We start from the raw sequence: 115,343 nt of genomic DNA, 5'->3' as shown, positions 1-115,343 counted from the left end.
GGATACGTCCGTGATACCCGGAATATGACGCAGCTTCTTGGCCAAATGCGTTGCAAAGGCAAAGTTGTTCTGCAGATCACGGCCCGAAATCTGAACGTCAATCGGCGCTGGCAGGCCGAAATTCAGGATCTTGGCGGTCATGTCGCCCGGCTGGAACGTGAAGATTGTTCCAGGAAACGCATCTGTCAGACCCTTACGGACTTTCTGACGGTATTCCGGGATAGGGCTCTCATCATTCTTGAGCTGGATCGTGATGTCGCAATCCTGCGCACCCGTTGTCGGTGACGGCACCATGGCCTGGTTCAGCTGACTGAACGGCAAGCCACAGTTATTCACGACATTCTCGACCTGACCCGGCAGGATCTCCCGAAGGCGCTTTTCTGCGAGGCCAGCGATTTTGCCTGTCTCTTCAATACGCGTGCCAACCGGTGCGCGCATATGCATCTGAAGCGTACCGGATTTGATTTCCGGGAAGAAATCCTGCCCGACGAACAACAGCAGAGCCATGGACGCCACAGCCGCCAGAAGGAACATGGCAACAAATCGGCCACGAATAGCAATCAGGCCCGACAGGATGCCTTTGTAATGCTCGCGGAAGCTCGTAAACCGGGCTTCAAAGCCTCTCTGGAACCTGCCGAAAATGCCTGGCTTACGATGATGCCACTCCGGATCGCGGTGCATCTTCACCTGTGCCGGAAGCAGCCAGTTCGCCATTGTCGGGACGAGTGTTCGTGAGAGAATGAAGGACGCAATCATCGCGAAGATGATGGCCTCGGCCATCGGCATAAAGAGCCAGCCAGAAACGCCCGTCAGCTCGAAAAGCGGCAGCCAGACGATACAGATACAGGTTGTCGACACGAATGTCGGAATGACGATCTGATTGGCTGCATCAATAATGGCGTCTTCAAGCTCTTTCCCCATCTCAAGATGGGCATCGATATTCTCAATCATGACGGTCGCGTCATCGACAAGAATACCGACAGCCAGAGCCAGACCACCCAGTGTCATGACGTTAATCGACTGCCCCGCAATACTGAGGCCGATCAATGAACAGAGCATGGCCAGCGGAATGGACGTCGCAACGATGACGGTAGAGCGCCAAGAACCGAGGAAGAGCAGAACTGTCAGACTGGTCAGGATCGCAGCGGTGATCATCTCACGCACCACGTCAAAAACCGACTCTTTCACGAAGCCTGACGCGTCCGTCAGTACGTTCAGAGTGGTGCCCGCGGGCAACGTAGCCTTGATCTGAGGCAAAAGCGCCTTCACGCCCGCGACGACAGACAGGGTCGAGGCGTCACCACTTTTCAGGATGACGATCAGAACGGCCTGCTGTCCCTTCACCAGAACAGCGTTGATCTGGGGAGGGCCCCCTCGATGCACCCACGCGACATCTCGCAGGTAGATAACGGAGTTCCCCACCTGCTTGATGGGCATTTTGTTGAAGACCGAGAGATCAAGCGGGGTCGAGTTGGTCTTCACCATCCAGTCAATGGACCCGACCTTCTGATCACCAGCCGGCAGAACAATGTTCTGGCGGTTCAGCGCATTCGCAACGTCTTCGGGTGAAAGACGGTGAGCCTGAAGTTTGATCGGGTCGATATCGACCATGATGTCCGGCGCAAGACCACCGTATGGATTCGGAATGGCCGCCCCCGCGACCGGCACAAGCGCCGGGCGAATCAGGTTAGACGCCATGTTGTAGATTTCCGACCCGGACATGGTCGAATTATTGACCTGCAACGTCAGAACCGGGACGGAAGACGCATCCAGCGCAATGATCAGCGGCGGCGTCGCCCCGGTCGGCATCTGCTTGATGACCGTCTGGGAAACAGACGTAATCTGCGTTTGCGCAACCGCAGTATTCGTTCCTGGCTGGAAGAAGACCTTGACGATGCCACGGCCATAGTAAGACGAACTCTCAATATGCTCGATATTACTGACAGTCGCTGTTAGCGATCTTTCGTAATAATAAACAATACGACCCGACATATCGTCTGGCATGAGCCCAGTATAGGACCAGACAATCGCAACAATAGGGATCTTGATTGAAGGAAAAACGTCCGTCGGCGTCGAAACAATCGCCCTGACCCCAAAAATAAGGATCATGATCGAAAGAACAACGAACGTATAAGGCCGTTTGAGGGCCGTTACGACGATGGCATTCATGCGTCTGCGATGCTCCCGTTCCTGGATGATCGGAGCTGCGCGATTACGTCAGTCTTTTTCAGTCTCAACGGGCGTCCCCTTTAAATTGAGACAAGTCATACCGGACACAGGAAGTGCGACAAGCAAAATTGAATTTAAGAAAGACCGGATTCAGGCATGAAACAGAAATGTCATGTAATACTGGCACTACGATCGGAGCCACTGCGCCCTGAAAAATGAATCGTAAATACTGATCCTGCCAGTTCCTGATTGGGCCGGAACGCACTGATTTTCAGCGTTGCCCCATGCAAATGCAGAATTGCAGATACAAGACTCAAACCAAGACCACTTCCCGGAATGTGACGACTTTTGTCTGAACGGTAGAATCGCCCCAGTACGGCGCCCCGCTCTTCCTCCGCAATCCCGATGCCCGTGTCATGAACCTGAAGCCAGGCGCAGCCCTGCTCGTCCTGCCCGACCATCAACCCAACATCCCCGCCTGGAGGCGTGAACTTGATGGCGTTGTCCACGAGATTTGCCAGAACCTCGTTCAGGAGATCCATATCTCCATAGAGGGGGATCGCGCGATCGGCGCCTTCCACACTCAGAGCCAACCCACCAGCCTCGGCAATCGGCTCATAGAGATCTGCGATACCCGCAACCAGCTCCGACAGATCCATCGTCGTGAAACCAGCCTGCCGACGTCCGTTCTCAATTTCACCGATACGTAGCAGCGCCGTAATCACCGAAAAGCACTGATCCAGATCCTGCGTGGCCCGCAGAATAATGGACTTGAGGTGAACAGGATCATCTGACGAGGAGAGCGCTCGTTCCAACCGCGCCCGCACACGTGCCAGCGGGGTCCTAAGATCGTGCGCAATATCGTTGCCAACATCGCGAATTTCATCAAGCAGATGTTCAAGCCGATCCAGCATCCGGTTCACGGCGCCTGCAAGACGCTCGATATCATCCCATTCGCGCCCGGCGGGCAAACGCTCATGCAGATCGCCCGCCATGATCCGTTCAATGGCCTGCCGCATCTCCTTCACCCGTGCCAAAGCCCGATGGCTGAGAAACAATCCCGCCAGCAGCGCAAACAGCACCATCGGCACCAGTGAGATCAGCGCAGCCCGCTTGATGATGTACCGAAGCTCATCCGCCATATGCATGGAGCGGGCAAGAACCAGAATCCGATCGCCTGCTCCGCCACCCGGCCCCGGAACTTCTATCGCCAGATATCGCATCTCATAAGGCGTGTCCCCCGGCGGCGCGACTTTGAGCCGACGCGTCCGGTTGGAGACCTCCAGCCCTTCAGGCCAACGCCGAATGTCACCAACAATACGGTTGTGATTTAGATCGAACAGGCCAGCGCCATTCAAAATGACGCGCAGGTCCGTCTTGCTTCGTTCCCGGACGACGTCTTCCAGACGCTCAGGTGTCTCCTGAACGAGAAGTGCTGCCTCACGTCGGAGCAGATCGCTGGAACGAGCACTTTCGTAACCGTTCATCTGGGCATAGACGAGCAGGAACTGCATCGTGATGCCGCCGATCATCGCCACCACGAACGCCAGTGTCAGCCGGAACGTGGCCGTCCGGAAAATGTCAGTCCGATACACGCAGACTGAACCCCGCGCCCCGGATGCTATGGATCAGCGGCGTTTCGCCCTGAAGATCGATCTTCCTGCGCAACTTGCCGATATGCACATCCACCAGATTGGTCTGTGGCACAAAGCGGTAGTTCCAAACGTCCTCAAGCAGCATCGTTCGGGTCAGAACGGTGCCCGGGCGGCGCATCATGTATTCCAGAAGACGGAACTCACGCGGCAGAAGCTCAACGTCCCGGCCACTGCGAGACACCTTGCGTTCAATCAGGTCCATTTCAAGCGGGCCAACCCGCAGAACCGTTACACGGCTATCCGTGGGACGCCGCAGCAAGGCCTCCAACCGGGCCGCAAGCTCTTCCATGGCGAACGGCTTTGTAAGGTAGTCGTCACCGCCCGCCTTCAAGCCATTCACACGGTCATCAACTGCGGACAATGCGGAAAGAACCAGAACTGGAAGCGTGATTTTCTGGCGACGCAGGGCCTCGATAACACTCAGGCCGTCCATCTCAGGCAACATACGATCAACGACCATCAGGTCGTATTGACCGGACTGCGCAGCTTCGAGGCCCAGAATGCCGTTATCGACCCACGTCACATCATAACCGCGCGTCTTAAGCTCCTCGGAGACTTCCGACGCAATACTTTCATCATCCTCAATCAGCAGGAGACGAATGACAGGCTCAATCGGGCGGGAGACCGCCTCGTGCTCAGGTACGGGCATCATGCTCATAACTGTCACATGCGGGAATATATCCTGTCATCCAATTAAAATCAGTCTTAAGCTTCCAGACTATCAATCTCGTCCTGCTCCTCATCCGTTTTATCAATACCATCCAGCGATCTCAGGCGACGCCCAAGAACACGGGTTCGGCGGCGCGCCTCTTCGATCGTGTTTCCCATCGTACCGGCATTACGCTGCAATCGTTCAAGAACCTGATCCATCCGAAGCATTTCCTGCCGTGTCGCGCCCAGCAGGCTTGCAATGGTTTCTGTCCGCTCTTCCAGCGCAAGCGTCACATAACCGAGATGAACCGTACGCAGCATGGCAGGTAGCAATGACGGTCCCATGACAATCACCCGATACAACCGCCCAATTTCATCAATAACGCCGGGCATCCGGGCAATTTCGGTATAAAGACCGTCCGTCGGCAGATACAGGACGGCGAATTCAACCGTGACAGGTGGCCGGATATACTTGGACGCGATCTTGCGCGCCTCGAATTTGATCGCCGTTTCAAGCTCGCGCCTTGCAGCCTTTTCAGCCGATGCATCCGAAAGCTCTGATGCATTCAAAAGGCGCTCGTAAGCCTCCGTAGGAAATTTGCTGTCAATCGCCAGGCGGGGAGCAACATGCCCTTTCACAGGCATTCGAATGGCAAACTCTACCGACTCTCCGCTGTCTCCCAGTCGGAAGTTGGTGTCATAGCTCCCTTCCGGAAGAATATCGTCCAGAATAGCCCGGCACTGCGCCTCGCCCCAGCCGCCGCGCGTCTTGACGTTCGAGAACAGACGCTTGAGGTCTCCGATCTGGGCCGTCACGCTTGTGACCTCACCGAGAGCTTTCTGCATCGCACTGAACTGCTCAACCACGCGCTGAAAGCTGGTTTGCATCTGCTTTTCGACAGCACCGTGCAACTGTTCATTTACGGCCAGACGGATCCGCTCGATCTGCTCGTTCTGACTTTGTGCCATCTCTCGCAACGCATCAGAGAGCAGAACACGCCCTTCAGCCTGATCCTGCCCAACGCGCCGCGCGAGATCACCAAGTTTTTCACTGGTTTCAAGCCGAAGAGCATCCATCCGACCGGACAGGACACGCTCAACCTCGGCCAGATGTGCCCGCTGATAGTCCGCATCCCGCGCACGCTCATCGGCTTCACGGTCCAGAAGGCGGGCGACGTCCCTGCTATTACCACGCAACAACGCCAAGGCAGCCACCACGAGAGCCACTGCTGCAATAATCCATGGAACGAACTGCACCATACCGGAACTCCCATCCTGCATGGCGCGGTTCTAGCCCCTTAGGACCTCATGTCCAATCCTGGCAGCCTCAGGGCTGATGGATGTTGCCGTAGCTTGCAGCGCCCAGTCCCGGACAGGAACAGGAGGTGCCCAAAGGAACCTGAGTTGGCATCTTGCAGGTGTAGATTCCGGCCTTGCAGGTATAGCCATACCCTGCGACCGGCGCTGACGGGTTAACAGGGCCCGGCGCGGCCGTTCCGACGCACGCACCCAATCCTAGGAATGAAAGGCCTGCAACAGCACGCAGGGCTGAACGGCGAATAGAACCAGACATCAACATGACCCTCTCAAAACAATTCATGTGAGCGCAAAACGGATCTTCCGCTCATCAGTTGCGGGCATCCTATGCTGATATGGCAATCCTGTGGCGCCCCAGCCTACACACGGGCAGCAGCAGCCTGCCCTGCAGCAACACCGCTGGACCAGGCCCACTGGAAATTGTGGCCACCGAGCCACCCCGTGACATCCACTGCTTCACCAATCGCATACAGCCCCGGGACGTCCCGCACTTCCATTGTCTGGGACGACAGACCGCTCGTATCGATCCCTCCGCGCATAACTTCGGCCTTTGCGTACCCTTCCGTTCCAGAAGGACGGACCTCCCATCGGGACAGACGTTCTGCGAGCGCTTTGATATTCTTGTCCGGCTGATTGGCCAGCATGACGTCTCCAAGGCCGCCAGCCAGCTCTTTCGCCAGACGCGCGGGGAGCGCTTCAAGCAGGCTGGGAGGAAGCGCGCGCGGACGTGCCTTCTTGATCGCCAGCAAAACCTCCAACGCATTTCGCCCCGGCATCAGGTCAATATGAGCCGTGCCGCCTGCCTCAAGATAAGAGGAAATCTGGAGGATGGCCGGGCCTGACAGCCCACGATGGGTAAAAACCATCCCGTCGGCAAAGCGAGGCCCTTTTTTCCCACAAGTTGTGACGACATCCAGAGACACACCCGCCAGAGAAGGGTCCGCATCATCCAGGACCAACGGCACCAAAGCAGGAGCAGTCGGGACAATTTTCAAACCGAAGGATCGTGCGATCCGCAGGGAAAGGTCCGTAGCGCCCAGTTTGGGAATGGACAGACCGCCGGTCGCCAAAATCACAGAACGGCTTCGAACATCCCCTGCATCCGTGCGAACGACAAAGCCGTCCGCATCGGCCTCGACATCCGTGATCCGGGTCTCCATCCGCGCTTCACAACCAGCATCCTGACATTCAGACACCAGCATATCCACGATCTGACGGGCAGACCCATCGCAGAACAACTGCCCCTTGGCCTTCTCGTGCCAGGCAATCTGATAGCGATCCACCAACTTCACGAAATCACGCGGGGTGTAACGTGCCAGCGCCGAGCGCGCAAAATGTTTGTTCTGGGACAGAAAACAGTTTGGCCCCGTCTCCAGATGCGTAAAGTTACAGCGCCCACCGCCCGAGATCAGGATCTTGCGTCCAGGTTCGGACCCGTGATCCAGAACCAGTACACGCGCACCACCACGTCCCGCTGTTGCAGCAGCCATGAGGCCAGCCGCACCAGCCCCAAGGACCACCACATCAAATGTCACGGACAGCTCCCGCTCAGAAATCCAGATTCGCATAATGACCAGGCGGCGTGATGCCACTCATCCGGTCAGTCAGAAGGCCGCGGAAACACGGACGGGACTTCACCCGAGCATACCAGTCCTTGGCGGCCGGCGCCTTTGCCCAGTTCACATCCCCAATAAAGTCCAGCGCCGAGAGATGCGCAGCAGCAGCGAAGTCAGCCATCGAAATAGATGGCCCCGCAAGCCAGGACCGCGTTTCTGCCAGCCAGCCGATATAGTCCAGATGGAAGCGCATGTTGCCGTAACCGGCCCGCAGGACGTTTCCGTCCGGGTGACCACGGCCATACAACCGCTTGTCAACTTTCTCGCCCAGCAGGTTGCGCGTCACTTCCTGCCCGAAACGGGTCTCAAACCAGTCCATCAATCGACGGACTTCGACACGTTCGGCAAGCGTACGGCCAAGCAGGGGTGTATCCGGATAGGCTTCATCCAGATATTCGCAGATGACGCGGGCGCCGGGTACGGCAAGCCCGTTCTCTTCAACAAGAACCGGAACCTCACCAGCAGGGTTCAGAGCAAGGAATTCCTCGCGCTGTTCCCACACCCGTTCGATCACGAGTTCACAGGGCAGTCTCTTCTCGCCAAGCACAAGCCGGACAAGACGGCATTGCGGGGAGAGTGGAAGGTGATGCAGGATACGCATTCTTCATGTTCTAAGTCAGCCATTACGCGCTCACAAGAGCCTCCGTCATTGCTTCCATACAGGGCCAACGAATTTTCCGATGTCAGACACCGCATCCGCTTCTCACGCCTCCTCCCCGATGCGCATCCGTGCCCGCGGCCGCTCTTTTCTGGCGCTGGTCCTGTCACCGGAGGCTCCCCTGAACCTCTGGCTGGCTGGCCTGGATCAGCAGGTCGTCCGTTCCGGCGGCCTTTTCAGCGGAAAGCCGGTGATTCTCGACCTCGGACTTCTCTCGGAAGAAACACAGGGCCTACCAACCCTCCTGGAAGATATCCGCAGACGTGGCGTGCGGATCATCAGCATTGAAGGGGGTGATCGTTCATGGCCGGCTGTCTCGGGGTGGGACTGGCCTGCCTCCTTCGAAGGCGGCCGCCCTTCCGGCGAAGTGGAGCTTCCCGATCAAGGGGCCGCAGCGGATGCAACAGCCGTCGCGGCGCCCGCAGGCGGGCAAACGCTGATCCTCGATGGTGCCATCCGCTCAGGACAGTGCATCCAGCACATGCAGGGCGACGTGATCATTATCGGCTCCGTTTCATCAGGAGCAGAGATCGTTGCAGCAGGTTCTATCCACGTTTACGGTTCGTTACGTGGTCGCGCGATCGCCGGTGTCGGCGGCAAGTCTGAAGCGCGAATTTTTGCGTCCAGAATGGAGGCTGAACTCCTTGCTCTGGATGGCTTTTACGCCGTTACGGAAGACATTGACGCTGCGATTTTCGGCCAGCCCGCACAGGTCCTTCTGGATGAGGACCGGGTCCGCGTTTTGCCTCTTCCGCGCTGATCCGGAGGCAGGAACTGCAAGAAAGTGACCTCATGCCACGAAACAGCCCTTATTCCCGTGTTGCCGTAAGGCTTTACTATCCCATAGGATAAGGCATCAGGCGCGGGTTCCGCACAACGGGCGGCATTACGTCACAGAAGCAGTTTTTGGAGTATTCATGGCCAAGGTTCTGGTTGTCACCTCAGGCAAGGGTGGCGTCGGCAAGACGACATCGACCGCCGCTCTCGGCGCCGCACTCGCGCAGAGCGGCCAGAACGTCGTTGTGGTGGATTTTGACGTTGGCCTGCGTAACCTTGATCTGGTGATGGGCGCAGAACGTCGCGTTGTGTTTGACCTCATCAACGTGGTGCAGGGCGACGCAAGACTGTCCCAGGCCCTGATCCGCGATAAGCGCTGCGAAACCTTGTCCATTCTTCCGGCCTCCCAGACGCGCGACAAAGACGCGCTGACGTCAGAAGGCGTAGCCCGCGTCATGGAAGAACTTCGCGAGAAGTTTGACTGGGTTATCTGTGACAGCCCGGCCGGCATTGAACGCGGTGCGCAACTCGCCATGTACCATGCTGACGCTGCGGTCATCGTGACGAACCCTGAAGTCAGCTCCGTACGTGACTCAGACCGCATTATCGGCTTGCTGGATAGCAAGACCGAAAAGGCCGAGCGCGGCGAGAAGATTGAAAAGCACCTTCTCATCACGCGCTATGACCCGATCCGCGCTGCCCGCAAGGAAATGCTGAGCGTTGAAGACGTTCTGGAAATCCTGTCCATCCCGCTGGTTGGTATTGTGCCGGAAAGCGATGATGTTCTGAAGGCGTCCAACGTTGGCGCTCCTGTCACCCTGTCCTCTCCGGAAAGCCTCCCGGCACGCGCCTATTTCGAAGCCGCACGTCGTCTGGCTGGTGAGAAGATTGAAGTTTCAATCCCGGTCGAGAAGCGTGGCTTCTTTGACTGGCTCCTTGGCAAGAAGGGTGCGGCATGAGCTTCCTCGCAAACCTCTTCGCAAAACGTCAGCAGACGTCCAGTAGCGCTGTCGCACGGGATCGCCTCCAGATTCTTCTCGCTCACGAACGTGGCGCGGGTGAGGAAGGTGAGTCAGACCTGATCAAGCAGCTTCACAAAGAAATCATGGAAGTCATCGCACGCCACGTCGCCGTCGATCAGGACAAGGTCAAGATCAAGGTCGACCGTGGCAGTGGCTGTTCAATGCTCGAAATTGACGTCGAAGTTCCTCAGGAACTGAACAAAAAACGGGCGTCCTGATTTAAAGCCGGGCCGATCATTTTGGCTCGGCCCTTTTTTCTCCTAGCGGCGTTCAGGCCGCACCAAAAACGGAACATGCGCCATGAGCGGCTTTTTCGGTAACATCGTGAATCAGGCCATGGGCGCCCTTGGCGGCCAACTCGGCGACAAGCTGGGCGGTAGCTTTGGGGATATGCTCAAGGGCGAAGGCCTGAACATGCTCATTGCACAGGCGAAGAGCGCAGGCCTTGATGAAAAGATCCATTCCTGGATTGGCAATGGCGAGAACCTGCCCATCACCACGGATGAACTCCGCAACCTACTGACGAACGAGCAGATTCAGATGATTGTCGCAAAGACAGGTCTTCCGGCAGCAACCATTCTTCCGGCTATTGCACAGCTGCTTCCTGCGGCAGTGGACAAGCACACGACAGAAGACCAGCTGCCTCCGCAGCAGACAGCCTGAAGGCTCCAAGCCCGAAAAAGCCCTCGACCCAGTCCTCTGGTCGAGGGCTTTTTCTATTTTAATCCCCCGGTGTCCCGGCTTTGGATGGTGCCCCCTCGGGTAGGGCATTGTAGGCTTCCGGCTCTTCAATCGGGAACCGGACCAGCAGATAGGGCGGAACGCGCCGGTCTTTGCCTTCATTGAAAGACGCCAGCCGGTTCCACTGACCAAACGTGCAGTAAACATAATTGTCGGATGCAAAAATACCATCCGGCGAGAGCGCGCGCGGGTCCCGCAGCATCATCTTGAAACTGCCATCCGGATCGCGTCGCAAGATACAGTCGTGTTCGTAGTTGGTCGTGTAAAGGCGATCATGCCGGTCGAAATCGAGGCCATCCGCCACCCCTTTCTCACCTTCATCCCTGATCGCTGGCTCAAGCGTTGCGTCATCCGATGAGACATCTGCGAGCAGAGCAACGGGCAAGCTGTAAAGACGGCGACTTGTCAGAGGCGAGAAGTACAGACGCTGCTCGTCCTTTGTGATGGCGATACCATCCACACCTCCCGAAACAAGCTGAGGCTTGCCGGGAATATATCGGCGGGGCTCGCCCTCCACAATTGCCAGAAAGCCCTGTTCCGCCAGAATGGCCTTGCTTTGCGTCAGGACACGACGCGCCTGCCCCGTCGCGACATCCACCACCACAAGTCCCGGCTTCGTCCCGAATGAAGAATCCGTCACGAACACTGTGCCTTGCGCTCCATGAGACAAGGACACACGCAGATCATTCATATGACTGTCCGGCAAAAGCGCCGGCGCTTTCAGGATAAGCCTGTGAACAATCGTGTTGGTCTGCGGATCAATACAAATGATCTTGGCAGCCCCTGGCGCCAGCGGGTGACCGGCTCTTTTGCCATCATCAATCGCCCAGATCCTGCCTTTTGCGTCCAGCGTCATGCCATGAATGGACACAAGGCAATCCGCGGCAGCGCGGCTGCCGGGCATACTTTCCTCGGCCGAAGGATAAGGAACCACCCTTCCCTTCACGAGTTCACCGAGGGTCGCACCCTTATGGTCAACTGCATGACGCGGAAAACCAACGAAAATGCGACCATCTGGCAGAACCACGACACCCGAAGGCCCTGGTCCATCAAACCGGGCCACCACTTCGAATACACCGGACGGGCCTGTTCCCCGGTCTTCGTTTCCATCAGCCCAGGCGGGTTGGGATACAAGAGAGGATGCAGCGAGAGAGGCGGGCGCAACCGATGCTGCACGCAGAAAATGACGACGCTTCACTGTTCAAGCTCCAAGTGGTCAGTCAAAGAGCAACGCCTCAACTGAGGGAATGAAGCAACACCAGGACACAATTTTCGGGAATGTTATCAAACTGCAAGAAATTGCGTTGACCAAAACGATACACGACATCAGATTGTCGAATTATCAATACACTCTCGTGAGATCGTTAAATCGTGGCTGTACGCTTTTCTTCCCGACATCTGGGACTCCTTGGTACCACACTTCTTGGCTCCTCCCTCATGATGCCGGTTGCAGGACTATGCGCAGCCGTCCCGACAGCGGACACCCATCACAAAAAAGCCAAGAGCCAGGCAGTCCGCAATGCCGCTCCCGCACACGCCAAGGACGTCTCTGGCGGCACTGATGCTGTGATCGTCACGGGAACGCGTGAGTTCGGCAAGAAAGCACGGGATTCGATTTCTCCGATCGATGTTGTTTCAAGCCGCCAGATCACGTCAACGGGCCAGCCAACCCTTCGCGATGCCCTCTCCCTCCTGCTGCCGTCGCTGACGGTCCCGACAGCAGGCTTCGACGCTGGCGCCCTCACGGACACCATCGCCCTGCGTGGCCTGAACCCGAACGAAACCCTTGTGCTCGTGGATGGCAAGCGTCGTCATACGACGGCCAATATTTATGCCGATCCGGGGCCGTCTCAGGGCGCAACCCCGGTTGATATCGACATGCTGCCCATGTCCATGATCGATCACATTGAAGTTCTGCGTGACGGCGCATCAGCCCAGTACGGTTCGGACGCGATCGCTGGCGTGGTGAACATCATCACCAAGAAGCAGGACCACGGACTGAGCATGCGCTCCAACACCGGCATCACCAGCGAGGGAGATGGCTTCCAGCAGGGTGTGTATCTGGATGGCGGATTCAATCTGAATAACCGTGGCTATGTGCATATCGGTGGCGATTTTGTGCATCAGGACCACGCGTTCCGGTCCGGTAAAGACAATCGTACCAACCAGTATACCAACCAGGTGCTGAGCCAGCCCGAACAGACACGTGAGAGCGTCGCCATCACTGCAGGTTACGACATCACCGAGACTGTTCAGGCCTATGCCAGTGCAACCTATGCCCATCGGCATGCGGAATCCTACCAGAACTATCGCTTGCCCTCGACCCTGAGCGCCTATCCCGGATACGCCGCAAAATACCCGTATGGCTATTCGCCGATCCTTGGGCTGGAAGAAAACGATTACGAACTGACAGCTGGTTTCAAGGGTATGCTGGCTGGCTGGCACTGGGATCTTTCCACAGTGTATGGCCGTGACTTTGATCGGTTTGATGCGCTCAGCACGATTAACAGCGCCGTTTACAAAGCCGACGGCCGGACACCTACGAACTTTTACAATGCGCAGGGATATAACAACTCCCAGTGGACGAGCAGTTTCGATCTGTCCCGGAAGTTCAACTTCTCTTTCTGGCCTCACAGCATCAACGTCGCCGGTGGCGCAGCGTATCGCTATGAATCCTATTCCATGGGCACCGGCTCCGCAGACAGCATTGCGGGCACAGGCGCTGACGGCATCCCCGGCACGACAACTTACAATGCAGGCAACTGGTCCCGTGATGTCGCGTCTGGATACGTCGATATTTCTACACACTTGATGAAGAACTGGCAGGTCGATCTGGCAGGCCGCGTCGAGCACTATACAGATGTTGGAAACGCCAAAACCGGCAAAGTCTCCACACGCTACGACTTCAGCCCGCGGTTTGCTGTTCGCGGAACATTCAGCAGTGGCTTCCATGCCCCGACACTGGCCCAGCAGCATTACTCCGCGCTTGCCGTCTCCCCAACAGCAGCTCGCGGCCTGATTGCAGCCAACTCCACTGGTGCATTGGCCAACGGCGCTTCACAGATGAAGCCGGAGCAGGCCACTAGCGTCGAAGGCGGCATCATCGTTGAGCCGATCCGTAAGCTTCACGTCACGGTCGACGCCTATCAAATTGATCTGCGTGATCGTATCCAGCCAGGCGGAACGATCTACGGTTCACAGGCGTATAAGGCCCTCTACGCAAACGGTTTCCCACTGCCGTCAGGTTCCGAAAACTGGGGTGCTGGCCAGTTGTCAGCTTACTGGTTCGCGAACGTCGCCACGACCCGCACACAGGGCCTGGACATCAATGCAACTTACCCAAGCGAGTTCGGCCGCTTCGGTCATGTGGACTGGGACGTTGCCATCAACCTGAACCGGACGCGCCTGCGCCATCAGGGTACGACCACCAGCGGTGCAAACCTGCTGACCATCCCTACTCTCGCCTATCTGACGACAGCCTACCCGCGCTCCAAGATCATCTTTGGCGGTCGCTGGCACTCCCCCAACAATACGTGGGCCGTTGCAGTTCACGAAATCCGCTATGGCCAGACGACATCAAACCTGACCTATTACACTGGCCCGAACGCGTTCTCGACAACGAACTATCGTGAGTTCCAGAACGCACCTAAATGGACCACCAATGCGTCTGTAACCTACAACATCAACACGCGCTGGAGTGCGACGATTGGCGGCAACAACATCTTCGCTGCGTACCCCTCCGTCGTGCCAAAGGAAAACCGCTATCTTGGTGCGCCCAAGTATTACATGAGCACCAACCAGCTCGGTATTGCTGGCGGCTATTATTATCTGGATGTGTCTGCGCGCTTCTAAGCCGGAACGCAAAACGGCGGAGCTCAACTCCGCCGTTTTCCATATCTACAATACTAACAACCCATCCACTTGATGCAGACGCTTGAAACTCAGACTTTCCAGATGCCACACAGCGCCGAGATATGACGTCGGCAAAGTGCCAGATCAGGTGCACCACTCTGCTTGCAGGCCAGCTCAAAAGCTTGCGTTTCGCGTGCAGCCCGGCTCAGTGCCGCGACAGACCAACGGTCCAGAGCCTGATTAAACGCAGCAGTCCGTTTAAAGAAGATTGGCGGCTTGAGCGCTTTCATGGCTTCTGCGCGGCCTTGGCCAGCCTTAACTGCAAGTGCCACTTTCTGAAGCCGCGTCAGCACGCTTAATACTGCACGCGCAACCGCTACGGGATTAGCCCCATCGGCCAAAGCGCGCTCCAGAGCCTGATCTGCCTCTGCCCGATGGCCGGACAACGCGGCGAAGACCGCATCTTCCAGAGAACTCCCTCCCGCATCACCCACGCAGTCCTGAACAGCATCAAGATCAAGCCGACCGTTTGGCCCTGCATAGAGAACAAGCTTCTCGATCTCACCGCGAACACCGCTTCGATCTGCCCCCAGCCGTCCCATAAGCCAAGTCAAAGCATCCCGATCAATGGAAACTGCGGCCTGGGACAAAGCATCCGTCACCGTCTGGGATAACGCCCGCCCCTCCTCAGGATAACAGGCAATCGATGCCATTTCTTTGTGCCGCTCGGCGAAAGCACGCAGCGTGGATCGTGACGTAAGACCGGGTGCCTCAATCACAATCAACGTGTCTGTCGAGACTTCCAGAGCACGCGTCAGCATGGGGGTCAGGGCGTCTGTGCTACTGCGAACCCACACAACACGCCGACCACCGATCAACGAAAGGGCAGTCCCCTCTTCCTCAAGACGATCATGCGTCTCGCGATCGAGTTGGGAGACGCGGAATGGATCGTCCAGCGTCTCTGCAACGAGCCGCACGGCCTGAGCCGCTCTTTCCCGTATTAGCCCCGTGTCTTCGCCGTGAAGAAGAATGGCGCGCCATGTTCCGGCATCGGACAGGGCACGGCCAATGTTACGGGCCTCAATTTTCATTAATTGCTTGTGGTGCCTTGAGAGAGACGTCCCGTCGCGGAGGCCGGGAAGCCATCCACGCCAACGCGATCCGTCGCAGACCCGTTATCGGACGGCATTCTGTCCGTGTTGATATACCTCGGCATATCAACAGGTGCCGCATTGGACGGCATGTTATGGGAGCGGAACCAGACGGCGAGCTGCTGTGTGAGACTTTGAGCCAAGGTATCCGCAACACGTCCCTTGGTCGTTTCGTCATTCAGCGTCTGAGCAAAATACTGTTCAAAGCTGCCACTATAACCGTCAAGCGTTGTCGCATCTCCCTGCGTGATTAACTGGGGAGACTGTTCCACCGTAAACAACTGCCAGTGCGCTGAACCAGAAACACGGATACGCCCCGCTGTATTGTCCTGGTGAATATCAATGGCTTCACTGTTGGCACCGGAATTGACCCGCAGCATATAATGCTGAGGATTTTCAGGACCGGCACCTGCAAGATTTTTTTGCAAGGCCAGTCGCAGTTCCTGACCATATCTTCCCGGAATATTCGCGACGTAAACCTGTGCGAGTTCAGCCGAAATATCGGTTTTCGTATCCATCTTGCCGTAGAGAGGGGTGAAACCACACCCTCCCAGCAGAAGGAACGCAGAAAGGGTCAGGGAACTGCGACGTTTCACGATCAGCCTGCTACCACAAAATTGACGATCCGGTTGGGAACGTGGATTTCCTTCACCAGACGTTTGCCCTCAAGGGCCCGGGCAACATTAGGCTCAGCCTTCGCCGCAGCGAGAACGTCATCCTTCGGCGCATCTGGTGGCACCTGGATTGTTCCACGAAGCTTTCCAAGCACCTGCACACCAATCGTGACGCTCTGAACTGCAAGCCACTCATCCTGCGCCTCGGGCCATGCCCGATCCACAACGAGTTCACCACCAGGTTCGAGAACCGCCATCATGTCTTCAGCAAGATGCGGCATCATTGGTGCAGACAGCAGGCACAGCGCGGAGGCAGCCTCCCGTCGTGCAGCAGCGAAACCACCCCCCTCTTTGCCCTGCACCTCTGCCAGAGCGGAGGTCAGCTCATGCAATCGAGCCACTGCGACGTTCGGCGTGAACGCTTCCAAAGCCTCTGTGACGGCTGCAATCGCACGATGCGTAGCACGGCGCAGATCATCTCCAGCCGAGCCATGCGCACTGTCAATCGGATCAGCCGCAGCCACAGCGGAAACCAGACGATGCAGGCGCTGCCCAAACCGGGCCGCAGCAGCTACGCCGGACGCTGTCCACTCCATGTCACGCTCTGGAGGACTGTCAGACAGAACAAACCACCGCGCCGTATCAGCACCAAAACGCTCAATAATCTCTACCGGAGAAACCGTATTGCGCTTGGACTTGGACATTTTTTCAGAGCGTCCGACCTGAATGGGCGTTCCCGTGTCACGTCGGACAACCACATCACCGCGACGCTCGACTTCTTCCGGATAGAGCCAGTTTGCCCCGTCCTTGTAGCTTTCGTGCGTGACCATACCCTGAGTGAAGAGGCCGTCAAACGGCTCATCCAGACCCAAGTGCCCCGTCTCATGCATGGCGCGGGTAAAGAAGCGCGCATAGAGCAGATGGAGGATCGCATGTTCAATGCCGCCAATATACTGATCGACGGGCAGCCAGCCATCAGCCGCAGCCGGTACGGTCGGCGTCGGCGCGTGCGGGCTGGTAAAGCGGGCGAAGTACCAGGAACTGTCCACAAACGTGTCGAACGTGTCTGTTTCACGCGTGGCGGCAGACCCGCAGCTTGGGCAGGAAACGTGCTTCCAGGTCGGATGATGATCCAACGGGTTGCCCGGCCGATCAAATGTCACATCTTCTGGCAGGACGACTGGCAGCTGATCATCCGGAACCGGAACTGCACCACACTTCTCACAGTGAATAATGGGAATCGGGCAGCCCCAGTAGCGCTGACGGGAAATTCCCCAGTCCCGCAGACGCCAGTTTACGACGCCATGCCCAACGCCCATGCCTTCAAGACGCTCGATGACTGTTTTTTTGGCGACTGCAACAGCCAGACCGTCAAGGAATCCCGAATTGTAGAGCGTGGCTTCGCCCGAGACAGCCTTCCGGCCAATGCGGAATGTCTCAGCATCTTCACCATCGGGCAGCAGAACCTGCGGCACGGCGAGATCATACTTGTGAGCAAAATCAAGATCACGCTGGTCGCCACACGGGCACCCAAAGACCGCCCCCGTGCCATAATCCATCAACACGAAATTGGCGATCCAGACAGGCGCCGTCTGATCTGGATTCAAAGGATTGCTGACGCGAAGACCCGTATCGAAGCCACGCTTTTCAGCAGCCTCAATCACCTCTTCGGATGTTCCAAGACGACGGCATTCTTCAATAAATTCAGCCGCAGCAGGATTGGTCCGCGCGACCTTGGCTGCCAGCGGATGATCCGCGGCAATACCAACGAAGCTCAATCCGAACAGCGTATCCGGCCGGGTCGTGAAGACTTCGATACCATCCAGCTCAATGTCGAAGCCCGACGGCGGGCTATGAAGAGCAAAACGGACACGCGCGCCCTCTGAACGCCCAATCCAGCGTTCCTGCATCGTCCGCACGCGTTCCGGCCAGCGATCCAGCTGCCCCAGCGTATCAAGCAGCGGCTGAGCAAATTTGGTGATTTTCAGAAACCACTGAGAAAGAACTTTTTTCTCAATCAGCGCTCCGGACCGCCATCCGCGTCCCTCGACAACCTGCTCATTGGCCAGAACCGTCTCATCGACCGGGTCCCAGTTTACAGACGAATCCCGGCGCTCAACCAGACCACCGGCGAGCATGTCCAGAAACAGTTTCTGCTGCTTGCCATAATATTCCGGAAGACAGGTCGCGATTTCGCGGTCCCAGTCCAAGGAAAAGCCGAGACGTTGCAGCGTGCCGCGCATTGTGGCGATGTTTTCCATCGTCCACTTGCCAGGATGCACATTACGTTCCCGCGCTGCATTCTCAGCGGGCAGTCCAAAAGCATCCCATCCCATGGGATGAAGCACCGAAAACCCTCGTGCGCGCTTATAACGGGCTACGACGTCTCCAAGCGTATAATTCCGCACATGGCCAACATGCAGCTGGCCGGAGGGGTACGGAAACATCTCCAGAACGTAATACTTTGGCCGATCAGCCGGAGGCACATCTGGAACAGCAAATACATTCCGCTGTTTCCACTCTGCCTGCCAGAACGGCTCCCGGGACTGAAAATCGAAAGCCGTATGTGTCGTGTCGCTCATGTCTAACTCAGTTACCCTGTTCGCCGTTTTCTGCACGCAACTGGCGGGCGCGGGTCAGGATACGGGTCGTAATGTCAGACGTGGTCGTGGCTGAAACCGGAGTATCCTGCCATTCGCCGTCCTGAAACACCTGCCGGAATACCGACACGCGAAGCGCGTCAGAACGCATACGGCGGTCAAGCACATACGCAGCAATCTTGAAGCGCTCGCCCTTGCTGGATGGCGGCTGATACCAGTCCGTCAGAATGACACCCCCGACTGCGTCGGCGGAAGCCAGCGGCATAAACGAAAGCGTATCGATCGCGCCACGCCACAGATAGGCATTAACGCCGCCCTTGAGCTGGTCAGCGCCACCTTCTGCCCCACGATCAACGCCGAGCAGATGATTGCGGGGCGCAGTAAGGCTGCTGGGATCGCGAGCGCCGCCACAGGCAGCAACTGTACCGAGGGCAAGAATGCCCACGGCCGTCCGAAGCGCTGAACGGCGGGAAGAGCTGGAAACAATCATCTGCATACGAGACATCATGGTGGTCCTGCGGGCCGGGCCAGGGCCGTCACGGGCATGGAGACAGACTGGCGAAACCTGAATCCGGGCAACATCAATTCCGTGTTCATATCGCGCTCATCCGGTAAGGCCAAGCGCCCTACCTGCACATGAGCGCTTTATAAAAGACCTGTTGAGCTGAAAGCCTGCCGCAGCTCCGCCTTTTTGGACGCACTCAGATACGGAAAACGACTCAAAATCTTCTCAATTGTCAGATCCGGAACCAGACGGTGCAAATGCTGTCGAACCTGCTGGATTTCCTCAGCACTTTCGCCTTCAAGCACCAGAGCTGCCAGATAATAGACCAGCGTGCTCGAGTAGTTGGGGTGCAGCCCAGCCATCAGACGCCCCATTTCAATGACGTCCTGACGTTCTCCACCCAACATCATGACCATCATGAAAAACGGTCTGATCAGTGTTGAAAGTGGAGAATGATACGGATTGTGACGCAGCTTTCCTGCTACCGCGGCCGCCTCAGCCAGGTTTCCATCCAGAACATGCAACAGGACGCGGCATAGCAGCACATCGTGCATGTTATGCATGCTTGAAGCCCCAGCCATAGACTTCTCACACATCCGCATGATGGAACGTGCCAGAGGCACAGATGCCGGATCGTGCATCAGCAGCGTGGACAAAAGAATGGCCATCCCAGGCGCATCCGGCTTGAGATTCACCAACAGGCGCGCAAACTCGATACCACGCGCGAGCAATGCTGTTCCCGCCGCACTCCAGTCATTTTCGTAGCGGATCAGGCAGTAGAGTACCTGCATCACGGCCACGGTACCTTCCCGCGGATCTTCGATCCCCGCAGCGTCAAGAAGCTGACTAATCCTCGGGAACAGGGCATTGTCCCGCTTCAACAGCAACATAAAAACCCTGGTCGCTTTACCCAGAGCAGAGAGTTCACTGTCTGCGCGGTTCGCCGTGCGGCGTGCCTCCGCAAGGAGAAGGCCCCACTGCATTGCCGTTGCAGGCCCCATCAGTCCGTTGCTGACTGACATCGGGTCCAGATCCGGCAGATCGTAGTAAGTGCCCCAGACGATAAATCCACCAGCCCGAACATCCAGAACCTTCAGGATTAGCCGGAAAGCATTATCAGAAGCACCGGCCCGAACCGCGCCAGTCACGACATAATCGGCGCCGAGGCCGCGATAGGATGCAAGAGGGTTCGCCGGGTCTGGAACGAAACCTTCAGGCTTCGCCACAATATCAAAAGTATCGACATGAACGAACAGGAGTTCAAACTGATCGCTCAAGCTGGTCGCGCACTTTAACTCGGCATCTTTCAAACCGTCCGCAGCAAACGGAGACAATACAAGCAGGGAAATCTTTCGGGATTGCCCGGCTGCCATCTGCGAAAGATGAAGCGGCAATGCCAGCATTGGATCTGTACGCTGCGCGCCTATAGGAACAGCAAGAGTATCGTCGTTGCCTGAAAATAGCACAGAAGCGCCATCTAGCTCGGCAATACCTGCAGTCCCAATGCTCGGCTCGAGCCCTGCTGCCTTCAGAACACTGGAAATTAACGCTTGGGTAACAGGGCCTGCCACATGCCCCTCTTCCTGCCCAAAGGCTCGCACGGCCTGCTCCGCCAGGAGAACAGCCCTTGCCTGCTCACCGCGACGCAAAGCACTTTGAATCTTGGCCCGCCATGCGGCCTCATTCAGGGCATCAACCTTGAGAAGACGATCCGTAACGTCATCAACCTGCTCTGGGTCAGTCAACTCGCGCAGACAGCCTTCGTAGAGCCCGAGAAGATGATGTGAGAGCCGTGCACGCTGCTGACTGAGCCACTCGTCCAGTGCAACATCGATTCCGCTAAGCTCCCCAAGCAGCACTTCCTCTGGCGCAGGGATACTGTCGATGGTCCTGACACTGGCCGTGAGGATACGTTCAGCGTCCACAGACGTCAGAGCAGGCTTCAGCATAAGAGAATGCCGCTGCACATCTATGATCTCGACGCCCAAAGGGCTCAGAGCGTCCAAAAGACGGTGAATTTCCTGCCGTAATGAAGCGCGCGCCATATCTTCTGGCCGACGACTCCATAGCAGTTCAGCCAGTCGGGAACGAAGGACGGGCTTTCTGTCAGACAGAGCCAGAATAGCCAGAAGCGCGCGCGTTTTACCCCCAACAGGAAGAACACTCTCCCCCGTCAGGGTGCGCGCTTCCATTTGCCCAATAAGCTTGAGACGGAGAAGTGTAGGGTCTGCTTCGCGGGCCTGGCGCACTGAACTTGAAAGCATCTTAGTCATACCCATCAATACCCGCAGTCAGACCGAAACGCATGAAAAGGACGCAGACTATCTCGATCAGATATTCGATGCGAAACCATGGCTAGCAACCCTCAACCCTAACAGCCCTGAAACAGGCGTTTCAAAACGCTCGCTGTAGGAACAGGCTGTGGCATTACCATCCTCCCTACCCAGGCGCTGATAATGTTCAGCAACCACACCCCATCAGAAGATTTCTTGAAATCTTTATGGAGGGGTCTATTTCGAGGATAGCAATTCTTCACACTCATACATTGAGGCAAAGATATACCACCCAGCTACGTACTACTTTCTCAACCTATCCACAGGATAAGCCAAGACTATGGCACTTCATCAGAGACAGCTTTTGACACAGGCACTTCTGAAAGTTTGATATCAAAAAACTATGTAGACAGGGATGACTGGAACCACAGACAACACGAAAGTGCAAGAATGTTCTTACATTTTCGCCTCCAAATTTAGACATATAAATACGCCAAAAACCCGATAATTGGAAATATGATTTACGTTTTTATGTTAATTTGATAATTAAATTACGGAATGAATAACGTTTCCGCTTCACTGATATCATATTTAGTTTGCAAAATAATAACATTTTTTTTCAATGTTAAGGCTATCCAGAGCGCTGCTTGCAGGTGAAAGCATCTTAGGATAACTAGTTCCTCGTGTGTCCGCGTAGCTCAGCAGGATAGAGCACAGGATTCCTAAGGTCTGAATTGGGCGCCATGACAGGAAACTTCATGGTGGATTCACTCAAATTCGGGGAACGCTCTGGTTCATTTGAACCGTGCCAATCCCGAGCCAAGCTTTCCGCATTGGTTGGAAAGAAGGTGTAGAGACTGTACGGGTGACACCTTGGCCGCTTAGGGGGCTGTGGTGAAGAGACAGTCCAGACCACGAACATGCTCAAGGGCATGGCGGCGAAAGTCGAAGTGGTATGAATCCTGGGGCCGGAGGTTCGAATCCTCTCGCGGACACCACAAAAACAATAACGCGCCATTTTCTGCCTTTTTCTGAGACTGTTTTACAGTTTTTGAGTTTTATTTTACAGCCCTCATCCGTTTCATTGCCTCTCTAGCAAGCTTCTTTTGGTCAACAGCGCGAGCATATTGTTCCACTTCAGACAAAGTTGCGTGCCCTGTTATCGCGGCGATCTAGTGAGGCGTGCACCCAGCTTCTGCAAGTCGGCGGCCAGCTGCTTTTCTTAGGCCATGAGGACTAAGGCACCTGCAGCGTCACGCCACGACTTGAATCGCATGTAAAATCCGTTGGCCGTAAAAGATAACCCGTTACGACGCTGTAAAAAATTTCCCGTTTCCGGTGCCTGCAATAATTCAGTCATAAGGTGAGGGTGAACTGGTATCTTCAGTGATGTTCCCGTTTTCTGCTGGGTCACTTCGATAATATCTCCACGCAGGTGCTTCCGTTCCATTCTCACAACGTCACTGCGACGCTGCCCCGCGTACAGCAGGAGCGCCAAAGCTCGACGCTGTACGGACCCGCTCGGCCAATAATCTTCATACTGCCGGATCTGATCATCTGACCACGTTTCCGCCCCATCGGCTTTTTCCTTGTATCTCTTGAGCGGAGTAGCTGGATTATCTGCGCGCCAGCCGTCATCGACGGCATAATCGAAGAGCATCCGAAACAATTTGATCCGATGATTGGCAGCCGCTGGTCTATCCGCAAACTCAGCTACAAAACGGCGCAGGTGGATTGTCTGGAAATGTTCCACGTAGTCGTCAGCATAGGGCGCTTTCTGCATCGACATCAGCAGACGACGATAGTTCCTCTGCGTGTTCTTTCCTAACGACATGAACCGAGCCGATTTGATCCAAAGATCGATTAGGTAAGCCAGTGTTTTAGGTGCTGGTGGGCGTTCAATCTGGAGGGTTCGAAAAACCCTCTGGTTTTGAGTCTCTCTGTGTGATTCCATCACTCCTGCATTGATTGAGGGAATGGATGATGAAGCAGTCTGGTTTCTTTGATGATGAAGAGCGACTTGCCCGGCTGAGCGGGCTTGGCGATCAGCTCGAAGCGTTTTCCCGGACTGTGGATTTTGAAGCGTTCCGCCCTGATTTGGACAAGACCCTGGCGTATTCCGATGGAAGCAAGGGCGGACGACCGCCATTTGATCCCGTTTTGATGTTCAAGATTCTGGTGATCCAGACATTGAACAATTTGTCTGATGAACGGACGGAATATCTGATCAACGACCGCATCTCCTTTATGCGCTTCCTTGGTTTGGAGCTTTCAGATCAGGTGCCGGATGCCAAAACGGTCTGACTGTTCCGCGAACGTCTGACACAGGCGGGTACGATCGATGGGCTGTTCAACCGCTTTGACGCAATCCTGCGCAACGCCGGGTATTTACCGATGTCAGGCCAGATCCGGGATGCCACACTGGTGGCTGCTCCAAAGCAGCGGAACACCAACGCAGAGAAAAACGATCTTCGGGAAGGACAGATCCCACAGGAGTGGCAGGACAAGCCGTCAAAGCTGTCCCACAAGGACAGGCATGCGCGCTGGACCCTGAAGTTCACGAAAGCGTAGCGACAGGAAGACGGGAGTATGCCCGCAACGGATCTGGCCATCCCGTTTTTTTGGTTACAAGTCGCACATCTCCACCGATCGGAAATTTCGGCTGATCCGTAAATGGAAGACGACAGATGCTGCCGCCAGTGACGGCGCGCGATTGAGAGAGGGCTTGCTTGATAAAAGCAATACATCCTCAACGGTCTGGGCTGACACGGCCTATCGCTCCAAAGCCAATGAAGACTTTATGGAAAAGCAGGGCTTTGTCTCGAGGGTTCACAGAAAAAAGCCGCATCTCAAACCGATGTCCCGGCATATCCAGAGATCCAACGCAGGAAAGTCCGTGATCCGATCTCGTGTTGAGCACGTCTTTGCCGATCAGAAATCGCAGACGGGACTATTCATCCGTACTGTCGGCATCAGCCGAGCCACCATGAGGATCGGGCTGGCCAATATCGTCTACAACATGCGCCGCTTCCTCTTCCTCGAAAGATTGAACGCGAGCGCGTAGTCATTCAGCGGGTAACAGCCCCCAATCTGCTCAAAACGCAGACCGAAAGATTACCCGAAAACCGTCAACCAAATCGCCAAAACCCAGAAATTACGGTCCAAGCTTATCAATCAAGAGTTCTTCGATCCCTCCACCTTCACCGACGCGATGAAGGCTATCGCGGCGATTGCCAGCGGTACTGACACGACCAGCACGGCATTGCCGGCACGGCCTGACCCGGTCGGTCCTGGCCTGATCGCCAGCCCTCATACCTACCCCTGTTCTGACAGCCGCCTCCGGGTGGCTTTTTTTATGGAAAAACCATGCCTGACACACAAACTTCCGCTCCTGCTCTCTTTGCGCCCACAAGTAAGGACGAGATCATTCGGGTTCTGGAAGATCGAGTTCTCAAGCTTGAAACTCTGGTCTCCGCTCTTGGCGACAATCAGTCTGATCTGCGGGCTGAAATGCGCTCTGAAATTGCATCCCTGCGCACTCAGATCAGCGATCTGAAGGAAGATCTGGAAGATGGGATCAAGGCGCTTGGATCCAAGGTGGACCGCGTCATGGAGCCGTTGTCACGGCGCTGATCACCCTAGCGACGTCAATCCTTGGATCCGGGGTGGCTCACCTGGTGGTGTCTATCGGGAAACAAACATTACAAACTCAAATCATTCTGTAATTTAATCTTCAATTCATACAGAGAAATTCTGATAACTCCAAAATCAACTCCTGAAGTATTGCTATTATATCTATCAATATTATATCGACAATTATCTGAATATCCAGGCATAACCATGTCTAATTCGTCTAGGGCAGACTTTATTTCATAAAGACTATTCGGAATTGAATATTCATATCTATCATTTAATTCAGCTATTTTTCTCCAAGCATCTCTTTTTAATATAAATTTTTGTATTTCTATAGATTGTCCGCCTTGGTTTCTTTGTCCATTCGCAACTGAAAATGCCAAAAGCGCTCCAAATCCAGCAAACATTGATGAAGAAAAAGAAATTGAATCAGCAATACTTAACCCAAGAAACACAGCAATCCCCAAGAAAATTTCCAATCATTAAAGATCAAAATCAAGAAATTAGGAAGACGTAAAATCTTACTTTCTGGGAGTACATCAAATGAATGAAACTGCCGTCGTGCTGGCCACGGCGCTTCTAAAGCTGCCCGATTTCGAAGGATTCCGGTCAAAGCCTTATGTCTGCCCTGCCGGCTACTGGACGATCGGCTATGGCAGCCGCTGGCTGAGATCCGGGAAACCCGTCACGGCCAAAACGCCGCCCATGAGTGAAGCAAACGCGGCCAGTCTGCTGCTCCAGTCGGTCATGAATTATGATGCTGCCTTGTCGCGCCTGGTCAAAGTTCCGCTCTCGGATGTCCAGCGGGCGGCACTCCTGTCCTGGCAATACAATGTCGGCACACCGGCCATGGAAAGCTCCACGCTTCTGCGTAAGCTGAATGCCGGGGATTATGCCGGCGCGGCCAATGAACTGCCACGCTGGAACAAGGCGACCGTGAAAGGCCATCTGGTCGAGTTGGCCGGCCTGACCAACCGTCGCGCCTATGAACGGGACGTATTTCTGGGCAAGCGGACAGTCATGGGGGCGAACCATGCAATGGTCTGATCTTTTCGGACTGCTCCCGCCGCAGGTCCTGTTCTGGGGTGGTATGTTTCTTGTTCTGGCCTCGGTGCTGCTGAATGTCTGTGGTTTCCTGCGGTCTCGGATTGCCCCTCCGGCTCCCAGATCTCTTTGGGTCAGGCCGTATCAACTTCTGAGCTTTCTGGCCTTTGAGCAGAAATATGCCGCCGCCATGTATAAGATCGGGCTCACGGCCGTCATGACGACGCGGGCCGAAGCGCCACTTCTGAAAAAGGCCGGCGCAGACAGTGGTGTGCAGATCCTCGACAGCAAGGGAAAGCCTAAAGCACCGACCTGACTGAACCCTTCAGCCGGTCCTGGCTCGATTATCCTCATTCCTCAGATCTCCGAAGGAGGCAGCACCCCAGCTGTCAGACCGTCGGATGCAATGCCGCCCATCGAGGCGGCTTTTTTTATGGAAGAAGCACCAATGGCTTTTGATTCTGTGACGGCCCTTGAAGGTCTTGTGAACCAGTCTCTGGGCAAGGCTGATACACCCTCGGTCCAGCAGGGCATCAGCGTCGGCGGTCTCGTCCTTCAGAGTGTTCTCGCGGCCTCTATGTCGAAGCTGGCTGAGCATGTCGATATCACGGCCTTCGATGCTGCTCTGACTAAAACGCTGGAAGGTGCCACGGAACTGGAGCGTGTCATCGCTGCCGGTCCGGCTGGTCAGTCAGCCAAGGAAGCGCCTGCCCAGTGAATACAGCCAATCTGGCGATTGTCGGTGTCATGCTCCTCGTGGGCATGGCGTCGGCTCTCGAACTCTATCGAGCCGGGGCAAATCGCAGAAAGCCGATACGGCTGACCAGGACGTTAAGGAAGCTCAATCTCAGGTGGCGCAACAGCAGGTCATGGACCAGCGCGGTGCTGATGCTCCGCAGACTGTGGATGAACTGCTGGATGCTCTGGACAAGGGGAAGGCGTGATGCGGACTGTTTTGTTGTGCCTGGCACTGACTGGGTGTGCGCAGCCACGGCTGAAGGTTGTGTGTCCTGCCTTGCACCCCTGGACGGCCGATTTCCAGAAGGGGATGGCGGCCGAGATCCGGGGCACCGGCAGGACTGTCCCAACCTCATCACATCGGCTCTTCAGATGGAAGAATTCCGGAAAAAATGTGCTGAATGACGTACTGAGGTTAGCTAGATTTGTTTTACAACTTCGCCGTAAGTCGTTGATTCTGTGTGCTAGCATTAGTACCATTTTAAAACGCAACTAATTGATTTTACAACAGGAACCTATTCCTCTCACGGACACCATATCTTCACAAAGTAATTGCCTTCTCCTGCGCGCTGCCCCTGACAGGGACATTGTGTGGAATGCCAAGTAGAGAATGCAATAAATAAACAACAAAAGCAGCGGTCAGAAGTACCGCCAATAAGCGTCCAAAAATACGAAATGCCACAATAATTAGAGCGCATAACAGACAAAGAAGAAGAACCGTCTGAAATTGTCCATGTATCCCAATGCTACTCAATACGGCACGCGCAGCAACTTCCACAAAAGCTACGGCCGCGACAATAAAGCCCAGTAGCATCAGGATGAAACTGAGCAAGGTGTCAAAAATGGATTGCATGGTTCGCCCAGACCAAGAATTGAAGCAAAAGCATTCTACAAAGACATCACCCGCTCTTTTTGGTCAATCGCTTCCAGCGGCAGGGATGGACGGATGATAACGATGTCATTACGAAAGAGAATAGCGACACCTGGAACTTCTGCCTTTCTATGAGCATCTCATGACCTCTTCGCCAAACCTGCTGCTCACGATCATCCAGGCTATTTTGCCCATTCTGGTCACACTGGGCTTCGGCTATTTCGCCGCGTACCGTAAAGATTTTGATGCCCAGCAGGCAGGCGTTCTGACGCGACTGGTCATGCTCTATGCCCTTCCGCTCGAACTCTTCGTCTCCATTCTGAGCACGCCCAAAGCTCAGGTGCTGTCTGCTGGTCCGGTAGCGGCGCTCATACTTTTGGCAATGGTGGGCGGATATGCTGCCGTTTTCAGTGTATTCCGTTTTGCACTGAAGCGCCGACTGAGCGAAGCCGCCATCATTGCCATGACAATCACCGGTCCCTCGGTCCCGTTTATTGGTATCCCAGTTTTAGGGCAGATTTTCGGGGCTGCCAGCGGTGTGCCGATTTCAATCGCCGCCCTAGCGATGAACCTGATCCAGTTACCCATTACCCTTATTCTGATGGGGCACGATCACGGAAACCGACAGGCCCACGACACTACGACGGAAAGACGCAACGAACTTCGTGAACTGGTAGGGCATCTTCTTCATTCATGCCGTGAGCCCGTGGTCTGGGTGCCGCTGTTAGCTCTTGTGCTCGTCAGTGCTGGCGCTTTCCTGCCCGTATTCCTGAAGGGGTCCTTTCTTCTGCTCGGCCATACGACGGGAGGAGCAGCTCTGTTCGCATCAGGCGTCGTCCTTTTTACGCGGCAGGTTCGTTTTAGTCCTCTGGTGGGCACGATTGTGGGGATCCGCAACATTGTCATTCCGGGAATAATCTATGCTTTGGCTCGAGCGTGGCACCTTCCCCCGCAGGCCCTTCAGGAAAGTGTGTTGACGATGGCAATCCCAAGTGCCTCCATCAACGTTATTCTGGCAATGCGGTATCACGTTCTGGAACGCGAAATCGCTTCCGTCCTGTTTTTCGGAACACTGACTTCCATTGCAACAATGGCATTTTTCATATGGCTAACCGGCGCTTAAATAGCTTCCTCTTTGTCTGCACTGGCAATATATGCCGCTCTCCACTCGCTGAACTTGCCATGCGTCGAGAGGCTGAAAGGCGAGAACTTGAACTCGATATTGATTCAGCTGCTATTGGACATTGGCACCTCGGGTATCCACCAGATCCGAGAGCCTGCAAGGTAGCAAGCCAACACGGCCTGGACGCTTCAGCACTTAGATCACGCCTCATCTGCGAAGATGATTTTTACCGTTTTGACCACATCATTGCGCTCGATCACTCACATCTGACCCACCTGCAAAATATGCAGCCCTCGGACAGTAGAGCGCGCCTCTCCCTTATGCTCGACCATATTCCTGGCCGAGAGGGTGAAGACGTCGATGATCCTTATTATGGCCCAGAAAGCGGCTTTACGATCACCTGGAACGACGTTGAATACGCCTGCCGTGCCCTTGCGGACAAAGAGCTCGACACTCTTCCCTCCCGTCACTGATCAACAGGAGAACCGACTTGTCTACCAAACCTGACCTGCTCATGATCGACCCTTTCCCAGCCGGGATCGTAGCGCGACTTGAAGAGCATTTTAACCTGCACAAATACCGTGACCTCGATCAGCTCAAGCCAATCGCAGATAAAGTCCGGGGGGTGGCCACTGGCGGCGGTTCAGGAATTCCGCGCCCCCTTATGGACGCGCTTCCTGCGTTAGAAGTCATCGCCGTCAACGGCGTCGGGACAGATCAGATCGACCTTGACGAAGCACGCCGCCGCAAAATTGGTGTTGCGACAACGCTCGGCACCCTTACCGATGATGTTGCAGACATGGCCATTGTCCTGACGCTATCAGTCATGCGTGACACGGTCTTGAATGACCGTCTTGTTCGCTCCGGTGAATGGTCCAGAAATTCGCTGCCGCTGTCCCGCAGCGTGACCGGAAAGCGGATGGGCATCGCAGGTTTTGGTCAGATCGGGCAAGCCATTGCCCATCGTGCAGCAGCATTCGGTATGGAACTGGCCTATTTCAATTCCAAGCCACGTCCTGAAAGCGCCGTACGCTTCGAAAGTGATCTGAAAAAACTGGCTGAATGGAGCGATATTCTCGTTCTGGCAGTCTCGGGAGGTCCTCGCTCAGCCAATATGGTTGATGCGGAAATTCTTGAAGCTCTAGGGGCAGACGGCGTCCTCATCAACATTGCTCGCGGATCGGTTGTCGATGAGGCAGCTTTGCTTTCAGCTTTGCAAGAAAAGCGGATTGCAGGCGCGGGACTGGATGTGTTCCAGAATGAACCAAACATCAATCCCGACTTCTTCAAGCTTGATAATACGGTCCTGCAAGCTCATCAGGCATCGGCAACCGTAGAAACGCGGACCATTATGGGCAACCTGATGGTCGACAATCTCATCGCGCACTTTGACGGTAAGCCGTTACTGACACCCATCCTGTAAAACAGTTACTCCAGAAACTGTTCAGCGATAATACGCTCGGACAGCCCGTGATCTGGATCGAAGAGGACCGTGGCATGCAGCTTGCGGTCCTCTTTGACAATCACCTCAGCCACATCACGAATTTCCTTGAAATCTGCAACTGCCGCCGTGGGTCGCTTGTCTGTGTCCATCAACGTCAGTCTGACCACGGCCGTCGATGGCAGGAGAGCGCCCCGCCAACGCCTGGGACGGAAAGCAGAAATTGGCGTCAACGGTAAGATGTTCGCACTCAGGGGCACGATGGGGCCATGCGCGGAAAGATTGTACGCCGTCGATCCCGCAGGGGTCGCAACAATGACCCCGTCACAAATCAACTCTTCCAGCCTTGTCCGGCCATCAACCTCAATACGAATTCGGGATGTCTGGCGTGTCTGGCGAAAGAGGAACACGTCATTAAATGCCCGCGCTTCAGACACCTCTCCATTGACTGTCCTTGCCGTCATATGCAGCGGATGTAGCAAGGAAGGCTGCGCATTTAACAGGCGTTCCGGTAGATCATCTTCATTGGGCGTGTTCATAAGGAACCCGATGGTTCCGTAATTCATACCGTACACGGCCAACTCAAGCCCAAGAACACGATGAAGCGTTTCGAGCATGAAGCCATCGCCCCCCAGACTGACAGCCACATCAGCGCTTTCGAGCGGAACGTTTCCATAGCGAGCGACCAGAACTGCGAGTGCATCCTGGGCGGCGTCTGTTGACGCCGCTACAAAAGCAATTTTCATACTCGTCAGATCAACTGCCTGTTTGCCTGAATTGGCATACGTTCACGCACCTGGCGCACCTGATCAAAATCGAGATCGGCAGTTCCCCAAGCAGCTTCGCCCCCCAGCTTCAGAACAACCTCGCCCCACGGATTTACAATCATGGAGTGACCATATGTCTGACGCTCGTTGCCAGCGGCATCCGTATGCCAACCGGCTGTCCCACAGGCAATGACCCAAGACTGCGTTTCTATCGCACGTGCCCGGATCAGGATTTCCCAATGAGCCTCCCCTGTCTGCTGTGTAAACGCAGCAGGCAAAATGATCATCGCCACATCTGCGGCTCGCAATGCAAGAAACAGCTCAGCAAAACGCAAATCGTAGCAAATGGCGAGACCCGTCGGGACGCCTGAAATATCTACAACCTCTACGCTGTCGCCTGGCACATAGTTATCACTCTCCCGATAACCATCCCCATTCGGCGTGACCACATCAAAAAGGTGAATTTTCCTGTAGCGTCCGCATTCATTGCCGTGAGGGTCAAAGATCAGCGATGTATTCGCCAACTTGTCTTTCCCCTCACCCGAGACGGTTTCTCCGATCGAGCCACCATGAACCCAAATACCGTGCTCTTTGGCCATTGCGCGCAAAGCCTCATACAGCGGACCACCAGACTCTCCAGGAGCCGGGAGTTGCTCAGCGCTGGCATGCTTGGTCTCAGCCGTCCCGCCCAGGCAACTCCACACCTCTGGCAAAACCACCAAGACAGGATTTTCGGCTTTTACTGCATCCGCCACGAGCTTCTGAGCCTGAGCAATATTTGCATCCCGGTCAGCCGAAGGAGCCATCTGGATCAGTGCAACACGCATGGTCGGTACATTCCCTTTAGCAATGACCAGAGACCATAAGCGATCACAAAGTCCGAGGTAAGCCCGTACACCCTTAGACTCAGATGGCAACTTGCAACACACGAGAGCCATGCACTCTTGGGTTCTTACTGAATGACCCCGACGGTCCGTATCTTTGCGCGAGTAGAAATTTCTGTTTGCGATAGAACCATGGTCGCTGGGCGAATGCGTTCCACAATCATTCGCATCGGACGACGCATCCCCCCGGCGACAAGAATAACCGGGTTTTCACCCTGCCCCAAAGCTACATCCAAAGCCTGCCTCAGCTTGCCTACCAGTTCGTTCAGGCGAGATGGCGGGAGCGCCAACTGGCGATCATCTGCAGGACCAATCATGTTTTCTGACAACACGACTTCCCAATCGGGGCTTAGTGTCAAAACAGGAATATAGCCCTTTGGTCCGGTAACAGCGAAGCTGATCTGACGCGCCAAACGGCTCCGAACATGTGAGGTCAACGCCAGTACAGATTTGAGACCTTGCCCACAGCCTTCCTGAAGCGCCTCTAAAATACCCGACAGATCACGAATTGAAATCTGCTCCGCAAGAAGACTTTGTAGAACTCTCTGAACAACACTCACTGACACTTGAGACGGAATAAGATCGACAATCAGTTTCTGCTGATCTCGTGGCATGTCATCCAGAAGTTTCTGTGTCTCGGAGTAAGACAGGAGATCGGCCATGTTTTCCCGAACCAACTCCGTTAAGTGCGTAATAATGACGCTTGCTGGATCAACGACTGTATATCCCTTGATAATCGCATTCTCTCGTTCACTTTGATCAATCCACAATGCTGGGAGATTAAATGCCGGCTCTCGCGTTTCCTCACCATGCAAGTCTGGCAAACCTCCCTTCGGATTCATCGCCAAAATCCGACTAATCCGTACTTCTCCATGTCCAATTTCGATTTCTTTAATTTTTACAGCATACGCGTCGGAAGAAAGCTGAAGATTGTCCTGAATACGGACGGGAGGCAGAATAAATCCCATTTCTCCAGCAATTGTTCTTCTGAGAACCTTGATTTGTTCAGTTAACCGCGCACCATCACCGCTCGCAATTGAGAGCAAATTAAAGCCCAACTCTAAACGTAGCAAATCAACACGGAGGCTTTCGGTAATGGGGGGCTCACCAGACTGCGTGTTTTCAGGAAGGCTGACAGCATCCTCTTCAGCATTCTGATCCTTAACAGGTGAGCGATGTCGCAACCACGCTCCTCCTCCTGCAAGAGCTGCCAAACCAAGAAAGGGAAGCGTCGGCAACCCAGGCATTAATGACAGGACAGCCGCTGAGCCAGCTGCCAAAGCAAGCGGTTTGGGGTTGCCGCCAAGTTGCCGCACCAAAGCTACGTCCGCCGCACCTTCAGTACCTCCCTTGGTCACCACAATACCCGAGGCCGTAGAGACAAGCAGAGCAGGAATTTGCGAAACCAGGCCATCGCCGATCGTCAAAGTCGTGAAAGCAGATGCGGCATCCGCCACAGTCATCCCATGACGCCCAATGCCAATGGCTAACCCTCCGACGATATTGATTGCCGTAATGATCAAACTCGCGATTGCATCTCCACGGACGAACTTGGCCGCACCATCCATCGCTCCATAGAACCCACTTTCTTCCTGGAGTTCTTTACGGCGCTGCCGTGCAATTTTGTCACTGATGGCGCCAGAAGACAGTTCAGCATCAATCGCCATCTGCTTTCCAGGCATGGCATCCAGCGAAAAGCGTGCTGCCACTTCAGCAATACGCCCTGACCCCTTAGTGATCACCATGAAATTCACAACCAGAAGGATTGCAAACAGGATCGCGCCGATTACGACGTCACCTCCCATCAGAAAACCTCCGAAGGCAGCTACGACATGGCCAGCTGCATACATCCCCTCATAACCGTGACTAAGAATAAGTCTGGTTGTCGCAACCTCCAGCGACAGACGGAGCAATGTTGTGAGGAGCAGCAATGTTGGGAAAGAGGTGAAATCAAGTGGTCGCGTTAAAAACAAAGCGACCATCAGGACAAGTACGGACGCCGTGACTGAGAGGGCCAGCCCGACATCCAGAATGAATGTCGGCAGCGGCAAGACGAGAACTGAGAGCAATCCGGCAACTGCCAGTGCCAATCCAACATCTGTTCCCGGCAGCCAACGCTGCCCTCCTTGCAACCAGGCGGGCAAGGGCATTTTCTGAAAATAACCAGAGAGAGAGGTCTTTTTCACAAAGGAAGAAAGAACCCCTTCTGATGTGTTCATAATAATAGTCTTACCTAATTAAATTTTCGTCTTAGAAAAAAATATATCGGTATAAGTTAAATATTAGGAAATTTTTTCAGTTTTTAACTTTTCCAGATTTGATAATTTCCGTCATGGTTACACCAAGTCTATTCTCATCCACCATCACGACTTCACCACGAGCTATCAGACGATTATTTACGAGAATGTCGATCGAATCACCGACTTTTCGATCAAGCTCCACAACAGCCCCGCGTCCCAATCGTAATAGCTGGCTCACCTGCATATTGGCACGTCCCAGAACGGCACTGACCGTTACAGGAATATCGTAGATCGCTTCGAGATCATGAGCGAAGCGAGGCGGCTCTACAGACTGCGCCGATACTGCTTCGACGTCATCAAGATCGAAATTATTCTGTGTATCAGTCATTTCAATTATTCCGCGCTCACTGCAGGTAAAACTTTATCCAGAGAAAATATTTTCAAAATTTCCTGCACCAAGGTTCCTGCCTCTCGGCAAGCCTTTCCCGTCGCCCAAAAAATTCGAAAATCTCCCGAAGCCAAAGTGTCATCTGCACGACAATCAATCACTTCCACTCCTTCTCGCTCACACAACGTTAATAAATGCTGAATTTCCTGAGATTTAGCTTCTATTCTGATGCGCGCAGCCTCTCTGAGGGTTGGCATGATTTTATCAATCAATACATCCCGTTCTCTGGGACCATAATTTTCCAAAAGGGATGGAAAAATTTTTGCTAGATGAGAAAAAATGGCGATTGAGGAATTTTCAGCTTCTTGCCGTGCACATTGATTCATCTGATCAGAAATTTTTTTTATAATATTTAAAGAATTATTCTCGATACAGTTCTTCCACTCAGATTTTTCTTTTTCATAAAAATTCCTTTCGAGTGCAGACACTCGTTCTTTTTCCTGCCTACAGGCAAAATCTAAATCTTCGGCAGTGTAGAGTTCAGGTGTAGTTATTTCCCCAGCAGACAGATCTGAGACTGGTTCTGGTTCGACTGGAGACAAAACCGGGATGTCAAAATCTTCAGCGTAAAGAACTTTGGACACCTGATCGCGGCGGTCGAAATCAGGAATACTCATACGAGCATCTCATTCGCGGCCTGTTCTTGATCCAGAAGTTCAATTTCCCCACGATCAAGAAGAACTTTGGCAACAAGCAGAATATCACTCTGTGCCGCATCGACGTCCTTAACGCGCACAGGGCCTAATGCTTCAACTTCATCTATAAGAATACGCCCTGCACGCTCAGACATTGCCGCAAGAAATGCACTTCGCAGTTTCTCGCTTGCACCCTTAAGAGCAATCGGCAAGCTTTCGCGTGCAATCTGATTAAGCAACACCATAAGGCCCTCTACAGGAACCTGAGCCAATTCCTCGAAAGTAAACATGAGGCCTTTAATTCGCTCCGCATCATCATGACTGCGCTCATCCAGGGCCGTCATAAAGCGTGCTTCAAGTCTTCGATCAAAATTATTGAAGATATCTGCAAGAACTTCGTGGCTGTCTCTATGCGAACCACGCGGAAGGTTAGAGACAAACTCGGATCTTAATGTCTGCTCCACACTGTGCAAAACACCCTTTTGCACATTTTCCATTTTCAGCATCCGCGTCATAACATCGAGCGAAAATTCTTCAGGCAGCAGAGCGAGAACTTTCGCCGAATGCGCTGCCTTGATCCTGCTAAGAATAACTGCGACCGTTTGCGGATATTCATTTTTTAAATAATTAGCGAGCACTGCCTCTGAGACGTTTCCAAGTTTGTCCCACATAGTTCGCCCGGCAGGACCACGAATTTCTTCCATGATGGCCGCTGCTCGCCCAGCGGGAAGCGTATTTTTGAGCAATCGTTCAGTTGTTTCGATATCGCCAATCAAAACTTCTGAAGACCCGAGGCTCCGGCTGAATTCGTGACAGACGCTTTCGACAGTTTCTGCAGAGACCATTCCAAGCTGAGACATCGCGGCAGAAATTTCTCGAATTTCTTCTTCGTGCATCTGCTCAAAGAGGCGCGCGCAATTATCTTCTCCTAATGCCATCATCAGAATGGCGGACTTTTGCGCACCTGTGACAGATTTTTCCAGTCCAATCATTGTTAGTGCCCCTCCTGTCTCGGCATCAGCCAACTGCGCATCAGTGCAATACTTTCCGCAGGATGCGTTTCCACGAGGTCTACCACCCGCTGAACAGAGGACGCTCGAATACGGCCGGAAACGCCACTCACGGCCACCGTCTCTTCGTCACTCTCTGTTAAAGGTACCGTGGCGTCATATGGAGCAGCCAAAAGAGCTGTCGGGTTTCCCACCTCAGTCGCCAGTGTGCCCCCCAACTCAGGCAGAGGAGCTCCGCCACTTCTTGCATCAGAAAGAAGCTGCCCGGTCGGAAGCCCGCCCCCAGGAGGACGCAACAAGGGGCGCACGACAAAGAAAAGCACCATCAATAGGCACAGAGCAAAAATACCGAAACGCGCAGCTTCCATTTCATTTGAGCGGCTCAAAATTCCCTTCAGAAATGTCTGTTGGGGCGTGGGTATTGCCGCTTCGATATCCGAAAACTGCATAGACATTACGGTAACAACATCGCCACGAGCCTGATCGAACCCAATAGCCGTCTTGGTCAGAGCCGTTAGCCTTTCCAGCTCCTGAGTATTTCGTGGCTGCCAGACATGTTGACCTTTCACGTCCGTCTGCACGGCTCCATCAACCATGACAGCGACACTGATACGAGAAATGCGTGGCTGATCCTGCACCAGGGTTCGAACCTTTTTACCAATCTCGTAATTATCCGTTTGCTCCTGCCTGCTGCTTTGACTTCCGTTCTGCGGCTGACCAGCATTAGCATTCGGCAGATTGTTTCCGACCGTCGTATTTGCTGCTCCTTGTGTGTTTATACTTTTGTCATTTTTGGTTTGCTGAGAACGAAGAACCTGCTGGTCAGGGTCGTAACTTTCCTGAGTTTCCCGCACATGATCATTATTCATCGCCACGGTCGCTTCCACCCGCACACGCCCTATGCCGACAGAAGCTCCCAACATGTCCTCAACTTCACGGGAAATGCGTTGTTCCAACGCCTGCCGTTGCATTTCTGCCGTTTGATTGCCATCGACGCTTCCCGCGCCCTGACGCAGCAGGACATGCCCGCGATTGTCTACGAGTGAGATATTCTGCGCCTCCAAACCCGGTACCGCCGCAGAAACCAGGTTAACGACCGCCGCAATACTTTCCTCATCCAAACGGCGTGCGCCTTCCATCGAAAGAAGCACACTTGCCTGGGCGCCCTGCTCATTCGTAGAGAAAAGCTCTCTGTGCCGCAGAACAAGGTGAACACGAGCATTGCGAACACCGTGGATCAAGCGGATTGATCGCTCCAATTCACCTTCCAGCGCACGCGTCTCGTTGATCGTTTGCTCAAACTGCGTGGCTGTAAAACTGTTTCCCTTATCGAAAATCTCATATCCGACCGAACCGCCGGACGGCAGGCCACTTTTCGCAAGAAGAAGGCGTGCTTTTGCCACTTCGTCATCAGGGACCATGATCGTCGCGCCCTGATCCTGCAGGCGATACGCAATATGGGCCTTAGCAAGCTGATCTACGATTTCACCGGCTTCTCTGGGATCCAGATCTCGATAGAGCAGTCCGGTAGTGGAATTTGCTCCGTGCATGACCAGAACTCCGAGCAGCACAAGCAGCGCCGCCCCCACTCCCCCCAGAGCAGCCAGCCGTGGGAGGCCGAGCTGCTTCAGATTTGCGAGAAGAGCCTTCACTTAATCGCCCACCATACGGTCATCTGCGTACAAGCTTTTTCAGGAGATGCCTCAAGCCCTGCCCACATGCGCGTTCACCCTGTCCTGCTGCAATCACTGACAGACATTGTGGACAGAAAAGGTTAACGGGCGCTTAAAACGATAGAATTTTCCGCCCTGACTGTTCAGGCTCCTGAAAATCCGTCCAGATCACTCAGCGGAACAGTCGCACTTCCCATCTGCACGTTAACGCCGCTCGATGTCCGTGTCAGACCTGTAACGGTACCGGAAACTGTTGTCGGGAAAGATGCCGTTTCTCCACTCGTCCCGGTCCCTTCAACAGCTACGAAATACTGACCATCAGACAGTTGTTGTCCGCTGTTATCATTTCCGTCCCAAGACCAGGAATTTGTCCCCGCAGTAGCCGTCATCGTGTCGGTTTTGACAACCTGACCGCTCGCATCGGTCACGGCAATGGCTACAGGTCCAGCCTGCTCCGCTGTAAATGTCATGCTAGCCTTACCGCTTTGTAAGGGCAGAGAAGCCGTCGTGGCTGTCGTTGTTTTACCGACTAGCGCAATACCAGACGTGATCTGAGTGTCCTGCGTGGCAGAAATCAGGCTGGTAAGATTAGTATTGGTCTCAACCTGTTGCTGCACGCCTGCAAACTGCGCCAACTCACTGGTGAAGCTGTCCGTACTGGTTGGATTACTGGGGTCTTGATGCTGAAGCTGAGTGGTCAGAAGTGTTAAAAACTGATTGAAATTTCCTGCCATGGAAGACAGTGCAGCGCTGCCCACACTACTTGCTGTGGATGTTGATGCACTCGATGTCTGAGTTGACGCACTCGACTTGGCCGCCGAGACAGCCTGGTTCAGAAGCGATGATGACGTGACAGAAGAGACCATTAAAAAACGTCCTTTAAGCGGTCAGATCAACAACACCGCGCAAAAATTTTCGAGGAGACACAGAGGCGTTCTCACTGAGATCTTCAGACGAAGTCTCAGAGGAACCACAAGCCGTGAAGGGCCGTTGCTGACTTTCTTCCCGGCCAGAATTTGTCGGATAGTCTTGCGAGAAAGATCCCAGCAAACCAAAACTGACCTCTGTGGATATCACAGGCTGATCTGCGGAGAGCGACACGAGGTTCTGGTTCAGCGACGACAATAAGCTTTCTTTATTTGTAGAAAGACTACGCAGCGCCTCCGAATTTTCAGCCAGAATATGGATGTGGCGTTCGCCCCCTTTGTCCTCAGCAACGGACATCCGGATCTTGCCGTCATGTTCCAAGAAAATGTCGATCTGGGTATTGAGGCGCTGATCCGTTGCCTGATGCGTAATGACGGAGCCATTCAAGGATGACGGGCCGGCTTCGTCCCACGTGGAACTTGAAACGCTCGTATGTTCGGAACCGGAATTCTGTAATCCCCGGGACGGAAGCTCCAGGCGTGATCCCAAGGCCTCAGCATTCGACGCCTGCAAGACATGAATATTTTCTGCCGACGTGGGAGATGCCACATTCACACTCTCTGTTTCAGAAACTTCCCTCTCTTCCTTGACCTCAAGTGGGTCTATCGTGGATTTCGACGCGCCATCAAAGGAGGCGATACCAAGAGACAAATCAGACATCGAACTCTGGCCGTTGTCGGCTTCTAGATCCGACACGCATTGTGCGAATTGTTCTGCGTGTTGGCCCAGATCAGGTTCTTCTGTCGTCACAGGCTCGTCTATGACGTCGTTTTGCAGCACCGATGAAGACACTTTGGGAGCTTCCATGAAGGATGCATCCGTCGAAACTTTACGAGCGGATAACTCTGATCCGCGTCGAGTAATGTTAACCGGGTTCGGTATTTTCGAAGATTTTTCGGGAAGTGAATTCGAACGGACAGGCTGTGCAGAGACCTTCGTCGCTGCGCTCAAAGGTTTTAAACTTCGAGAGACCTCGCGGTTCTCTGTTGAAACAGGCTGATTCTTGCCGACCTCAGACCCTCTGTTTGTCTGAACGTTCTTTTCACTCTGCACCCGCGGCGTATTTTTACGAGAGAGAGCGGCACAGTCAGAGGACGGAGACTTCTCATGAACGTAGCTTTTCAGAAAATCCTGAAATCGTTCTTTTGAAGCAAGTGGCGTATCAACAGGAAACGTGCCGCCACCAGTCGTCATTCCCGGCTTTGCTGCGGGCAGAATCTGCGACAATGACAAGCCCTCCAGTTCCCGGGGAAACAACCGGTAAGGAGAGTGGCACGGCAGACGTAAATAAAAGGTTTATACGCGGCCCTTTCAAAGAGGCCGCGCACAAAACTCAGTTCTGAATGTGATCGTATCCAGGAGAACCCGGAAATGGCCCTCGCGTAACTGCTGCTGGTGCCGGGCAAACTGGCGGAACGCCATCAAGTGCAAAAGCCTGCACTGTGTGGGTCGATGCTGCCACGAGCCCTCTAACCGCAAGAGGCTGTGCCAGACGCACACCTGCCAGAAGTTCCTCTGGAAGAATGACAGTCGTCCCATCACGCAGCATCACACCTGTCGGCGTAATACGGGAAACAATTCCTTTCGTGACGGGCAGCGGTGACATGTCATACAGACATGGCGCGGCCTCGGCGACCATCGGGGCGGAGAAAGCCAGAAGCAGGCTTGCGAGAGCGAAAGGTTTCAATGCCGGAAATGCCTCATGCCAGTGAAGACCATGGCGATTCCAGCTGCATCGGCAGCGTCGATCACCTCCTGATCGCGAATTGAGCCACCGGGCTGGATCACAGCCACAGCACCAGCAGCAACAACACTCTCAAGACCATCTGCGAACGGGAAGAACGCATCCGATGCGGCCACAGACCCCTTGGTCAACGGGGCAGTCTCACCCGCAACATTTGCAGCGTCTTCGCTCTTGCGAGCAGCAATGCGCGCACTATCAACACGGGACATCTGCCCCGCCCCGATCCCGACAGTCGCATTGTTGCGAACATAAATGACCGCGTTGGATTTCACGTGCTTGGCCACTCGGAACGCGAACAGGAGATCTTTCATCTCCTTTTCCGTGGGCGCGCGTTTGGTGACGACCTTTAGATCGCTCTCAAGGACGCGGCCTGCATCCCGGCTTTGCGCAAGAAAACCACCGGCGACAGAGCGAAAAGCTAGCCCTTCAGCTTCCGGATCAGGCATTCCGCCAGTGAGCAACAGACGCAGGTTCTTCTTGCGAGAAAGAATTTCAATAGCCTGTGCGTCCGCATCCGGGGCAACAATCACTTCCGTGAAAATCGCACTGATACGTTGAGCGGTTTCTGCATCCAGCGTTCTGTTCACAGCTACGATGCCACCAAATGCCGAAACCGGATCACAACGCAGCGCCGCGATCCATGCCTGTTCCAGCGTTTCAGCAGACGCCACACCGCATGGATTAGCGTGTTTGACGATCACAACAGTCGGCGCATCAAATTCAGCAACAGCCTCGAACGCTGCATCTGTGTCATTTAGATTGTTGTAGCTCAGCGCCTTGCCCTGCACCTGACGAGCCGTCGCAATGCCCGCCCGTGTGCTGCCATCACGGTAGAAAGCAGCTTTCTGATGCGGATTTTCACCATACCGCAGAAGCTCGTCGCGTGAGCCACTGAGCGTCAGAACAGGAGGCAACAATTCGCCAGCACGTTCCGCGAACCAACGGGAGATCATACCGTCATAAGACGCCGTATGGGCGTACGCAGCACCGGCATAATCACGACGCTCGCTCAAATACGTTCCACCCGCGTCCAGAGACTGAACGAAATCACCGTATTGCTGAGGAGACGTCAGGATCGTGACATGATCGAAGTTCTTGGCCGCAGCACGGATCATGGCCGGGCCGCCAATATCGATATTCTCGATACAGTCTTCATCGCCCGCGCCGGATGCAACCGTAGCGGCGAAAGGATACAGGTTAACGCAGACCAGATCGATTGGCACGATGCCGTGCTCTTCCATCTGGCTCACATGAGCCGGCAGATCACGACGTGCAAGAATGCCGCCATGAACCTGCGGAACCAGCGTCTTGACACGACCGTCAAGAATTTCGGGGAAGCCCGTATGTTCTGAAACATCTTTGACAGTCAGACCCGCCTCACGCAGCGCCCTTGCCGAGCCCCCCGTCGAAAGCAGTTCTGCACCGTGGGCGGCAAGTGCGCGCCCCAGTTCAATCAGTCCCGTCTTGTCAGAAACGGAGAGAAGGGCGCGACGGACGGGGAGTCGGGTCTCAGTCATGATGGAAATGCAATATCCTTCAAAACATGTCCGTGCAACCGCTGGTGATGCACGACGTAAGGAGCGTGACCACCAAATGGATCACGTCCCGCGAACCCTGCCCACCCTAATAGAAAAAGAGTAGGCAGAAGAAGCATGATCTCGCCCAGACCGCCTGTGCGGACATAGGGCCAGAAAGACAGTCTGGACCGGCTAAGGGGCGCCAGAAGCTGGCAGCCACCGGTTGGCAGGTCAGCCGCAATGTGGGTGGCAACGCCCAGTAGAAGAGCGCCAATCGGGCCTTGCAGCGCACCTTCCCCCATAAAAGCCCCAACCAGAGCGGCGATCAAAAGCAGCACAACACCGGAATGCGTCATCCCACGATGACCAAACGTCCGCGCCAGAAAACGGGACAGAAATTTGACCCGGGCCCCAAGCATGGAGCGCTCCGTATCAATGTCCGGAAGCAGACTACCCAGCAACCCTGTGCAGACCGAAAAAGGCTCGGGTGACAGGACATGCCAGCGTATCGCACACAAAACAGCAAATCCGCCAATCAGGAGATGAGAACGTCCAGTCACGGGTTCTTATGATCCGATTCGGACATTAGCGGAAAGGGCCGTAACCCCTTTTCCTGCAAAGATATTCATAAATTCCATCCCCCATCTTCTTCTGGAGATGTTCTTTATCCGTTCTCAAGCAGAGAAACAGGCCCTCAATAAAAAAAAGTAAGGCGGTCCGGATAACTTCCAGACCGCCTTCCTGTTTTCAATGAAGCGAAAAATTTACAAAGGATCTTAGCTCTGGCGCAAAAGAGCAGCAGCCGTAGCACGCTGCGTCACCGTCTTTGCGTCAAACTCACCTGCCGTGATCCACGATCCGCCAACACAGGATACGGAAGGAAGTGCCAGCCAGTCCGGAGCACTCCCTTCAGTGATGCCGCCCGTCGGGCAGAAGCGGACATTGCCAAATACACTGGCCAAGCTCTTCAGCGCCGGAATGCCACCATTGGTCACAGCCGGGAAGAACTTGAAGCGTGTCAGCCCCAGATCCAGACCGCGCATGATGTCACCAGCATTCGCAACGCCCGGAAGGAAAGGCATGTCATGGTCGCGGGCAGCGTCAGCCAGCGGTGCGGTTAAGCCAGGGCTCACGATAAAGCGGGAGCCAGCCTTCACTGCACGCTCCAGATCCGTCGGGTTCAGTACAGTCCCGGCCCCGACAAACGCGCCCTCAACCTTGGACATTTCCTCGATCACTTCGAGCGCACAAGGCGTCCGCAGCGTCACTTCCAGAGTGGTCAGGCCACCAGCGACCAGCGCTTCAGCCAAGGGACGAGCCTGTGCAACATCATTGACCACCAGCACCGGAATAACCGGGCAGCGGGTCATGACAGCATCAAGTTTGGCAGTATCAGTCATGAAATTTGGTCCTTAGTGAATGGCGTCGCCAACGGCTTCGATTACCTGATCCATTTGGGCCAGCATGGCGGATGCGCCGGTTTCGGCCGGATCATGCACCGAACGCATGAGGGCAAACAACTCACGTCCGGTTCCGAGAGCAGGCGGCGGCGGCGCAACAGGTTCGCGTGCCTCCCATTCTGTCGGATCGACGAGAACCTCAATCTGCCCCGTTACGGCACACACCCGGATCATGTCACCATCCCGAACGCGGGCAATCGGGCCGCCGACCTGAGCTTCCGGGCCGACGTGAATGGCAGCGGGCACCTTACCACTCGCACCTGACATCCGTCCGTCTGTCAGAAGAGCCACTTTGTAGCCCCGATCCTGCAACACGCCGAGCGTTGGCGTCAGCTTGTGCAGTTCCGGCATACCGTTGGCTTCCGGCCCCTGGAACCGCACAACAACAACGACATCCCGCTCAAGCTCACCATTCTGGAACGCGGTGGCGACATCATGCTGGTCATGGAAAACGCGCGCCGGGGCTTCAATGGTCAGAAACTCTTCAGCAATGGCACTGCTTTTATAGATGCCACGACCGACATTGCCCTGCATGAGCTTGATACCACCATCAGCCTTGAACGGCTCTTTGACGTCCCGGAGAATGTCACGGTCCAGCGATGGCTTGGCATGCGTGTAAACGACTTCGTCATCCTGCAGGCTGGCACGGCAGGCATAATCGGCAAATCCGCCGCGCGAGACCGTCATGATGTCCGTGTGCAGAAGGCCGGCACGGGAAAGCTCAGCAATCAGTGTCGGCATACCACCCACATGATTGAAAGCGTTCACGTCCTCAGAGCCACTGGGGTAAACGCGCGTCATCAGCGGAACTGCGGCTGAGAGGCGGCTCAGATCTTCCCAGTCAATAATGATACCAGCAGCTCGTGCAATGGCAGGCAGGTGGATCGTGTGGTTGGTCGAACCGCCGGTTGCCAGCAATCCGACTGCCGCATTCACAATGGCCTTTTCATCAACACACTGCGCCAGTGGGCGGACATCTTCGCCATTCAGGCTGATTTCCGCCAGACGATGGACGCTTGCGCGCGTCATGGCCTGCCGAAGCGGCGTGTTCGGATTGATGAAGGCAGAATCCGGCATCATGAGACCCATGATCTCAACCATCATCTGGTTCGTATTGGCCGTGCCGTAGAAGGTGCATGTGCCAGCGCTATGGTAGGAGGCGTTTTCCGCTTCCATCAGACGGTCCTGCCCGACCTTGCCCTGCACATAGAGCTGGCGGATCCGCTGCTTTTCCTTGTTAGGAAGGCCTGACGGCATAGGGCCGGCCGGGATCAGCATTGTCGGCAGATGCCCGAAGCGCAGCGCGCCCATCAGCAGGCCCGGGACAATCTTGTCACAGATCCCCAGAAGCGCGACACCTTCGAACATGCCGTGGCTCAGGCCCACAGCCGTGGACATGGCAATAACGTCACGGGAGAACAGGGAAAGCTCCATTCCCTCCTGTCCCTGCGTCACGCCATCACACATTGCTGGCGCACCACCGGCGATCTGAGCAGTTGCCCCAACTTCACGGGCGAACAGCTTCATCTGGTCCGGGTAACGTCCATACGGCTGATGCGCCGACAGCATGTCGTTGTAAGTCGTCACAATCCCGAGGTTCGTGCTGGCCGGACGCATAAGCTCCGGCTTGTCAGACGCAGCCGCAGCAATGGCGTGAGCGAGGTTTCCGCAGGCCAGGCGTGGGCGGGAGACGCCTTTGGCCCGGTTTCGCTCCATCAGAGCAAGATAACGGCGACGGGAGACTTTCGAACGCTCGATGATCCGGGCGGTCACGCTCTCGACGACGGAATTCAAAGACATTGGAACACTCGCTGCTCGACTGACACACGCGCTGCCAGACGGAAAAAACGCTCTTTCCGCTGAAAGACACAGCCTCGTGAAGGGGCTACTTTCATACGGAACCGAACCTGGAACAGCAACACCTCACAATGCCTTTCCGAGAAAATTTATTATTTTTATTTCTCAGAATGGCTTTTTATCTTTTCATTTAAACCGTTTTTTTTCGAAAAAATGAAAATAAAGTACAAACTCAGATTTGCCCAGTATTTTCAATATTATGTATTTTCGTATACGCAGATGCGATGATGAGCAAATACTCAAAATGAATTCCTGCCGCAGGAAATCAGAACGAAATTGATCCGGATTAATGATGAAATATAAATCAACTTTCATTTGATAGATTCTGAATTATGTTTTTATGTTTCTCGATATTGATTTTATATTCATTAGGATCTCATCATGCGAATTCTACTTCCCATCCTTGCATCAGCAGCCTTGACACTCTCCGCCATGCCAGCGCATGCCGGATCTCTTCATAAGGACTGGGAATCTTTCAAAGCCCATCGGGCATTTCATCACCTGTCTGCTGACGGGCAACGCGCCGTTACGGACATTCTCAAAGCACGTCAGATCCTGAGTGCCGGTCAGACAGATGCTGCCATTCCGGCTCTCTATGACGCCCAGAAGCGACTGACCGCCGCAACAACAGCCAGTCAGAAGTTCCAGGCCGCAGAAAACGATCTGCACGCAGCTCCACAGCACCCACTTCCCTCAACGCATCATGCGGTCTCCGGCCAGGTTGACTGGCTACCCGTGGGTGGTGAGTTCATTGCCAGCGAGACGCTTGCCCCAGAGCAGAAAGCAGCTGTCGCATCCGCCAATGCTCAGCTGAAGAACGGTGATACGGACTCAGCTGCCCAGACAATGAAAGTCGTGGGCCAGAATGCGGACTTCATTCTCGCCCTAGCCCCGATTGCCCCATTCCAAGGCGCAATCAATCGGGCAACTGTCTTCACGGAAGGTCGCCATCCGCAACAGGCTGTAGAGGCTCTGGATGAGGCTTTGGACTCCATTGTCTTCGTATCCGAAGACTTCGTTACGACATTGGCCCCAGCAAACGCGACCAAGAAGTAAGCTCCCGCGCCCATCTAACGCGCGGAACTAGAAACAAAAAAAGGCGGCCTGCATATTCTGCAGGCCGCCTTTTTTTGAATACGGACACTAAAGACCGAACACTTCAGTTCCAGAGAGAGATTGCCAATGGCAGCAGAATCTCGCTTTCCATCCGCGTCAGAAACGGCGCGACTTTTGGCGGCCAGCTTCCGGTAGCCACAGCAGCGGCCCTCTTTTCCGACCGTGCATTCAGGTCTGCATAAGGCCACAGATGCGCAATGCGCGGCGTGCCCTCAAGAGAGACGAGTGTGCACGTCAGCGGGGAGACCGTTTCTCTCTCCGGCACAGCAGCAAGGAAACGCTCCTCAACGTCAGGCATGCCATCCGCCTTGGCCTCATAGCAGCGCCATTCATAGACACTTCCATAAGAGCCGGGATTGGCGACAGGCGTGATGGCGCGCCAGGATGTCACTTCCACCCGAACCAGGTTCTCATGAGGCAGGCTAGACAAGACGTCTGGACGGCCACTCAAAAGCGCCTCGTAGGTCTGCGCTGTCCTGAGAAGGGTAATGCGGTTCAGGCGACCTATTTCGGTCACCCATGCCCCTACCCCCTCAAGACCTGAGAGAGCAGAGACCACCTGCGGGATATGCCCAGGCTGAACGTCCAGAAAGATGGTCTCTACATAACTCATCACATCATCTCCGCTTCAGGACTTGGTCTGGGCGGCGACAAAGTTTTCCAGCCAGTGAATTGTGTAGTCACCTTTCTGGAAAGTCGGATCCGCCAGAATTTTCCGATGAAGCGGAATGACCGTTTCCACTCCATCCACCACACATTCATCCAGAGCACGCTGCATGCGGGCAATGGCTTCCTGACGCGTCGGCGCATGAACGATGAGCTTGGCAATCATGCTGTCGTAGTAAGGCGGGATGCGATAGCCAGCGTAAATGGCGCTGTCCATTCGCACACCAAGACCGCCAGGGGCATGGAAAACATTGACCGTGCCAGGGCTCGGCGCAAAGGTTTCGGGGTTTTCGGCGTTGATGCGGCACTCGATCGCATGGCCGGACATCTTGATGTCCTTTTGCGTATAACCAAGCTGCTCACCAGCAGCGATCCGGATCTGCTCACGCACCAGATCGACACTGCACACCATTTCCGTCACCGGATGTTCCACCTGAAGGCGGGTATTCATCTCGATGAAGCAGAACTGGCCGTCCTGATACAGGAACTCAAGCGTGCCAGCATTCCGGTAGCCCATGCGTGCCAGAGCCTCGGTCGAGGTCCGACCGATTTCTTCACGTTCGGCATCCGTCAGAGCCGGGGAACCGGCTTCTTCAAGCAGCTTCTGGTGCCGACGCTGGAGGGAGCAGTCACGCTCGCCGAAATGCACTACGTTGCCATGCGCATCGCCAAGGATCTGAAGCTCGATATGACGCGGGCGATCAAGATACTTCTCGAGATAGACCTCGTCGTTGCCGAACGCGGCACGGGCTTCTGCACGAGCTACCGACCAGGCTTCCTCGATATCGTCTGCCGTCTGCGCAACCTTCATGCCGCGACCACCGCCGCCGGCAGCGGCCTTGATCAGGACCGGATAACCGACCTTCTCGGCGACTTCACGGGCGGCCTGAATATCGACCAGCGCCCCATCGGAGCCTGGCACCAGCGGCACGCCAAGCGCGCGCATGGTCGTCTTGGCGGTAATTTTGTCGCCCATCGTGCGGATATGCTCCGCCGTCGGGCCAATGAACGCCAGACCATGCTCTTCAACAGTCTCGGCGAACTCGGCATTTTCTGACAGAAAGCCATAACCCGGATGAATGGCATCCGCGCCCGTAATCATGGCGGCTGACAGAATGGCAGCGACGTTCAGATAAGAATCGCGTGCACTCGGCGGACCGATGCAGACGGCTTCATCAGCAAGACGCACATGCATTGCATCGGCGTCAGCCGTCGAATGCACGGCCACGGTTTTGATGCCCATCTCACGGCAGGCGCGCTGGATACGCAGCGCGATCTCGCCTCGATTGGCAATAAGGACTTTAGAAATCATTACTCGATGATCGCCAGCGCTTCGCCAAATTCAACAGGCTGCCCGGACTCGACAAAGAACTTTGTCAGGGTGCCAGAGCGAGGAGCCTTGATCTGGTTAAAGGTTTTCATGGCTTCGATCAGCATGATCGTCTGACCGGCAGAAACGGTCTGACCTTCCTGAGCGAATGCCGGGGAAGCCGGATCCGGCGCCAGATAGGCGACACCCACCATCGGGCTTGGAACCGCACCAGGATGCTTGGCAGGATCAGCCGGAGGTGCCGCAACAGGAGCAGCGGCTGGTGCTGCGGCGGGAGCAGCAGCAACGGCTGGTGCAGCAGCCTGAACCACGTTGACGTTGCGCGCCACGCGAATGCGGCTATCAGCTTCGGAGATCTCGATTTCGGTCAGGCCGGTCTGCGTCAGAATATCGGCCAATGCCCGAATGGCATCCTTGTCCACGAGCATGCGGCTCATCCTTCGTCTTCGATCATGTCGGTTATTGCCTGAAGCGCATGCGCGTATCCCCTGACGCCGAGGCCGCAGATCACACCGATGGCGGCCTGCGAGACGTAGGTATGATGGCGGAATGGCTCCCGGCGATGAATGTTGGAAATATGAACCTCAACTATCGGCAACTCAACCGCAAGAAGCGCGTCGAGCAGGGCAATCGAGGTATGCCCATAAGCAGCAGGATTGATCACGATTCCATCAGCGCGGCCGCGACACTCCTGCACCCAGGACACAAGTTCTCCCTCACCGTTGGTCTGGCGGAAATCGATCGCGACATCGAGGCGTTCAGCAGCCTGAATACACACCTGCTCGACATCGTCGAGCGTAGCGTGACCGTAGATTCCAGGCTGGCGCAGACCCAGCATATTGAGATTCGGACCGTTCAGAACGGCAATGAGAGGACGTTTCATCTGGCCGCGCGATAGCACTTTCGGAGCCGTCATGAAAGCGTCATCGCCCTAATCCTGCCGTCTTCGCAGGCTTCAAAAGGGGGACAGGCCCATGGTTTTGTGCTAGGAAGCACGGCTCAAGCCCGTTTTCGTCCACTGGAGAAGATACCAGTCTAGTGAAATTTGCCCCGCCTGCCATTCGCTCATCCCGTCGACTGTCTCCCCTGCGCAGCATGACATTTGCACTCGCGCTTGCCGGAATTGCAGGTGGAACGACTGCTCATGCAGCAGACGATTCTTCTGGTGATGCAGCGGGGACGGTCCGGACCAGCTGGGCAGCCTCTGTTCGATCCGCGCTGGCTAACCGGGCCCACAAGGCCGCGTCCTGGACCCAGCATGGCATGGCGAGCTGGTATGGACGTCATTTCCACGGACGCCGCACCAGTAGCGGGACGATCTTCAACACAAATGATCTGACCGCCGCACACCCTTCCCTGCCGATTGGCACAAAACTGCTGGTGACGTCTGAAGATACGGGCCGTTCTGTTGTCGTCACAGTGAACGATCGCGGGCCGTTCAATAGTCGCATCATCGATCTTTCACATGCGGCAGCAGCGAAGATCGGGATGCTGAACAGCGGAACTGCCCACGTCACCATTGCCCGTATGGCTGACAAGCCCGTGTCAGATGCCGCGAGCGAAGTCGCGGAAGCCGAGTCCAAGGATACGAGCGAACAAGCCATCAAGGCTGCGGGCAACCAATCTGACACCACAAAGCAGCCCACCCAACGTTAATAACGACGGGCGGGCTTAGTTACCCCGGTGGTTACCGGGGCGTACTTTCGGCCGTAACGGCTTCAGCAATCAAAGGGTCTGTCTGTGGCAGACCAGCAATCCGGGGCTGCGCACCTTTAATGCGCTCTTCCAGCCCCGCATTCAGCTCTGCTCCGAAGAGCACAACATACGCACTGACAAAGAACCACATCATAATCGCCGCAACTGCGCCCAAGGGCCCATAGGTTGCGCCGTAGCTCGCGAAGTGCGCGACATACCACGAAAATCCGAGCGACATGAGAACCCACAGGACGGTCGCCAGCGCTGATCCGGGGAATATCCACCGCCACTTTGCTGGCTCCCGACTGGGGGCAAAGCGATAAAGCATCGTGACTGCCACGAACACGAACAGCAGCATCAGGATCGGTGCAAGCGTGTGCACGACAAGCGGCGCACCGTAAGACACCAGAAGATCAAACGGCGGCGGCGGCTTTCTGAAGCCCAGATACCGCGGAAGGTAATCAACCAGCGCAGGCGCTGCCACCATCAGTGCCAAGGTCAGCGCAGCACCAACAACAGCCATCAGAGTGGTAGCCAGAGCAGTTGCCTGGAACCTTAGGAAACCGCGCGTTTCGGTGGCATTATATGCCATGTTTAACGCGGACAGGATCGACTTCGTACTGGCTGAAGCGGACCACAACGCGACGGAAACAGAAAAAATCAGCCCTATGGTCAGAGACGTATGCGGCTGGGAAACCAGCTCGTGAATACGATTGCCAATCAGCGAATAAGCTGTTGGGGGCAGCAGATGACGCAGCACTTCAAGCTGCGGCTCAACGGTCTGCAAATCAAACGCCAGACCATAAAGCGAGATCAGGCTCGATATGGCTGGGAAGAGAGAGAGCGTGGCGTAAAACGCGCAGCCCGCAGCAGAAAGGGACGTCTGGGACGATCCTACTTCCGAGAAAACCTGGCGCAGGACGATCTTCCACCCCGCTCTGGGCATACTCAGAGGGGAGTTCGCTCCCGTACCCGGGGCATCAGGACCAAGTTCACGCGCCTTGCGAATATCTTCTTCGCTGGGTTCAGGCGTCAGTTCATGGACACGCTGGATGTCCTGGTGGATTTTTTTCCGGTCAGGCTCCGAAGGTGCGTCTGGCGCTGGACCGGAAGCTGACGCAGAATCGGGAAATAAGCTCACTCAGGGGGTCCTCGGCAGTTCCTGTTATGGGCAACAGGCGAGATTAAGTCGTTCCGTTCTCAGGATCGACAGAACCTAGCATACGCAGAAATCGCCTTCTGCGTTCCGAATTTGCCCCGATTTCAATCCCCTCAATATTTCCAAAACACAAATAATGCAAAATTAGCTCTTGCAACGGCGGGGCTTTGGTTTCATACGCCCCGTCACGCAGCAACGCACGTGCCACTGGCCCTCTCGAGGTTACGCAACGACGTCAAGCGTTCTGGCCTTCCGGGTCCCGCTTCTTTTGGGTCCCCGCTATTCGCTGGTCCGTTCGACCGTTTCGCAACACACTCGCAGGGTGTAACTGTTCCCTGACGAGTCCGGTTCTGGGAAAGAGTGTCATGACTCCCAAAATCAGCCGTTTTCTTGCCGAGCAGCAGCCGGCAACCCCTTGCCTCGTCGTTGATCTCGATGTTGTGGAAAGCAACTATCGTGCCCTTCACGACGCCCTACCAGCTGGCAAGATCTATTACGCCATCAAGGCCAATCCGGCACCGTCCATCCTGAAGCGCCTTGTCGCTCTGGGATCGTCTTTCGATGCAGCATCGCTCGAAGAAATCCGGATGTGCCTGAAGGCTGGCGCCACACCCGATCGCATCTCCTATGGCAATACGCTCAAGAAGGTTGGTGCCATCCGTGAAGCCCGGGACATGGGCATTGATCTCTTTGTGCTCGACAGCATGGAAGAGCTCGAAAAGATTGCAGAAAACGCACCAGGCGCCCGCGTCTTCTGCCGCCTGGCTGTTGAGAACGAAGGCGCTGACTGGCCGCTGTCGCGCAAGTTCGGCACAACAATTGCCCACGCCCGCGATCTGATGATCCGTGCGCGCGATTTGGGCCTGCATCCCTATGGCCTCTCGTTCCATGTCGGAAGCCAGCAGACGGGTATCGCCGCCTACCAGCACGCCATTGCTACGGCCGCACGCCTCTATCATGAGCTGCGGGCCGAAGGCCTTGACCTTCAGATGATCAATCTGGGCGGCGGCTTCCCAACCCATTATCGGGAAGACATTCCGTCTGTGCAGGAATTTGGCGCTGCCATTCAGGCCGCTCTCCGTGAGTACTTTCCTGATGGGCAGCCAGAGGTTCTGCTGGAGCCGGGCCGATATATGGTTGGGCAGGCCGGTGTAGTGTCGAGCGAGGTCATTCTTGTGAGCCGTCGTGGCGGTGCAGAAACAGATCCACGCTGGGTCTATCTGGACATCGGGCGCTTCGGTGGCCTCGCGGAAACGGAAGGTGAAGCCATTCGCTACACATTCCGCACGTCCCGTGATGACACAGACAACTCACGTTCACCCTGCGTCGTGGCAGGACCAAGCTGCGATGGTGTCGATATTCTCTATGAGAAGAACCGCATCCCGCTGCCGAACAGCCTGAAGTCTGGAGATCGTATCGAAATCCTGGCGACTGGCGCTTATGTTTCGACCTACTGCTCCGTCGGGTTCAATGGTTTTCCACCCCTGACCGAGCACTATATCTAAGACGCTTTTGATTGGGGGTGGCACAGGCCATCCCCGAAAAAAGCCTTGTCTGCTTCCTCCGGCCTTGTGTCCTAATGTGTCACCCCCATCTCCAAGGGGGTAGCAAAAGGACAGCACCATGAAACTCAGCGCACGTAATCAGCTCAAAGGTCAGATTACACAGATCGTAAAAGGCGCAACGACGTCTCACATCACGATCGACGTCAACGGCACGATTATTACAAGTGCCATCACCAATGAAGCTGTTGAGGAACTGTCACTGACAGTGGGCAAGGAAGCCTATGCCGTTATCAAGGCTTCCAGCGTCATGGTTGGCGTGGACTGAGCCCACACACCCACCTGGTCCAGACTTCACTCATGATTGCAGGGCAGTCTGGTGAGGTCTGACCGCTTTTAAATCCAAGCCCAGAAGGCTGTGGTGTTTCGTCTCTTGCAGAATTCAGCGGAATTCAGTGCAGAGTGCGTCCCGCCCAGGCCTGGGGGATATCGCGTGGCCAAAGCACCCGCATTTCAGCCGGATGAATCTTTTTCCATCGCGCCAGAGACGACAAAGCTCCGGCCCCTGCCGTCTTGCGCTCATGCCGTGGAAGCCAGTGACCAATCCCAGCCATACAGTCTGAAATCAGAGCGAGAGCCGTGACAATGTAACCCTGCATCAGTCGCTCGGGGAAAAGGTCGGCAAGAAGGTGAAAGACTTCCTTCTGGCCATCATTCTGCACTGTCTGGATCCCCTGGAGAAAGCGCTCCTCCATGGCAGTCAGCCCCTGAGAGCCCGGCGGATTGATATCCAGCACAGGCTGCCCGGCTTCTCTCAGATGCTGGGCTGCATCCTCGAACGCTCGCTCCGCGGCATCAAGAACAGGACGGAAAGATGCCGGAAACATGCCATCCGTCGTGCGGGTTTCATGGCAGTACGGCAGGCGGTATCGGCTGACCAGACACCGGATACTCCAGAGTGCCAGTCTTTCGCAGCAGCACAGGTCAGACAGGAAAAGCGGTGTCCGTGTCATGATCAATCTCCGAATCAGCAGAACCAGAGACACTCTAATTGAGAATGATTTGCAATATCAAACTAAAAATGCGTGACCGCACGTTTGTGGCACGAAAAAAATACTCACTGCCCTCTCCTGGAAAGAGGACAGCAACACTCTGATTTTCAAAAAGAAAGAGAATGCCCGGTAAGAGTCAGACGTACTCGCCGGGCAATAGATCAGTGCTTGTGACCGCAAGACCCATGATCGTGGTGGTGATGATGGTCGTGCCCGTGATCGTCATCGCTTATCCGGGGAGCGACCTGACAGTGATGGCAGGCCACCCATTCGGCGTCACCATCCAGATAATGCTCTTTCTTCCAGACGGGCACCCGGTGCTTGATCTCGTCGATGATATAACGACAGGCTCGGAATGCAGCATCGCGATGAGGCGCGGACACGCCGATCCAGACGGCAACATCCCCAACCCGTAGTGTTCCCGTCCGGTGCATGGCCACAGCATGGCTGATTTCAAATCTAGCCAATGCTTCTTCAATAATCCGCGCACCCTCTTTTTCAGCGAGAGCAGCGTAGGATTCATATTCCAGACCATCCACTGGACGGCCCTCGTTGCTATTGCGAACCCAGCCTTCAAAAGTGCAGAAGCCACCAGCTTCAGCCAGATGTAAGCCCTCTCGCAGCATGTTCAGATCGACTGGCGCATCAGCCATCAGAAAATGGGTCATCCGCCGGTCACCGGCGGAATGAACACAACGTGGTCCCCGCTCTTCAGAGGCTGCGTCCAAGGTGCGAAATCTCCATTCAAAGCAACCCGCAGGCGATCAGCCTCGAACGGAAAGCCATATTTCTCTTTCAGCTGCTCATAAAGCGGACCGACCGTTCCGAAATACGTTTCCACAGTTTCCATTTTCTGCCCTGCGAGTTCACGCATCTGAGCAAAATATTCCACATCGAGGCGGATCATCTGTCCTCCCAATCGCCGTGAAACGCTTGCACGTTCTTCCGGAGTATTGATGTTATCCAGAGCACCGACTGTCCGTGGGGAAAGCAGTAACGTCTGGCTATTGATAAGAAGCTTACGAGGACACTTCCGCCCTCCTTCGACCTGAAGCGCCAGAGTGTCCAGCGCTCTCGGCTCCCAGATCGCACAGAGCGGTTCTGGCAGTCCGTCATGTTCGCTGCGATAAGCCACCGCCACATGCTGATCATCACGGGCAGTAATCAGAGTTTCAAGCGTAACCTGATCCAGAAGTGGCAGATCGCACGCCAGAACCAGCCAGGCAGCCTCCGGGAATGCCTGATGTGCAGACAGAAGGCCAGCGGCTGGACCGTCTACCGCGACAGTGTCAACAATCTGAGGAAACCGTGCCCGTAGCGGGTCCTCTTTCTGTGCCGAACGCACAGAGACAAAACAGCGTTCTACAAGCGGAGAAAGCGTTTCATACGCCACCTGTAACTGGGGTGCTCCATGATAGGACAGCTCAGCTTTGTCCTGCCCCATCCGCGCACTGACGCCACCCGCCAGAACCAGACCGTAAAGGGGCCTCATGCTTCAATCCGCAGGAAGTCACGCTTTCCACCGGCCTTACCCATAAGCTTCACTTCGCGAATGACCATGTCATGAGACAGGGCCTTACACATGTCATAGATCGTCAGAGCAGCGACTGAGGCACCCGTCAGGGCTTCCATTTCCACGCCTGTCTTGCCCTGGCAGGACACGCGGCAGTCAATGACGGCTTCATCGCCTTCCATGGTGATTTCCACACGACATCCGTTCAGGGATAGAGGATGACACAGCGGGATCAGCTGGGACGTCGCTTTCACACCCATGACGCCCGCAATCTGCGCGACAGTCAGAACCGCACCCTTCTTGGTCATGAACCCGGCATCACTCAGCGTCTGCGCAATGTCCCGGGGAAAGAGAACACGGGCCTGAGCATGAGCCGTACGGTCTGTCACGGTCTTGCCGCTGACATCCACCATGCGCGGATCTTCACCACGTTCATCAACATGCGTGAGCGTTTTCATCCGTCCTGATCTCCCGATCTAACCACCGATATAATTCATTTCTATCCGACGTTTCGTCGAAGATGCCTCACCGGCGGTTCGTTCTTCACTGTACCTGTCGGTACGCATCCGCCACACCGAAGCCAGACGCTCGCGTAAAGCCTCGTCATCTGCCCCGCTGCGAAGAAGTGACCGCAGGTCTGTCCCTTCCGAAGCAAAAAGGCACGTATAAATCTGTCCTTCCGACGACAGTCGCGCCCGTGAACAATCTCCACAAAACGGCGCTGTCACGGAAGAAATGAACCCAATCTCACCCGCACCATCCTGATACCGATATCGACGCGCAACCTCACCCTGATACTGCGCGCCCAGTGGCTCAAGCGGCCAGTGGGCGTTCAACCGCTCGACCAGTTCACGGGATGGAACAACTTCACCCAGTTCCCAGTGGTTCCGCGTGCCAACGTCCATGTATTCAATAAAACGGACGATAACACCCGTATGACGGAAGCGGGCAGCCAAAGCTTCGACCCCGTCATCATTAACCCCGCGCTGCACAACGGTGTTCAGCTTGACCCCACCGGGAAACGCCAATGCCTGCGCGTGCTCGATAGCCTCCAGAACCGGTTCGAGTTGCGCCCGCCCCCCACTCATTCGTGCAAAAATAGCGGGATCGAGACTGTCCAAACTTACCGTAATGCGCCCTAGACCAGCATCCTTCAAAGACTGCGCATGTCGGCCTAGCAGAACACCATTGGTCGTCAGTGCCACATCTTCGACACCTGGAATTGCGACCAGCCTGCGCACCAAAGAGACGAGATCAGGCCTTAGAAGAGGTTCACCCCCTGTGAGACGCAATTTGGTGACGCCCAGCGATACCGCCGCCCCTGCGACCCGGACAATTTCGTCAAAGCTCAGACGTTCCTTGGGCTCCAGAAAGCGAAAATGTTCATGATACGTCGCTTCCGGCATGCAGTAAGGGCATCGGAAGTTGCACCGGTCCATCACCGAAATCCGCAAATCATGCAGCGGGCGATTGAAGCGGTCCCGTACAGGATCGGGAGACGTGCTACCAACCATGAAACACAGCATGGGACCCGGCAGAGGCAGCGACATCGCCAGGCGCCAACTCCACGAACCCATCGGTTGCCGCAAGAAAGCTGAAATCGCCAGATGTGGGCATCGGATAAGGGGTTGCCCATGCCTGCCCCGAGGCATCGTGCAGGACACGAACGGGCAGATAGCGGGTCAATGTCGAGACGCGTGCAGCATCAGCATCGAGCTTAACGGAGTAGGTTTCTGGCCGACTGACGCCCTGCCCTGCCAGAAGCATGGGAATAACGTAACGCGTGGCACAACAGGTGGCCGACACGGGATTTCCCGGCAGACCAAAAACGCGCTGCCCTTCAGGACCAACCCCAAACCAGAGCGGCTTGCCGGGACGTTGCGCAACCTTATGAAAAACCCGCTCCACACCAAGTTTCGTCAGCGCCTTGGGGACGTGATCAAACTGCCCCATTGAAACGCCGCCGCTCAGGATCAGCACCTCATGCCGGGCGAGCTGCTTTTCCAGTGCCAGCATGGTCTCGGCGAGATCATCGGGGACCACCGAACGTTCAAGGCGGGTAAAGCCTCTCGAAGCCAAAGCTCCCGTCAGGGCGTATTCATTTGAACGCCTGATTTCCCAGCTCTGAACAGCCGTCACGACATCGACCAGTTCATCACCCGTGGCCACAATGCCGATTGAAGGCACTTTGGAGACTTCAACGGTGGGATATCCATTACCAGCCAGCACCGCCAATGCAGGCCCATTCAGACGCAGACCGGGATTCAGGAGTTCATGCCCCGCCTCGCAGTCTGATCCTTTCAGATGAACAAACTGGCCTTTCTGGGGCTCATATCCGGCTTCAAAATGCACATGCTTGCCATCACGGATCAGTCGCTCAACGGGAACAACGGTGTCAGCCCCTTCCGGCAAAACAGCTCCCGTCATGACATCAAGGCAGGTCGCTCCATCTGGCAAAGGACGCGCGGGTATCCCTGCGCGCTGGACACCATGGCAGCCCAGAACTGCGCCTGCGCCATAACGGTAAGCCACGCCATCCATCATGACCCGGTCATAAGGAGGCTGATCACGTTCGGCATGGACACTCTGTTGCAGGATGCGGCCAGAAGCCTCTGCCAATGGAACATGTTCAGTTCCAAAATGACCTGCATATCCGAGAACAAGGTCCACGGCCTGCGCGACGCTCAGGAGTTCAACCAATTTCCGCTCCACTGATGATCCGTGTCCGGAGTTCATCTTTGCCGATATAGACCTGATGCCACCCCGATCAACTCCCCGGCATGACAGGCTATGTCACAAACGCATTTGGGATTAGTCTCATGCCCCCATAAAGGAAAGGATATTTCATGATTGGGCCGGACGGGCTTGTTCCTCTTCCCCAGTGGCCAGACTATGGCCTGACAGACGATCTCCTCCCGTATCTGGAGATCTGGCTGGCACAGGGGAAAGAGGTAGCCCTTGCTACGCTGGTGTCAATCACCGGATCGTCTCCTCGCCCCCTTGGCAGTGAAATGGCTATTTCCAGTGCGGGAGACGTACAGGGCTATGTGTCTGGTGGATGCGTGGAAGCAGCAGTCGCAGCAGAAGCCCTGCAATGCCTGAAAGACCGCCAGCCCAGATCTCTGGATTATGGCGCAGGCAGCCCGGTTCTGGATATTCAATTAACCTGTGGTGGCAGGATCGGCATTTTCGTTCGGCCCGTCGCGAACCTTGCCGCTTATGTTGCCGCGCTCCGTCAGGCAAGAGAAGCCCGTCAGGCCATCATCGTCCAAACTGATCTCGCAACCGGCGAGATGCATGTTTCGCCGTCAGTTGTGCAAACGCCGGGTAATCTGTTTGTAAGACGACATACGCCACCGATTCGACTGATTGTCGCGGGAGGAGATCCGGTGACACTGGCTCTTCTGAAGCTGGCCCCCCAGTTCGGGGTTGAACCTTTTTTGCTGCGTCCACTGGGTCCTGCGCTTCCGCCGGAAGGATTAGCGCCGGAGTGCTACGATCGTCGCTATCTGGACGAGGCTCTGCATGATTTGCGCCTGGACGCCTGGAGCGCAGTTTACGCTCTGACCCACGATGCTCACACTGATCTGGCCATTGCCTCGAAGGCCCTGAAATCCGACGCCTTCTGCGTTGGGATTCTGGGCAGCCGACGCAAAATCTCCAATCGGCTTGCTGCATTACACGCAGCCGGCATCACTGAAGAAGATCTGGAGAAACTGCACCTGCCCGCAGGGATGGACATCAACGCACGTAATCCGATGCAGATTGCTCTGTCGATTTTATCCCAGATCACAGCGAACCGCCCAGCATAATGCCCCATGACGCAGTTCTTCTTGCCGCAGGCGGCAGCACGAGACTGAAGCGCCCCAAGCAGTTGCTCACCCGTCAGGGCACACCGCTTGTCCGGTACGTTGCAGAACTTCTCCTGAGCACATCTCCGGACCGATTGGTCATCATCACCGGAGGCTCCGACGAAGCCGTCGCCTTAGCCCTTCAAGGGCTCCCTGTGGACATATGCTACAACCCGCTTTGGAACACCGGCCTGGCAAGTTCCATTCAATGCGCAGCACGCACTTTGAGTGGAAGGGACAGGTCAATTCTCATCGCGGGAACAGATCAGCCGAGGCTATCTCTGCTACACCTGCTCCGGCTGCGAGACACCCTCCCTGCCAATGCGAATGTCGTTACACAGTACAAAAAAGGCGCGATGGGGATTCCGGTTCGCGTCTCTGCCGCCACATTAGCCAAGGCCCCCGAAGTCAGTGGGGACAAAGGATTTCGGGATCTGTGGGCAGACCTGCCACCAAAAAAAATCGAGGCCCCCGAATTGCTCGAAGACCTCGATACTCCTGATCAAATGGCCGAAGCCGTCAAGGCAGGGTGGATTGATCCGCCTGCCTGACGTCTCAGATCAGCTTCGTGCGTATACATCTTCAATACGAACGATATCATCTTCCCCGAGATAAGGACCGGACTGAACTTCAATCAGGGTCAAGGGGATCTTGCCCGGATTTTCCAGACGGTGAACACAGCCCAACGGCAGATAGATGCTTTCGTTTTCACGAACCATCACCAGGTCTTCGTCACGTGTCACCATGGCGGTTCCACCAACAACGACCCAGTGCTCCGCACGATGGAAATGCTTCTGCAAGGAGAGCTTCGCTCCTGGCTCCACTACGATACGCTTGACCTGGAAACGATCGGCCTGGATGAGGCTTTCGTAGAAGCCCCACGGACGATAGCACCGGTTGTGCGCGACAGCTTCCTTGCGGCCTGCCTGCGCCAGCCGGTTTACCATGTGCTTCACATCCTGAGCACGATCACGATGCGAGACCATTACCGCATCCGGTGTCACCACCACGATCAGATCATCCACACCAGCAACTGTGGCGATGATACCGTCTGAACGGACGTAACAGTTGCGCGCATCATCAAGGAAAACATCGCCGAAGGTCGCATTTCCCTCTGCATCCTTGGGCGTCAGATCCCACAGAGCATCCCAGCTGCCAATGTCTGACCACCCAAAATTACCCGGCACAACGGCTGCAAGCTTAGTGCGCTCGGCAATAGCGTAATCAACGGAAATATCTGGTGCAGCGGAGAAGCTTTCTTCTTCCAGCCGCTCAAAATCCATATCAGTATGGCGATTGCGCACCGACTGCCCAACGGTTTCGTAAATCCGGGGTTCGAACTGTTCCGTCTCCTTCAGGAATACGCCAGCCTTGGCAAAGAACATTCCCGAATTCCAAAGACACTTCTCGGACTGGAAAAGTTCTTCGGCTTTGGCAGCCTGCGGCTTTTCAATGAAACGGGAGACTTCATAGACGCCCTGTACACCGGCCAGTTCAGCACCGGCTTCGATGTATCCATAACCCGTTTCCGGTCGCGTCGGCTTCATTCCAAACGTAACGATCCGGCCAGCCTCTGCAGCCTTCAGAGCATCTTTCAGGGAGTGCTGAAGAGCAGTCTCATCGGTAATGGCTGCATCGGCTGCCATAATCCAGAGGATGGCGTCCGGGTCTTGCTCTGCGACCATGAAGGCCGCAGCAGCAATGGCAGGAGCGGAGTTTCGGCCAACAGGCTCAAGAACGATTTTGGCCTTGTGAATCCCTGCGTCACGCAGTTGCTCAGCAACGATGAAACGATGCTCTGAATTGCAGATGACAACCGGATCGGCAAAGCCCGCTGCTCGCCCTCGAAGAGCAGTTTCCTGAATGAGCGTCTTATCACTCAGAAGAGGCCAGAACTGCTTTGGATAGCTTTTGCGTGAAACCGGCCACAGGCGGCTTCCGGACCCACCAGAGAGGATGACTGGGACGACGTTCTGAACCATGGAGCAGATATTCTTCCACCAGTTAATAAAGTAGCCACGCACGTCCGCAGCCATAGTTGCGAACGATTTTACAGGGGCTAACGAGCATTGCCAATCGCGTCACGCATAAAGAACCTTAGAGACGCCCAAAAGTACATACGGACACATCGCGACAAAAATGAGATGCGCAGGTCAAAAACTGAGACAATTGCAGATACTCACAAGACTACCGCAAAAACGAAACCGCATCTTATTCTGATGATCACTAATCTTTTATAAGAGAAACATACGTTTCTGCAGAAACGTCTCGCTACTCAACGCTTCTGAATGTCTCAGAAAATACTCAGCCAGCCCATCATAAAGGCACTTCCCGTAGAAAGCCTGCCACCCGTCACTCAAGTAACTTCGGCAGGGGGACGAGAAGACGTATGATGTTTTTGCCAGTGCCCTTCGAGAGCCAGCCGTTCGTAATGAAGCTTCTGGCGCACCCAGTGCAGCATGCCGGAAAGTGTTACGATAACGATGCCCACGAACGTCCAGTTATCCAACGGCTGATGAAAAAGCAGGTAACTGAATGCGACTGCCCAGAGCATCTGGCTATATTGTGGCAGTGCAACCCGGTTAGCTGGCGCCAGAGCCGTTGCCATCATCATGAAGAGCTGACCAAGAGCGGCTAGAAAACCGTATCCGAACAGAAGCGCCCAGTTTCCAGCACCATGTGGCCACGTGGCGTGTGCCAGCATCAAAAGACCATCACCGATCAAGGGGCCAAACAGGCTTGAGCCGAACAAGGAAAGACGAGCGCTCTGATTGCCTGCCAGTCGGTAAGCAATCACACTGGCAGCATTCGCCATGGCTGCAATCACCGCACAGAAGTGCCCCAGATGAAACGCCCGCACACCCGGTCGTAGAACGATCAGGACCCCGAGAAATCCCACACCGACTGAAAGCCAGGTCCACCCGGAGACCTTTTCTTTCAGAATTCCGACAGAAATCAGGGTCACGAAAAATGGCATCAGAAACATGAGTGACAATGCTTCCGGCATCGGCAGCAGCATAAAAGCCATGACACTGGAAGCCGTGGACACAAATGTTGCAAACGCACGCAACAGCCACATGGACGGGCGATCCGTCGCAAAAATATCGGAATAGGATTCCTGTGGCTTTCGGATGAACGGCAGGATCAGAAAACCGAAAATACCGCCCGAAAAAGCAACTTCAAACGGATCCAGCTGCCCAGCAAGGCCTTTGGAACAGGCATCGCTAATGGAAAAAAGGGCAAAAGCCGCGAAAGACAACATCATGCCTGATGAGAGGAACTTCAGATTCACCCGATGAGTCTCCACGCATTCCGGACCGTCATAATGGCCCGGAGACTATGGAGACCTCATCTGCCGCGCAGTCAATGTGACAAAACATTAAAACTAAACTGTATGATCCTGATGAGCGGGCGGCCCTGCCAAAAGATTCTGGAGCCCTATCTCCAACGGCATCGAGTTCACGCCCAGGCGATCCCTCATCGGAGCAATATCGAAGTTCTTATCTTCCAAAAGGCGCCGGATTTCTTCCGGCGCAATTGTGGGCAGCTTCGGAACGTGCCGCATGATGTGAGCAGCAGCGATCAGAAACCACGCAGGAAGCGAGATAATCGGCCGACCACCGAGCCCTGAAAAGTAGAGAATCATCCGAACAAACGTTCGGTAGGGAACAGCATTGGGGCCAGCGATGATAAAAACCTCTGGCCCGCTGACTTTCCCACCCAGAATAAGATCAATGGCCGCAACAACGCAGCGCGTGACGTCCTGCTGATGAATGGGCTGAACCAGCGAGCGGCCGCCACCAGGTAGCGGAACAATCGGCAGACGCTCCAGAAGCCTCGCAAGCCGCTGCACATTATCCTCTCCCTGAGCACCATAAATCATCGTCGGGTGCAGAAGAATGGAAGGGCGGCCATCTGCCTTGAGGGCAGCTTCGCCTGCCAACACCCCACGACCATGATCATCCAGCCAACGCGTAAACTTGCGAGTGCTGCCAAGAGCAACAACAGGCGCACGGGTTGCAAGCAGAATGGCTGGAAGATGACGGGCATGAGCTGTATTCACGACAACGTCCGCATGCTCCAACGCAATTGGAAGAGCAACCGGATCTGTCAGATCGGCCTGCCTTACGGCTGTGCACATCTCTGCAAGATCAGGAGCCAGTTTTCCTCGGCTCCGCACAACCGCGATGACACTTTGCCCTTGAGCAATCAGCTGACGACAGAGCGCCGAGCCTGAACGACCACTGGCGCCAATAACGCAGATCGTAGACGTGCTGACGCTTTGGCTCACTGGACGGTCACCTTGAGATTATCCGGCGACATCAACGTCATGGCTGCCGTAGGCGACGACGCTATTGCTGCTAATGCTGTGAGCGTCAAAGGCGGCTTTGGTGTCAGAGTAATCGATAACGTGCGGTCATTGGGGTTCGCGAAGTAATCGGGCAGAGCCGCCAGAGCCGGATATGGCGACAGCCCCATTTCCATTCCCTGCGCAAGAACCGTTCTCGCCTGGTCCTGAGCGGCACCGTCCAAAGGGCGCCCTGCATTCAGGGACGGAAGAGACTGCACCAGACGATCACCATGCAACGTGAGAGTCACCTGCGCCAGCTGAATGGCATCATACGGATTTTTGGCTGTTCCAACCTTGAGCTGCTGATCCGAAGGACCGAGCAAATTCATGCCGAAATGAGCTTCGGTGAAGTTTGGAATGTTCAAGACACCCTGCACATGCAGTTCGCCCGTCTGCGCAATCCGCTCTTGCGTATATTTCAAGGTTGAAGAATGCCCATCAATATGGACCGGCACCTTGCCGCTTGAAGAGTGTGTGTGAAAACCCTCTCCTTCGAAAACCGTCGTGTCTTTGCCGCTTTTACGCGTTCCGGTACCAATCAGCGTATCCATGCTGAACGTTCTGTCTGCCGAAATGATCTGCGTGCCGCTCAGCTTCATGCTTTCAAGAGGTGGCAGAGCATAGGCAGCGGCTTCGTTCCCGGCCTGCTCGTAGGCAATCCGGGTGGCAAGTTCAGGCTGACGAATCTGGAAGTTTTTCAAAGACATCTGCACTGACATGGCGCGAGGCGTTCCGTCAGGCTGCAGCGTCGTACGGGACGCAATGGCAAGGCCGTTCTGGATCGCGATCGTTGTCGTGCGTCCCGGGCCGTAGCCGTCAATCTGGACCGAATCTGACGTCAGACTGTTGAAATGCATGCTGTTCGGCTGAAGAACCTGCGAAAGATTCTGCACCGACAGATGATCTATATATCCACGCTCCAGATTCAGATGCCCCAGATCGAGCGACTCCAAACCGCTTTTCCCTGCAGGAGGCGGGGGCGTCACCAGATGGCTCAGGGTGACGGAATGAGCTCGGATGACCGCAGTAGGCGTCTGGAGAGACGGATCCGCCATATCCATATGGGACAGCGTCAGGCCACCATCAGGTGTCGGGATTGGATGACCCAGACGTAAAGTATGTGCCCGGAACGTCATGTTACCGTTCTGAAGAATGACATCCGTCAGCAACGCTCCACGGGCGAGGATGGCCGGGCGCGCGGCGGAATAGCTCAGGGTTGCTCCCACAGGAAGGGAGGCACGGAACCGGGAAATCCCCCGATCAAGCGCAACAGAGGCTGCGTGATGGATACCAATCGCGCTCATTCCAGCGATGACTGCGAGCAGGCTCGTTGTGAGCCAAGGGCGTTTCACGTTGTTTTTCCTGTTTTTCATCGACACTGGGGACAGGAAGATGCGGTCCCTGAATTGAAGGCAGGATACCATTCCGGGCGCTTGGGGCAAATCAGACGCTAAAAAATTACGGTATTATAATACCTCATAGCTCAAAACGGCTGGAAACCGGCCCGAATCAGCCATCATGATTCCAAAAGATGACTTGACGAGAGGCCGCGAGCCCGCAATAAGGCCGCACCTGATCCGCTTTCCAGGCAGCAGCATTCTCATCAGAGGATGTTTCTGTTTATGAGAGCGCCATCCACGGCGCGGCCCTGTCGCGCCCCAAGCTGGAATGTCACTAATGAAGACCACACGTTCGCTGAAGCCGGCGGAGGTGACGAAGAACTGGGTGCTGATCGACGCCGAAGGGCTCGTTCTCGGCCGTCTCGCCACCATCATCGCTACTCGTCTCCGCGGCAAGCACAAGCCGCAGTTCACCCCGCACGTCGACTGCGGTGACAACATTGTTGTCATCAACGCAGAAAAGATCGCTCTGACGGGTAACAAGTTCGGCCAGAAGCTCTTCCATTACCACACGGGTCATCCGGGTGGCATCAAGGAGCGCACCATCACGCAGCGTCTCACGGGCAAGAACCCGGGTCACGTTGTCGAGAAGGCTGTTGAGCGTATGATCACGCGCGGTCCGCTGCAGCGTGCTCAGATGAAGCACCTTTATGTTTACGCTGGTTCCGAGCACCCGCATGACGGCCAGAAGCCTGTCAAGCTGGACGTGGCTGCCCTGAACCGCAAGAACACAATCTCACACGAGTCGTAAGGCCTGACCATGTCCGAGACCCAAGAGCGCACCGGCACGCTGCAGGACCTTGCGAGCGTTGCTCCTGCAGTAGCCACCAACGCCGCCCCGGTTCACGAAGTAAAGCGTGACGCCCAGGGCCGTTCCTATGCTACAGGCCGTCGTAAGGACGCCGTAGCCCGTGTGTGGATCAAGCCTGGCAAGGGTGACATCATCGTCAATGGCCGTCCGGTCACGACGTATTTTGCCCGTCCGGTTCTGCGCATGCTTCTGACGCAGCCGTTCCTGATCGCTGACCGCTACAACCAGTTCGACGTGTATTGCACAGTCGCTGGTGGTGGTCTGTCCGGCCAGGCTGGTGCAGTTCGTCACGGTATTTCCCGTGCACTGACGCACTACGAGCCAAGCCTGCGTGGCATTCTGAAGGCTGCTGGCTTCCTGACGCGTGACAGCCGTATTGTCGAGCGTAAGAAGTACGGCCGTGCGAAGGCACGTCGTTCCTTCCAGTTCTCGAAGCGCTGATCCGTCAGCTTTTCGAAGCTTTGGAGAAACCCCGGTCACTCTGTGGCCGGGGTTTTTTCATGCCTGACGCGCAAACTTTAATTTCCATCAGAAAGTGAATTTGGAAATAATATTTCCCTATCGCCTCTCCCCAACTCCTGTGGCAGAGTGCCCCGCACGTTTATCAGAGTAGCTTGCGGAAGTTCTTTTCATGACGACCTTCACTATTGAAAAAACCGAAACCCCGATGGACCCGGCTCATCGCGCGCAGCTTCTTGTCAGCCCGGCTTTCGGTCGTGTTTTCACTGATCATATGGCGACCATCCGCTATACGAGCGAAAAAGGCTGGCACGACGCAAAAATTACAGCGCGCCGCCCCCTGAGCATCGATCCGGCGTCCACAGTCCTGCACTACGGACAGGAAATTTTCGAGGGCATGAAAGCCTACCGGGAAGCCGATGGTCATATCGCGACGTTCCGTCCGCAAGCCAACGCAGCCCGTTTCGCAGCCTCAGCCCGCCGAATGGGCATGGCTGAACTGCCCGAAGACCTCTTCATTCAAGCCGTGGATGAACTTGTCCGCATTGACCAGGACTGGGTTCCGGCTGGGGAAGGACAAAGCCTCTATCTTCGCCCCTTCATGATCTCCAATGAGGTGTTCCTCGGCGTAAAGCCTGCAAGCGAATACCTGTTCATTGTCATCGCCTGCCCGGTAGGCGCCTATTTCAGTGCAGGCTGCGTCTCTGTCTGGGTTTCCGAGTTTTACACCCGAGCAGCGATTGGTGGCACGGGCGAAGCGAAATGCGGCGGCAATTATGCCGGCAGCCTTGTCGCTCAGGCCGAAGCCAAGGAGAAAGGCTGTGATCAGGTTCTGTTCCTCGATGCCCGTGAACGCCGCTATGTTGAAGAAATGGGCGGCATGAACGTGATGTTCGTACGCAACGACGGCAAGATCGTCACACCTCCCCTCGGAGGCACCATTCTACGCGGCATCACCCGTGACAGCTTAATCAGACTGGCTGCCGACAACGGCATCGAAGTCATTGAAGAACCCGTTGAGATCGACGAGATCTTCACGGGAGCCGCATCCGGGAAATACACCGAAGCCTTCGCCTGTGGCACGGCTGCCGTGCTTTCACCCGTTGGCAAGCTGGTTCGTCCTTCCGGAGAAGCCGTATTTGGCGACGGCGAGACGCCGGGTCCGGTGGCAACCAAACTGAAGAAAATTTTGACCGATCTTCAGGGTGGCCGCACCAATGACGCCCATGGCTGGGTGCATCGCATCGTCTGACGACAAAAAAACTCCTGTCAGTTCAATACTGACAGGAGTTTTTACAGCTTTGATAACCACAGATCAGGCTTTCAGCTTCTGATCGGCACCGCATGCGGATTGCGCAGTCACACATCCGAAAGAACGCACGCAAACCCGTAATGGGCTTTAGTCAGGCAATATTTTTTAAGAGAGATTGCTGGGGCGAATGACGGGGATCGAACCCGCGACAACCGGTACCACAAACCGGCGCTCTACCGACTGAGCTACATCCGCCACACAGCGATGCGTTCTTTAGAGAAAGGTTCAGCTGGCGTCTAGCCCTTTCTCAAAGTTTTCTTCAATTTTCTGCTTAGATAACAGGGACACCACCAGTTACAGCGATATTGGCACCCGAAACGTAACTTGCCTCATCACTGGCCAGAAAGACATAGGCCCCGGCGAGTTCCGCAGGTTGCCCCGGTCTTTTCATCGGACCATCTGCTCCAAAGTTGCGAACGTGCTCTCCACCCATGGTTGCGGGAATTAGCGGCGTCCAGATTGGTCCGGGAGCAACCGTATTTGAACGTATTCCCTGTTCCGCCAGCAACTCTGCCAGACCACCACTGAAGTTCAATATGGCGCTTTTGGTTGCCGAATAGGCCAGCAGCTTTGGCTTTGGCCGATCCGCATTGACGGAGACGGTGTGAATCAGGGAGCCGCCTTCAGGCATATGAGGAACAACCAGCCGCGATAGACGGAACACCGCGCCTGAATTCGTATCAAACGTCAGATCCCATTCGTCTTCGCTGACATCTTCCAGAGATTCACGTTCGATCTGAAAGGCAGCATTATTGACGAGCACATCCACCTTGCCGAACTCGGCCACCGTCTTGTCGACGATTTCCTTGCAGACGAAGCGCTCTTTAATGTCTCCCGGCAAGAGCAGCGCTTTTCTGCCAGCCTTCTCGACCCACGCAGCAGTCTCGCGTGCGTCGTCCATTTCTTCGGGCAGGAACGACAACGCCACGTCTGCGCCTTCCCGCGCAAAGGCAATCGCGACAGCACGGCCGATCCCGGAATCCCCTCCGGTGATGATTGCCGTTTTCCCCCTCAGGCGCCCATTCCCCACATAGGTCTGCTCACCATGATCAGGCTTGGGTGTCATTTCCGATGTCTGGCCAGGAATATGCTTCTGCAATGGCGTGTCAAACGGGGGCTTCGGATATCGGCTCATGTCGAACTCCTTAAGTTGTCGCCATGCCAACGCCGTTAATGCAGTGAATGTTCAATCATCTTTCGACGTGAACATCTTCAATCCCGCTCCAAGGCACGTTACACTGGCCGCATCATTGCCGCGCCGGGCCCGAATACGTCGCACCCTGTAGCTCTTCACTCTCAAGGATTGTCATGACACCCGCTCTCTACCGCCGCCAGTGGGGACAAAACCCGCTGCGTGAGGTTCTGGCTGGCATGGTCGGCACGTTTGCCCTCATTCCCGAAGTCATTGCCTTCTCTTACATCGCAGGTGTTTCACCTGCGGTCTCGCTGTTCGCGTCTTTTGTCATTTCGGTCTCAATCGCAATTTTTGGTGGCCGACCCGGAATGATCTCAGGAGCTGCAGGATCTGTTGCTCTTGTTGCGGCGCCACTCGTACATGCCCACGGCGTGCAGGCCATGCTGCTCGCAACCCTGATCGCAGGTGCTCTACAGATCGTCTTCGGCCTTCTGCGCCTTCAGGCCGTTATGCGGTTTGTTTCTGCGGAAGTTCGCACAGGCTTCGTCAATGCGCTGGCCATCATGATCTTTTCCGCACAGGTGCCACAGTTGCTGGGCGTTGGCTGGGAAACTTACGCCCTGATCGCTCTGGGTCTCGTCATCATCTACCTGCTTCCCAAGATTTCTGACGCAATCCCATCCCCATTGATCTGCATTGTCCTGCTGACGGCCATCACAATGGTCCATCCAATGCCTGTTCACACGGTGTCAGATCTGGGGGAACTCCCAACAGGTCTCCCTCACCTCACTATTCCCCACATCAACCTGGATTGGGCGACCCTGTCAGCTATTATTCCCTATGCCGTCGCCATGGCTGCCGTGGGTTTGCTGGAATCCATGATGACAGCATCAGTCGTCGATGACCTGACGGACACGCACGGCAATCAACGTATGGAGTGCACAGGCCTTGGCATCTCCAACATCCTCGTTGGAGCATTCGGCGGCATTGCCGGGTGTGGCATGATCGGCCAGACGGTCGGCAATCTGCGATACGGCGGCCGCGGACGTCTCTCCACCTTCACGGCAGGCGCTTTTCTGCTCGCCCTGATGGTCCTTCTTCATCGCTGGGTGGGACAGGTTCCGATGGCCGCCTTGGTCGCCATCATGATCATGGTTTCGATCAGCACATTTTCCTGGGGCAGCCTGCGAGACGTCACACGTCAGCCCAAGCTTTCAAGCCTGACAATGCTTGTGACCGTTATTGTGGTCGTGCTGACGCATGATCTGGCTGCCGGTGTTCTGGCCGGGGTGCTGCTGTCAGGTGTGTTTTTTGCCTGGCGCGCTGCCAGCCTCCTGACCGTAACCAGCCACCGCGAGGGATCAACAGAGACCTACACCATTTCCGGACAGGTCTTTTTTGCATCCGCAGACGGCCTTTCGGCTGAAATTGACTATCTGACGACCGCTGACCTCGTCGTACTCGATTTAACGCATGCAAGGTTCTGGGATGTCACGTCCGTGCAGGCACTGGAAAAGGTTCTGGACAAGCTTCGAAGTCATGGACGTACAGTTGAAGTCACAGGCCTGAAGCATGAGCAGCATGGCATAATTGCATCCCAGTCAGACAATACGCTTCTGGCGATGTGAGACGCCTCTAAGGAAATATCGCGTCCGGGCAGGAAGCAGGATACAAAGGCCTCCTCATGATCGTGAGAAGGAAAGCTGCCCGGATGCGCAGATTTATTATTGCCAGCCTCATATGCTCCATCGTGGCATCTGGGGTTTCAGCTTCCGCGCAGCCCGCGCCTCAGAACAGCGACGCTGCGGCCCAGATCCCTGCCGCGGCACAAGCTCTGATCAATCGCTACAAGATGCACCCAGTGCCTGTAGAAGGCGGCTGGTTTTCCCAGCTTCAGCGCACCACAGAAACTATTGCTGGCTCGGCTTTGCCTGCCCGTTATGATGGCGTCACGCACCCTTTGTCCACGGCAATCCTCTTTGTAGAAACACGGCGTGACTTCTCCGCACTTCATAGCCTGAAGACAGCCGAGATCTGGCATTTCTATGCTGGAGACCCCGTTCATCTTTTACTGCTTCACCCTAATGGACAGGGCGAGAGCATTACGCTGGATAAAGATCATCCCGCGTATGTCGTGCCGGAAGGTGTTTGGCAGGGTTCAGCCCCTGCTGGGCCATCAGGCTGGTCATATGTCGGCACGACCATGGCGCCAGGCTTTATTCCAGAAGATTTTCAGTTAGGTGAACGCAACGCCCTTAGCGAGCGTTACCCTGCCTTCCGCAAGCAGATCTCTGCCCTCACCCGTGTGAAAGACAAGGTCCAATGAAGATCAGCCTTGGTATTCTGTCGCTTCTGTTTGCACCTGACTTGGCTGCCGCACAGGTTGTTCACCCCGACCATGTTCCAGCCATTTATCCCGCACCGGGAAGCACGCTACAGGAATTCATCGGTATCGGCGCTGCACTTCCCTCCCATCATCAGAGCATCGCACTCTTCACCCTGACTGCCGGAACGGCCTACCCTGAGAGCTACAATCGACACTCGGAAGAAATCTTCCTGATTCATGAGGGAGAGGGCACGGTCTGGCTCGGAGATCAGGCTAATCCCGTCAAAGCCGGGGACGTCATTCGCATCAGTCCACACCTGAAGCATAAAATCGCGGCTACCCCCCACTCATCTCTGAGTTTTTACGCGATTTCGGCTCCGCCTTTCTCCGCAGACGACTACGTTCAGACGCCTCCTCGCTAGCGGATTTCATTTCAGGAGCGATTTCCTTCAGGAAATTTAATATCTCTGAAATTTTATCAATATTAAAAGAATTACATCACCCTTCTTGTGAAGCAGAAGACACAGTCTGCTTTCACTCTGCGGTTCTGTTTTCCATACAATCTTTAATGTTGCGGTAATCGAGTCTTCATACTCCGGTTTGATGAAAACTGTATTAAGGCCCTATGCAGCTGCCAGCCTCTTCGTCCGATGCACAGCCTTTACCGCGCAAGCATACCCGCGATCATCGTGTCGATGCACTGCGAGGCGCAGCTCTGCTGATGATGCTGGCTGACCATGTGCCTGATAATCTCATCAACAGAATTACCATTCGCAATTTCGGCTTTGCCGACGCAGCTGAAATCTTCGTTATGCTGGCAGGATATGCGTCCTATCTGGCATATGGTCGGTTGATCGACCGCGACGGCTGGACCAGCGGTATCCGCCGCATCCTGTCACGCTGCGCCAAGCTGTATATTTATCAGACAGCCATGACACTGGTGTTCGTCTGGACCGTCCGGCACTGGCGCCATTACGAGCCCGTACCTGAATATATTCTTGAGCCTCAGCTGGCCCACGGATACGGCTGGCTATGGCGCATCCTGACATTCGATGCGCTCCCGAGCTACCTGAACATCCTGCCGCTTTATATCGTTCTTCTGGCTCTTTTCCCGCTGATCTACGCTGCCCTCAAGAAAAGCGTCTGGCTGCTGCTTGGCGTCAGTGCGGCCATCTGGGCGATTGCCAATATCGATCCGCGCATCACGGTTCCAAACTGGCTGGACCCGAATGGCTGGTACATGAATCCGTTCGGTTGGCAGTTTCTATATATTCTGGGTGTGCTCGGTGCCGTTTGGGCATCAAAGCATAATGGCGACCTGCCAGCCCGAACATGGGCCAAGGTGCTGTGTGGAAGCTACCTGATTGGTGCCTTTATCCTCTGCTTTCCGTATGAATACTGGCACCTGAGCGGGCTGCGCCTGTTTCCGGCCCCACCCAACAATGGGAAATCGACCCTCGCCGTCTGGCGATTGTTCGACATCATGTCGATCTTTTATCTCGTGCAGTCTTCAAAGGTTCTACGTCGTTTTTCAGCAGATCGTCTGGGTCAGATCTTGGCCTTGCTTGGCCGAAATTCACTGGAAGTGTTCTCGTTCGGCACAGTGCTGGATTTGCTGGGACGCCTGATCCTCGGTAGTTTTGGAACAGGCTTGGGCCTTCAAATCATTATTAATGTCCTGGGGCTTATTCTGACCTTCGCGCTGGCAATCCCGCTGGACCGCTCCCGCCAGAGGGCGAAAGCGGCCCGTGCACGCATGGCCCCTCAGGCCGTAGCAGCACGTCCGGGATAGCTGATTTCAAAGCGCTCACAGTCCATGGGGAAGAGACGGACCTGCACATCCATCCCGCCCTCATGATCAAACCGCTCGACCACTTCGCCATGCTGGTAAAGCCAGGCCAGTGCTGCACCGTCCTGCAGGGACAGACTGACTTTCACATCCTGCATGGACTGCGTCAGGTACTGGTCCAGTGTCTCGAACAGATCCGGGATGCCATCGCCTGTGATGGCCGAAATCACCACAGCGTTGTCACGCTTCGGCACGGCTTCGACACCACCGATCAGGTCTGCTTTGTTCAGAACCTCGATGGTTCGTTCCGGCCATTGGGCATCCAGCATGCCGTCCCGCACCATGCCGTCCAGAACATTCAGCACGTCAGCACGCTGAGCGGCACTATCCGGATGAGCCACATCACGAACATGCAAAATGACATCTGCCTGCGAGACTTCTTCCAAGGTTGCCCGGAAGGCAGCAATCAGTTCTGTCGGCAGATCGCTGATGAATCCCACCGTGTCAGACAGGATAACGTTCCGTCCTGAAGGCAAACGCAGCGCGCGCATCGTAGGGTCCAGCGTCGCGAAGAGCTGGTTTTCAGCATGGACTGCCGCGCCTGTCAGCGCGTTGAAGAGCGTGGACTTACCCGCATTGGTGTATCCCACAAGGGCAACAATCGGGAATGGAACCCGCTTGCGGGCGTCCCGATGCAGACCACGTGTGCGCCGAACCTGCTCCAGCTCTTTTTTGATCCGGCCGATCCGGTCCGCGAGCATTCGCTTATCTGCTTCGATCTGCGTTTCGCCCGGTCCACCAAGGAAGCCGAAGCCACCGCGCTGACGCTCAAGATGGGTCCACAGACGTACAAGACGGGAGCGCTGATATTCGAGATGGGCCAGTTCGACCTGCAACACACCCTCTCGGGTGGCGGCACGGGCGCCGAAAATATCAAGGATCAGACCTGTCCGGTCCATAACCTTGCACCCCAGCGCCTTTTCCAGATTGCGCTGCTGCCCCGGAGACAGGCGGGCATCGATAATGACGACATCAACCTGATCCAGCTTCACGGCTTCGGCAAGCTGTTCAACCTGCCCGCTACCCAGCAGCGTTGCCGGGCGACGCGCCCGAAGCAGAATTGCCGCCTGCCGAACGATCACCAGTCCGATGGAGGCCGCAAGACCCACTGCTTCTTCCAGACGGGCATCTGCAGCCCGGATATCTTCCTGCTGTCCCGATTTCTCCCATGGGAGAATGACAGCAGCACGCGTGGCAGGCTTCTTGGTATCAAATCCGCTCAAAGTTCATTGTCCGCAAACCGCGGGAGGGCTCCCACGGGCATGATTGTACTAATGGCATGCTTGTAAATGAGTTGAACATGCCCATCCCGACGCAGCAGCAGCGTGTGGCTGTCAAACTGAGCTACGACCCCCTGAAGCTTCACGCCATTGACGAGAAACACCGTGACCGGTGCCTCGATCTGATGGAGATGCTGGAGGAAAACTTCCTGCACAGCGTCTCTTCCGGCGGAAGTGGATGAAGTTTCTGACGTCACGATAATTTTGACTCGCCGGCCCTGAGGAAAAAAGGAATTGGGATCACTGCCCGTTTATCCCCCGACTGCCGGTGACGTCGAGCGATCTTCCTGTGTGGTAACACCAAGCTGCTTCAGCTTGCGATGCAATGCACTGCGTTCCATGCAGACGAAATTGGCCGTCCGGCTGATATTGCCGCCAAACCGCATGAGCTGAACCTGTAGGTACTGCGTTTCAAACAGGTCTCTGGCTTCTCGAAGCGGCAAGCTCATAACGTCCGCCCCGGAGTTCAGGCGCGTCATAGACGGCGCACCCTGGCTGATACTGGATGGCAGCATGTCCGCCCGGATGGGGTCACTCCCCGAGCCTGGCATCATGATGAGCAGACGCTCCATCAGGTTGCGCAGTTCACGCACATTGCCGGGCCACTCATAAGCCTGCAACGCCGCAAGCGCATCCACGGAAAGTTCGCGGATCGGCAATCCCGAAGACTGTGCGCAACGCTCCAGGAAGTGCTTGGCCAATCCCGGAATATCTTCACGGCGCTCCCGGAGTGAAGGGATGCGCAGAGGGACCACAGCCAACCGGTAATACAGATCTTCCCGGAAGCGATGCGCCATGATTTCAGACTGAAGATCGCGGTTTGTCGTGGCAATAACGCGCACATCAACCTTGAGGCGCGTGTTGCCTCCAATCCGCTCAAAAGTCTGGTCCTGCAAGGCACGAACGATCTTGCCCTGCGTCTCCAGCGGCATATCTGCCACCTCATCAAGCAGCAACGTTCCGCGATGAGCACGCTCCAGAACGCCACGGCGTGCGGGCTGGCCGTCCGTACCATCCAGACCGAACAGCTCTTCTTCAAAACGGTTCGGCGCGAGCGTGGCACAGTTCAGCGCGATGAACGGACCTTCCGCACGACGGGAGCGCGCATGAATCATCCGCGCGGCCACTTCCTTGCCTGAACCGGCCGGGCCGGTAATCAGCACCCGGGAATTGGTCGGGGCCACGCGTTCGATCTGGGCACGAACAGCCGAAACAGCAGCCCCTTCCCCCGATAGCGTCGTCTCAGGCCCGGCCCGCAGTCGCAGCTCCGCATTTTCGCGCTGCAAGCGGGCAGCTTCCAAAGCACGCTGAACCACCAGAAGCAGACGATCTGACTGGAACGGCTTCTCAATGAAGTCGTAGGCACCATGCTTAAGACTGGCGACAGCCGTCTCAATGGTGCCGTGACCCGAAATCATCAGCGTAGGCAGACCTGGCTCTTCAGCCTGCATGACCTTGAGCAGTTCAATCCCATCCAGCTTGGAACCCTGCAACCAGATGTCCAAAATGGCCAAGGACGGCCTGTGTGCCCTGAAAAGCTCCAAAGCCTGATCGGAGTTCGCGGCCGTGCGGGTCGCATATCCTTCGTCGTTCAGGATACCTTCGATCAGGAACCGGATATCCGGCTCGTCATCGACGATCAGAATCTCATGTTCCATCTGTCACCCTCATGATCCGGTCTTCCTTCTCTCCTGCACCACCCAGCTCCGCCAGAGGCAGAGACAGTGTGACGAGTGTCCCGCGCCGTCCGGATGACGGATCGGGGTCCCGATCGGTGAGCTGAAGCATCCCGGCATGGTCCTCCATGATCTTTTTGACAATCGCAAGGCCAAGACCTGTGCCCTTCGCCTTGTGTGTCACATAAGGCTCGGTCAACCGGTGGCGTTCCCCAGTCGGCAGACCAATCCCGTCATCTTCTATCCCTAGCAGGACATGCCCGTCCCGAATGTGCAAGCCCACCACAATGTGTCCAATTGGCTGCATCAGGGCGTCAGACGCGTTTTCCCGCAATTTTCCGCGGTCTGTCATGGTTATGGCATCTGCCGCATTCTGCAGAAGGTTTGTCAGTGCCTGCCCTATGAGTCGCCGATCGCACCGAACGATAGGCCCTGAGGGCGGCAGATCCCGTGTTTCGAACACAATGTCGGGATGAGCGTTTCTTTGCAGCACCAGCGCTTCCCGGCAGATCCGGGAAAAGTCCTCGTTCTGCATCACGGGTTGTGGCATCCGTGCAAAAGCAGAGAACTCATCCACCATCCGGCCGATATCTCCAACCTGCCGGACAATCGTGTCGACAAGCTGCGTATATGTGTCGGGATCGCTCTGAATTTCTTTCAGGAAGCGCCTTTTCAGCCGCTCTGCTGCAAGCTGGATTGGCGTCAAGGGGTTCTTGATTTCATGCGCCACGCGTCGGGCCACGTCAGCCCAGGCCGCTTTACGCTGCGCTGACTGTAGCGCCGTGATGTCATCGAAGGTTACGACATATCCGGCGACATCCGTGCCACGGAGTTCGGCCACGATCCGCACTAGAAGTGTTCGTCCGGCACCCGCACCGCCACCGTCACCAGGTCCTCCCGGGCGCTGTGCACCATCCGTATCCACTTGAATTTCATCAGTGTGGACACGTTCAGGCGCCTGCCTTGCCTTGTCCAGCAAAGCTGAAAATTCCGGCACACTGACAGAGAGCCTCATACCGATTGCAGGTTGCAAATCCCGCTGGAGCACGACGGAAGCCGCCCTATTCGGCAGTTCGATTACCTGCCCCCGGTCCAGACCTATGACACCAGCCGAGACGCCTGCCAGAACAGTTTCCGTAAATCGCCGACGCTCATTGATCTGATCGTAAGCCTGCATCAGTTCTGACCGCTGACTCTCAAGCTGGTCCGTCATACGATTGAAGGCGCGGGAGAGCCCCACAACCTCATCGTCCTTTTCGCGGCTCGTCTTTGCTGGCACCGGAACACGAACACCCAGATCACCTTGGGAAATGCGCGTTGCGGCAAGAATGAGAAGGCCTAGCGGGTTCGCAATACGGTTGGCCAGCGCAAGCCCCGTCAACATGCCAACAGCCAAAACCAGCAGCCCCATCAGGCCGAAGATCACCACGACAGTGACCTGCGTTTTGCCCCGATTGGCAATCATGTGCTGGTAGTCCTGCACGAGCTCGTTTGTACGCCGCATATGCTCGAGGACATCAGGATCGACGGGTCGGGTAATGACCAGCATGAGCCCCGAATTTCCGCCCAGTGAGACAATGGCGCGCACCATGCGCTGATCAGGGCGGTTGAGAATGGCGACGTCTCCCCCGCGTGCCATCTCCACCACAGACTTGGGCGGTAAAGGCGGCAGGGTATTCATGTCCGTCTTGCCCAGAAGACCACCGACACCCAGAACTTTGTCCGTAAGCGGATCGAAGACCTCCGCATCGGTCAAACCACGCTCGTAAACCTCATCGTCCAGCAGTTCCTGCAGACGGGATGGATTGTGGAACAGGTCTGTCCCGTGCGTGAACAGCTCATCGTTCTGAATAAGGATCAGCGTATTTGCGAGCGCAAATGCTTCTGTACGGATATTGTCGTTATGCTCCCGCAGATACCCCGCGGCTACGGAGCGGGCCTCCGTCAGGGCATTACTGACTCGATTGGAAAACCAGATCTCCACGCCGTAATGGAAGAATAGCGCTGCAACAGCTCCCACGACGATGGTCGGTGCAACAGCGACAATTCCAAACAGGGTAATGAGGCGCGCATGAAGCCTTGCACCGGCTAGCCCAAGCCGCCATTCTGCCATCATGCGCCCGATCTGCACCACCCCTGCTGCCGTAATCAGCATGAGCATGATGAAGTCGAGCAGGAAGATAATGGCCTGCACCTGCGGACGATGCGCCAGTGACATGCCGCCCGCGAGAACGACAAAAGTCGCGAACGCCAAAATCAGTGCCATGACGGTTAGAAGAACCACCCCGTTGGCGCTTGTCAGTCGTCTCAGCACACGCCCCGGAGAAAAAAAACTCACTCGTCACTTCCCTTTGGAACCGTAATATCCAGTTCCCTGATTTTCTTGCGCAACGTGTTGCGGTTCATGCCAAGCATGGCAGCCGCGCGAAGCTGGTTCCCGCCTGTTCTCCGCAGGACCATGGTGATAAGCGGCCGCTCGACTTCACCCACCACACTGGCATGCAGATCGCCCGCGTCGTTTTCCAGCCCGGTCTCGAAATACTCAGTTAACGGCCGCTCAAGCGCTCGCGCCAGCCCGCGTGGACGCTCATTTCCTGTCCCCGGCAGGCGGCACACCGCACTGATGCGCTCAGGTCCGAGGCGCTGCGACGGCTCGAATGCGGCCAACCAGCGATGCAGACCGCTCTGAAAGTTACCCTGCCGCAGCAGAAGGGTCAGGTCGTGCCTGCTCGCGGCAATCACACGCAGATTCGTCTCAGGACGCTCAATCTCCGAAACAAACCGGACCTGTAACGCCGGACACAGGCAGTCAATCTCATCGACAAGCAGAGTCCCGCCCTGCGCCTGCTCGAACCAGCCGCTTTCACGCCCTCCGAACAGAGCGTCTTCGCGCAGCGCACAGGGGGTAGCTGTCAGGGCAGCGACCACAAAAGGCTGCTGCGCCCGCGTACTATGCGTGTGCAGGCGACGCGCCACGTCCTGACGATCGAGCCGGGATGCCCCGTACAGAAACATCGGACGGCATGCTTCATCCGCCAGCAAGGGCTCAGCCTGCATCACCATCCCTGACTAAACCTTTGCCGGTCAGGCTGCTTCACTGCATCCATCACGCGGCATGCTGCCGGCTGGTCCGTTCTCACGGTCCCGGACAACGCCCGCTTCGATGTTCCGGTCATAGAACTCTTCCAGCATGGAGATTGCTTCCGGCGCGTTATCCACACGATTAATGGCGGAGCGGAATGTTGCAGAGCCGGGCAGACCGCCGGAGTACCAGGACACATGCTTGCGCGCCAGACGCAGACCGGGGCGCTCCCCGAAATGATCCAGCATCATCCTGTAGTGACGCAGGGCAATGGACTTTTCCGTTGCCAGATCCGGGTCCGGAACGTCCTGCCCGGTTTTCAGGGACTGAGCCACCTGCGCCGTGAACCATGGACGGCCGTAACAGCCTCGACCGATCATCACGCCATCCGCGCCAGACTGATGGAGCGCCTCACGGGCATCACGGATCGTATTGATATCGCCATTCACGATCACCGGCAGACCCACGGCGTCTTTTACGGTCCTGACGAAACGCCAGTCTGCGGTTCCGTTATAGAACATCTGACGGGTGCGACCATGAACCGTCACGAGCCGGATTCCACTCTCTTCCGCAATTTTCGCAAGCCGTGGTGCATTGAGGGAGTCGTGATCCCAGCCCATCCGCATCTTGAGCGTCACGGGAACATTGACGGCCCGTGCCGTAGCCTCAAGAATCTTTCCAGCCTGCACTTCGTCCCGCATCAGGGCGGAACCCGCCATTTGGCCGATCGCGACCTTCTTCACGGGGCAACCGAAATTAATGTCGATAAGGTTTGCACCGCCATCAACCGCAATCTTCGCAGCCTGCGCCATCGCATCCGGATCGCAGCCGGCGAGCTGAACCGCATTCGGGCCATTTCCGGCCGAACGCGCCATGCGCATGGTGTTCTCGTTCTCCCGGATCATTGCCCAGGATGCGATCATTTCAGACACGACCAGCCCCGCGCCAAGGTCGCGCGCAAGCTGGCGGAACGGCAGATCCGTAACCCCTGAAAGCGGAGCAAGGATCACCGGATCTTCGATCACTACGCCCTGGCCAAGATCAATGGGCGCGAGAACGCGGTTCGGAGGAGCGGAAGAGGAGGAAGCTGTCATGACACTGTTAATTTACCGATGCACTCCCTCAAGCGCAAACGCTCCTTTGCCACGAAACCGTTAACGCCCCTGAAACGCTATCGCCTTGCATCCCTTCCATACTCTGCACAGCGACGCAGGAGGTTTTCATGCCCCACATCACCGCGAGCGACGGAACACGCATTCATTACGAAGAACAGGGGCATGGACGCCCCCTCGTCCTGATCCATGGATGGACGTTTTCGGGGCGGTTTTTCCACCGCAACGTCGAAGCCCTGTCCGAGCATGCACGTGTCATCACCATGGATCTGCGCGGACACGGACGCTCGGACAAACCCAAACACGGGTACCGCATCGCAAGACTAGCCGCAGACCTGCAAGACCTGATTGGCGCACTGAACCTCAAAGATGCGACCGTTCTGGGCTGGTCCATCGGGTGCCCCGTTATCTGGTCCTATCTGGAACTGTTCGGGCAGGATCGGCTCAGAAGCGCCATTTTCGTTCAACAGACGCCGAAACAGTATTACTCTCCGGAATGGAAGCTGGGTCACGCAACCTGCTACGATCAGGCCGGTCTGGCTTACCTTCAGCAGCAGGTTTTTCTGGATGCTGAAAACTTTGACCGCGGCAATCTGGCAGACTGCCTGAGCCAAGACATTCCAGAAGACGAGAAAGCTTTCCTGCTTCGGGAAATGGCCGCCAGCCCGGACTATGCCCGCGCCGCCATGATGGCCGATCACACCACACAGGACTGGCGGGACGTTTTGCCGCACCTCAACCTGCGATCCCTTATGATGGTCGCGGAGAAGGACAAAATCCTGCCCGCAGGGGGGCCAGCCTGGGTGGCCGATCATATGCCGAACTGTGAAGCCGTTTTCTTCAAGGATAGCGCGCATATGGTCTTCATCGACGAAACCGAAAAATTCAATCGGACCGTTATCGAGTTCCTGAAAGGCTGATTCCGATGTCCCTGCCCTTTCTGTTCGGCATGAACGAATTTACTACCCAGCCCTGGTCTTTCGAAGAAGATGTCGCACGCTATAAAGCAGCAGGCGTACAGGCCATCGAGATCTGCGAAGCGAAGCTGGACCCTGCACGCATCCATGAACAGATGACTCTTGCTGCCAACAGCGGCATGACCATCAGCGCCATTCAGCCTTCTGTCCGTACCTTCTTCGACAGCAAGATGGCCCCCGAACCAGCCGATCCGGCCCGGCGCGCAGCACGCCTCAGGAAAAGCCTTGAGACTCTTGCGCCCTATGCGCCGGGCGCCGTTTTCGTCACCAACACAGGTGCTCCACCCAATGGGAACATGCATCGTGTCATGGATGAGACTGCACGTTACCTGCGGGACTTGTGCCCGCTGGCGGCTGATCTGGGCGTTTCCCTGTCGCTGGAACCGCTAAATCCCACATCCGTCAATGTTGAGAGCGCAATCTGGACGATAGAGCAGGCCCTGGAGATCATTGAGGGTGTTGGCCACCCAGCGATGGGCCTTTGTCTGGATTACTGGAACATCTGGCAACAAGACGACGTCTGTGGCTCCATTCTGAAAGCTGGCAAGAAAATCAACGTTCTTCAGGTGAGCGACTGGCGGACGCCATATTCTGCCACGGATCGGCTCATTCCCGGCGATGGCGTCATTCCTCTGCATGACATGCTTCACGCCACCTGGGAGGCGGGCTTTCGAGGAGCCTGCACCGTAGAAATTTTCTCGTCAGATGTTCCGGACAGTCTCTATGACGGAGACCTTGAGGCTCTCATCAGTCAATCACGCAAGGGGCTGGAGAATGCCTGGAACAAGGCCTGACATCAGCCAGTCGGACCAATTTCCAGCCGATGCCGGGTCATGCCGGCATCCGTGATCACAAAACGACCGTCTTCGCGCAGGCGGACGAACCCCATGCGCTCCAGGCGCTCAAGGCAGGGCTGATCGCGCAGACCTGTCGGCCGCCCTGCATCGCCGCAAAGCAGAAGTCGGTGCAGGGTCGAGCGGCAACATGTTTCTAGATAGGGTTCTTCCCACATTGTTTCGCGTCTATCGCGTCCCCATGCTCCCGCCAACCCCTCTCCCCTCACGTTCTGCCCCACCACGTGCACGCTGCTCAGGTTTGCGATAAGGGAAAGACTCATGATTGATCTTGGAAAACTGGCCACGCCCCTCCTGCATCGCTTCGATCCGGAGACGGCGCACGAGCTTGCCATAAACTCCATGGCCCTTGGGCTGGGAGGGTCTGCTCCGAAAGACGTACCGGCACTTGCCACCCGCGCTTTCGGACTCCGCTTTCCGAACCCAATTGGTCTGGCTGCGGGTTTCGACAAAAATGCGCGCGCCGTTCGCCCCTTGGCCAAACTCGGATTCGGCCATGTGGAAGCGGGCACCGTGACACCACGACCGCAATCCGGGAATCCCCAACCGCGCCTGTTCCGCCTGCCGGAAGACGGCGCGATCATCAATCGCATGGGGTTCAATGGCTGCGGAATTGACCGGTTCTGCCGCAACCTCGCACGTTTGCATCGCCCAATGCCCAATGGTCGCACACGCGGTGCGACAGTGCCTCTGGGCGCGAACATCGGCATTAACAAGATCGGCGCAGAGCCTCTACGGGATTATCCGGAACTCGTCTCCCGTGTCAGTCCCTATGTGGACTACGTGACGATGAACCTGTCCTCACCCAACACGCCCGGCCTGCGGGACCTTCAGTCCGCCCAGATGCTGACGGACCTGCTGAGCGCCATCAACACGCGCAACCCGGATCGCCTGCCTCTACTGGTCAAGCTGGCCCCGGACATGGACGACAGCTCCTACGAGCCCATTCTTGAGGCTGCCATTGCGGGCGGAGCACAAGGACTGATCCTGACCAACACGACAATCGCACGCCCATCAAGTTTAACGAGCCCCTTGGCAGCCGAGACCGGTGGCCTGTCTGGTAGACCTCTGGCGTCCCGGTCGCGCGAAGTTCTCAAGGTTGTCTCAAACCTGAACAAGGGCCGCATCGCGCTCATTTCCTGCGGTGGTATCGAAACAGGAGAAGACGTGCTGGACCGTATTCGCATGGGGGCGGACATGGTCCAGATCTACACGTCTTTCGTGCTCCAGGGGCCCGCTCTTCTCAGCCGCCTTAAGACGGAACTTCTGGATGCCATGCGCCGGGAGGGGTTCGAAACCATTGCAGACGCACACGGGACCGCTCTTTCCGTCTGAAGCCTGCGTCTCGTTTCAAAATTAGAGCCATCAATACCAGCGCCTTTGCCCAGTCCGGCAGAGGCGCTTTCTTTTGCTCACCAGCCCAAAAAGACACCGATCGTCGCCTTTCCAAGGCTTTCCTGAACCTTGTGGCTCTTCGGATCGTTAAAACCCAACATCAAAACCAGGAGTGAAAGCCCCACATGCAAGAGCCCCACCTCACAGGGCCGGAAACCCGCCGGCGAACCCGCTTTACGTGCAGAAGCGCTTTCCTTGCCCTGACGCTCTTGTGTGGCGTACCGATCACAGCCCATGCCGCCCCCGCTGCGGCCCCGCAGGCAGCAGCACCAACAACAACCCAGAAAGCCGTTGTGGACAAGAACGGCGGTCTGGGCTGGACGGCCGTATCGGATACGATCAACCGCCAGCTTGAAGACAGTTCAGCAACGCTGAAACAGATCCTCAATGTTCTTAACCGGACAGACGCCAATCTTGGCAGTACCGAGTTGGACAATCTTTCTGCGCGTGCTCAGCGTGTTCAGCAGAATACGCAGGACGCACTGACGCAGATCCAGAACTACGACGACATCACGGACTCCTATCTTCAAATTCTTGGGCCCAAGGCCGCAGAGAACGAAGACCCGTCTGTCACGGAACAGCGTGCGCGACTGCAGCAGAATTCTCAGGGTGTGAAGTCCGCCCTGATGCGGTCCAAGCTTTACAATCTTCAGGCCAAGCAGCTCAATTCCGCCATCGCCACGCGTCGGACACGTCTGCAAAACGCCGCTCTGTCTGAACGGACAGTCTCTCCGCTGGCGCCCAAATTCTGGCATGCCCTCCTGACAGAACGCCCGGAAAACAAGTCGTCGCTCCATGAAGACGGCGTATTGTCAGCATGGATGATGCTTCTGATCGGCACGGCGGGAACATTGTTCCTGATCGGGATTGCGTCTCCTGTCATTCTGCGTCTGTTAAAGCGTGCGGGGGCGAAGTTCCGCTCATCCGCAGAAACCGGTGTGAAGGATGCACTGGCAAGCAGCATCATCGCCATCACGCTTAATGGTATTCTGTGTGCCCTTCTGGGAGGAATTACCTGGCTGATCTGGAGCGCCGCCGTACTCGACGCCGATGGTGGCCCCATCGCCGCCGTATTGGGTGAGAGCCTTCCCATCTGTGGCTTTATCATCGGGGCCGGACTTCCGGTTTTTGGACGAAAAGGCGTTCTGGAGGGCAACCCTAACGAACGCCGTGCCCTCCGTGGTGTAGACTGGATGCTGGCACTCAGCATTCTTGTCCTGAACCTTCTTCGCTCTTTCCGCGCTCAGGATGTCTTCGGCCCCACGCTTCAGACCGTCCTGGAAATGGCGTTCTCTCTGGCGATTGGCATCTGTGCAATCGACACCTTCCGCCGGTTGGGCAAGCAGGACGATACACGCCAGTTCGCACCCACCGCGCTGGGACTGTCTTCCCTGATTTTCGGCATCTCGCTCATCGCCGTGCTGCTGGGATATGTCTCCTTTGCATTCTCCCTGAACGGCTGGCTCCTGTCATTGGGAACGGGTCTGGCCGTCGTTGTTCTTCTGGGTCTGTGCTGGCGTAGTATTCTGGATCATCTTTTTGATCCAGAGGGCCGCTTTAGTGCACGTCTGCACCCTCTCGGCCTGTCTTCGCGTCGCCTTACGCAGATCGGTGTTCTGCTTTCCGGCATCGGGAACATCCTGCTGCTGCTGCTGCTCTTCTCGATCGCCCAGACCGACGGAAGCTTCAGCATGGGCGATATTGGCAGCCGCCTGCGCCTGCTGTTCGTCGGCAATACCATCCATGGCGTAAAGATCTCGCTCGATACGGTCGTTCTCTGCGTCGTGCTGGTAAGCGTCGCTTACTACATCATTCGCCAGACAAAACACTGGATCCGAGATCGTTTCCTGCCCACCACGCAGCTTGATATCGGTGCCCGGACATCCATCCTGAGCATTTTCACATACTGCTCGTGGATCCTAGTTGGCCTTGGCATTCTGTCCATTGCTGGACTGTCTGTTCAGAACCTCACCTGGGTGGTGAGTGCGCTGTCGGTAGGTATCGGTTTCGGCCTTCAGTCCATTGTACAGAACTTCGTCTCCGGCATGATCCTGATGGCAGAACGACCAGTCCGGGTCGGAGATATGGTGGAAATCGCGGGCGCCAAGGGTGACGTTAAGCGCATCAGCATCCGGGCGACGGATATTGGCCTTGGCGACGGCTCAACGCTGATTGTTCCGAACTCTCAGTTTATCACGTCCAGCGTCAAGAACTGTACCCTGTCCGGCTCAACAAGCGCTCTGACACTGAACTTCAAAGTACCCACCACCACCGACCTAGAAAAAGCCAAATCCCTGCTCATTGAGGTGGCTGCCCAGCGCTCTGAAATTCTGTCCAATCCCGCACCTGTGGTGCGGATCAGTGCGCTTGCAAGCTTTAGTCTCACCATGAGCCTGACCGTTCGGATCCTGTCTGCGCGAGACGCATCAGCTATACAGGATGCAATCCTTTTCGATGTTTTCCGCCGCTTCAATGCGGAAAATGTCACGCTCACAACTGCCTGATATTTCCGAACGCTCCGTGGAAAACCTCGCTTTTCCACGGAGCGTCTTTTAAGGTGATGAGTGTCTGAACCGCAGGGACACAGACCATGCCGCCATCACATGTTTCCGAACAGAACAGCTCTGGGCAGCTTTTCCATCTGCCCATTCGGGCACGTATGCTCGCCGTCAACGAAGCTGCTACTTATCTGGGATTGTCACTGCGCCGCTTGAGACTGCTTTCCATGCTCGGAACAGGCCCAGAGCGCGGTCATATGCCGAATGGGAAGCCCGCGTATCGACGGGAAGACCTCGAGAACTATCTCGTTCAGCTCTACGGCAAAGCTGATATTTCCAGCACTGAGATGGCTCGCCGCAGAGCAGAATACGCCAACCAGCGTAATTCCAGCCTTGAGCGTTTGCAGACAGATCCAAAGGCTACTCTCCCCCCACCGGACCCCTTCATGATGATGGCCACGAATGGGGAAGTGTGCCAGCATATGGTGTTCTTCATCCTGAAGGTCATGGCCATTTTTGGCTTTATCCTTCTGTGCATTTCACCCACACCGCTTCTGCGTACCCACTTCAACTGAGTCGAAATTAGCCCCGTATGAAAGTTGCCGTTGTTGCCATCGTCCGCGATGAGGTCTCTGATATCCTCTGGTGGCTCGGCTGGTATGTCAGTCTTGGCGTAGATACCATCATCGTCTTCGATGACGGCTCAAAGGACGGCACGGATCGTATTATTGCCGATGCGGCCTGTGTGCACGATATCCGCCTTTATCGCATCGAAAGCGACGGCGGATCTCATATAGAACGACAGAAACAGGTCTACCTGGAAGCCTTGGAACACCTCAAAAACGAGTTTGACTGGGTCGGCTTTCTGGATGCTGATGAATATGTATTTTTCCCAAACCACAACACCCTCCATCAGTTCCTAAGCGAGATGAACGATGATATTGGTGCGGTGGGAATAAACTGGTGTAATTACGGTAGCTCAGGCCATGTTACGAAGCCCCTCGCTCCTGTCTTTCATGCCTTTACGCATCATTACAAGCCTGAGAACAATATAAACCGTCACATTAAGTCGTTCGTCAGGCCAGATTACTGGAACGGGAGATGGTTCAATGTCCACTATTTTGATGTTAGCCCGTATCGTTACGTAGACGACTCAGGGCGTGATATCGAGTGGTCTGACACGCCAGGCATCACGAAAAATAGCCCATGCTGGAAGAACTCAAAAATAATGCATTACCAGCTGAGAAGTATGGAGCATTACGTAGAACGTACAAAACGTCGAAAAGACCTTAACCTTAGTTTACGCAACTTTACTGAGGCAGATCATAACGAAATTTGTGATCCTACCCCGCATGATAGCACGAACAAGATACGTGAATGGGTACGCCGCGTCATACGACAAGAATATGCGCGTGTTCTTAATGCTCTACCCAATTCAGACCTACTGACACCTCTTCCGCCGTCGGTACCGACACTGCATGTATTTTCAGTCTGGTCCCATGAAGGAAATTGTATCTGCGTCAGAGACACGAAACTGGAAATAGCGGACAAATCGCCAATAGAGCGTCCGCTTCTTGCAATCAGGATCGGCGAAGCTACTTCCAGAGTTTTTCTCACCACTATCGGAACAGATGGCAACCCCACATCAATCAACCCTGATGGTAATCCACACCTGCTCGATTTTTTATCTTACGATACGGTTTCCACAACCGAGCACCGGTCTGTGGCGTTACGCCAGACAGGCAACAATTTTTTCCTGAGCGTAACTTCTGAGAGTCTAGACGGGAGCGTTCCGTCAGACAGTCAGTCTTTCAAAGACGCCGAGATCTTTCAGTTGCGGCCGTTTGAAAATACAGCTGTATCAGACGACATTTTAAACGGACCGACGCTGAGCTTCGCACGCGCCGCATTGTCTCAGCCTGTCTCTCTCGCAACCATCAGCGCCCTGGCCAAGAAAGATTTGCGCCTGACCGTTTCCGTCCTCCCCCTCCTGATGGACTTTCTAGAGGATGCAGAGCGCGAGATGCTGGAAGCCAAACTTCCAGCCTGACAGCAAATTTTAGTCCGGGAAGCCTGAGAGCACGACTTTCCCAATTCCTTTGCCACTCTCCAGAATTTCATGCGCAAGGCGTAGATTTTCCAGTGTGATAGGGCCCAGGGTCTGATGCAGAGTTGTCCGAAGCAATCCAGCATCAACCAGCGATGCAATCTGCCCGAGAATACGCCCTTGCACAGCCATGTCCGGCGTATTGAAAGCTGGGCGCGCAAACATGTATTCCCAATGAACGGACAGTGATTTTCGCTTGAAGGGCATAATATCAAATTCGCCCGGATCATCGATCATCGCCAGCGCACCCTGCGGGGCCAACGCGCGAACAATCGCATCCTTGTGCTGCCCGGTTGCCGTCAAACCAGCCACATATTGCACATGCGGCAGGCCAATCCGGGCAAGTTCCTGATCAAGCGGCCGACGGTGATCGATGACATGATGTGCACCCATGGATTTGCACCATTCCACGGTCTCAGGCCGGGATGCAGTTGCAATGACCTTCAGGCCAGTCAGGCGACGCGCGATCTGCGTGAGAATGGACCCGACACCTCCAGCACCGCCGACAATCAGAAGCGCATCCGGGCTTTCCATCTGCCCGGCCGTGAGGCCCAGACGGTCGAATAGCAGCTCCCAGGCCGTTAAAGCAGTGAGAGGCAGAGCCGCAGCTTCAACATCCGTCAGGCTTTGCGGGGCACATGCGACAAGGCGCTCATCAACCGCCTGAAAGCGGGCATTACTGCCCTGCCTCAGATTGCTGCCTGCGTAAAACACACGGTCGCCCGCACGAAACCCGCGAACCTGGCCACCCGTTGCCACAACCCGGCCCACGGCATCGTAACCCAGAACGCGCGCCTCTCCTTCTGGAGGAGCGACAGACCGGAGCTTTGTATCAACCGGGTTCACGGAAACAGCCGAAACTTCAACAACAACATCCCGCGGGCCCGGCTCAGGGGTCGGGATATTCAATTCCACGAGCGCATCTGTTTCTTCGATGCGGGTCGCACGGGTGTGTCCGAAGGCTTTCATCACGGGCTCCGCAGGGTACTCAGGAATTACGATCCATCAGCATGCTTGTCACAGCTGACTTGAAGGGAAGAAGGCGGTTGGCAACGGCCAGACCCAACTTTCTGGCGGCCAGAAATGGCGTCTCGTCACGCGTATAAACTGTCGCGATTGCGTTGGTTGCAGCAAACAGTGGCGCCGTCGCCATACGATGCGTCCGGGCGAACTTTGAGAGCACGATGGGTGCTCCCGCATCTCCTGGGCCATCAGCGATGGCACGCGCGAGCGTTTCCTGTCCTTTAAGACCCAGATTGAAGCCATGCGCCGTAATAGGATGCATCCCCACGGCAGCATCCCCGATCAAGGCAAAACGCGGCGCATGAAAGCGATGAGCATAGACCGCTTTCAAAGGATAGGAACACCGCGGGCTCTCCAACTCCATTGGACCCATACGTCCCTGCGTCCGCTCCGTGATCTCGGCGTTGAATGCGTCGGCGTCGAGCGTCTTCAGTCGCGCAATTTCATCGTTTTCCAAGGTTAGAACGAGCGAGGACGAAGCTCCTTCACGTCCGTCAGGAGCGATTGGCAAAAGGGCAATTGTCTGTCCCTCGTCAAACCACTGAAGCGCGGTATGAGCATGGCTTTTTGGATGATGCATCCGACAGACCAGAATGCTCCGCCCAAAATCATGAACGATTGCACCGATGCCCGCATTGTCGCGCAATCGCGAGAAGCGTCCATCTGCTCCGACCAGAAGATCTGCAGTCAGTTCCGTACCGTCTGTCAGTGTTACAGAGGCGGACTGCGCATTATGTCGTGCCGTCTCAATCCCTTCCCCGGCGCGGATTTCGAGGCCCGGTGTCTGCTCTGCCACACGATACAGAGCCCGGCGAATCAGATGATTGGCAACAAGATATCCAAGTGCGTCAGGGCCATCGGCTGGCGCATCAAACAAAAGCGGCGGACTGCCGGCCATGCCGGTTTCAATGCGCGCCGTGTGCATGGGGCAGATGGACGTTGCCGGGATCTCAGCCCAGGCTCCTGCATCTTTCAGCCAGTTCGCGGCGTGATGCGTCAGAGCAATTTCTCGCCCGTCAAAAGGCGGATCAGCCAGAACAGATACTGGCGAGCGCTCAATGACACAGACCCTGCGGCCATCCCGGGCAAGAGAAATGCCACAAGCCAGACCAACCGGGCCGCCACCCGCAACAATCACATCATACCGCATTCTGTTCAGCCTGCGTCTGCATCGAATGTAATGGGCTCGCCTTTCCAGACTGCCATATAATTTTCGATGTCCGGGCGCTTACGACCCTCGACCGGCTTTTCCGGCGTTCCGACGAAGAGGAAGCCCGCAAGACGATGCGGATCTTTCAACCCAAGCGATTCGAGAAGCGCACGGTCTTCGCAGAAAGGTCCCGTAACCCAAACCCCGCCAAAGCCTTCGGCATGCAACGCGTTAAGAACATTCATCGCACCGGCAGCCACGGACATTTCCTGCTCGATGACCGGGATCTTGCCGTCAGGGACAATATGCATCCCCAGCGCGATAATCATGGGCATGTTGGAGAAGCGATCCCGTCGCTTTTCCTTCTTGGCAGATGGGGCGTCAGGCTCCTGCCGTTCCATGGCTTCCAGCACCACCTGGGCAAAGGCCTCCCGATGCTTTCCTTTGATGACCGTGTAGCGCCACGGTCGCATCCGGCCATGATCCGGCGCTCGCAAACCTGCAGACAGGATATTGCGAAGCTGCTCGCCCTTGGGGGTCGGCTCAACGAGGTTATCGGTCGAGGCGCGGGAGAGAAGGAAGTCGAGGGAGGAGTGATGATGTGCCATGGTTCAGATATGGCGCGATCAGCCTCATCCGCCAAGGGGGCGACAGAGTCTCGCCCAAACTCTTGAAGACAGGTGACAGTCTTCCCGTTCTGCGGCACTCTAGGACCCTTCTTTTTCATCCTTTATCTCAGGGACAGCGTGGAAATAACCCTCCCGCTGGTGTAGCAGAACCACCATGACCGAACCCCGTCACGCCCGTCTGCACCGCGCGACAAGCGAAACCGATATCACCCTTGCCCTGTCTCTTGATGGGCAGGGACGCTCAACCGTGGACAGTGGCATCGGCTTTTTCGACCATATGCTGACGGCACTCGCCAAACATGGCGGCTTCGATCTGGAATTGCTCGCCAAGGGTGATCTGCACATTGACGGGCACCATACGGTCGAAGACGTCGGCATCGTGTTTGGGCAGGCTTTCCGTCAGGCGATCGGGGACAAGCGCGGCATCGAGCGCTTCGGTCATGCACTGGTGCCGCTGGACGAAGCCCTGTGCGAAGCCGTGGTGGATATTTCCGGCCGCCCCTATCTGGCGTGGAACGTGGTTTTCCCACGCGAGAAGATCGGCACGATGGATACCGAACTTTTTGAAGAATTCTTCCGTGCTTTTGCAATGTCTGCGCACATAGCGCTGCACCTGACATGCAAGGCAGGAACAAACGCCCACCATATTGCAGAAAGCGGTTTCAAGGCCGTGGCACGGGCCCTACGCGTTGCCGTCTCGATGGACCCCCGTGCGGCGGGCGCCATTCCCTCCACCAAAGGCGTCCTGTGAAGCTTTTCACGCCCTGTACGGACCCCGCCTCATCGCGGCCGCTGGGTTTGCCTGTCATGGTGCAGAACGGATTTTCCTGGCGTGTCATGTTTTTCGGATGGCTGGGACTTCTCACTTATGGCGCCTGGATCTCCGGACTTCTTGCCGCAGCGGCGTCCATCTTGCTGCATGTCTTTATTGCTTCACGCTGGGACATTGCGATTATCGTAGGCATTCATGCGCTCCTTGCCACGTTCACGGCAGAAATCCGTCTGTGGGAAATGCGCCTCAATGGCCGCCAGATGGGCCTGCCGATCCCTGCCCCAAGCAAGGATATTGCGCTGATCCGCTGGGCGGACCGGCACACATCACCTGTTAGCCCCCCGGAGTTCCCATGCGCGTCGTCGTAATTGACTATAATGGTGGCAATCTTGCATCGGCCGCTCAGGCCGCCAAAAAGGCTGCGGCATTGCGTGGACTTGACGCAGACGTCACCATTACGCGCGATGCGGAAGCCATCCTGAGTGCCGATCGCCTGATCCTGCCCGGTCAAGGCGCATTTGCCGATTGTGCCGCAGGCCTTGGGCCAGATCTTCGCAATACTCTTGAGACTGCAACGGCTAAAGGCACGCCTTTCCTTGGCATCTGTGTTGGCATGCAACTCATGAGTGAATATGGCCTGGAGCATGGCCGTACCGAGGGACTGGGCTGGATTTCAGGCAATATCCGTCGCATGGATGAAGCCGCCAGCGCAGGTCTGCGCCTGCCCCACATGGGCTGGAACACGCTTGATTTCAAACCGGGCGCACATTTGCTGACGCAGGGCCTGGAACCCGGAATGCACGGCTATTTTGTTCATTCCTATGCCTTGCATGACGGGCATGAGGACGAACTGGTGGCGACCGCACAGTACGGAAATTCGGTCCCCGCCATCGTTGCGCGCGCCAACCGGTGCGGAACGCAATTTCACGTTGAAAAAAGCCAGACTGTTGGCCTGACCATCATGGGCAACTTTCTGAGGTGGACGTCATGACCGTTGTTTGCGAACGGGTCGTTTCATCCCTCTCGCCCGATGACATGGAAGCGCTCTGCGAAGCGGTAACGGCAGGCATTCTGGATGGCGGCGGTTTCGGCTGGCTCCAGCCGCCCGGAAATCAGGCTCTGGAGCGTTATTTCGAAGGCCTGCTTCTGGTGCAGGAACGCAGCCTGTATGTGCTGCGCGAAGACGGCATCATTTGCGGTGCGGGACAACTTGTGCGTCCGCCTTCCAGCTATGAAGCCCATGCCGCCACAGTCAATCTGACAGGCTTCTTTGTTGCACCCTACGCCCGAGGGCGAGGACTGGGGCGCGCTTTAATTCAGTCCATGATACAGGGCGCAAAAGCCATGGGTAGCAAAGTTATCAACTGCGACGTGCGTGAAACGCATGCTGCTGCCATCGGGCTGTTCCGGTCGCTCGGTTTTGAGCACTGGGGCACCCATCCCTATTATGCACGGATCGGAGGCCAGACGGTGCGCGGACTTTTCTTCTCCAAACTACTCGCCGGTGAACATGAAGCGGCCCGCTGGCAGTCCAGCATTGCTGCACCGGATGCCGGCGGCGCGCCTGTTTCCTCCGAGACCACCAAAGGCCATCAGGGCCTGATGCTCTACCCCGCCATCGACCTGAAAGACGGCGCCTGCGTTCGGCTTCGCCGTGGCGAAATGGAAGATGCCACTCACTATTCCGACGACCCTGCGGCACAGGCCAAGCTATTTGAAGAAGCAGGTTGCCGCCATCTGCACGTCGTTGACCTCAATGGTGCTTTCGCTGGCAAATCGACAAATGTGCCAGCTATTGAATCCATCGTGAAAGCTACTGGCCTGCCGGTGCAGCTTGGTGGCGGCATCCGCGATATGGCCGCCATTGAGCGCTGGCTGGAAGCAGGCGTTTCTCGCATCATCCTCGGTTCCGTGGCGGTAAAAGACCCGGAACTGGTTCGACAGGCCGCACGCGCCTTCCCGGGCCAGATTGTTGCTGGGATCGACGCCCGCCAAGGCCGCGTTGCAACAGAAGGCTGGGCAGAAGTTTCGGAACTTGAAGCCAACGATCTGGCACTCCGTATGGAAGATGCAGGCGTTGCCGCCATCATCTTCACCGAAATCACCCGCGACGGGATGCTGGCCGGGCTTGATCTTGAACAGACAGCAGACATGGCGCGCCGCCTCTCCATTCCCGTCATTGCAAGCGGTGGCGTCGGCACCCTTGATCATCTTCGGGACCTGCGCACTATTGCCCGCGATGTACCGGGCATTTCCGGCGCCATCGTCGGCCGGGCGCTTTATGATGGGCGCATCTCTCTCAAGGACGCCCTGGACGTACTCGGTTCATGCTGAAACTCCGCGTCATTCCCTGCCTTGACGTCAAGGACGGCCGCGTCGTCAAAGGTGTGAATTTCGTCTCCCTGCGTGATGCAGGTGACCCGGTAGAGCAAGCCAAGCTTTACGACGCTGCCGGTGCTGATGAGCTGACATTTTTGGACATCACGGCCAGCGTCGAAAACCGCGATACCATTCTGGATGTCGTCCGCCGCACGGCGGAAGCCATCTGCCTTCCCCTGACTGTCGGCGGCGGTGTTCGTACCTGTGAGGACATGCGACGCCTGCTTCTGGCTGGCGCCGACAAATGTGCTGTGAATTCGGCGGCGATCACGCGCCCTGAACTGATCCGTGAAGCCTCGCAACGCTTTGGCAGCCAGTGCGTGGTCGTGGCGATTGATGCACGGTCGAATGGGCGTGGTGGCTGGGAAGTCTATGCGAAGGGCGGCCGCGAACCCACCGGACTGGATGCGGTAGAATGGGCCAAAAAGATGCAGGATCTGGGCGCAGGAGAAATCCTACTCACCAGCATGGACCGTGATGGCACGAAGTCTGGTTTCGATCTGGATCTGCTCAGAGCGGTCTGTGGTACAGTGACCATCCCTGTTGTTGCATCCGGCGGCGTTGGCGAATTGCATCACTTTGTTGAAGGCGCGCAGGTTGGCGCAAGCGGCCTGTTAGCCGCCAGCGTCTTCCATTTCGGACAGTTCCGCGTTGGGGACGTCAAACAGGCACTGAATGAGGCCGGCCTTCCGGTCAGACTTGGAGAATAAGGCAATGGCAAAAGCAGCAAAGCCGGAAGAGCGCAAAACGACACCGGCCAGAGAGCACGTGCTGGAGCGCCTGTTCGAGACCGTTCAGTCCCGTCGCGGCACAGACCCGACGCTGAGCCATTCAGCGCGTCTGATGGCCCGTGGTCGCAACAAGATCGCCCAGAAATTTGGCGAAGAAGCTGTTGAGTGTCTGATCGAAGCCGTTAATGGCAATCGCAAGGAACTCGTCGGGGAGAGTGCTGACGTTCTTTATCATCTCATCGTCATGTGGGTGGACGCAGGCGTCTCTCCCGACGATGTCTGGACAGAGCTGAAGCGTCGCGAAGGCACAAGTGGGATTGCCGAAAAAGCGTCGCGCCCCAAGGAAAAGCTTGGTTAAGGGACAAAGCCATGACGTACGACCACAGTAATATCTTTGCGCGCATCCTCCGTAAGGAGATCCCGTCCCGCACGGTTTACGAAGACGACTACGCGCTGGCCTTTTACGACATCGCCCCGCAGGCACCTATCCATGTGCTGGTCATCCCCAAAGGGCCATATGTCTCCATTGCGGACTTCAGTGCGACAGCATCAGCCGATGACATTACTGGCTTCTGGAGAGCGGTCGCAAAAGTGGCTGAAGCGGAGGGTCTGACGAAAGACGGTTTTCGCCTTATCAGCAACTCCGGCGCCAATTCGGGCCAAGAAGTTCCTCACTTCCACGTCCACCTTTTTGGCGGCGCGGCACTAGGCCCTTTGCTTTCACAAAAACTGTAAAATAATACTTGCAAACCCAGAGGGCCTCTTCTATTAACGCCCTCGCTCTGGTCCCATTCGTCTAGAGGCCTAGGACACTGCCCTCTCACGGCGGCAACAGGGGTTCGAATCCCCTATGGGACACCATCTAATTTATCGCAGCCTTCTGCGAATTTTAGTGGTAATTGGATGATCTCCTCGCTTTCCATATGTTGGATTTCGAGCCATTCCTGAGCCAATCAGGAAAATATGGCTCTCTGCTGTCAGAAGCATCGGCTCAGCCGAAACAGCACGGCTTCAGCTAAAACATCTATCAAGAATTCGGCATCACATTATCTGAGTGAATGCGAAGCAAACTCCGATACAATACTCACGAATCTATACTCGCGCCTTAATGAATGACCAGCATAGAAAAAAATTTTGTAAAAAAGCCGAAACGAGAGATGGAGAAGCATTCGTTAGACCGAATAATCACTCGTGCAGCAAAAATGAATGGTACGGTTTAGAGCAGAATGCCAAATTCACACATTAATGAAAATATGTAGACATCGCTTTGCTCAGGGATAGTACAGGCACTGAGCCTATTTTAAATCTTTACTTGTATTGACAGACGCCTGACATGATGGGGAGGCAATCGCCTCCCCATCATCATTTAATAGCGCGTTATCCGGCCTGACGCAGATCAGAGCGCACAGTGTGATCTTCCATAAGGTATGGTCCACCGGACACAACCTGAATGGAGAGAATGCTTGGCTCTCTGCTAACGATATCTCCGCTCTGCAGCGACAGGGCTGCATCCCCATCTGTCCAGCGGTATCTGGAAGATTCCAGCCCGTGCCATCCTGACAGGTGAGACAGGGAAAGATGCGCTGTCAGACTGATTGTCTGACGGGAAGCAAAGAGTGAAACATCCCCAACAAGAACACCCAGATCACGACGGTCATCCACAAACGGTCCGATCGTGTCACTCGGACGGCTTGTCCGCGAAACCAGCCGTACGGTTGCGACATTCGCAGGGATCATGAATGTGACCCGATCGTTCGCCTGGCGCAGCGGACGGACAATCTGCCCAAAGTTTGTCACCAGGTGCAGATCTGGATCCGTCGTCAGTTCAGGCTGAGGCGCAGCACTTGCAGCACGTGCGGCAATCGCGGCATGGATCGGCTCGACAAACGCCCGGGACGTCTCCAACGGCAGTGTTTCCGAACCGCCAGCCTTTGAGCCGCCAAAGATTGCGGTCACTGTGTGGTTGTCGAACTGGCTGCGGTTACCTGTATCGAGATAGCTCTCGGTCAGTGCGTTTTCAGCCCAGACCGCTTCATGGCTCTCCAGCTCCACATGGTAATAGGTGTAGCTGTTGATCGTGCGATCAATCAGGATCGAGGCACCGTTGACCAGCATACGGGCGGGAACAAGCTTGCCCTCGAAGACCATGCAGTGTTCCTGCGTGACCAGGAGATCACGGGACGGAACGCCATCGGCCAGAGCGCCCTCGCGGATGCGGACGAGCCAGTTTTCTTCTGGCACACGCTGGTCGGCGACCGTGATGGAGCGATGACCCAGCCATTTGACGGGCATGGCGCCTTTGGGTGTCATGACCAGCGTACCCGGTACAAGGGTCTCGACAGTTGCTTCGCCGTCTGGCGTCGTGAGCGAGGTGCCCTCTGCAAAGCACGTCGTGTAAATCAGGCCACCATTACTGTCAGACGACAGGGTGTAACCGTAGCTGCTGGCGCCCGGTACATTGAGCGAGTACGTGCCGCCGGTCGTGTAAAACGTGATGCCACTTGCAGTCGTGCTGACACTGGTAACACTGGCCTGCGGAATGGAGGCAAGATCGATCGTGTCCTTGGGAGACCAGCCAGAAATTGTATTGGTTGGCATGGAGGTGCCGCTGACAACCAAACGCGCACCATCACCAGAGAGCAGGATGCTATTGCTGCCAACAGTGCCGTTGACAACCAGAGTGCCGCCCGAAGAGACAACTGCCTGCCCTGCAATCGTACCGCCGGAGGCAACAGCTACAGTACCGCCATTCTGAACTGTGGGCGTGGATATCGCGGCACCACTCAGAACATTGAAGGTAACGTTATTGGAAACAGTCCAAGTTCTGGTATCTTTAAATCCGGATTCCAGATTAACAACACCACCATTCGACGTGAAGGTTGTATTGTTTGTTCCGCCGGTAGGTGTGTAAACATTCAGCGCTCCACCATCCACTACCGTGCTGGATACAACGCCACCCTGAACATTTATCGTACCACCGGAAGAAATACGCGAGCCAGACAGAACGGCTCCCGAATTGACGGTAATTGTATTTCCGCTGGTCGCGTAATTTCCACTGGTAGCCGTAAAAGTTACACCAGACTCCAGAATGAAGTTACCGCCAGTACCAACAATAGTCGTGCTAGTCGTATTGTTGGTGTACAGATCCAGTGTACCACCACTTATGACAAGATTGGTTCCGGCGCTTGCATACGCTTGAAGAGTAGCCGAGGCACCACTTCCAATCGTTTGGTTAGCAAGAGTTGCACCGGAAGAGACTACTAATGTAGTGCCAGCTCCCGAGAGCACCCCCCCAGAGATGCTTCCTGAGTTCGTGATCGTACCCGTGAGAATAGTACCTGAAGCCGCCGTAATAGCAGCACCTGCTGCGACAGTGCCTCCGCTGATGATAGCACCGTCAGCAGCGCTCAGGACGCCGCCGCTGAAAGCACTAACAGCAAGAACAGTTGCCCCGCTAGCGGCACTGACAGTACCGCCGCTACGAATATAGGGATTATTGGCCGTTCCACCGCCAGAAACGTAACGAATACCTCCGCCCAAGATGACACCTTGGTAGGAAGAGCCGCCACTGGAAATGTAATCCTTACCACCACCACTGACCACTCCGTTCCGCACGATGGCGCCCGACGAAACAAATCGCTGACCGTAGTTGTATTGGTCCTGCGTTGCACCGCCACTCGAGACGATTTCAATATCGCCAGCGGAGATAACATTCGAGGCGACTTGCCCCGAGGAAACATTATAAGTCGCCATTGCGTGTGCATCCTCAATCATCAGTCACTGAGCGGAATGTGAAAGGGTTCACGCCCTGGCCAAGTGAACTGTCCTCACTGCAATTACCCGTCAGTTTTATGGGAGCAGCGGCGGTGAGAGGAAAATGTAAACACTGCGGAAACATGAGCTCAAGCTTTTTCCAGCGGAGATAATAGGCGGAATTTTAATGTTTTATTTACGAATGAGCGACGGAACCAATCCGTAAAAAAGAAGAATTAAAAAACCTTTGGAATAATCACGATTTTTTATGTCCGCCCACTTCAGGGTCAAAAATATGCCTAATGTCCACCTAAGAAATATTGAACCAAAAATAAGAAGATTTTTCTTTTATCTTCACCTCTATTCTCTGGATTCGAATTCGTTTTGTACGATTCTTGATTTAACTCATTTGAGAAACAAGGTCCGAAATGGCACTTTCCTCTTTTCTCGGAATTCCAGTTCTTTAATTCCTCGTCCTCTCTATCGATGACGTTAAAGACATACTGGACGTGCATGACTGGATCGCAAATTCATATTTGAAGTTTGTCTGCTTGCCAGTTGGGGAGCCGTGAGCGACAAGTGATGACTTTGCAGAAACGTCCCGCTCTGGATTTTGAACTAGAGCAAAGGTTGCACTCTTATGAACAGCGACTCTGCAACACTACCGATTTCAACCAATAGAAATCAGCACATTTTATAGACAATATTTCCGAACCGGTCCGGGAATTTAATCAATCAATTACTGCAACGCACGTGAATATTTCTGCCGCTGACCGCTAATAGTCAGACACATACAAGTCGGATTTTTAAGGGCTGCCCTTTACGTGCAGGGTAATAGAAGGTGAAACCGCTTAATGGGAAAGTCACCAAAGCTTATTCAGTCTATCGAGCGGTCTGCGGCCCTGCTCGAAATCATTGCGCAACAGGGCGGAGGCGCAAGGCTAAAAGACCTCGCGACAATTTCTGGGCTTGGAAAAACGACCGCCCACAATATTCTGCAAACCCTTGAATATCTGGGCTATGTCCACCGCCGTCCGGGAGACATGCGTTACCATTTAGGTGGCCGCATTCTGAATTTGGCCCGGATTGTAGGAGATGATCACCTTCTGCGAGATAGAATACGTCCCGTGCTTGAGATCATTGCGCAAGAAAGCCACGCAACTGTTTACCTCGGTGTCCCAAGTGGCGATGAAACGGCTTATCTCGACATTGTGGACCTGGAAGAGCCAAATATCGCTGCCTCTCGCCTGATGAGCAGGGAAAAACTCGAAGGATCAGCTGTGGGTCTCGTGTTCCTCGCATTTGTTCCGGGTCTAGGGCAACGCGTCCTGACCACGCGATCCAATGCGCTCAATGATGCGACACTGGCAGAGATCGAGAATGTCCGGATCAAAGGGTATGCGCTTGATCTGGAAACCTATCATCCAGGCATAAACGCAGTTGCCATTCCCTTGAGAGAAAGCGGCGAAGTCCGGGCCAGTATAGCTGTTGCCGGCCCGGCGCAGAAATTCCCACGCCATCGCTTAATCCGCCTAGCATGGATCATGATGAAGCATGTGGAACGCGCAAATATCCAATAATGCTGAACTCGTGCCGTTTGAAGAAAGACAGCGTTCCCTTATTCATCGGGGACTGACGCAGTAACTTTTTCTTCAGAAAGACAGGTTCTCTCCTCATGAAAATGTCCTTTGCACAGACCATGCTTCAGGCTGCGGTCCAGGAAGCCGAAAGGCTCAACCTAAAAGTCTGCATCTCCATCGTGGATATGGCAGCGTGGCCCATGGCTTTCTTACGCATGGACGGGACGCCACTTGGCTCGATTGATGTCAGTCAGAAAAAGGCAAGAACTGCCGTCCTGTTCCAGATGGACAGCGCCGACTTCGCCAAAATCGCACATCCAGACGGACAGGCATATTCGCTTGAAAATACGAATGGCGGCCTGACAAGCTTCGGCGGCGGGATCGTCCTGAAGTCTGCTGACGGTACGGTGATTGGAGGCATCGGCGTATCTGGTGCCAGCTCTGAAGACGATGTTGCTATTGCTCGTGTTGCGGCAAACGCCCTGACATCCTGAAGACCATCAACACTGGATCACTCCATGCCCTCAGAGACACTGCATCCTGAAGGAAGCGCGCCTCTGGTTGCGCCTCCTCATGGTAGAACTGCTGCACTCCTCCTCCTGACTTTCGGGACATTCGTAGTCGGGACAGGCGAATTTGCCATTATGGGCATGCTGCCAGAGTTCGCAGCATCTCTCGGCCTCACACCCGCAGATGCTGGCCATGCGATTACAGCCTATGCGCTCGGTGTCGTCGTTGGCGCCCCGCTCATCACTATCCTTGGAGCACGCCTCTCTCGCCGGGAACTGATGCTCGTCCTGCTATTGCTATTCTGTTTTGGAAATGCCCTGAGCGTCGCGATGCCCACTCCTGGTCTGATTGAAGTGGCGCGCTTCATCACAGGGCTCCCGCATGGCGCATTATTCGGCATATCCGCGCTCGTGGCTGCCTCTATGGTCGAGCGCTCACATCGTGGCTGGGCTGTTGGACGTGTGCTGTCCGGCATTGCGATATCAACCCTGATTGGCGCACCATTTTCCACATTTGCCGCCAATCATTTCGGCTGGCGCATTGCCTACCTCATTATTGGAAGTCTGGGCTTCGTCACATTTCTAGGTGTTTTGCGCTATATTCCAGCCGACGTACCGAACCGGAAAAACTCCCCTCTGCGAGAAGTAAAAGCCCTCGGAAATACGCAGGTTCTGCTGACGCTTCTGACCGCGGCGATCGGCTTTGGGGGAATGTTTGCCATCTACACGTATCTGACGAGCGTCGTGCAAAACGTCACGCATGTGCCCGAATGGGAGGTCATGCTTTACATGGTCATCTGGGGATGCGGCATGCTGGCCGGAACCAACGTTGGCGCATGGATTGTTGATCGAAACATCAATCTTGCCGTTATCCTGGCCCTGTCAGGCAGCATTTTCGTGATGCTTCTGTTCCCTTATGTCATGCACAATCCACTTGGCCTGATGGCAGATGTTTTCTTTATCCCAGCCTTTGTGAATGCTCTTGGTCCAGCCCTGCAGACGCGCCTTATGGACTTTGCGGAAGACGCGCAGACACTCGCTGCGTCCCTTAACCATTCGGCTTTCAATATTGCCAACGCTCTGGGTGCCTCTCTCGGAAGTGTGCTTCTGGGGCGGCAGCTTGGTTATGGCTCACTGGGCATCGGAAGCGCACTGCTCTCGGTAGGCGGTCTGGCAGTGTATTTCATCGCGCTTGCAGCTTTGAAACGCAGCGGTCTCAGGGAGGTCCGTGGTTCCATAGATTAAGCCAGCGGATTTTTCGGCACTCTCTCAAATTAAATAAAACAATAGATGCGAGGTCACCATGGATCTGAACCTTAAAGGCAAAACCGCCCTGATTACTGGCTCAACGTCCGGGATCGGACTGGCCATTGCCAAGCGTTTCGTGGCGGAGGGCGTCAATGTCGTCATTTGCGGTCGAAGCGAGTCAAAGCTGGATGCAGCCACGACAGAATTGAATGCACCAACGCAGGTGCGTGCCGTTCAGGCTGATGCCGGGACACAGGCCGGAGTTGCAGCGTTGGTTGAAGCCGTCCCCTCCGTTGATATCCTGATCAACAACCTTGGGATTTTTGAACCTAAAGCTTTTGCCGATATCGCGGACGAAGAATGGAGCCATATCTTCGAAGTCAATATCATGAGCGGCGTCCGCCTTTCCCGGCACTATTTCCCAAACATGATTGCGCAGAACTGGGGACGCATCATCTTTGTCTCCAGCGAATGCGGCGTCGTCACACCGGGAGACACCATTCACTATGCCATGACCAAGACAGCGCAGCTTGCTGTGTCACGCGGCCTGGCTGAAGAAACCAAGGGAACCGGCGTTACCGTCAATTGCGTTCTTCCGGGCCCAACAAAATCCGAAGGCAGTACGGCCTTTATCAAGGCGGCCGTTACGAACAAGGACGCGTCCGAAGAAGAGCGGGAAGCAGAATTCTTCAAAACAATGCGCCCTCTTTCTCTGCTCCAGCGCCTCATCCACCCGGAGGAAATTGCAGCTCAGGTCGCCTTGCTTTCCAGCCCATTCGGCGCCGTGACCAATGGTGCTGCGATCAGGTGCGAAGGCGGCATTGTCCCGACGATCTTGTAATCTTCAAAACGGCAACTGATTACTTCAGCGCCAATGTTTGCCGTTGATGAAGTTCTTGTATGCCTCGGCAGCAGGAACTTCATCCGGCAAAGATTATCGATCGCTAAAAAAGCCATATTTCCATACGACAAGTAGTCCCATGCTCATCGTAACCTCAGCGACAGAATGATGAACAGATTTGACGCCCCAGGTGAGCTCGCTCCAATAGCAGCGTCAGAGCAATGATCACATGCGAGATGTATCGAGAAATCACGTCTTGCGACCTGAAATTTGAAAAAACCTTCGTAAATTTCTGACATTTTACGAAATCTGAAGATGTGTTCGTTCAAACAAACCACCTATTCAGAAATGTTTGGAACCAAGTTGAGTGGTCTGACTAGTTTGAAAGCCTTCGTTAACCTGCTGAGCTGGTGCAAGAAGGGCACATCCTTCAGTTTGAAGCTCAAACATTACTATGCGTGTCTTGAGAACATCGATATGATCGCATGGATCAACGCGTTCTGTTTTCCGAAAAAAGAGGGAATTCAGCACAGACAACAAAGGTTTCAGGGGAATTCTGCCGAGTGTCATTGAGGCTTTTCAGAAATGACTGGCTGGAACGGCTTACATATATGCCGTTGTCAGTTTTCATCCCGGTCTGGGTCGTCATATTTTCCCTTGTCTGTCTGGACTGTGTGCCGATGGCGGTGGCTCCATTTGTAGCCCTGTTCCTTATGGGCCTCATCTTCTGGTCTTTTTTTGAATACCTGGGTCATCGTTTCCTTTTCCACCTCGATCTCTCACACGAGATTGGCAAACGATTTATCTTCCTGATCCACGGCAATCATCATGATGAGCCCGGAGAGAAGCTCCGCAACATGATGCCCCTGTCCGTCAGCCTTCCCCTTGCAGGCTTGCTCTGGGCTTTGGCGCATTTTTTAGGGGGCCATAACGGCACCACATTTTTCCTCGGCTTTCTCGCGGGCTATATTGTCTACGATCTTGTTCACTACGCCTGTCATCAGTATCGACCAAAGCGGGGCATTCTTCGCAAACTGCGTCGTCACCACCTCATTCATCATTATGCTGCGCCAGAAAAAAATTTCGCGGTAAGCAACGATGTCTGGGATCGGATTTTCCACACCAAGACCGGACGCTCTCCCTGATACCAATGCGGATTGGACTTGATACCCGCAATACGGGCCGTGCTGGTGGCACGGGCGTTGCAACATACGCAGCGACTTTGGGAGAAGCATACAACGAGGCAGGCATTCGCCCGGCGTGGCTACATGATGACATGGCCACGCACGCAAATGTTCATAACTTTCCCCAGAAAATCAAACGCCTCGTCCGTAGCACTTGGCCCAACAGTTGCGTCCAGCAGACAGGTGACGGCTATATTGGTCACGACCTTTATCGAACAGCCGAAATAAGGGACCGGACGCTTCATAGGCCGATTTCCATAAAAGCTGACGTGCCACCGGATCTGATGCATTGGACCTATCCGGTTCCCCTGCAGTGGCCAGGCATTCCCAATGTCGTGACGATCCACGACATTATTCCACTGCTCCACCCTGAGTTCAGCGACACTCCGGTCAAGCGCCTTCATAGACGTCTGAAATTCTGGTGTGACAATGCTGATGCCATTGTCACGGTTTCAGAAGCGGTCCGGCAGGATCTGATCCGTTTCTTCGGACTACCTCCGGAGAAAATCAGCATGCTGTCTCAATCGGTTTCGTTTCCAACAGACCTCATGGCTGAAGCGCTGACTGTCGAGGCTCCTTGTCCAAAAGACGGTTTTCTCTACTTCGGCACGATTGAACGTCGCAAAAATGTTGGACGACTGATCGAAGCCCATGGTCGCTCTGGAACAACTCGCCCGTTGACCATAATCGGCGCTTTAGGATTTGGGGGAGCAGAAGAGCTTCATGCCCTCAAGCATCATCCAGTTCCTGAGCGCGTGCGGATCCTGCCCTGGTGCAGCCGCCCGGCCTTAGTTCGCGCCATCAGAGAAGCACGATGCGTCGCTTTTCCGTCTCTGGCGGAAGGCTTTGGTCTGCCTATTCTGGAAGCCATGCTTCTAGGCACCCCCGTTTTGACGAGCCTAGGGCATGCAACAGAGGAAATTTCAGGAACTTCAGCGCTTCTTGTAGACAGCACAAACGTAGAAGCATTGGCTGGAGGCATTAAAACGCTCGACCAAGACGATGCATTATGGGCGGCTCTTTCGTCTTCAGGCCGGAAACGTGCACAGGACTTTGCTATTGAACCCTATGCACGACGCATGAAGAAATTCTACCAAACCCTGCTGGATGGGTGATCGCCCGCGATAGAAAACCAGTCATCTAGCAGTTATTTTAAATGGAATTTCGATAAATACTTTCAGATTACTGTATCAGTGAAAGTGCTTGCGCTACGCTCTCTTCCCAGGAAAGGGTGCAGAAGCTTTCTGTCTGTAACGTATGGTCTGTCCTGTCACACCCCGAAGCAGCGTAATGCATAATCGCGTCCAACCATGCCGGCCCGTCCAGAGGATCGAGATAGCTCGCCGCATATCCTCCGACCTCTCGTAAAACTGGAATATCGGAACAAAGCGCAGGCACGCCCAGCGACAAAGCTTCCGCAAGTGGAAGCCCGAAACCTTCGACAAATGATGGGAACAGGAGCCCAGAGCTGCCTTTCAGAAGGGTTTGAACCATCGTGTCAGGCAATGACTGGCACTCAATGACGTGTCCCTTGAGGGCTGGTGCGCGATCTAGAAGATCAAGAATATTCTCGTTCTCCCAGCCCCGCTTTCCTACGATTACCAGTACAGGTGCCGAGGATGGTGCCTGTTCAACAAGACGACGCCAAACATTGAGCAAGAGAAGATGGTTCTTACGGGGCTCAATGGTGCCCAGACATACAAAATAGGGTCGTCCTTTGAGCTGATCGCGAAGTGATGCATCCAGTTCCATCGTGCGTGTATGGAGGTGTGGAGCATCGACCCCGTGAAGAACTGCATGGACTGGAATATCGACTGAGAGTTCCGTCAGATGTCGACAGACCGTTTCCTTCACGTAGTGCGACGGTACAATAATGGAATCGGCATAACGTGCGACTGTCTTAAGACGGATTTCATGCCGCGCGGGCTCTCTCGGGCGAGAATATTCCGGGTAGTCTATCGGAATAAGATCATGAATCATCACCACGAAACGAGCACCTGTCTGCCTGAGAAAGGCACCGACCACTTTAGGGCGTGTCAGATGATGATGTGAAACATTAAGGTATATTGTGCCAGGAGCCATTGCTGCAGGCCGATGCCAGAACAGGCCACGATTAATCGCACCGCATAGGCGCGCGGCCGGCCGGCCGGAACCAGATTGTCCCCACTGAAGTTCCAGGGCCTGTATGAACCGCCGCGCCGTGGCCTGGTCAATCATTCCCATCACACCAATTGGGTGCATGGCACAAAAGCGCGTTTGTTCTGATACATGAGCCAACAGGTATCGCGCATAGGCCAGCTCGACCCGATCAATGCCCGTTGGTACACTCGCTCCCGAACGGGAAAGAAGGCGTGAAATATCAAGAAGAAACGGAGATGTTGCCTGACTTTCCTTCACTCAGGAGCCCCTACTGCGTCCGCAACCTTTTCTGAAAGACGTAAGAGCGGACGGCTCATTCCATGCCAGAATTCATGCCCTTCCTCAGTCGCCCGTGTCTGAAACAGTTGAGGCGAATGTCGTTCAAGCTTTGCCACGACACCTTGCACCAGCTTGGACATGGCTTCGTCTGAGAAAAAGCCACCGGCAACAAGGCAGTATTCGACCAGAACGCGCCTGAACGCAGCGAAAAGCTCCATATCCGGCTTTTCCGGGGTCTTCCAGAATGCGTCGAGTGTTCCCTCGTATGTAATGCCGGGAATATTGTAGATGGCCTGCCCTAGCGTAATAACTGGAATACCTTCTGCCAGCGCCAATGTACCAGTTGTACTGTTGATGGTGATGACGCCTTCAGCTTGCTTGACCAGCAAGGCAATGTCACCCCCCTCGATAAAGCCAATCCGCCCGAGCACTCCATGATGCCGCCCGGAGCACGCAATAATATGCCGCCAATCACGCAGACCATTATCCAGGGGATGCTGCTTGATGATCAGCCGCATATTTGCGGGTGCATGAGCCGCAAAGGAAGAAATGACGTATTCAATCGCCTCCTGCATGCCACTAAAGCCCGAATGGAGACGGACCTGAGCATCCGCATCCAACTGGAGAGGAAAGAGCATATAAGGCGCTTTACAGGCCTCAAGCCTGCTCAGAACTTTCTTCGTACGTTCGGCAACAGCCTTACGACGCGAAAACCGCTTCAGCCAACCCATTCCCTCAACAAGGGGATGCCACGGACGATGGTTTGTCCAATGCGGGAAATACCATCTCAAAAGAAGGTCCGCAGTATTATAGGCAATACCTTCCGCTGCACGCCTTTGAAAAGAGGATGGCACGGACCTGTGAGGCAGCTGGGGAGGAAGCAATTGTGCTTCCACGCGGTAATAGTCGGGATCGCGCGGCAAACGCGAGTGGCCGTTCACGCCCCCAAGTTCAAGCGTCACCCAGTCCGGCCTGAGATACCCTTCTTCAAAGACATGCATCGGAATTTGGAGCTCTTCACAGACCTTCGCCGCGGCCATGTGATGCAGGCGACAGTCTCCGAAAATAACGACATCCGTAATTTCGCGTTGCACAATGAAGTTGCGCAGAAAATCAGGCCAGTCTTCAAGGCTTCCCCGATAGTCCACACCACCTGGGAGGCGCCAGAAAAGCTTGTCTCCGCCATTGAAGTTAATTTTGGAAACCTTGTAGCCATCTGCCAGCAGGGCTTCTCCGACGCGCTCAAAAAACGGCCCCATTAATCCCTGTAGAAACAGGAAATTCCGACTTTTCAGAGGCTTGAGATGTTTCTTGCCGAAGTGGCTATCGCCCGGTGCCTTCATTTCGGCCAGATCCTCATGCGTGTATGCTGTATTCGCCTACGTAGACGGCCTTGCAATCTTCGTAAACGCACAGTGAAAGATGTTGTCCATATTGTTGGGTCTGAAAGTCTCTCAACAAGAACTTCAGGCCCACAGGGTGTTCGGGTGACCGGATCCAAATAAAGCGGATAGAGAATGAGCGCCCCCGCTACAAGCTCTTCCAGTTGTAGATTTCTTCCCCTACGGCCGGTGCTCGGAGCCAGATCGCACGTCAGCCCCCACCCTGCGTAGAATGGATTTCCATAAGTCGTCACCGCACGCCCCCGTAACAACGCCTCGAAGCCTGCAAGCGATGTCATGGTGTGAACTTCGTCTACCTGAGCAATCAAAGAGACCATTGGGCCACCTCGTGCGATCTCGTCTGCATACTGCAGGGCGATATCATCTCTGACTGCACCGGGGCGATGGCCTGCATCCACGTCCGGGTGAGGACGAAAAACAATGTGTGCATCGGGCATCCGATCCCGAACATTACGAAGCAAGGAGAGGTTGTCGCTGACGTCCCCACAGCCCAACCGAATGGATAGATCGTTACTGACCTGCCCCGGCACCAGAATAACCGTCTTCCCGGCAGGACGTGAAAGCAAGGAACCAACGTCAGCCGTACTCCCGTATTTGGAGACATTCCGCGCTACGAGTGTGTCAATCAAATGGCGAGCACGAGCCCGCAGGCTGTCATCGAAAGAAGTCTGCATCAGGATCTTTTCAAGATCACTGGGGCGAGAAGGATCAAAATAGATGCCCGCCCTATCGAGCACGATAGAACAGGGGGGAAGAAGATCACTTCCGAGCCCGACAGACCGCAGAAAGCCATCTTCAACCTGGCAAATGCCCACCCCCTGAGCCTTTGCCTTATTTTTCAGTCCAGACGGGGTACGGCTGGACCAGGCAGCAATTATTCCTTTGCGACGTTGCGCTTCGCTTAAAGCGCCATACATGGAATGCCGAAAAAAGATCCTCTTCCGGCTCACATTGAAAAACTCGCGAATACGCTCGCGTTTCCACCATGCCATGCCAACGCAGACCGCCACATCCCGCGTCCGCTCCCAGGCACGACGATCGTCAGAAACGATCCTTACCGCTTCGGTTAGATCGATTGACCTGCCATCGAACGGGCTACGCCAGGAAATGGCCCGTGTCAGCCATTCGAGAGCCATGGTTGCGGAAAATACGCCCTCGCCTCCTTCGGGCGACCATATTCTCACTAAGCGACCATAAGCTGCACCAAGAAGCGCGATGTCGTCCCGACCCGTTGTCCAGACTTCATCAACCTGTTCAAGCATGCTGTGCGGGTCCACCTGAGACACAACATGGCCGCCTGCGGCTCTGATTGCATCGGCATGATGCAAGTGCTGGGAAATAACGACGACTTTCCGTGCATCTACCTGAGCCGTAACATGTTTCCACAAACTCCATGCAAGAGAAGCGTCTGCTGGCAGCGACAGGAGAATATTGCGTTCAGCGGAAAGCACTACTGACGGTAACCAGAAAGCTCCCCCAATCTTTGCACGCCGAATGTCATGCAGGATCGATGCAGCAGAATGACGTAGATTTTCGCCAGAGAATGAGGAGATGCATCCCAGTTCAACATCCTTGCTCTCGGCCCTTGGCGGTCGCCTGAGCAAGACCGAGTCAATCGTAGAGCCTGTGCTTGATGGATGAAATCTCATAGACATACTTTCTAACTGAAAGCCTGCTGCATCCGAAAGCCGATTTCGAATTCATGATTTATCTTTTTTCTGCGTCGTTTCTGTGAAGAACTTTTTGTTCTCCCTTTGCTGCACGGTCGTATTTTCGATCTTATTTGACAGATTCATTCGGCCAGACCGCAGTGGCTGGCGCGGATACACACTTCACACCCTATCTATCCTGACTTTTTACGGCGCAACACTTGCGTTGACAGGAGGCTTTTGGGTTGCCTGCGTTCTCACGGACGCATTGTTTCTAGCCCTTGTCATTGCTTCCAACATCAAGTTTCGAGTGTTGGGCGAACCCTTAGTTTTCTCTGACCTGGCGGTCGCTGCCTCATTCCTGCGTTATCCACGCTTTTATCTTGCTGCGATCCCGACTTTTCTGAAGATTATCTTAATACCTGCTGCATTGCTCGTCTTCGGATGCGTCATTGCGTTTTCTTCTACTGCACCTGCAGCTCATTTCGCCGGGTTGCTGATACTGCTGACCTCTCTCCTGGACCTCAGTGCTGGCTGGAAATTTTACTGGCGTTCCAGTGTTATGTTGCGGCCCAATCTTGAAGCAGACATCGTGCGATGCGGATTACTTCCGGTATTGCTTATTTACACGCTCAGATGGCGAGCAACACCATCACCGGCCCCTGCCCAGCCACTGCCCGCACGGGAACAAGACATAGACCCGGCCCCCTTTCTAGTCATCGTACAGTGTGAGTCCTTTGCAGACCCCAAAGATCTAGTTCCCAACCATCCACTTGCTCCCCTCCATAACTTTGAGCGACTGAAGAAAAATTCCGACCACTATGGGGCGCTCTCCGTCAGCGGTTTCGGCGCATACACAATGCGCACGGAATATGCTGTGCTCTGTGGGCGCAGTGAGGAGGAGCTTGGTTTTCGAGCCTTTGACCCCTTTCTGACAGCTCAGGATGAGCATACCTTTGGGCTACCAAATCGGCTTGCCGCCCTTTATGAAAAACGGCTTTTCGTCCACCCTCACGATCTCAGGTTCTACGGTCGAGATCGCCTGATGCCTGCCTTAGGCTTTACCACACTCGTCGGCCCAGATGATTTTGTACACGCTGAAACAGCCGGTCCCTACATCAGCGACAAGGCAATCGGTGACTATCTTCACGACCGCATCGTGTCGGCTGAAAAGCCAGAACTGATTTACGTCGTGACCATGGAAAATCATGGCCCTTGGGACGCAGGCCGCCTGGATGCCCCAGATGCTCTAACGGCCTGGGAACGCCACGCTCGAAATGGTGACGCTTTATTGGGGAATCTGGACCGTACATTGCGTGACTGTGGGCGCCCCGCACATCTCATATTTTTCGGCGACCATCGCCCGTCAATTCCGGGATACGTTACGCCTTCAAAAATACGGTCAACGCCTTTTATTTCTCTTTCCTACAACACTCATAAAAGTGAGAAACTTTGCAATAATCCCACAATACATCCCTCAGAATTACAAGATATGATTTTAAAAGTTCTTGCATAATAAAGTTAATTATAAAATTTACAATTTTCTAATACATTTAATTTTCATACCCATATGGGTGTTTTTTCCGCCATTGCATGGCCGTATCAACAATACTGTCGAGATCACTAACCCTCGGTGTCCAGCCGGTTTCTTTTCGGAACGTATTAGAATTCGCTATAAGCATTGCAGGATCTCCTCCACGACGAGGAGCAGCCTCCCATAGGACTTTCTTCCCACTGACCCGCTCTACGCTCTGGATAATTTCCAAATTTGAATACCCACGCCCAGTGCCGATATTATAAGCCACGCTTCGGGTGTCGAGCTGACACAACGCACGGATATGTGCATCAGCAAGGTCGGTAACGTGAATATAATCGCGAATACAGGAACCGTCCCGGGTAGGGTAATCCATCCCAAAAAGCTTAAGCGCAGGCCGCCGCCCCAATGCTACATCGATAGTCAATGGAATAAGATGTGTTTCGGGATTGTGGTCTTCGCCGACACGTCCCGCCGGATCAGCCCCCGCAGCATTGAAATATCGAAGTGTCGCACTTCTTAAGCCGTGGATAGCATCTGCCCAATGCAAAACGCGCTCAATGAAAAACTTGCTCTCACCGTAAGGCGATCCAGGCTGCACCGCAGCATTCTCTGGAATAGGCTCTAAACGCTCAGGTCCACCAAAGAGTGAAGCAGTCGAAGAAAAAATAAATTTCTTAACCTTATTGTCGATACAGGCCTGTATGAGATTTAACGAAGTTAGATAATTCTGACGTAAATAATGCAAGGGTTCACGCATGCTGTCTGCGACAACTGAAAGTGCCGCAAAATGCATCACGCCATCCCAAGGTCCTTGCGCAACGATTTTAGCTGTTGCGGAAAAATCCAGAAGATCGACCTGGTGAAAGCCAACACTGTCCGGCAGAGCCGCACGATGGCCAGTACTCAGGTTATCAAGAACGACAACATCGTGACCGCCATCCAGCAGAGCAAGAACGACATGACTACCGACAAAGCCGGCTCCGCCAACAATCAGGAAACGCATCCAGACTACCCAGAAATTATGTAAATTACACGATACAAAAATATTCCCAACTCACGAATACCAGAAATATTTTTTCGAGCAAATAAAAATAAACTGCCACCACATTCAAATCAAAAATATTACAATATAAATTGAAAGCAATAATAATTACGGAAAAATAACATAGTTCATCGTCAAAAATTTTAACCTGAACCTACTCACCCACAATGCTCACCCGAAAACAATAATTTTTTCAAAAAATTCTTATTGCGAATAATTATCATTTGAATGATAGTCCCGCTTCCTTCATCAAGCCACCGCGTGAGTCCCGTGCCCAGCAATTCCCGAATTACCCCTGCTATTGCCGGTTTGTGCCTTGTTTTCAGCCACGCTCACGCCGCTGACCAGACAACGACGACAACCCCATCAGACAACCATACGAACAGGAAATCGACGTCCACTCCTGCCAAGATGGAGCATATCTCCGTACGGGCACGTAGAATGGCGACCGTGGCGACGTCTGCAACGAAATCGGATACGCCGCTGATCGAGACGGCTCAGTCTGTCACGGTCATTACACGTAATGAGATGGACGTCCGGGGCGTTCTGAACCTCAATCAGGCCGTCCGCTACACAGCCGGCGTCACTGCGGACCAGCGCGGCGGTGCGGTTGGCACGCGTTACGATCTATTTGCCCTCCGCGGCTTCTCCGTCCCAACGTTTTTGGATGGACTGAAACTTCAGGACAGCCCCACAGGATACGCGGTGGCGCAGACCGATACATCACGTCTGGATCGGGTTGAAATCCTTAAAGGTCCCGCCTCTGCACTGTATGGCCAATCCAGTCCCGGCGGCCTGACGGCCCTCTCCAGCAAACTACCCACCGACCAGCGCTTCTACGGCGGGATCAATACAACGGGAGGCATGTTCGACCTTTATCGCGTCGACGCCGATGTCGGCGGGTATGCAACAGACAATGGGTTTGTTCGGTATCGGCTCTACGGCACCGTCAATGGGCAACACACACAGCTAACCCGCACAGGAAGCCGCCGCTTTTCCATCAGCCCTGCGGTGACTTTCGGCGGGAATGGGCCAACAACTCTCACACTGCTTGGGAATTACCAGTACGACCCTGAGAACGGGACTTATGGTGGCGTCCCATTGGTAGGCTCGCTCAAGCGGGCGTCATACGGTTATCTGCCCAGAAACTTCTATGACGGTGATTCATCCTTCGAAAAATACAATCGTCGCCAAGGGGCCATCACCTACATCTTCAATCATACATTCAATAATGACTGGAGCTTCACGTCTCGCGGCCGTTATGACGATGTGAAGACCCAATACCGCAGCGTCTATGACATGGGGTATTATGTCAGCGACGATACGCTGGCCCGCTCAGCAATCGAGACATACGAACGCACCCACAACCTGGCATTCGACAGCCAGTTCAAAGGCAAAATCCGGACAGGCCCGCTGCAGCACACGCTGATGTTCGGCTTTGATTACATGCAGCAGAGCGCGACAGAAGTCGGATTTTATGGCGCAGCACCAGACCTGAACGTCTTTCATCCGAACTACAAAATGGCCATTGATCCGATGTCTCCATGGGTCAACTATCGGACGGACTCCCATCAGGTGGGCGCTTATGGGCAGGATGAGATCCGCTGGGACCGCCTGATCCTGACGGGCAGCATCCGCAACGACTGGTATCGCTCCCATCAGGTTGAGTCCAACTACAATTCAGACAGCCGCCAGAGCCCCAGCCAAATTACTTGGCGCGCCTCCGGCCTCTATCATTTTGATTTCGGCCTTGCGCCGTACATCAGCTATTCGACATCTTTCCAACCACAGTCTGGCGCCGTGTCCAGCGATGGCGGAAAGACGATGCATCAGGCTGCCCCGTCTCTCGGCAAGCAGCTTGAAGGCGGTGTGAAATATCAGGTTCCGGGAACCAGTATCCTGCTGACAGCGACCGGTTTTCACATCGAACAAACCAACGTTCTGGTTGCTGTCGGGAATACGGGGTACAGCACCGCTAGCGGTCTGGTTCATTCAGATGGTTTCGAGTTCGAAGCACATGCTGAGCCATATAAGAACCTGATGGTCACAGCATCCGTCAGCTTCCAGAAAGTCCATGACGATTCAACCGGCAAGCCCCTGATGCAATCGGGCAAAGGGAATTCCTCCCTGTTTGTTTTCTACACGATGCCATCCGGCCCTCTGAAGGGCTTCGGCTTTGGCGGCGGTATGCGATATTCTGCCAAGACCTATGGTGGCGAAGCATCCTATGGCAGCGTCTGGATTCCGCAGTATGCGCTCTTTGATGGCTCTATCCGCTACGATCTCAACAACCTGTCCCACAGACTGCATGGCTGGACAGTTGCTGCCAGTGTCCGCAACCTGTTTGATAAGAACTATGTGGCAAACTGCCTTGCTTACGCCTCTTACAATCAGGAATTCTGCTATTATGGCGAACGCCGCAACGCACAGGCGAGCGTTGGCTACACCTGGTAAGTCTGGTCCGGCGCGCCAGCATCTGACATTGCGTTTACTGGCAGCACTCCCCGGCGGATACGCATTGTCAGCGCTTGGAGGGATCTGCCTAAGCCTCTGGCTCCCCCTCTCCCGCGCAGATTGCGCTATGGCCGGCATCCTTGTCGGCCTGCTGGTCTGGCCGGTTACATTCATGGCCTGCTTTGGCGTTGCCGATGGTCGCAAAGCTTTTGGCGTCACGCTGCTTGCGACACTCCTTACGGGAGGACTGGCTCTTTTAGAGGGATGGAGGCCGTGAAAAGCAATTTTCGCGCCTCCATGGCCTGGCTGCACACAGGCCTTGGGCTGATAACAGGATGGGTTCTTTTCGCAATTGCCCTGTCTGGAACGCTCAGTGTGTTCCGGCAGGAAATCAGCGTCTGGATGCGGCCGGAACTGAGCGCCACCAGCACCTCCCCCATTGAAGCAAGCGCTCACGCCGTAGAGTGGCTCACACAGAATGCCCCCGCATCTCCGGCCTGGTATCTGAATGCACCGACACAACAGGAGCCATTCACACTAGGGGTCTGGTCTGACCCCAAAGGCGTGTATTTGCAGAAAGCACTCAGCCCACAAACCGGCAGCCCTGATGGCATTCGACAAACCTTTGGCGGCGAGTTTTTCTACCGCTTCCATTTCGAGCTTCAACTCCCATACCCGTTTGGCCGGCTGATCGCGGCCATCGCCGCGCTGGCCCTTGTCGTCGGCCTGATTTCCGGCGTCATTATTCACCGCAGGATCTTCGCGGATTTCTTCACTTTCCGCCCTGGAAAAGGGCAAAGAAGCTGGCTGGACGCACATAATCTTCTCGGCGTTCTGGCTCTACCATTTCATCTCATGATCTCCTTCACAGGCGCCGTTACGCTCGGAACCCTGCTTCTTCCTTGGAGCACGCAGGCTGT

The 115,343-nt window shown here is 55.2% G+C and carries 109 protein-coding genes, 2 tRNA genes and 2 pseudogenes (2 of these 113 cut by a window edge); 51 read left to right on the top strand and 62 right to left on the bottom strand.

Annotated elements, in window-relative coordinates:
- The 7 genes from GCE01_RS12630 to fzlA all read right to left on the bottom strand — a co-directional run.
- Nucleotides 1–2,169, bottom strand: partial view of an efflux RND transporter permease subunit gene (locus GCE01_RS12630; protein ID WP_099213176.1) — the 5' portion only. 999 nt of this gene lie to the left of the window's left edge; only the first 2,169 of its 3,168 coding nucleotides appear in the window; it begins with the start codon at nt 2,167–2,169; its stop codon lies off the left edge, out of view.
- 170 nt (nt 2,170–2,339) lie between these two features.
- Nucleotides 2,340–3,764 carry a sensor histidine kinase gene (locus GCE01_RS12625; protein ID WP_099213175.1) on the bottom strand — a complete coding sequence of 475 codons (1,425 nt, stop codon included), beginning with the start codon at nt 3,762–3,764 and terminating at the stop codon, nt 2,340–2,342.
- Nucleotides 3,751–4,482 carry a response regulator transcription factor gene (locus GCE01_RS12620; RefSeq protein ID WP_086632943.1) on the bottom strand — a complete coding sequence of 244 codons (732 nt, stop codon included), beginning with the start codon at nt 4,480–4,482 and terminating at the stop codon, nt 3,751–3,753. Before GCE01_RS12620 ends, GCE01_RS12625 begins: the two co-directional genes overlap by 14 nt.
- Before the next feature lie 47 nt (nt 4,483–4,529).
- Entirely contained in the window at nt 4,530–5,756 is a 1,227-nt protein-coding gene (locus GCE01_RS12615) for a DNA recombination protein RmuC (protein ID WP_099213174.1), read from the bottom strand.
- A 46-nt stretch (nt 5,757–5,802) separates the two neighbouring features.
- Nucleotides 5,803–6,054: a hypothetical protein gene (locus GCE01_RS12610; protein ID WP_232309210.1), complete on the bottom strand. Its 252-nt coding sequence runs from the start codon at nt 6,052–6,054 to the stop codon at nt 5,803–5,805.
- A gap of 97 nt (nt 6,055–6,151) precedes the next feature.
- The gene (locus GCE01_RS12605) at nt 6,152–7,327 is read right to left on the bottom strand and encodes a BaiN/RdsA family NAD(P)/FAD-dependent oxidoreductase (protein WP_099213273.1); all 1,176 of its coding nucleotides are present in this window, start codon (nt 7,325–7,327) and stop codon (nt 6,152–6,154) included.
- A gap of 13 nt (nt 7,328–7,340) precedes the next feature.
- Entirely contained in the window at nt 7,341–8,009 is a 669-nt protein-coding gene (gene fzlA, locus GCE01_RS12600; RefSeq protein ID WP_046901163.1) for an FtsZ-binding protein FzlA, read from the bottom strand.
- Between the two features lie 79 nt (nt 8,010–8,088).
- Between fzlA and minC the strand changes: the two genes are divergently transcribed.
- The 4 genes and pseudogenes from minC to GCE01_RS12580 all read left to right on the top strand — a co-directional run.
- Nucleotides 8,089–8,826, top strand: coding sequence for a septum site-determining protein MinC (gene minC / locus GCE01_RS12595; protein ID WP_099213173.1), 738 nt, complete (start codon nt 8,089–8,091; stop codon nt 8,824–8,826).
- Between the two features lie 157 nt (nt 8,827–8,983).
- The gene (gene minD / locus GCE01_RS12590) at nt 8,984–9,802 is read left to right on the top strand and encodes a septum site-determining protein MinD (protein WP_099213172.1); all 819 of its coding nucleotides are present in this window, start codon (nt 8,984–8,986) and stop codon (nt 9,800–9,802) included.
- A complete protein-coding gene (gene minE / locus GCE01_RS12585) occupies nt 9,799–10,083 on the top strand; it encodes a cell division topological specificity factor MinE (RefSeq protein ID WP_046901160.1) in 285 nt (94 codons plus the stop codon). The genes minD and minE overlap by 4 nt, the downstream gene beginning before the upstream one ends.
- A 73-nt stretch (nt 10,084–10,156) precedes the next feature.
- Nucleotides 10,157–10,528, top strand: a pseudogene (locus GCE01_RS12580) (YidB family protein); the annotation flags it as partial.
- Between the two features lie 58 nt (nt 10,529–10,586).
- Here GCE01_RS12580 and GCE01_RS12575 read toward each other — a convergent pair.
- Nucleotides 10,587–11,804 carry an L-dopachrome tautomerase-related protein gene (locus tag GCE01_RS12575; protein ID WP_099213171.1) on the bottom strand — a complete coding sequence of 406 codons (1,218 nt, stop codon included), beginning with the start codon at nt 11,802–11,804 and terminating at the stop codon, nt 10,587–10,589.
- A gap of 239 nt (nt 11,805–12,043) precedes the next feature.
- Here GCE01_RS12575 and GCE01_RS12570 point away from each other — a divergent pair, with 239 nt between their 5' ends.
- A complete protein-coding gene (locus GCE01_RS12570) occupies nt 12,044–14,458 on the top strand; it encodes a TonB-dependent receptor plug domain-containing protein (protein ID WP_408735628.1) in 2,415 nt (804 codons plus the stop codon).
- Nucleotides 14,459–14,547: 89 nt separating this feature from the next.
- Here the strand turns inward: GCE01_RS12570 and holA are convergent, their stop codons facing one another.
- The 6 genes from holA to GCE01_RS12540 all read right to left on the bottom strand — a co-directional run bounded on the left by holA (nt 14,548) and on the right by GCE01_RS12540 (nt 23,558).
- Entirely contained in the window at nt 14,548–15,549 is a 1,002-nt protein-coding gene (gene holA / locus GCE01_RS12565) for a DNA polymerase III subunit delta (protein ID WP_099213169.1), read from the bottom strand.
- Nucleotides 15,549–16,205: a hypothetical protein gene (locus GCE01_RS12560; protein ID WP_099213168.1), complete on the bottom strand. Its 657-nt coding sequence runs from the start codon at nt 16,203–16,205 to the stop codon at nt 15,549–15,551. Before GCE01_RS12560 ends, holA begins: the two co-directional genes overlap by 1 nt.
- Before the next feature lie 2 nt (nt 16,206–16,207).
- Nucleotides 16,208–18,805, bottom strand: coding sequence for a leucine--tRNA ligase (gene leuS / locus GCE01_RS12555; RefSeq protein ID WP_099213167.1), 2,598 nt, complete (start codon nt 18,803–18,805; stop codon nt 16,208–16,210).
- Nucleotides 18,806–18,812: 7 nt separating this feature from the next.
- The gene (locus GCE01_RS12550; protein WP_080951478.1) at nt 18,813–19,394 is read right to left on the bottom strand and encodes a DUF3576 domain-containing protein; all 582 of its coding nucleotides are present in this window, start codon (nt 19,392–19,394) and stop codon (nt 18,813–18,815) included.
- 74 nt (nt 19,395–19,468) lie between these two features.
- On the bottom strand, nt 19,469–21,607 hold the full coding sequence (locus GCE01_RS12545) for a hypothetical protein (RefSeq protein WP_099213166.1): 2,139 nt from the start codon (nt 21,605–21,607) through the stop codon (nt 19,469–19,471).
- A 1,216-nt stretch (nt 21,608–22,823) separates the two neighbouring features.
- A complete protein-coding gene (locus tag GCE01_RS12540; RefSeq protein WP_145995802.1) occupies nt 22,824–23,558 on the bottom strand; it encodes a site-specific integrase in 735 nt (244 codons plus the stop codon).
- A 23-nt stretch (nt 23,559–23,581) separates the two neighbouring features.
- Here GCE01_RS12540 and GCE01_RS12535 point away from each other — a divergent pair.
- Together GCE01_RS12535 and GCE01_RS12530 are read left to right on the top strand one after the other, a co-directional pair.
- Nucleotides 23,582–24,665: pseudogene (locus GCE01_RS12535) on the top strand (IS5 family transposase).
- 302 nt (nt 24,666–24,967) lie between these two features.
- Entirely contained in the window at nt 24,968–25,234 is a 267-nt protein-coding gene (locus tag GCE01_RS12530; RefSeq protein WP_099213164.1) for a hypothetical protein, read from the top strand.
- Between the two features lie 68 nt (nt 25,235–25,302).
- Here GCE01_RS12530 and GCE01_RS16705 read toward each other — a convergent pair whose 3' ends face one another.
- On the bottom strand, nt 25,303–25,701 hold the full coding sequence (locus GCE01_RS16705; protein WP_145995801.1) for a hypothetical protein: 399 nt from the start codon (nt 25,699–25,701) through the stop codon (nt 25,303–25,305).
- Nucleotides 25,702–25,777: 76 nt separating this feature from the next.
- Here GCE01_RS16705 and GCE01_RS12525 point away from each other — a divergent pair, with 76 nt between their 5' ends.
- From GCE01_RS12525 to GCE01_RS12515, 3 genes are all read left to right on the top strand, one after another.
- Entirely contained in the window at nt 25,778–26,281 is a 504-nt protein-coding gene (locus GCE01_RS12525; protein ID WP_099213163.1) for a lysozyme, read from the top strand.
- Nucleotides 26,268–26,594 carry a hypothetical protein gene (locus tag GCE01_RS12520; RefSeq protein WP_099213162.1) on the top strand — a complete coding sequence of 109 codons (327 nt, stop codon included), beginning with the start codon at nt 26,268–26,270 and terminating at the stop codon, nt 26,592–26,594. Before GCE01_RS12525 ends, GCE01_RS12520 begins: the two co-directional genes overlap by 14 nt.
- 132 nt (nt 26,595–26,726) lie before the next feature.
- The gene (locus GCE01_RS12515) at nt 26,727–26,996 is read left to right on the top strand and encodes a hypothetical protein (RefSeq protein ID WP_145995800.1); all 270 of its coding nucleotides are present in this window, start codon (nt 26,727–26,729) and stop codon (nt 26,994–26,996) included.
- Nucleotides 26,997–27,557: 561 nt separating this feature from the next.
- Here the strand turns inward: GCE01_RS12515 and GCE01_RS12505 are convergent.
- On the bottom strand, nt 27,558–27,869 hold the full coding sequence (locus GCE01_RS12505) for a hypothetical protein (RefSeq protein WP_099213159.1): 312 nt from the start codon (nt 27,867–27,869) through the stop codon (nt 27,558–27,560).
- Nucleotides 27,870–28,029: 160 nt separating this feature from the next.
- On the opposite strand from GCE01_RS12505, the gene GCE01_RS12500 reads away from it, so the two are divergent.
- The 3 genes from GCE01_RS12500 to GCE01_RS12490 are packed head-to-tail and all read left to right on the top strand — an operon-like array spanning nt 28,030 to nt 30,433.
- Nucleotides 28,030–29,010 (top strand): AEC family transporter, encoded by a 981-nt coding sequence (locus GCE01_RS12500; RefSeq protein ID WP_099213158.1) that lies wholly within the window; start codon nt 28,030–28,032, stop codon nt 29,008–29,010.
- Entirely contained in the window at nt 28,992–29,483 is a 492-nt protein-coding gene (locus tag GCE01_RS12495) for a low molecular weight protein-tyrosine-phosphatase (protein WP_099213157.1), read from the top strand. The genes GCE01_RS12500 and GCE01_RS12495 overlap by 19 nt, the downstream gene beginning before the upstream one ends.
- Before the next feature lie 17 nt (nt 29,484–29,500).
- Nucleotides 29,501–30,433 carry a 2-hydroxyacid dehydrogenase gene (locus tag GCE01_RS12490; RefSeq protein WP_099213156.1) on the top strand — a complete coding sequence of 311 codons (933 nt, stop codon included), beginning with the start codon at nt 29,501–29,503 and terminating at the stop codon, nt 30,431–30,433.
- Between the two features lie 5 nt (nt 30,434–30,438).
- On the opposite strand, the gene GCE01_RS12485 is transcribed toward GCE01_RS12490, so the two are convergent.
- The 9 genes from GCE01_RS12485 to GCE01_RS12445 all read right to left on the bottom strand — a co-directional run bounded on the left by GCE01_RS12485 (nt 30,439) and on the right by GCE01_RS12445 (nt 39,842).
- Nucleotides 30,439–31,197: an NAD kinase gene (locus tag GCE01_RS12485; protein ID WP_086632879.1), complete on the bottom strand. Its 759-nt coding sequence runs from the start codon at nt 31,195–31,197 to the stop codon at nt 30,439–30,441.
- Nucleotides 31,198–31,202: 5 nt separating this feature from the next.
- Nucleotides 31,203–32,045, bottom strand: coding sequence for a carbon-nitrogen hydrolase family protein (locus tag GCE01_RS12480; RefSeq protein ID WP_099213155.1), 843 nt, complete (start codon nt 32,043–32,045; stop codon nt 31,203–31,205).
- 125 nt (nt 32,046–32,170) lie between these two features.
- Nucleotides 32,171–34,252, bottom strand: a complete 2,082-nt coding sequence (gene flhA, locus GCE01_RS12475; protein WP_373321839.1) for a flagellar biosynthesis protein FlhA — start codon at nt 34,250–34,252, stop codon at nt 32,171–32,173.
- A gap of 145 nt (nt 34,253–34,397) precedes the next feature.
- Nucleotides 34,398–34,730, bottom strand: a complete 333-nt coding sequence (gene fliN, locus GCE01_RS12470) for a flagellar motor switch protein FliN (protein ID WP_099213153.1) — start codon at nt 34,728–34,730, stop codon at nt 34,398–34,400.
- A 5-nt stretch (nt 34,731–34,735) separates the two neighbouring features.
- Entirely contained in the window at nt 34,736–35,407 is a 672-nt protein-coding gene (locus tag GCE01_RS12465) for a FliH/SctL family protein (protein ID WP_099213152.1), read from the bottom strand.
- Nucleotides 35,404–36,417 (bottom strand): flagellar motor switch protein FliG, encoded by a 1,014-nt coding sequence (locus GCE01_RS12460; protein ID WP_099213151.1) that lies wholly within the window; start codon nt 36,415–36,417, stop codon nt 35,404–35,406. The genes GCE01_RS12465 and GCE01_RS12460 overlap by 4 nt, the downstream gene beginning before the upstream one ends.
- A gap of 2 nt (nt 36,418–36,419) precedes the next feature.
- The gene (gene fliF / locus GCE01_RS12455; RefSeq protein WP_099213150.1) at nt 36,420–38,087 is read right to left on the bottom strand and encodes a flagellar basal-body MS-ring/collar protein FliF; all 1,668 of its coding nucleotides are present in this window, start codon (nt 38,085–38,087) and stop codon (nt 36,420–36,422) included.
- A 164-nt stretch (nt 38,088–38,251) separates the two neighbouring features.
- Nucleotides 38,252–38,974: a flagellar hook assembly protein FlgD gene (locus GCE01_RS12450; protein ID WP_099213149.1), complete on the bottom strand. Its 723-nt coding sequence runs from the start codon at nt 38,972–38,974 to the stop codon at nt 38,252–38,254.
- A 13-nt stretch (nt 38,975–38,987) separates the two neighbouring features.
- Nucleotides 38,988–39,842 carry a hypothetical protein gene (locus GCE01_RS12445; RefSeq protein ID WP_145995798.1) on the bottom strand — a complete coding sequence of 285 codons (855 nt, stop codon included), beginning with the start codon at nt 39,840–39,842 and terminating at the stop codon, nt 38,988–38,990.
- Between GCE01_RS12445 and GCE01_RS16695 the strand changes: the two genes are divergently transcribed.
- Nucleotides 39,841–40,035 (top strand): hypothetical protein, encoded by a 195-nt coding sequence (locus GCE01_RS16695; RefSeq protein WP_145995797.1) that lies wholly within the window; start codon nt 39,841–39,843, stop codon nt 40,033–40,035. The genes GCE01_RS12445 and GCE01_RS16695 overlap by 2 nt on opposite strands.
- Before the next feature lie 333 nt (nt 40,036–40,368).
- On the opposite strand, the gene GCE01_RS12440 is transcribed toward GCE01_RS16695, so the two are convergent.
- The 5 genes from GCE01_RS12440 to edd all read right to left on the bottom strand — a co-directional run bounded on the left by GCE01_RS12440 (nt 40,369) and on the right by edd (nt 45,556).
- Nucleotides 40,369–40,722: a hypothetical protein gene (locus GCE01_RS12440; protein WP_046901138.1), complete on the bottom strand. Its 354-nt coding sequence runs from the start codon at nt 40,720–40,722 to the stop codon at nt 40,369–40,371.
- Nucleotides 40,719–42,296: a bifunctional phosphoribosylaminoimidazolecarboxamide formyltransferase/IMP cyclohydrolase gene (gene purH, locus GCE01_RS12435; protein WP_099213147.1), complete on the bottom strand. Its 1,578-nt coding sequence runs from the start codon at nt 42,294–42,296 to the stop codon at nt 40,719–40,721. Before purH ends, GCE01_RS12440 begins: the two co-directional genes overlap by 4 nt.
- Entirely contained in the window at nt 42,293–42,856 is a 564-nt protein-coding gene (locus tag GCE01_RS12430) for a metal-dependent hydrolase (protein WP_099213146.1), read from the bottom strand. The genes purH and GCE01_RS12430 overlap by 4 nt, the downstream gene beginning before the upstream one ends.
- A gap of 216 nt (nt 42,857–43,072) precedes the next feature.
- Nucleotides 43,073–43,696: a bifunctional 4-hydroxy-2-oxoglutarate aldolase/2-dehydro-3-deoxy-phosphogluconate aldolase gene (gene eda / locus GCE01_RS12425; RefSeq protein ID WP_099213145.1), complete on the bottom strand. Its 624-nt coding sequence runs from the start codon at nt 43,694–43,696 to the stop codon at nt 43,073–43,075.
- Nucleotides 43,697–43,708: 12 nt separating this feature from the next.
- Nucleotides 43,709–45,556 carry a phosphogluconate dehydratase gene (gene edd, locus GCE01_RS12420; RefSeq protein WP_099213144.1) on the bottom strand — a complete coding sequence of 616 codons (1,848 nt, stop codon included), beginning with the start codon at nt 45,554–45,556 and terminating at the stop codon, nt 43,709–43,711.
- 438 nt (nt 45,557–45,994) lie between these two features.
- Here edd and GCE01_RS12410 point away from each other — a divergent pair, with 438 nt between their 5' ends.
- Nucleotides 45,995–46,669 carry a YfdX family protein gene (locus tag GCE01_RS12410; RefSeq protein ID WP_099213142.1) on the top strand — a complete coding sequence of 225 codons (675 nt, stop codon included), beginning with the start codon at nt 45,995–45,997 and terminating at the stop codon, nt 46,667–46,669.
- Nucleotides 46,670–46,772: 103 nt separating this feature from the next.
- On the opposite strand, the gene GCE01_RS12405 is transcribed toward GCE01_RS12410, so the two are convergent.
- From GCE01_RS12405 to aroQ, 4 genes are read right to left on the bottom strand one after another with little or no spacing between them, the layout of a single operon-like run.
- Nucleotides 46,773–47,342 carry an NIPSNAP family protein gene (locus GCE01_RS12405; protein ID WP_086632867.1) on the bottom strand — a complete coding sequence of 190 codons (570 nt, stop codon included), beginning with the start codon at nt 47,340–47,342 and terminating at the stop codon, nt 46,773–46,775.
- A gap of 15 nt (nt 47,343–47,357) precedes the next feature.
- On the bottom strand, nt 47,358–48,707 hold the full coding sequence (gene accC / locus GCE01_RS12400; RefSeq protein ID WP_046901132.1) for an acetyl-CoA carboxylase biotin carboxylase subunit: 1,350 nt from the start codon (nt 48,705–48,707) through the stop codon (nt 47,358–47,360).
- On the bottom strand, nt 48,707–49,162 hold the full coding sequence (locus GCE01_RS12395; protein WP_099213141.1) for an acetyl-CoA carboxylase biotin carboxyl carrier protein: 456 nt from the start codon (nt 49,160–49,162) through the stop codon (nt 48,707–48,709). The genes accC and GCE01_RS12395 overlap by 1 nt, the downstream gene beginning before the upstream one ends.
- Nucleotides 49,159–49,608 carry a type II 3-dehydroquinate dehydratase gene (gene aroQ, locus GCE01_RS12390; RefSeq protein WP_023943307.1) on the bottom strand — a complete coding sequence of 150 codons (450 nt, stop codon included), beginning with the start codon at nt 49,606–49,608 and terminating at the stop codon, nt 49,159–49,161. The genes GCE01_RS12395 and aroQ overlap by 4 nt, the downstream gene beginning before the upstream one ends.
- A 212-nt stretch (nt 49,609–49,820) precedes the next feature.
- Between aroQ and GCE01_RS12385 the strand changes: the two genes are divergently transcribed.
- Nucleotides 49,821–50,381, top strand: a complete 561-nt coding sequence (locus GCE01_RS12385) for a septal ring lytic transglycosylase RlpA family protein (protein ID WP_099213272.1) — start codon at nt 49,821–49,823, stop codon at nt 50,379–50,381.
- Between the two features lie 31 nt (nt 50,382–50,412).
- Here GCE01_RS12385 and GCE01_RS12380 read toward each other — a convergent pair whose 3' ends face one another.
- Entirely contained in the window at nt 50,413–51,561 is a 1,149-nt protein-coding gene (locus GCE01_RS12380) for a YihY/virulence factor BrkB family protein (protein ID WP_099213140.1), read from the bottom strand.
- 383 nt (nt 51,562–51,944) lie between these two features.
- Here GCE01_RS12380 and GCE01_RS12375 point away from each other — a divergent pair, with 383 nt between their 5' ends.
- Together GCE01_RS12375 and GCE01_RS12370 are read left to right on the top strand one after the other, a co-directional pair.
- The gene (locus GCE01_RS12375; protein ID WP_099213139.1) at nt 51,945–53,084 is read left to right on the top strand and encodes a type III PLP-dependent enzyme; all 1,140 of its coding nucleotides are present in this window, start codon (nt 51,945–51,947) and stop codon (nt 53,082–53,084) included.
- 118 nt (nt 53,085–53,202) lie between these two features.
- Nucleotides 53,203–53,409 (top strand): TOBE domain-containing protein, encoded by a 207-nt coding sequence (locus GCE01_RS12370; protein WP_046901128.1) that lies wholly within the window; start codon nt 53,203–53,205, stop codon nt 53,407–53,409.
- Between the two features lie 124 nt (nt 53,410–53,533).
- Here GCE01_RS12370 and GCE01_RS12365 read toward each other — a convergent pair whose 3' ends face one another.
- From GCE01_RS12365 to GCE01_RS12340, 6 genes are all read right to left on the bottom strand, one after another.
- Nucleotides 53,534–54,094: a hypothetical protein gene (locus GCE01_RS12365; RefSeq protein WP_174694845.1), complete on the bottom strand. Its 561-nt coding sequence runs from the start codon at nt 54,092–54,094 to the stop codon at nt 53,534–53,536.
- A 200-nt stretch (nt 54,095–54,294) separates the two neighbouring features.
- Complete coding sequence (locus tag GCE01_RS12360) at nt 54,295–54,801, bottom strand: molybdenum cofactor biosynthesis protein MoaE (protein WP_099213138.1); 507 nt, start codon at nt 54,799–54,801, stop codon at nt 54,295–54,297.
- Nucleotides 54,798–55,625: an NTP transferase domain-containing protein gene (locus GCE01_RS12355; RefSeq protein ID WP_099213137.1), complete on the bottom strand. Its 828-nt coding sequence runs from the start codon at nt 55,623–55,625 to the stop codon at nt 54,798–54,800. Before GCE01_RS12355 ends, GCE01_RS12360 begins: the two co-directional genes overlap by 4 nt.
- Nucleotides 55,622–56,104, bottom strand: coding sequence for a cyclic pyranopterin monophosphate synthase MoaC (gene moaC, locus GCE01_RS12350; protein WP_099213136.1), 483 nt, complete (start codon nt 56,102–56,104; stop codon nt 55,622–55,624). Before moaC ends, GCE01_RS12355 begins: the two co-directional genes overlap by 4 nt.
- Nucleotides 56,105–56,122: 18 nt before the next feature.
- Nucleotides 56,123–57,196: a GTP 3',8-cyclase MoaA gene (gene moaA / locus GCE01_RS12345; protein ID WP_373321841.1), complete on the bottom strand. Its 1,074-nt coding sequence runs from the start codon at nt 57,194–57,196 to the stop codon at nt 56,123–56,125.
- Nucleotides 57,150–58,346 carry a molybdopterin molybdotransferase MoeA gene (locus tag GCE01_RS12340; protein ID WP_244591217.1) on the bottom strand — a complete coding sequence of 399 codons (1,197 nt, stop codon included), beginning with the start codon at nt 58,344–58,346 and terminating at the stop codon, nt 57,150–57,152. Before GCE01_RS12340 ends, moaA begins: the two co-directional genes overlap by 47 nt.
- Before the next feature lie 146 nt (nt 58,347–58,492).
- Between GCE01_RS12340 and GCE01_RS12335 the strand changes: the two genes are divergently transcribed.
- Together GCE01_RS12335 and GCE01_RS12330 are read left to right on the top strand one after the other, a co-directional pair.
- On the top strand, nt 58,493–59,458 hold the full coding sequence (locus GCE01_RS12335) for an XdhC family protein (protein WP_099213134.1): 966 nt from the start codon (nt 58,493–58,495) through the stop codon (nt 59,456–59,458).
- Entirely contained in the window at nt 59,458–60,048 is a 591-nt protein-coding gene (locus GCE01_RS12330) for a nucleotidyltransferase family protein (RefSeq protein ID WP_099213133.1), read from the top strand. Before GCE01_RS12335 ends, GCE01_RS12330 begins: the two co-directional genes overlap by 1 nt.
- Nucleotides 60,049–60,057: 9 nt before the next feature.
- On the opposite strand, the gene GCE01_RS12325 is transcribed toward GCE01_RS12330, so the two are convergent.
- The 4 genes from GCE01_RS12325 to GCE01_RS12310 form a co-directional block, all read right to left on the bottom strand.
- Nucleotides 60,058–61,479, bottom strand: a complete 1,422-nt coding sequence (locus GCE01_RS12325; protein ID WP_099213132.1) for a mannose-1-phosphate guanylyltransferase/mannose-6-phosphate isomerase — start codon at nt 61,477–61,479, stop codon at nt 60,058–60,060.
- 374 nt (nt 61,480–61,853) lie between these two features.
- A complete protein-coding gene (locus GCE01_RS12320) occupies nt 61,854–62,789 on the bottom strand; it encodes a DMT family transporter (RefSeq protein WP_099213131.1) in 936 nt (311 codons plus the stop codon).
- A 93-nt stretch (nt 62,790–62,882) separates the two neighbouring features.
- Nucleotides 62,883–63,788, bottom strand: a complete 906-nt coding sequence (locus tag GCE01_RS12315) for an SDR family oxidoreductase (protein ID WP_099213130.1) — start codon at nt 63,786–63,788, stop codon at nt 62,883–62,885.
- The gene (locus tag GCE01_RS12310; protein WP_244591216.1) at nt 63,785–65,200 is read right to left on the bottom strand and encodes a hypothetical protein; all 1,416 of its coding nucleotides are present in this window, start codon (nt 65,198–65,200) and stop codon (nt 63,785–63,787) included. The genes GCE01_RS12315 and GCE01_RS12310 overlap by 4 nt, the downstream gene beginning before the upstream one ends.
- Nucleotides 65,201–65,525: 325 nt before the next feature.
- Here GCE01_RS12310 and rplM point away from each other — a divergent pair, with 325 nt between their 5' ends.
- The 3 genes from rplM to GCE01_RS12295 all read left to right on the top strand — a co-directional run bounded on the left by rplM (nt 65,526) and on the right by GCE01_RS12295 (nt 67,770).
- On the top strand, nt 65,526–65,999 hold the full coding sequence (rplM, locus tag GCE01_RS12305; protein ID WP_046901116.1) for a 50S ribosomal protein L13: 474 nt from the start codon (nt 65,526–65,528) through the stop codon (nt 65,997–65,999).
- A 9-nt stretch (nt 66,000–66,008) separates the two neighbouring features.
- Nucleotides 66,009–66,500, top strand: coding sequence for a 30S ribosomal protein S9 (rpsI, locus tag GCE01_RS12300; RefSeq protein WP_010502298.1), 492 nt, complete (start codon nt 66,009–66,011; stop codon nt 66,498–66,500).
- Between the two features lie 190 nt (nt 66,501–66,690).
- Nucleotides 66,691–67,770 carry a branched-chain amino acid aminotransferase gene (locus tag GCE01_RS12295; RefSeq protein ID WP_046901115.1) on the top strand — a complete coding sequence of 360 codons (1,080 nt, stop codon included), beginning with the start codon at nt 66,691–66,693 and terminating at the stop codon, nt 67,768–67,770.
- 179 nt (nt 67,771–67,949) lie between these two features.
- Here the strand turns inward: GCE01_RS12295 and GCE01_RS12290 are convergent.
- Together GCE01_RS12290 and GCE01_RS12285 are read right to left on the bottom strand one after the other, a co-directional pair.
- Nucleotides 67,950–68,025 (bottom strand) — tRNA-His (locus GCE01_RS12290).
- Between the two features lie 76 nt (nt 68,026–68,101).
- A complete protein-coding gene (locus GCE01_RS12285) occupies nt 68,102–68,965 on the bottom strand; it encodes an SDR family oxidoreductase (RefSeq protein WP_099213128.1) in 864 nt (287 codons plus the stop codon).
- Between the two features lie 173 nt (nt 68,966–69,138).
- Between GCE01_RS12285 and GCE01_RS12280 the strand changes: the two genes are divergently transcribed.
- From GCE01_RS12280 to GCE01_RS12265, 4 genes are all read left to right on the top strand, one after another.
- Nucleotides 69,139–70,593, top strand: coding sequence for a SulP family inorganic anion transporter (locus GCE01_RS12280; protein ID WP_099213127.1), 1,455 nt, complete (start codon nt 69,139–69,141; stop codon nt 70,591–70,593).
- 83 nt (nt 70,594–70,676) lie between these two features.
- Complete coding sequence (locus GCE01_RS12275) at nt 70,677–71,291, top strand: cupin domain-containing protein (RefSeq protein WP_046901112.1); 615 nt, start codon at nt 70,677–70,679, stop codon at nt 71,289–71,291.
- Nucleotides 71,288–71,713 carry a cupin domain-containing protein gene (locus GCE01_RS12270; RefSeq protein ID WP_099213126.1) on the top strand — a complete coding sequence of 142 codons (426 nt, stop codon included), beginning with the start codon at nt 71,288–71,290 and terminating at the stop codon, nt 71,711–71,713. The genes GCE01_RS12275 and GCE01_RS12270 overlap by 4 nt, the downstream gene beginning before the upstream one ends.
- Before the next feature lie 203 nt (nt 71,714–71,916).
- Nucleotides 71,917–73,083 carry an OpgC family protein gene (locus GCE01_RS12265; protein ID WP_099213125.1) on the top strand — a complete coding sequence of 389 codons (1,167 nt, stop codon included), beginning with the start codon at nt 71,917–71,919 and terminating at the stop codon, nt 73,081–73,083.
- Here GCE01_RS12265 and hflX read toward each other — a convergent pair.
- The 6 genes from hflX to dusB form a co-directional block, all read right to left on the bottom strand.
- Entirely contained in the window at nt 73,056–74,363 is a 1,308-nt protein-coding gene (gene hflX / locus GCE01_RS12260) for a GTPase HflX (protein ID WP_046901109.1), read from the bottom strand. The two genes, GCE01_RS12265 and hflX, sit on opposite strands and share 28 nt — an antisense overlap.
- Entirely contained in the window at nt 74,360–74,575 is a 216-nt protein-coding gene (gene hfq / locus GCE01_RS12255; protein ID WP_369826498.1) for an RNA chaperone Hfq, read from the bottom strand. The genes hflX and hfq overlap by 4 nt, the downstream gene beginning before the upstream one ends.
- A 96-nt stretch (nt 74,576–74,671) precedes the next feature.
- Entirely contained in the window at nt 74,672–76,078 is a 1,407-nt protein-coding gene (gene ntrX, locus GCE01_RS12250; RefSeq protein WP_046901107.1) for a nitrogen assimilation response regulator NtrX, read from the bottom strand.
- On the bottom strand, nt 76,068–78,362 hold the full coding sequence (locus tag GCE01_RS12245) for a sensor histidine kinase NtrY-like (RefSeq protein ID WP_244591224.1): 2,295 nt from the start codon (nt 78,360–78,362) through the stop codon (nt 76,068–76,070). Before GCE01_RS12245 ends, ntrX begins: the two co-directional genes overlap by 11 nt.
- Before the next feature lie 68 nt (nt 78,363–78,430).
- Nucleotides 78,431–79,159 (bottom strand): helix-turn-helix domain-containing protein, encoded by a 729-nt coding sequence (locus GCE01_RS12240; protein WP_099213123.1) that lies wholly within the window; start codon nt 79,157–79,159, stop codon nt 78,431–78,433.
- Nucleotides 79,160–79,180: 21 nt separating this feature from the next.
- The gene (dusB, locus tag GCE01_RS12235; protein ID WP_099213122.1) at nt 79,181–80,272 is read right to left on the bottom strand and encodes a tRNA dihydrouridine synthase DusB; all 1,092 of its coding nucleotides are present in this window, start codon (nt 80,270–80,272) and stop codon (nt 79,181–79,183) included.
- A 128-nt stretch (nt 80,273–80,400) separates the two neighbouring features.
- Between dusB and GCE01_RS12230 the strand changes: the two genes are divergently transcribed.
- Together GCE01_RS12230 and GCE01_RS12225 are read left to right on the top strand one after the other, a co-directional pair.
- Complete coding sequence (locus GCE01_RS12230; RefSeq protein ID WP_099213121.1) at nt 80,401–81,210, top strand: alpha/beta fold hydrolase; 810 nt, start codon at nt 80,401–80,403, stop codon at nt 81,208–81,210.
- A gap of 5 nt (nt 81,211–81,215) precedes the next feature.
- Nucleotides 81,216–82,061 (top strand): sugar phosphate isomerase/epimerase family protein, encoded by an 846-nt coding sequence (locus GCE01_RS12225; protein ID WP_099213120.1) that lies wholly within the window; start codon nt 81,216–81,218, stop codon nt 82,059–82,061.
- A 2-nt stretch (nt 82,062–82,063) separates the two neighbouring features.
- On the opposite strand, the gene GCE01_RS12220 is transcribed toward GCE01_RS12225, so the two are convergent.
- Nucleotides 82,064–82,279, bottom strand: a complete 216-nt coding sequence (locus GCE01_RS12220) for a hypothetical protein (RefSeq protein ID WP_064275151.1) — start codon at nt 82,277–82,279, stop codon at nt 82,064–82,066.
- 103 nt (nt 82,280–82,382) lie between these two features.
- On the opposite strand from GCE01_RS12220, the gene GCE01_RS12215 reads away from it, so the two are divergent.
- From GCE01_RS12215 to GCE01_RS12200, 4 genes are all read left to right on the top strand, one after another.
- A complete protein-coding gene (locus GCE01_RS12215; protein ID WP_099213119.1) occupies nt 82,383–83,456 on the top strand; it encodes a quinone-dependent dihydroorotate dehydrogenase in 1,074 nt (357 codons plus the stop codon).
- Between the two features lie 185 nt (nt 83,457–83,641).
- A complete protein-coding gene (locus tag GCE01_RS12210) occupies nt 83,642–86,020 on the top strand; it encodes a DUF3772 domain-containing protein (RefSeq protein ID WP_099213118.1) in 2,379 nt (792 codons plus the stop codon).
- A gap of 86 nt (nt 86,021–86,106) precedes the next feature.
- Entirely contained in the window at nt 86,107–86,589 is a 483-nt protein-coding gene (locus GCE01_RS12205) for a hypothetical protein (RefSeq protein WP_099213117.1), read from the top strand.
- Nucleotides 86,590–86,606: 17 nt separating this feature from the next.
- Nucleotides 86,607–88,064: a glycosyltransferase family 2 protein gene (locus tag GCE01_RS12200; protein WP_099213116.1), complete on the top strand. Its 1,458-nt coding sequence runs from the start codon at nt 86,607–86,609 to the stop codon at nt 88,062–88,064.
- Nucleotides 88,065–88,073: 9 nt separating this feature from the next.
- Here GCE01_RS12200 and GCE01_RS12195 read toward each other — a convergent pair whose 3' ends face one another.
- The 3 genes from GCE01_RS12195 to GCE01_RS12185 are packed head-to-tail and all read right to left on the bottom strand — an operon-like array spanning nt 88,074 to nt 90,902.
- Nucleotides 88,074–89,090, bottom strand: a complete 1,017-nt coding sequence (locus tag GCE01_RS12195) for a zinc-binding alcohol dehydrogenase family protein (protein WP_086632838.1) — start codon at nt 89,088–89,090, stop codon at nt 88,074–88,076.
- A gap of 19 nt (nt 89,091–89,109) precedes the next feature.
- Nucleotides 89,110–90,294, bottom strand: coding sequence for a 5-demethoxyubiquinol-8 5-hydroxylase UbiM (gene ubiM, locus GCE01_RS12190; RefSeq protein WP_099213115.1), 1,185 nt, complete (start codon nt 90,292–90,294; stop codon nt 89,110–89,112).
- Between the two features lie 5 nt (nt 90,295–90,299).
- The gene (locus tag GCE01_RS12185) at nt 90,300–90,902 is read right to left on the bottom strand and encodes a nitroreductase family protein (protein WP_099213114.1); all 603 of its coding nucleotides are present in this window, start codon (nt 90,900–90,902) and stop codon (nt 90,300–90,302) included.
- Between the two features lie 175 nt (nt 90,903–91,077).
- Between GCE01_RS12185 and hisB the strand changes: the two genes are divergently transcribed.
- From hisB to GCE01_RS12145, 8 genes are all read left to right on the top strand, one after another.
- Nucleotides 91,078–91,674, top strand: coding sequence for an imidazoleglycerol-phosphate dehydratase HisB (hisB, locus tag GCE01_RS12180; protein WP_046901095.1), 597 nt, complete (start codon nt 91,078–91,080; stop codon nt 91,672–91,674).
- Nucleotides 91,671–92,063, top strand: a complete 393-nt coding sequence (locus GCE01_RS12175; RefSeq protein ID WP_099213113.1) for a hypothetical protein — start codon at nt 91,671–91,673, stop codon at nt 92,061–92,063. The genes hisB and GCE01_RS12175 overlap by 4 nt, the downstream gene beginning before the upstream one ends.
- Nucleotides 92,048–92,686: an imidazole glycerol phosphate synthase subunit HisH gene (gene hisH, locus GCE01_RS12170; RefSeq protein ID WP_099213112.1), complete on the top strand. Its 639-nt coding sequence runs from the start codon at nt 92,048–92,050 to the stop codon at nt 92,684–92,686. The genes GCE01_RS12175 and hisH overlap by 16 nt, the downstream gene beginning before the upstream one ends.
- Nucleotides 92,683–94,029: a 1-(5-phosphoribosyl)-5-[(5-phosphoribosylamino)methylideneamino]imidazole-4-carboxamide isomerase gene (gene hisA / locus GCE01_RS12165; protein ID WP_174694843.1), complete on the top strand. Its 1,347-nt coding sequence runs from the start codon at nt 92,683–92,685 to the stop codon at nt 94,027–94,029. Before hisH ends, hisA begins: the two co-directional genes overlap by 4 nt.
- Entirely contained in the window at nt 94,023–94,784 is a 762-nt protein-coding gene (gene hisF, locus GCE01_RS12160) for an imidazole glycerol phosphate synthase subunit HisF (protein ID WP_099213110.1), read from the top strand. Before hisA ends, hisF begins: the two co-directional genes overlap by 7 nt.
- 4 nt (nt 94,785–94,788) lie before the next feature.
- Nucleotides 94,789–95,163 carry a phosphoribosyl-ATP diphosphatase gene (locus tag GCE01_RS12155; RefSeq protein WP_099213109.1) on the top strand — a complete coding sequence of 125 codons (375 nt, stop codon included), beginning with the start codon at nt 94,789–94,791 and terminating at the stop codon, nt 95,161–95,163.
- Nucleotides 95,164–95,174: 11 nt separating this feature from the next.
- The gene (locus tag GCE01_RS12150; protein WP_099213108.1) at nt 95,175–95,540 is read left to right on the top strand and encodes a histidine triad nucleotide-binding protein; all 366 of its coding nucleotides are present in this window, start codon (nt 95,175–95,177) and stop codon (nt 95,538–95,540) included.
- Nucleotides 95,541–95,590: 50 nt separating this feature from the next.
- Nucleotides 95,591–95,666 (top strand) — tRNA-Glu (locus GCE01_RS12145).
- A 516-nt stretch (nt 95,667–96,182) separates the two neighbouring features.
- Here GCE01_RS12145 and GCE01_RS12140 read toward each other — a convergent pair.
- Nucleotides 96,183–98,558: a Hint domain-containing protein gene (locus tag GCE01_RS12140; protein WP_244591215.1), complete on the bottom strand. Its 2,376-nt coding sequence runs from the start codon at nt 98,556–98,558 to the stop codon at nt 96,183–96,185.
- A gap of 854 nt (nt 98,559–99,412) precedes the next feature.
- Between GCE01_RS12140 and GCE01_RS12135 the strand changes: the two genes are divergently transcribed.
- The 6 genes from GCE01_RS12135 (at nt 99,413) to GCE01_RS12110 (ending at nt 105,035) form a co-directional block, all read left to right on the top strand.
- Nucleotides 99,413–100,138 (top strand): IclR family transcriptional regulator, encoded by a 726-nt coding sequence (locus GCE01_RS12135; RefSeq protein ID WP_099213106.1) that lies wholly within the window; start codon nt 99,413–99,415, stop codon nt 100,136–100,138.
- Between the two features lie 95 nt (nt 100,139–100,233).
- Nucleotides 100,234–100,632, top strand: coding sequence for a GlcG/HbpS family heme-binding protein (locus GCE01_RS12130; RefSeq protein WP_099213105.1), 399 nt, complete (start codon nt 100,234–100,236; stop codon nt 100,630–100,632).
- A gap of 24 nt (nt 100,633–100,656) precedes the next feature.
- Nucleotides 100,657–101,892 carry an MFS transporter gene (locus GCE01_RS12125; RefSeq protein WP_099213104.1) on the top strand — a complete coding sequence of 412 codons (1,236 nt, stop codon included), beginning with the start codon at nt 100,657–100,659 and terminating at the stop codon, nt 101,890–101,892.
- 58 nt (nt 101,893–101,950) lie between these two features.
- A complete protein-coding gene (locus GCE01_RS12120) occupies nt 101,951–102,736 on the top strand; it encodes an SDR family NAD(P)-dependent oxidoreductase (protein WP_099213103.1) in 786 nt (261 codons plus the stop codon).
- Between the two features lie 611 nt (nt 102,737–103,347).
- Nucleotides 103,348–103,881, top strand: a complete 534-nt coding sequence (locus GCE01_RS12115; RefSeq protein WP_167386168.1) for a sterol desaturase family protein — start codon at nt 103,348–103,350, stop codon at nt 103,879–103,881.
- A 5-nt stretch (nt 103,882–103,886) separates the two neighbouring features.
- Nucleotides 103,887–105,035 carry a glycosyltransferase family 4 protein gene (locus tag GCE01_RS12110; protein WP_099213101.1) on the top strand — a complete coding sequence of 383 codons (1,149 nt, stop codon included), beginning with the start codon at nt 103,887–103,889 and terminating at the stop codon, nt 105,033–105,035.
- A 67-nt stretch (nt 105,036–105,102) separates the two neighbouring features.
- Here GCE01_RS12110 and GCE01_RS12105 read toward each other — a convergent pair whose 3' ends face one another.
- The 3 genes from GCE01_RS12105 to GCE01_RS12095 are packed head-to-tail and all read right to left on the bottom strand — an operon-like array spanning nt 105,103 to nt 109,345.
- Complete coding sequence (locus GCE01_RS12105) at nt 105,103–106,317, bottom strand: glycosyltransferase family 4 protein (RefSeq protein ID WP_099213100.1); 1,215 nt, start codon at nt 106,315–106,317, stop codon at nt 105,103–105,105.
- Nucleotides 106,314–107,681: a capsule biosynthesis protein gene (locus GCE01_RS12100; RefSeq protein ID WP_099213099.1), complete on the bottom strand. Its 1,368-nt coding sequence runs from the start codon at nt 107,679–107,681 to the stop codon at nt 106,314–106,316. Before GCE01_RS12100 ends, GCE01_RS12105 begins: the two co-directional genes overlap by 4 nt.
- On the bottom strand, nt 107,678–109,345 hold the full coding sequence (locus tag GCE01_RS12095; RefSeq protein ID WP_167386167.1) for a capsular polysaccharide export protein, LipB/KpsS family: 1,668 nt from the start codon (nt 109,343–109,345) through the stop codon (nt 107,678–107,680). The genes GCE01_RS12100 and GCE01_RS12095 overlap by 4 nt, the downstream gene beginning before the upstream one ends.
- Before the next feature lie 127 nt (nt 109,346–109,472).
- On the opposite strand from GCE01_RS12095, the gene GCE01_RS12090 reads away from it, so the two are divergent.
- Nucleotides 109,473–110,906: an LTA synthase family protein gene (locus GCE01_RS12090; protein WP_167386166.1), complete on the top strand. Its 1,434-nt coding sequence runs from the start codon at nt 109,473–109,475 to the stop codon at nt 110,904–110,906.
- A 37-nt stretch (nt 110,907–110,943) separates the two neighbouring features.
- Here GCE01_RS12090 and galE read toward each other — a convergent pair whose 3' ends face one another.
- Nucleotides 110,944–111,930, bottom strand: a complete 987-nt coding sequence (gene galE / locus GCE01_RS12085) for a UDP-glucose 4-epimerase GalE (protein WP_099213096.1) — start codon at nt 111,928–111,930, stop codon at nt 110,944–110,946.
- Nucleotides 111,931–112,239: 309 nt separating this feature from the next.
- Between galE and GCE01_RS12080 the strand changes: the two genes are divergently transcribed.
- The 3 genes in view from GCE01_RS12080 to GCE01_RS12070 are tightly spaced (each overlapping or abutting the next) and all read left to right on the top strand, a layout consistent with a single transcriptional unit that may run on beyond the window.
- Nucleotides 112,240–114,423: a TonB-dependent siderophore receptor gene (locus GCE01_RS12080; protein WP_244591214.1), complete on the top strand. Its 2,184-nt coding sequence runs from the start codon at nt 112,240–112,242 to the stop codon at nt 114,421–114,423.
- Complete coding sequence (locus GCE01_RS12075; RefSeq protein WP_244591213.1) at nt 114,377–114,700, top strand: hypothetical protein; 324 nt, start codon at nt 114,377–114,379, stop codon at nt 114,698–114,700. The genes GCE01_RS12080 and GCE01_RS12075 overlap by 47 nt, the downstream gene beginning before the upstream one ends.
- Nucleotides 114,697–115,343: the 5' portion of a PepSY-associated TM helix domain-containing protein gene (locus GCE01_RS12070; RefSeq protein ID WP_099213269.1), read on the top strand. Its footprint extends 817 nt past the window's final position; the window shows 647 of its 1,464 coding nt (coding positions 1–647); it begins with the start codon at nt 114,697–114,699; its stop codon lies beyond the right edge, outside the window. Before GCE01_RS12075 ends, GCE01_RS12070 begins: the two co-directional genes overlap by 4 nt.

It is taken from the genome of Gluconobacter cerinus (assembly GCF_002723935.1).
Lineage (GTDB): Bacteria > Pseudomonadota > Alphaproteobacteria > Acetobacterales > Acetobacteraceae > Gluconobacter > Gluconobacter cerinus.
Note: the sequence above shows the minus strand (reverse complement) of the source record. Positions and strands in the feature narration are given on the sequence as shown.

Excerpts from the sequence above, each read along its gene's own strand:
- dusB (WP_099213122.1), bottom strand. The coding sequence starts at position 80,272 with ATGACAGCTTCCTCCTCTTCCGCTCCTCCGAACCGCGTTCTCGCGCCC.
- aroQ (WP_023943307.1), bottom strand. The coding sequence starts at position 49,608 with ATGAAACGTCCTCTCATTGCCGTTCTGAACGGTCCGAATCTCAATATG.
- GCE01_RS12335 (WP_099213134.1), top strand. The coding sequence starts at position 58,493 with ATGATTGGGCCGGACGGGCTTGTTCCTCTTCCCCAGTGGCCAGACTAT.
- GCE01_RS12620 (WP_086632943.1), bottom strand. The coding sequence starts at position 4,482 with ATGAGCATGATGCCCGTACCTGAGCACGAGGCGGTCTCCCGCCCGATT.
- GCE01_RS12485 (WP_086632879.1), bottom strand. The coding sequence starts at position 31,197 with ATGAAAATTGCTTTTGTAGCGGCGTCAACAGACGCCGCCCAGGATGCA.
- GCE01_RS12445 (WP_145995798.1), bottom strand. The coding sequence starts at position 39,842 with ATGGAAGCTCCCAAAGTGTCTTCATCGGTGCTGCAAAACGACGTCATA.
- GCE01_RS12530 (WP_099213164.1), top strand. The coding sequence starts at position 24,968 with ATGCCTGACACACAAACTTCCGCTCCTGCTCTCTTTGCGCCCACAAGT.
- ubiM (WP_099213115.1), bottom strand. The coding sequence starts at position 90,294 with ATGCGGTATGATGTGATTGTTGCGGGTGGCGGCCCGGTTGGTCTGGCT.
- GCE01_RS16695 (WP_145995797.1), top strand. The coding sequence starts at position 39,841 with ATGAAGGATGCATCCGTCGAAACTTTACGAGCGGATAACTCTGATCCG.
- GCE01_RS12505 (WP_099213159.1), bottom strand. The coding sequence starts at position 27,869 with ATGCAATCCATTTTTGACACCTTGCTCAGTTTCATCCTGATGCTACTG.
- GCE01_RS12225 (WP_099213120.1), top strand. The coding sequence starts at position 81,216 with ATGTCCCTGCCCTTTCTGTTCGGCATGAACGAATTTACTACCCAGCCC.
- hisH (WP_099213112.1), top strand. The coding sequence starts at position 92,048 with ATGCGCGTCGTCGTAATTGACTATAATGGTGGCAATCTTGCATCGGCC.
- GCE01_RS12525 (WP_099213163.1), top strand. The coding sequence starts at position 25,778 with ATGAATGAAACTGCCGTCGTGCTGGCCACGGCGCTTCTAAAGCTGCCC.
- GCE01_RS12385 (WP_099213272.1), top strand. The coding sequence starts at position 49,821 with ATGACATTTGCACTCGCGCTTGCCGGAATTGCAGGTGGAACGACTGCT.
- GCE01_RS12135 (WP_099213106.1), top strand. The coding sequence starts at position 99,413 with ATGGGAAAGTCACCAAAGCTTATTCAGTCTATCGAGCGGTCTGCGGCC.
- GCE01_RS12245 (WP_244591224.1), bottom strand. The coding sequence starts at position 78,362 with ATGGCACTGATTTTGGCGTTCGCGACTTTTGTCGTTCTCGCGGGCGGC.
- minE (WP_046901160.1), top strand. The coding sequence starts at position 9,799 with ATGAGCTTCCTCGCAAACCTCTTCGCAAAACGTCAGCAGACGTCCAGT.
- GCE01_RS12500 (WP_099213158.1), top strand. The coding sequence starts at position 28,030 with ATGACCTCTTCGCCAAACCTGCTGCTCACGATCATCCAGGCTATTTTG.
- GCE01_RS12215 (WP_099213119.1), top strand. The coding sequence starts at position 82,383 with ATGATTGATCTTGGAAAACTGGCCACGCCCCTCCTGCATCGCTTCGAT.
- holA (WP_099213169.1), bottom strand. The coding sequence starts at position 15,549 with ATGAAAATTGAGGCCCGTAACATTGGCCGTGCCCTGTCCGATGCCGGA.
- moaA (WP_373321841.1), bottom strand. The coding sequence starts at position 57,196 with ATGTCGCTGCCTCTGCCGGGTCCCATGCTGTGTTTCATGGTTGGTAGC.
- GCE01_RS12285 (WP_099213128.1), bottom strand. The coding sequence starts at position 68,965 with ATGAGCCGATATCCGAAGCCCCCGTTTGACACGCCATTGCAGAAGCAT.
- purH (WP_099213147.1), bottom strand. The coding sequence starts at position 42,296 with ATGACTGAGACCCGACTCCCCGTCCGTCGCGCCCTTCTCTCCGTTTCT.
- GCE01_RS12615 (WP_099213174.1), bottom strand. The coding sequence starts at position 5,756 with ATGCAGGATGGGAGTTCCGGTATGGTGCAGTTCGTTCCATGGATTATT.
- leuS (WP_099213167.1), bottom strand. The coding sequence starts at position 18,805 with ATGAGCGACACGACACATACGGCTTTCGATTTTCAGTCCCGGGAGCCG.
- GCE01_RS12205 (WP_099213117.1), top strand. The coding sequence starts at position 86,107 with ATGCCGCCATCACATGTTTCCGAACAGAACAGCTCTGGGCAGCTTTTC.
- minD (WP_099213172.1), top strand. The coding sequence starts at position 8,984 with ATGGCCAAGGTTCTGGTTGTCACCTCAGGCAAGGGTGGCGTCGGCAAG.
- flhA (WP_373321839.1), bottom strand. The coding sequence starts at position 34,252 with ATGCCCTTGCCCGCCTGGTTGCAAGGAGGGCAGCGTTGGCTGCCGGGA.
- hisF (WP_099213110.1), top strand. The coding sequence starts at position 94,023 with ATGCTGAAACTCCGCGTCATTCCCTGCCTTGACGTCAAGGACGGCCGC.
- GCE01_RS12230 (WP_099213121.1), top strand. The coding sequence starts at position 80,401 with ATGCCCCACATCACCGCGAGCGACGGAACACGCATTCATTACGAAGAA.
- GCE01_RS12140 (WP_244591215.1), bottom strand. The coding sequence starts at position 98,558 with ATGGCGACTTATAATGTTTCCTCGGGGCAAGTCGCCTCGAATGTTATC.
- GCE01_RS12220 (WP_064275151.1), bottom strand. The coding sequence starts at position 82,279 with ATGTGGGAAGAACCCTATCTAGAAACATGTTGCCGCTCGACCCTGCAC.
- GCE01_RS12545 (WP_099213166.1), bottom strand. The coding sequence starts at position 21,607 with ATGGGTATGACTAAGATGCTTTCAAGTTCAGTGCGCCAGGCCCGCGAA.
- GCE01_RS12450 (WP_099213149.1), bottom strand. The coding sequence starts at position 38,974 with ATGGTCTCTTCTGTCACGTCATCATCGCTTCTGAACCAGGCTGTCTCG.
- GCE01_RS12570 (WP_408735628.1), top strand. The coding sequence starts at position 12,044 with ATGATGCCGGTTGCAGGACTATGCGCAGCCGTCCCGACAGCGGACACC.
- fzlA (WP_046901163.1), bottom strand. The coding sequence starts at position 8,009 with ATGCGTATCCTGCATCACCTTCCACTCTCCCCGCAATGCCGTCTTGTC.
- GCE01_RS12125 (WP_099213104.1), top strand. The coding sequence starts at position 100,657 with ATGCCCTCAGAGACACTGCATCCTGAAGGAAGCGCGCCTCTGGTTGCG.
- GCE01_RS12295 (WP_046901115.1), top strand. The coding sequence starts at position 66,691 with ATGACGACCTTCACTATTGAAAAAACCGAAACCCCGATGGACCCGGCT.
- GCE01_RS12270 (WP_099213126.1), top strand. The coding sequence starts at position 71,288 with ATGAAGATCAGCCTTGGTATTCTGTCGCTTCTGTTTGCACCTGACTTG.
- GCE01_RS12375 (WP_099213139.1), top strand. The coding sequence starts at position 51,945 with ATGACTCCCAAAATCAGCCGTTTTCTTGCCGAGCAGCAGCCGGCAACC.
- GCE01_RS12115 (WP_167386168.1), top strand. The coding sequence starts at position 103,348 with ATGCCGTTGTCAGTTTTCATCCCGGTCTGGGTCGTCATATTTTCCCTT.
- GCE01_RS12520 (WP_099213162.1), top strand. The coding sequence starts at position 26,268 with ATGCAATGGTCTGATCTTTTCGGACTGCTCCCGCCGCAGGTCCTGTTC.
- hisB (WP_046901095.1), top strand. The coding sequence starts at position 91,078 with ATGACCGAACCCCGTCACGCCCGTCTGCACCGCGCGACAAGCGAAACC.
- GCE01_RS12075 (WP_244591213.1), top strand. The coding sequence starts at position 114,377 with ATGGCGAACGCCGCAACGCACAGGCGAGCGTTGGCTACACCTGGTAAG.
- GCE01_RS12365 (WP_174694845.1), bottom strand. The coding sequence starts at position 54,094 with ATGACACGGACACCGCTTTTCCTGTCTGACCTGTGCTGCTGCGAAAGA.
- GCE01_RS12265 (WP_099213125.1), top strand. The coding sequence starts at position 71,917 with ATGCAGCTGCCAGCCTCTTCGTCCGATGCACAGCCTTTACCGCGCAAG.
- GCE01_RS12480 (WP_099213155.1), bottom strand. The coding sequence starts at position 32,045 with ATGCGTGTTGCACTGATCCAGATGGCTCCTTCGGCTGACCGGGATGCA.
- GCE01_RS12405 (WP_086632867.1), bottom strand. The coding sequence starts at position 47,342 with ATGAGTTATGTAGAGACCATCTTTCTGGACGTTCAGCCTGGGCATATC.
- GCE01_RS12275 (WP_046901112.1), top strand. The coding sequence starts at position 70,677 with ATGCGCAGATTTATTATTGCCAGCCTCATATGCTCCATCGTGGCATCT.
- GCE01_RS12155 (WP_099213109.1), top strand. The coding sequence starts at position 94,789 with ATGGCAAAAGCAGCAAAGCCGGAAGAGCGCAAAACGACACCGGCCAGA.
- GCE01_RS12325 (WP_099213132.1), bottom strand. The coding sequence starts at position 61,479 with ATGGTTCAGAACGTCGTCCCAGTCATCCTCTCTGGTGGGTCCGGAAGC.
- GCE01_RS12195 (WP_086632838.1), bottom strand. The coding sequence starts at position 89,090 with ATGAAAGCCTTCGGACACACCCGTGCGACCCGCATCGAAGAAACAGAT.
- GCE01_RS12360 (WP_099213138.1), bottom strand. The coding sequence starts at position 54,801 with ATGACCCATTTTCTGATGGCTGATGCGCCAGTCGATCTGAACATGCTG.
- GCE01_RS12150 (WP_099213108.1), top strand. The coding sequence starts at position 95,175 with ATGACGTACGACCACAGTAATATCTTTGCGCGCATCCTCCGTAAGGAG.
- hisA (WP_174694843.1), top strand. The coding sequence starts at position 92,683 with ATGACCGTTGTTTGCGAACGGGTCGTTTCATCCCTCTCGCCCGATGAC.
- galE (WP_099213096.1), bottom strand. The coding sequence starts at position 111,930 with ATGCGTTTCCTGATTGTTGGCGGAGCCGGCTTTGTCGGTAGTCATGTC.
- fliN (WP_099213153.1), bottom strand. The coding sequence starts at position 34,730 with ATGACTGATACACAGAATAATTTCGATCTTGATGACGTCGAAGCAGTA.
- moaC (WP_099213136.1), bottom strand. The coding sequence starts at position 56,104 with ATGAAAACGCTCACGCATGTTGATGAACGTGGTGAAGATCCGCGCATG.
- eda (WP_099213145.1), bottom strand. The coding sequence starts at position 43,696 with ATGACTGATACTGCCAAACTTGATGCTGTCATGACCCGCTGCCCGGTT.
- edd (WP_099213144.1), bottom strand. The coding sequence starts at position 45,556 with ATGTCTTTGAATTCCGTCGTCGAGAGCGTGACCGCCCGGATCATCGAG.
- accC (WP_046901132.1), bottom strand. The coding sequence starts at position 48,707 with ATGATTTCTAAAGTCCTTATTGCCAATCGAGGCGAGATCGCGCTGCGT.
- GCE01_RS12395 (WP_099213141.1), bottom strand. The coding sequence starts at position 49,162 with ATGAGCCGCATGCTCGTGGACAAGGATGCCATTCGGGCATTGGCCGAT.
- GCE01_RS12465 (WP_099213152.1), bottom strand. The coding sequence starts at position 35,407 with ATGAGTATTCCTGATTTCGACCGCCGCGATCAGGTGTCCAAAGTTCTT.
- GCE01_RS12460 (WP_099213151.1), bottom strand. The coding sequence starts at position 36,417 with ATGATTGGACTGGAAAAATCTGTCACAGGTGCGCAAAAGTCCGCCATT.
- rpsI (WP_010502298.1), top strand. The coding sequence starts at position 66,009 with ATGTCCGAGACCCAAGAGCGCACCGGCACGCTGCAGGACCTTGCGAGC.
- GCE01_RS12200 (WP_099213116.1), top strand. The coding sequence starts at position 86,607 with ATGAAAGTTGCCGTTGTTGCCATCGTCCGCGATGAGGTCTCTGATATC.
- GCE01_RS12330 (WP_099213133.1), top strand. The coding sequence starts at position 59,458 with ATGCCCCATGACGCAGTTCTTCTTGCCGCAGGCGGCAGCACGAGACTG.
- GCE01_RS12355 (WP_099213137.1), bottom strand. The coding sequence starts at position 55,625 with ATGAGGCCCCTTTACGGTCTGGTTCTGGCGGGTGGCGTCAGTGCGCGG.
- rplM (WP_046901116.1), top strand. The coding sequence starts at position 65,526 with ATGAAGACCACACGTTCGCTGAAGCCGGCGGAGGTGACGAAGAACTGG.
- GCE01_RS12240 (WP_099213123.1), bottom strand. The coding sequence starts at position 79,159 with ATGGTGATGCAGGCTGAGCCCTTGCTGGCGGATGAAGCATGCCGTCCG.
- GCE01_RS12280 (WP_099213127.1), top strand. The coding sequence starts at position 69,139 with ATGACACCCGCTCTCTACCGCCGCCAGTGGGGACAAAACCCGCTGCGT.
- GCE01_RS12185 (WP_099213114.1), bottom strand. The coding sequence starts at position 90,902 with ATGGCACATCATCACTCCTCCCTCGACTTCCTTCTCTCCCGCGCCTCG.
- GCE01_RS12410 (WP_099213142.1), top strand. The coding sequence starts at position 45,995 with ATGCGAATTCTACTTCCCATCCTTGCATCAGCAGCCTTGACACTCTCC.
- GCE01_RS12495 (WP_099213157.1), top strand. The coding sequence starts at position 28,992 with ATGGCTAACCGGCGCTTAAATAGCTTCCTCTTTGTCTGCACTGGCAAT.
- GCE01_RS12130 (WP_099213105.1), top strand. The coding sequence starts at position 100,234 with ATGAAAATGTCCTTTGCACAGACCATGCTTCAGGCTGCGGTCCAGGAA.
- GCE01_RS12120 (WP_099213103.1), top strand. The coding sequence starts at position 101,951 with ATGGATCTGAACCTTAAAGGCAAAACCGCCCTGATTACTGGCTCAACG.
- GCE01_RS12515 (WP_145995800.1), top strand. The coding sequence starts at position 26,727 with ATGGCTTTTGATTCTGTGACGGCCCTTGAAGGTCTTGTGAACCAGTCT.
- ntrX (WP_046901107.1), bottom strand. The coding sequence starts at position 76,078 with ATGGAACATGAGATTCTGATCGTCGATGACGAGCCGGATATCCGGTTC.
- GCE01_RS12610 (WP_232309210.1), bottom strand. The coding sequence starts at position 6,054 with ATGTTGATGTCTGGTTCTATTCGCCGTTCAGCCCTGCGTGCTGTTGCA.
- GCE01_RS12110 (WP_099213101.1), top strand. The coding sequence starts at position 103,887 with ATGCGGATTGGACTTGATACCCGCAATACGGGCCGTGCTGGTGGCACG.
- GCE01_RS12370 (WP_046901128.1), top strand. The coding sequence starts at position 53,203 with ATGAAACTCAGCGCACGTAATCAGCTCAAAGGTCAGATTACACAGATC.
- GCE01_RS12210 (WP_099213118.1), top strand. The coding sequence starts at position 83,642 with ATGCAAGAGCCCCACCTCACAGGGCCGGAAACCCGCCGGCGAACCCGC.
- minC (WP_099213173.1), top strand. The coding sequence starts at position 8,089 with ATGTCAGACACCGCATCCGCTTCTCACGCCTCCTCCCCGATGCGCATC.
- GCE01_RS12100 (WP_099213099.1), bottom strand. The coding sequence starts at position 107,681 with ATGAAGGCACCGGGCGATAGCCACTTCGGCAAGAAACATCTCAAGCCT.